The organism is Paenibacillus sp. FSL M7-1046 (assembly GCF_038007405.1).
Taxonomy (GTDB): Bacteria; Bacillota; Bacilli; order Paenibacillales; family Paenibacillaceae; genus Paenibacillus_AQ.
Window position 1 is genome coordinate 2709725 of sequence record NZ_JBBOXB010000001.1, and the last position, 115343, is coordinate 2825067.

General features: G+C 52.2%; 94 protein-coding genes and 1 pseudogene (2 of these 95 running past the window's edge). 66 read left to right on the top strand and 29 right to left on the bottom strand.

The features are described 5' to 3' along the window. Positions 1 to 193: the 5' end (the start) of a futalosine hydrolase gene (locus NYE29_RS11870; RefSeq protein ID WP_340896103.1), read on the bottom strand. It extends 500 nt beyond the left edge of the window; the window shows 193 of its 693 coding nt (coding positions 1-193); the start codon lies at positions 191 to 193; its stop codon lies off the left edge, out of view. A gap of 519 nt (positions 194 to 712) precedes the next feature. Here NYE29_RS11870 and NYE29_RS11875 point away from each other — a divergent pair. From NYE29_RS11875 to NYE29_RS11940, 14 genes are all read left to right on the top strand, one after another. Beyond that, entirely contained in the window at positions 713 to 1402 is a 690-nt protein-coding gene (locus NYE29_RS11875) for a response regulator transcription factor (protein WP_340896104.1), read from the top strand. 153 nt (positions 1403 to 1555) lie between these two features. Next, positions 1556 to 2494, top strand: a complete 939-nt coding sequence (locus NYE29_RS11880) for an ABC transporter ATP-binding protein (RefSeq protein ID WP_340896106.1) — start codon at positions 1556 to 1558, stop codon at positions 2492 to 2494. A 79-nt stretch (positions 2495 to 2573) separates the two neighbouring features. Next, a complete protein-coding gene (locus tag NYE29_RS11885) occupies positions 2574 to 3185 on the top strand; it encodes a hypothetical protein (RefSeq protein ID WP_340896107.1) in 612 nt (203 codons plus the stop codon). 11 nt (positions 3186 to 3196) lie between these two features. Beyond that, positions 3197 to 3943: an ABC transporter permease gene (locus NYE29_RS11890; protein ID WP_340896108.1), complete on the top strand. Its 747-nt coding sequence runs from the start codon at positions 3197 to 3199 to the stop codon at positions 3941 to 3943. Between the two features lie 25 nt (positions 3944 to 3968). After that, entirely contained in the window at positions 3969 to 4853 is an 885-nt protein-coding gene (locus tag NYE29_RS11895) for a sensor histidine kinase (protein WP_340896109.1), read from the top strand. A gap of 111 nt (positions 4854 to 4964) precedes the next feature. After that, the gene (locus NYE29_RS11900; RefSeq protein ID WP_052092372.1) at positions 4965 to 5435 is read left to right on the top strand and encodes a MarR family winged helix-turn-helix transcriptional regulator; all 471 of its coding nucleotides are present in this window, start codon (positions 4965 to 4967) and stop codon (positions 5433 to 5435) included. Between the two features lie 145 nt (positions 5436 to 5580). Further along, on the top strand, positions 5581 to 5982 hold the full coding sequence (locus NYE29_RS11905; RefSeq protein ID WP_038597702.1) for a DoxX family protein: 402 nt from the start codon (positions 5581 to 5583) through the stop codon (positions 5980 to 5982). A gap of 71 nt (positions 5983 to 6053) precedes the next feature. Next, a complete protein-coding gene (locus tag NYE29_RS11910; RefSeq protein WP_340896111.1) occupies positions 6054 to 7004 on the top strand; it encodes a ring-cleaving dioxygenase in 951 nt (316 codons plus the stop codon). After that, the gene (locus NYE29_RS11915) at positions 7001 to 7609 is read left to right on the top strand and encodes an alpha/beta hydrolase (protein ID WP_340896112.1); all 609 of its coding nucleotides are present in this window, start codon (positions 7001 to 7003) and stop codon (positions 7607 to 7609) included. The genes NYE29_RS11910 and NYE29_RS11915 overlap by 4 nt, the downstream gene beginning before the upstream one ends. A 664-nt stretch (positions 7610 to 8273) precedes the next feature. Next, the gene (locus NYE29_RS11920; RefSeq protein ID WP_445322205.1) at positions 8274 to 9053 is read left to right on the top strand and encodes an AAA family ATPase; all 780 of its coding nucleotides are present in this window, start codon (positions 8274 to 8276) and stop codon (positions 9051 to 9053) included. 160 nt (positions 9054 to 9213) lie between these two features. After that, positions 9214 to 10446 (top strand): multidrug effflux MFS transporter, encoded by a 1233-nt coding sequence (locus tag NYE29_RS11925; RefSeq protein WP_076111024.1) that lies wholly within the window; start codon positions 9214 to 9216, stop codon positions 10444 to 10446. After that, positions 10443 to 11336, top strand: coding sequence for a DMT family transporter (locus tag NYE29_RS11930; RefSeq protein WP_076111025.1), 894 nt, complete (start codon positions 10443 to 10445; stop codon positions 11334 to 11336). Before NYE29_RS11925 ends, NYE29_RS11930 begins: the two co-directional genes overlap by 4 nt. Positions 11337 to 11449: 113 nt before the next feature. After that, positions 11450 to 11803, top strand: coding sequence for a FlxA-like family protein (locus NYE29_RS11935; RefSeq protein WP_076111027.1), 354 nt, complete (start codon positions 11450 to 11452; stop codon positions 11801 to 11803). 315 nt (positions 11804 to 12118) lie between these two features. Next, positions 12119 to 12982, top strand: a complete 864-nt coding sequence (locus NYE29_RS11940) for a nitroreductase family protein (RefSeq protein ID WP_076111028.1) — start codon at positions 12119 to 12121, stop codon at positions 12980 to 12982. 86 nt (positions 12983 to 13068) lie between these two features. Here the strand turns inward: NYE29_RS11940 and NYE29_RS11945 are convergent, their stop codons facing one another. After that, positions 13069 to 14550, bottom strand: a complete 1482-nt coding sequence (locus tag NYE29_RS11945) for an alpha-amylase (protein WP_076111030.1) — start codon at positions 14548 to 14550, stop codon at positions 13069 to 13071. Positions 14551 to 14651: 101 nt separating this feature from the next. Beyond that, a complete protein-coding gene (locus tag NYE29_RS11950; protein ID WP_038597676.1) occupies positions 14652 to 15497 on the bottom strand; it encodes a DUF72 domain-containing protein in 846 nt (281 codons plus the stop codon). Between the two features lie 258 nt (positions 15498 to 15755). Here NYE29_RS11950 and NYE29_RS11955 point away from each other — a divergent pair, with 258 nt between their 5' ends. Continuing rightward, on the top strand, positions 15756 to 16616 hold the full coding sequence (locus NYE29_RS11955; protein ID WP_340896119.1) for an MBL fold metallo-hydrolase: 861 nt from the start codon (positions 15756 to 15758) through the stop codon (positions 16614 to 16616). A gap of 132 nt (positions 16617 to 16748) precedes the next feature. On the opposite strand, the gene NYE29_RS11960 is transcribed toward NYE29_RS11955, so the two are convergent. Beyond that, on the bottom strand, positions 16749 to 18341 hold the full coding sequence (locus tag NYE29_RS11960; protein ID WP_340896121.1) for a histidine kinase N-terminal 7TM domain-containing protein: 1593 nt from the start codon (positions 18339 to 18341) through the stop codon (positions 16749 to 16751). Positions 18342 to 18773: 432 nt separating this feature from the next. On the opposite strand from NYE29_RS11960, the gene NYE29_RS11965 reads away from it, so the two are divergent. The 6 genes from NYE29_RS11965 to NYE29_RS11990 all read left to right on the top strand — a co-directional run bounded on the left by NYE29_RS11965 (position 18774) and on the right by NYE29_RS11990 (position 25385). Next, entirely contained in the window at positions 18774 to 19556 is a 783-nt protein-coding gene (locus tag NYE29_RS11965; RefSeq protein ID WP_038597670.1) for an ABC transporter ATP-binding protein, read from the top strand. Positions 19557 to 19558: 2 nt separating this feature from the next. Then, positions 19559 to 20371, top strand: a complete 813-nt coding sequence (locus NYE29_RS11970; protein WP_076111033.1) for an ABC transporter permease — start codon at positions 19559 to 19561, stop codon at positions 20369 to 20371. Continuing rightward, on the top strand, positions 20371 to 21276 hold the full coding sequence (locus tag NYE29_RS11975; RefSeq protein ID WP_340896123.1) for an ABC transporter permease: 906 nt from the start codon (positions 20371 to 20373) through the stop codon (positions 21274 to 21276). The genes NYE29_RS11970 and NYE29_RS11975 overlap by 1 nt, the downstream gene beginning before the upstream one ends. A 47-nt stretch (positions 21277 to 21323) precedes the next feature. Continuing rightward, positions 21324 to 22430 carry an ABC transporter substrate-binding protein gene (locus NYE29_RS11980; protein ID WP_340896124.1) on the top strand — a complete coding sequence of 369 codons (1107 nt, stop codon included), beginning with the start codon at positions 21324 to 21326 and terminating at the stop codon, positions 22428 to 22430. Positions 22431 to 22522: 92 nt separating this feature from the next. After that, positions 22523 to 23986 carry a CoA-acylating methylmalonate-semialdehyde dehydrogenase gene (locus NYE29_RS11985; protein WP_340896126.1) on the top strand — a complete coding sequence of 488 codons (1464 nt, stop codon included), beginning with the start codon at positions 22523 to 22525 and terminating at the stop codon, positions 23984 to 23986. Between the two features lie 10 nt (positions 23987 to 23996). Continuing rightward, the gene (locus NYE29_RS11990; RefSeq protein ID WP_340896128.1) at positions 23997 to 25385 is read left to right on the top strand and encodes an aspartate aminotransferase family protein; all 1389 of its coding nucleotides are present in this window, start codon (positions 23997 to 23999) and stop codon (positions 25383 to 25385) included. On the opposite strand, the gene NYE29_RS11995 is transcribed toward NYE29_RS11990, so the two are convergent. Further along, on the bottom strand, positions 25351 to 27039 hold the full coding sequence (locus NYE29_RS11995; RefSeq protein ID WP_076111038.1) for a PucR family transcriptional regulator: 1689 nt from the start codon (positions 27037 to 27039) through the stop codon (positions 25351 to 25353). The two genes, NYE29_RS11990 and NYE29_RS11995, sit on opposite strands and share 35 nt — an antisense overlap. 324 nt (positions 27040 to 27363) lie before the next feature. Between NYE29_RS11995 and NYE29_RS12000 the strand changes: the two genes are divergently transcribed. From NYE29_RS12000 to NYE29_RS12015, 4 genes are all read left to right on the top strand, one after another. Further along, positions 27364 to 28755 (top strand): NAD(P)-dependent oxidoreductase, encoded by a 1392-nt coding sequence (locus tag NYE29_RS12000; protein WP_340896129.1) that lies wholly within the window; start codon positions 27364 to 27366, stop codon positions 28753 to 28755. 69 nt (positions 28756 to 28824) lie between these two features. Then, positions 28825 to 30114, top strand: a complete 1290-nt coding sequence (gene preA / locus NYE29_RS12005) for an NAD-dependent dihydropyrimidine dehydrogenase subunit PreA (protein WP_038597650.1) — start codon at positions 28825 to 28827, stop codon at positions 30112 to 30114. Between the two features lies 1 nt (position 30115). Next, complete coding sequence (gene hydA / locus NYE29_RS12010; protein ID WP_340896133.1) at positions 30116 to 31543, top strand: dihydropyrimidinase; 1428 nt, start codon at positions 30116 to 30118, stop codon at positions 31541 to 31543. Position 31544: 1 nt separating this feature from the next. Continuing rightward, positions 31545 to 31784 carry a hypothetical protein gene (locus tag NYE29_RS12015; protein WP_340896135.1) on the top strand — a complete coding sequence of 80 codons (240 nt, stop codon included), beginning with the start codon at positions 31545 to 31547 and terminating at the stop codon, positions 31782 to 31784. Positions 31785 to 31943: 159 nt separating this feature from the next. Here the strand turns inward: NYE29_RS12015 and NYE29_RS12020 are convergent, their stop codons facing one another. Next, positions 31944 to 32459, bottom strand: coding sequence for a GNAT family N-acetyltransferase (locus NYE29_RS12020; RefSeq protein WP_340896136.1), 516 nt, complete (start codon positions 32457 to 32459; stop codon positions 31944 to 31946). Positions 32460 to 32622: 163 nt separating this feature from the next. Between NYE29_RS12020 and NYE29_RS12025 the strand changes: the two genes are divergently transcribed. Continuing rightward, a complete protein-coding gene (locus tag NYE29_RS12025) occupies positions 32623 to 33267 on the top strand; it encodes a TVP38/TMEM64 family protein (protein WP_038597638.1) in 645 nt (214 codons plus the stop codon). Here the strand turns inward: NYE29_RS12025 and NYE29_RS12030 are convergent. The 7 genes from NYE29_RS12030 to NYE29_RS12060 all read right to left on the bottom strand — a co-directional run bounded on the left by NYE29_RS12030 (position 33253) and on the right by NYE29_RS12060 (position 43613). Further along, a complete protein-coding gene (locus NYE29_RS12030) occupies positions 33253 to 34764 on the bottom strand; it encodes an aminotransferase class V-fold PLP-dependent enzyme (protein WP_340896138.1) in 1512 nt (503 codons plus the stop codon). The genes NYE29_RS12025 and NYE29_RS12030 overlap by 15 nt on opposite strands. Positions 34765 to 34940: 176 nt before the next feature. Then, positions 34941 to 35417 (bottom strand): DsrE/DsrF/DrsH-like family protein, encoded by a 477-nt coding sequence (locus tag NYE29_RS12035; protein WP_340896139.1) that lies wholly within the window; start codon positions 35415 to 35417, stop codon positions 34941 to 34943. 286 nt (positions 35418 to 35703) lie between these two features. Further along, positions 35704 to 36984, bottom strand: coding sequence for a glycoside hydrolase family 27 protein (locus tag NYE29_RS12040; RefSeq protein ID WP_340896142.1), 1281 nt, complete (start codon positions 36982 to 36984; stop codon positions 35704 to 35706). A gap of 141 nt (positions 36985 to 37125) precedes the next feature. Next, positions 37126 to 38010 carry an AraC family transcriptional regulator gene (locus tag NYE29_RS12045; protein ID WP_340896144.1) on the bottom strand — a complete coding sequence of 295 codons (885 nt, stop codon included), beginning with the start codon at positions 38008 to 38010 and terminating at the stop codon, positions 37126 to 37128. 100 nt (positions 38011 to 38110) lie between these two features. Next, positions 38111 to 40252: a bifunctional diguanylate cyclase/phosphodiesterase gene (locus NYE29_RS12050; protein ID WP_340896145.1), complete on the bottom strand. Its 2142-nt coding sequence runs from the start codon at positions 40250 to 40252 to the stop codon at positions 38111 to 38113. A 259-nt stretch (positions 40253 to 40511) separates the two neighbouring features. Then, positions 40512 to 41132: an acetate uptake transporter gene (locus tag NYE29_RS12055; RefSeq protein ID WP_038597625.1), complete on the bottom strand. Its 621-nt coding sequence runs from the start codon at positions 41130 to 41132 to the stop codon at positions 40512 to 40514. Between the two features lie 123 nt (positions 41133 to 41255). Continuing rightward, the gene (locus NYE29_RS12060; protein ID WP_340896147.1) at positions 41256 to 43613 is read right to left on the bottom strand and encodes an EAL domain-containing protein; all 2358 of its coding nucleotides are present in this window, start codon (positions 43611 to 43613) and stop codon (positions 41256 to 41258) included. 172 nt (positions 43614 to 43785) lie between these two features. On the opposite strand from NYE29_RS12060, the gene NYE29_RS12065 reads away from it, so the two are divergent. From NYE29_RS12065 to ltrA, 5 genes are all read left to right on the top strand, one after another. Beyond that, positions 43786 to 44703 (top strand): prenyltransferase, encoded by a 918-nt coding sequence (locus NYE29_RS12065; protein ID WP_340896149.1) that lies wholly within the window; start codon positions 43786 to 43788, stop codon positions 44701 to 44703. Positions 44704 to 44743: 40 nt separating this feature from the next. Next, on the top strand, positions 44744 to 45517 hold the full coding sequence (locus NYE29_RS12070; protein WP_076109713.1) for a DUF6081 family protein: 774 nt from the start codon (positions 44744 to 44746) through the stop codon (positions 45515 to 45517). Positions 45518 to 45550: 33 nt separating this feature from the next. Beyond that, positions 45551 to 46510: a 1,4-dihydroxy-2-naphthoate polyprenyltransferase gene (locus NYE29_RS12075; RefSeq protein ID WP_340896150.1), complete on the top strand. Its 960-nt coding sequence runs from the start codon at positions 45551 to 45553 to the stop codon at positions 46508 to 46510. Between the two features lie 96 nt (positions 46511 to 46606). Further along, positions 46607 to 47599 (top strand): Gfo/Idh/MocA family protein, encoded by a 993-nt coding sequence (locus NYE29_RS12080; protein WP_340896152.1) that lies wholly within the window; start codon positions 46607 to 46609, stop codon positions 47597 to 47599. A 599-nt stretch (positions 47600 to 48198) separates the two neighbouring features. Then, positions 48199 to 49491 carry a group II intron reverse transcriptase/maturase gene (gene ltrA / locus NYE29_RS12085; RefSeq protein WP_076108940.1) on the top strand — a complete coding sequence of 431 codons (1293 nt, stop codon included), beginning with the start codon at positions 48199 to 48201 and terminating at the stop codon, positions 49489 to 49491. 174 nt (positions 49492 to 49665) lie between these two features. On the opposite strand, the gene NYE29_RS12090 is transcribed toward ltrA, so the two are convergent. Continuing rightward, positions 49666 to 51030 carry a dicarboxylate/amino acid:cation symporter gene (locus tag NYE29_RS12090; RefSeq protein ID WP_179091696.1) on the bottom strand — a complete coding sequence of 455 codons (1365 nt, stop codon included), beginning with the start codon at positions 51028 to 51030 and terminating at the stop codon, positions 49666 to 49668. A 507-nt stretch (positions 51031 to 51537) separates the two neighbouring features. On the opposite strand from NYE29_RS12090, the gene NYE29_RS12095 reads away from it, so the two are divergent. The 5 genes from NYE29_RS12095 to NYE29_RS12115 all read left to right on the top strand — a co-directional run bounded on the left by NYE29_RS12095 (position 51538) and on the right by NYE29_RS12115 (position 61111). Beyond that, positions 51538 to 52338: a hypothetical protein gene (locus NYE29_RS12095; protein WP_340896153.1), complete on the top strand. Its 801-nt coding sequence runs from the start codon at positions 51538 to 51540 to the stop codon at positions 52336 to 52338. A 72-nt stretch (positions 52339 to 52410) separates the two neighbouring features. Continuing rightward, positions 52411 to 56127, top strand: a complete 3717-nt coding sequence (locus tag NYE29_RS12100) for an S-layer homology domain-containing protein (protein ID WP_340896154.1) — start codon at positions 52411 to 52413, stop codon at positions 56125 to 56127. A 292-nt stretch (positions 56128 to 56419) separates the two neighbouring features. Further along, a complete protein-coding gene (locus NYE29_RS12105) occupies positions 56420 to 57220 on the top strand; it encodes an ABC transporter ATP-binding protein (RefSeq protein WP_038597612.1) in 801 nt (266 codons plus the stop codon). Further along, on the top strand, positions 57213 to 58871 hold the full coding sequence (locus NYE29_RS12110) for a hypothetical protein (protein ID WP_340896155.1): 1659 nt from the start codon (positions 57213 to 57215) through the stop codon (positions 58869 to 58871). Before NYE29_RS12105 ends, NYE29_RS12110 begins: the two co-directional genes overlap by 8 nt. A 230-nt stretch (positions 58872 to 59101) precedes the next feature. Next, positions 59102 to 61111, top strand: a complete 2010-nt coding sequence (locus NYE29_RS12115) for a putative bifunctional diguanylate cyclase/phosphodiesterase (protein ID WP_340896156.1) — start codon at positions 59102 to 59104, stop codon at positions 61109 to 61111. Positions 61112 to 61353: 242 nt separating this feature from the next. Here the strand turns inward: NYE29_RS12115 and NYE29_RS12120 are convergent, their stop codons facing one another. Continuing rightward, entirely contained in the window at positions 61354 to 63048 is a 1695-nt protein-coding gene (locus NYE29_RS12120; RefSeq protein WP_076109707.1) for a methyl-accepting chemotaxis protein, read from the bottom strand. A 247-nt stretch (positions 63049 to 63295) separates the two neighbouring features. Between NYE29_RS12120 and NYE29_RS12125 the strand changes: the two genes are divergently transcribed. After that, the gene (locus tag NYE29_RS12125; RefSeq protein ID WP_340896158.1) at positions 63296 to 63727 is read left to right on the top strand and encodes a MarR family winged helix-turn-helix transcriptional regulator; all 432 of its coding nucleotides are present in this window, start codon (positions 63296 to 63298) and stop codon (positions 63725 to 63727) included. An 85-nt stretch (positions 63728 to 63812) separates the two neighbouring features. On the opposite strand, the gene NYE29_RS12130 is transcribed toward NYE29_RS12125, so the two are convergent. After that, positions 63813 to 65750, bottom strand: a complete 1938-nt coding sequence (locus tag NYE29_RS12130) for an LTA synthase family protein (RefSeq protein WP_340896160.1) — start codon at positions 65748 to 65750, stop codon at positions 63813 to 63815. 219 nt (positions 65751 to 65969) lie between these two features. Here NYE29_RS12130 and NYE29_RS12135 point away from each other — a divergent pair, with 219 nt between their 5' ends. Together NYE29_RS12135 and NYE29_RS12140 are read left to right on the top strand one after the other, a co-directional pair. Beyond that, entirely contained in the window at positions 65970 to 68297 is a 2328-nt protein-coding gene (locus tag NYE29_RS12135; RefSeq protein WP_340896162.1) for an ATP-dependent DNA helicase, read from the top strand. A 68-nt stretch (positions 68298 to 68365) separates the two neighbouring features. Beyond that, positions 68366 to 69334: a Gfo/Idh/MocA family protein gene (locus tag NYE29_RS12140; RefSeq protein ID WP_340896163.1), complete on the top strand. Its 969-nt coding sequence runs from the start codon at positions 68366 to 68368 to the stop codon at positions 69332 to 69334. A gap of 86 nt (positions 69335 to 69420) precedes the next feature. Here the strand turns inward: NYE29_RS12140 and NYE29_RS12145 are convergent, their stop codons facing one another. Both NYE29_RS12145 and NYE29_RS12150 read right to left on the bottom strand, forming a co-directional pair. After that, entirely contained in the window at positions 69421 to 70104 is a 684-nt protein-coding gene (locus tag NYE29_RS12145) for a CidB/LrgB family autolysis modulator (protein WP_379145741.1), read from the bottom strand. After that, complete coding sequence (locus NYE29_RS12150; protein WP_340896164.1) at positions 70104 to 70472, bottom strand: CidA/LrgA family protein; 369 nt, start codon at positions 70470 to 70472, stop codon at positions 70104 to 70106. Before NYE29_RS12150 ends, NYE29_RS12145 begins: the two co-directional genes overlap by 1 nt. A 113-nt stretch (positions 70473 to 70585) precedes the next feature. On the opposite strand from NYE29_RS12150, the gene cidR reads away from it, so the two are divergent. From cidR to NYE29_RS12185, 7 genes are all read left to right on the top strand, one after another. Continuing rightward, a complete protein-coding gene (cidR, locus tag NYE29_RS12155; protein WP_038597594.1) occupies positions 70586 to 71509 on the top strand; it encodes a cidABC operon transcriptional activator CidR in 924 nt (307 codons plus the stop codon). Between the two features lie 110 nt (positions 71510 to 71619). After that, positions 71620 to 71904, top strand: a complete 285-nt coding sequence (locus NYE29_RS12160) for an aspartyl-phosphate phosphatase Spo0E family protein (RefSeq protein ID WP_076109704.1) — start codon at positions 71620 to 71622, stop codon at positions 71902 to 71904. Between the two features lie 213 nt (positions 71905 to 72117). Further along, complete coding sequence (locus tag NYE29_RS12165; RefSeq protein ID WP_340896166.1) at positions 72118 to 73548, top strand: DNA-binding protein; 1431 nt, start codon at positions 72118 to 72120, stop codon at positions 73546 to 73548. Positions 73549 to 73851: 303 nt separating this feature from the next. Then, complete coding sequence (locus NYE29_RS12170; protein WP_052092362.1) at positions 73852 to 74238, top strand: MarR family winged helix-turn-helix transcriptional regulator; 387 nt, start codon at positions 73852 to 73854, stop codon at positions 74236 to 74238. Then, entirely contained in the window at positions 74231 to 75991 is a 1761-nt protein-coding gene (locus NYE29_RS12175) for an ABC transporter ATP-binding protein (RefSeq protein ID WP_340896167.1), read from the top strand. The genes NYE29_RS12170 and NYE29_RS12175 overlap by 8 nt, the downstream gene beginning before the upstream one ends. Further along, entirely contained in the window at positions 75988 to 77886 is a 1899-nt protein-coding gene (locus NYE29_RS12180) for an ABC transporter ATP-binding protein (protein ID WP_340896168.1), read from the top strand. The genes NYE29_RS12175 and NYE29_RS12180 overlap by 4 nt, the downstream gene beginning before the upstream one ends. A gap of 231 nt (positions 77887 to 78117) precedes the next feature. Continuing rightward, positions 78118 to 80346 (top strand): MMPL family transporter, encoded by a 2229-nt coding sequence (locus NYE29_RS12185; protein ID WP_340896169.1) that lies wholly within the window; start codon positions 78118 to 78120, stop codon positions 80344 to 80346. A 164-nt stretch (positions 80347 to 80510) separates the two neighbouring features. Here the strand turns inward: NYE29_RS12185 and NYE29_RS12190 are convergent, their stop codons facing one another. From NYE29_RS12190 to NYE29_RS12200, 3 genes are all read right to left on the bottom strand, one after another. Beyond that, the gene (locus NYE29_RS12190; RefSeq protein ID WP_038597579.1) at positions 80511 to 80822 is read right to left on the bottom strand and encodes an antibiotic biosynthesis monooxygenase; all 312 of its coding nucleotides are present in this window, start codon (positions 80820 to 80822) and stop codon (positions 80511 to 80513) included. A gap of 30 nt (positions 80823 to 80852) precedes the next feature. Then, positions 80853 to 81572: a 3-ketoacyl-ACP reductase gene (locus tag NYE29_RS12195; protein WP_038597576.1), complete on the bottom strand. Its 720-nt coding sequence runs from the start codon at positions 81570 to 81572 to the stop codon at positions 80853 to 80855. 167 nt (positions 81573 to 81739) lie between these two features. Next, positions 81740 to 83296: an FAD-dependent oxidoreductase gene (locus NYE29_RS12200; protein ID WP_340896172.1), complete on the bottom strand. Its 1557-nt coding sequence runs from the start codon at positions 83294 to 83296 to the stop codon at positions 81740 to 81742. Between the two features lie 198 nt (positions 83297 to 83494). Between NYE29_RS12200 and NYE29_RS12205 the strand changes: the two genes are divergently transcribed. From NYE29_RS12205 to NYE29_RS12270, 14 genes are all read left to right on the top strand, one after another. Then, a complete protein-coding gene (locus tag NYE29_RS12205; RefSeq protein ID WP_340896174.1) occupies positions 83495 to 83890 on the top strand; it encodes a Fur family transcriptional regulator in 396 nt (131 codons plus the stop codon). A gap of 450 nt (positions 83891 to 84340) precedes the next feature. Further along, on the top strand, positions 84341 to 86392 hold the full coding sequence (locus NYE29_RS12210; RefSeq protein ID WP_340896175.1) for a methyl-accepting chemotaxis protein: 2052 nt from the start codon (positions 84341 to 84343) through the stop codon (positions 86390 to 86392). Positions 86393 to 86481: 89 nt separating this feature from the next. Continuing rightward, on the top strand, positions 86482 to 87294 hold the full coding sequence (locus NYE29_RS12215; protein WP_340896176.1) for a uroporphyrinogen-III synthase: 813 nt from the start codon (positions 86482 to 86484) through the stop codon (positions 87292 to 87294). 335 nt (positions 87295 to 87629) lie between these two features. Continuing rightward, positions 87630 to 88262, top strand: coding sequence for a ThuA domain-containing protein (locus tag NYE29_RS12220; protein ID WP_038597565.1), 633 nt, complete (start codon positions 87630 to 87632; stop codon positions 88260 to 88262). A gap of 106 nt (positions 88263 to 88368) precedes the next feature. After that, on the top strand, positions 88369 to 88716 hold the full coding sequence (locus NYE29_RS12225) for a phasin family protein (protein ID WP_076109694.1): 348 nt from the start codon (positions 88369 to 88371) through the stop codon (positions 88714 to 88716). After that, positions 88717 to 90387 (top strand): ABC1 kinase family protein, encoded by a 1671-nt coding sequence (locus NYE29_RS12230; RefSeq protein ID WP_340896178.1) that lies wholly within the window; start codon positions 88717 to 88719, stop codon positions 90385 to 90387. It abuts the gene before it with no gap. Between the two features lie 158 nt (positions 90388 to 90545). Next, positions 90546 to 90749 carry a hypothetical protein gene (locus NYE29_RS12235; RefSeq protein ID WP_340896179.1) on the top strand — a complete coding sequence of 68 codons (204 nt, stop codon included), beginning with the start codon at positions 90546 to 90548 and terminating at the stop codon, positions 90747 to 90749. 54 nt (positions 90750 to 90803) lie between these two features. Next, positions 90804 to 92687 carry a DEAD/DEAH box helicase gene (locus NYE29_RS12240; RefSeq protein WP_340899691.1) on the top strand — a complete coding sequence of 628 codons (1884 nt, stop codon included), beginning with the start codon at positions 90804 to 90806 and terminating at the stop codon, positions 92685 to 92687. Positions 92688 to 92917: 230 nt separating this feature from the next. Beyond that, entirely contained in the window at positions 92918 to 93862 is a 945-nt protein-coding gene (locus NYE29_RS12245; RefSeq protein WP_340896180.1) for a M15 family metallopeptidase, read from the top strand. A gap of 196 nt (positions 93863 to 94058) precedes the next feature. Further along, positions 94059 to 94397, top strand: a complete 339-nt coding sequence (locus NYE29_RS12250) for a DUF3243 domain-containing protein (RefSeq protein ID WP_076109691.1) — start codon at positions 94059 to 94061, stop codon at positions 94395 to 94397. 200 nt (positions 94398 to 94597) lie between these two features. Further along, complete coding sequence (locus tag NYE29_RS12255) at positions 94598 to 95620, top strand: LLM class flavin-dependent oxidoreductase (RefSeq protein ID WP_340896181.1); 1023 nt, start codon at positions 94598 to 94600, stop codon at positions 95618 to 95620. A 129-nt stretch (positions 95621 to 95749) separates the two neighbouring features. Further along, the gene (locus NYE29_RS12260) at positions 95750 to 96226 is read left to right on the top strand and encodes a glutathione peroxidase (RefSeq protein WP_038597543.1); all 477 of its coding nucleotides are present in this window, start codon (positions 95750 to 95752) and stop codon (positions 96224 to 96226) included. A 310-nt stretch (positions 96227 to 96536) separates the two neighbouring features. Continuing rightward, positions 96537 to 98171, top strand: coding sequence for a formate--tetrahydrofolate ligase (locus NYE29_RS12265; protein WP_340896182.1), 1635 nt, complete (start codon positions 96537 to 96539; stop codon positions 98169 to 98171). A gap of 365 nt (positions 98172 to 98536) precedes the next feature. Next, complete coding sequence (locus NYE29_RS12270; RefSeq protein ID WP_076109732.1) at positions 98537 to 99901, top strand: FAD-dependent oxidoreductase; 1365 nt, start codon at positions 98537 to 98539, stop codon at positions 99899 to 99901. 75 nt (positions 99902 to 99976) lie between these two features. Here the strand turns inward: NYE29_RS12270 and NYE29_RS12275 are convergent, their stop codons facing one another. Then, complete coding sequence (locus NYE29_RS12275) at positions 99977 to 101563, bottom strand: hypothetical protein (RefSeq protein WP_340896183.1); 1587 nt, start codon at positions 101561 to 101563, stop codon at positions 99977 to 99979. Between NYE29_RS12275 and NYE29_RS12280 the strand changes: the two genes are divergently transcribed. After that, positions 101541 to 102413, top strand: coding sequence for a hypothetical protein (locus NYE29_RS12280; protein ID WP_340896184.1), 873 nt, complete (start codon positions 101541 to 101543; stop codon positions 102411 to 102413). The two genes, NYE29_RS12275 and NYE29_RS12280, sit on opposite strands and share 23 nt — an antisense overlap. A gap of 143 nt (positions 102414 to 102556) precedes the next feature. Here NYE29_RS12280 and NYE29_RS34575 read toward each other — a convergent pair. Continuing rightward, a pseudogene (locus tag NYE29_RS34575) lies at positions 102557 to 103033 on the bottom strand (S-layer homology domain-containing protein); the annotation flags it as partial. A 385-nt stretch (positions 103034 to 103418) separates the two neighbouring features. Here NYE29_RS34575 and NYE29_RS12285 point away from each other — a divergent pair. The 4 genes from NYE29_RS12285 (at position 103419) to NYE29_RS12300 (ending at position 107143) form a co-directional block, all read left to right on the top strand. Next, positions 103419 to 104246, top strand: a complete 828-nt coding sequence (locus NYE29_RS12285) for a formate/nitrite transporter family protein (RefSeq protein WP_076109687.1) — start codon at positions 103419 to 103421, stop codon at positions 104244 to 104246. Between the two features lie 474 nt (positions 104247 to 104720). Next, on the top strand, positions 104721 to 105938 hold the full coding sequence (locus NYE29_RS12290; protein WP_076109686.1) for an MFS transporter: 1218 nt from the start codon (positions 104721 to 104723) through the stop codon (positions 105936 to 105938). A 49-nt stretch (positions 105939 to 105987) separates the two neighbouring features. Further along, entirely contained in the window at positions 105988 to 106518 is a 531-nt protein-coding gene (locus NYE29_RS12295; RefSeq protein ID WP_076109685.1) for a GNAT family N-acetyltransferase, read from the top strand. Continuing rightward, positions 106499 to 107143 (top strand): MOSC domain-containing protein, encoded by a 645-nt coding sequence (locus NYE29_RS12300; RefSeq protein ID WP_340896186.1) that lies wholly within the window; start codon positions 106499 to 106501, stop codon positions 107141 to 107143. The genes NYE29_RS12295 and NYE29_RS12300 overlap by 20 nt, the downstream gene beginning before the upstream one ends. Positions 107144 to 107277: 134 nt before the next feature. Here NYE29_RS12300 and NYE29_RS12305 read toward each other — a convergent pair whose 3' ends face one another. Together NYE29_RS12305 and NYE29_RS12310 are read right to left on the bottom strand one after the other, a co-directional pair. After that, on the bottom strand, positions 107278 to 107826 hold the full coding sequence (locus tag NYE29_RS12305) for a GNAT family N-acetyltransferase (protein ID WP_340896187.1): 549 nt from the start codon (positions 107824 to 107826) through the stop codon (positions 107278 to 107280). Between the two features lie 40 nt (positions 107827 to 107866). Beyond that, the gene (locus NYE29_RS12310) at positions 107867 to 108112 is read right to left on the bottom strand and encodes a DUF2164 domain-containing protein (protein WP_038597516.1); all 246 of its coding nucleotides are present in this window, start codon (positions 108110 to 108112) and stop codon (positions 107867 to 107869) included. 205 nt (positions 108113 to 108317) lie between these two features. Between NYE29_RS12310 and NYE29_RS12315 the strand changes: the two genes are divergently transcribed. Continuing rightward, positions 108318 to 110024, top strand: a complete 1707-nt coding sequence (locus NYE29_RS12315) for a glutamine--tRNA ligase/YqeY domain fusion protein (RefSeq protein ID WP_038597513.1) — start codon at positions 108318 to 108320, stop codon at positions 110022 to 110024. Between the two features lie 117 nt (positions 110025 to 110141). Here the strand turns inward: NYE29_RS12315 and NYE29_RS12320 are convergent, their stop codons facing one another. From NYE29_RS12320 to NYE29_RS12335, 4 genes are all read right to left on the bottom strand, one after another. Continuing rightward, positions 110142 to 111362: an MFS transporter gene (locus NYE29_RS12320; RefSeq protein ID WP_340896192.1), complete on the bottom strand. Its 1221-nt coding sequence runs from the start codon at positions 111360 to 111362 to the stop codon at positions 110142 to 110144. A gap of 202 nt (positions 111363 to 111564) precedes the next feature. Then, complete coding sequence (locus NYE29_RS12325) at positions 111565 to 113133, bottom strand: glycoside hydrolase family 43 protein (protein WP_340896194.1); 1569 nt, start codon at positions 113131 to 113133, stop codon at positions 111565 to 111567. Between the two features lie 27 nt (positions 113134 to 113160). Further along, on the bottom strand, positions 113161 to 114510 hold the full coding sequence (locus NYE29_RS12330; RefSeq protein ID WP_076109681.1) for an ABC transporter substrate-binding protein: 1350 nt from the start codon (positions 114508 to 114510) through the stop codon (positions 113161 to 113163). Between the two features lie 98 nt (positions 114511 to 114608). Beyond that, positions 114609 to 115343: the 3' portion of a carbohydrate ABC transporter permease gene (locus NYE29_RS12335; RefSeq protein ID WP_038597501.1), read on the bottom strand. 105 nt of this gene lie beyond the right edge of the window; the window shows 735 of its 840 coding nt (coding positions 106-840); the start codon falls outside the window, past its right edge; its stop codon occupies positions 114609 to 114611.

Genomic DNA, 115343 nt, shown 5'->3' on the forward strand with positions numbered 1-115343 from the left:
CCAGAGCGGCGGCGGTGCCCGCCGCTGCTGCTGCGGTGCCGGCACCCGCAGCAATGACGTGGAACCTGCTGCTGCCCCTCAGGCCGCGCAGGACCGCCTCCCGCTCGGCTTCGACAGCGGTTACGATCAGTACGCGCGGCAGGGCTTCCTCCACGGCTTCGCCGGTAGAGGTTGAAGTATGATCTGCCTTCATTGCTCAGCCTCCTTCTCTATAGATGAACTTGAAATAGCACAAATAAACCGCTGGTTGCGGCCTGATCTTCTATTGTTTCTGCTCACTTTTGAAAGTCTACGCCGTTTTAGGAGGCAGGTCAAATTCGCCGGGGAATTTCTAGGCAGGTTAGCTGAAGTCAAAGTGATTTGAAATGCTATTTAGATTGAACTTAAAAACTTGAGATAAGGGAAAGGAGCAACGGAGGGGGATTTTGGAACTGGAGGAACGGTAGTGACCGCCTTTGTCTTCGGATTTCTACCGCTAATAGCGGTTAAAATCAAGAAATTTGAAGACAACAGCGGCCGGAAGTCCAAATATTCACCGTAGTTGCGACTGATCCTGTACTCTAAAACCACAAGTTCAGTTTATATAGTAAGTGTATTTTCAAGGCTTAGTGTTAAAATAAAGGGGAAAAGGAAGATTTTATATCCTGAAAATCCGGTAAATTAGCTGTGAGCAGAATAACCGGATCTCAAGTTAATCAAGAGGTGTGATGAAATGGAGCATATACTGATTGTCGAAGATGAGAAAGAAATAAACGGATTGCTTCACAGCTTTATATCCGGACATGGTTATTTAACGACTTCTACATATGATGGATTAGAAGCCTTGCAGCTTATTCAAACGGAAACCTTTGACTTAATATTGTTAGACCTGATGTTGCCGTATAAAAGCGGTGATCAGATTCTGCTTGAACTGCGCAAACATTCTGCAGTTCCGGTGATAGTGATTTCTGCCAAAGATACAACGCAAACCAAGATAGATCTTTTACGTATCGGAGCAGATGATTACATCACAAAACCCTTTGATCTCGACGAGACTTTAGCCCGGATCGAAAGTAATTTGCGGCGTAATAAAATGCAGATGAATACTGCCGGCTCCAAATGTCTGATCTATAAAGATATTGAGCTGGATGATATTAATCATCTTGTGAAGGTTGCCGGGCGCGAACTTGCACTTACTGCCAAAGAATATGGGATTTTGGCGCTGCTTATGAGGCATCCGGACAAAATATATTCAAAAGCAAATTTATTCAGGAGTATATGGAACGAAGAATATATGAGCGAGGATAATACGCTTAATGTCCATATTAGCAACATACGCAATAAGTTGAAGGTCATCAACCCGGACCAGCAATACATAGAGACTGTCTGGGGAATTGGCTATCGCTTGTATAAGACTACATGAACTAAATTTAATCATAGTCACGAACAAAGACTTTATGGATTCTTTAAGATACGCTGGTTTAATTTAAGAATTTATTTAAGGTTTTATTCTAAAATAGGCAGCAACCACAAGCTTCTGTACTTTAGCTTATTTTATATAAGGAGTGTGACAGAGATGAATGATACCATCCTTATGACCAAAAATCTCACCAAGAAATACAATCATGTTTTGGCCTTGGATAATATTAATTTAAGTATTGAACGGGGAAAAATTTATGGCTTCATGGGTCAGAACGGAGCAGGAAAAACAACGTTGATTCGCTTGATTGCAGGGTTATCCTTTCCCACAAGCGGCGAGCTGTACCTTTTTGGAAAAACAGGAACACAGGCTCTGCAAGAGCAGCGTAAACGAATAGGCTGTATGGTCGAAACACCCGCGCTTTACCCCAATATGACTGCAGTACAGAATTTGGAGGTTCAGCGTATTCAGCGTGGCATACCTGATAAACAGGTAATCAAGGAAACTTTGGAGCTGGTCGGTCTGAATGACAATAGTATAGGAAGGAAGGCTGTCCGTAATTTTTCTTTGGGAATGAGGCAGCGCTTGGGTATTGCAATTGCATTACTTCATGATCCTGAATTACTCATTTTAGATGAACCCATTAATGGCCTTGACCCCATGGGGATTGCTGAAATGCGGATTTTACTGAAGCGCTTGAATGAGGAACGCGGTACAACGATATTAATATCCAGTCATATTCTTAATGAGCTTTACCAAACGGTGTCGCAATACATATTGATTAATAGAGGTACCCTAATAGAAGAATTAACGCAAAATCAGCTGAATGAAAAGTGTAAACGCCATATTGCGCTGCAAACCAATAAGGTTGAGAATGCATTGCTCGCATTAGAGAGTCAGCTGGGCATAAAAGAGTACCAGGTAATGCCTGATGGAACTATTAAATTGTACGATCACTTGGATGACATGGAGGCTATCTCTGCGGTGCTTATGAAGGAAGGTGTACTGATAACCGGAATGGCACTGGCTGGTGATACGCTGGAAAGTTACTTCCTCCACCGTATTGGGGGAGAGAATAATGTATTGTCTCATTAAAGCTGAAATGTACAAGCTGAAGCATGATAGAAGTTTTTTCGTCCTGCTGGGACTGTCAATAGTCCTTGGAAGTTTCCTTATGCTTGATCAAGGGGGGCTAAGCGGATATGAAAGTATCTTTGCATCTTTGTATAACGCGCCCATATTAATGCTGTTGACAAGTGTATTCGGAGCTCTTTATATCGGAAAAGATCTTGCCGACCATACGCTTTACCAGACAATATGTGCAGGGCATAAACGCTATCATGTGTTTTTTAGCAAAGCCATAGTATTTATAGCCGGATCAAACATCATTTTATTAATGCAACCGGTTCTGATCATTTCTATAAACACGTTTATTCACGGATGGGGACATTCTTCATTCTGGTCAGATCTGGATTATCTAATTTCTATATTTTTTACAACAGCTGTACTAAATGCTGCGATGTGCGGAGTTTCTCTAATAGCAGCCTTTACATGTAAAGATGTCGGGAACACATTATCAATCCCGGCGTTGCTATATTTTCTAACTATATTCCTGCTGAATGGTCCACATGCAAAAGAGATTGCAAGGTTTATTCCTTTGGGACAGTTGAGACTTTTAATAGAGCATTCTTCATCATTAGGAGCAGCGCTGCTTGTCGGGATGATTTTTCTTGCGGTTTTGTGTTTCGCTGCAAGCAAGATTTTCAATCGTTCAGAGTTACATTAAAGGGGGATACAATGAATAATCTTATGCAAATGGAATGGTACCGTTTAAAATATAACAAATTTTTTATCGGTTGTTCGCTGCTAAGTATAATTTATGGAGTATTCGCCAGCAAAGGTTATGTTGCCGATTTGACTACACGTGTAGATGCTATAGGTATCTTCACTGCAATGGTCTATGATTCCACCATTTGGCTGGTTTTGTTCTCTGCTATCGTAGCTTTGCTGATTGGACAGGATTTCACCAATCGAACGATACATTTGGAGGTTGTAGCAGGTCATTCCAGAAAGAAAATCTTTATTAGTAAATGTCTCATTTATTTAGCCGTTTTCAACATTTTAATGCTGATAAGTCCCATTGTGGGAAGCATACGAATGTCTTTTCTGCTGGGATGGGGAGATTCTTGGAATAATGATGTATTGTATATCCTGCAGGTGGTTGGTTTTTCTGTATTACTTAATAGTGCGGTGTTTTCTATTTGCATTTTTTTTGCATTCATATTCCGGGACTCGGCTAGAACCGTTTCTGTCTCTATGATTGTTCTTTTTGTAAGTGCCATGTGCATCGCCTATGCCGGACCTATGGGGTGGTATGATTCGTTGCCTTGGTTGCGTTTTTTACCTATGAATCAAATTAGAACATCATTGGCCTATTCGCTTTCTACAGCACAAGTTTCAGAAATTTTACTCTCGGGGCTGGTATATCTGCTTTTTTTCATCTCACTTTCATTTCAGAGATTCAATACATGTGAATTAAAATAAGACGGGGAAAGGGGCGCTATAATAGATGCTGTATATTATTATCCTATTAGCGATAATGCTTGTAACACTTATGTTCCGCCTCTTTTCGCTTAGAAAGCAAATACGCAATATCACAAAACAATTGATAGAACTGTCAGCCGGAAATATGGATAAGAAGCTGGACATTTCATTGATTGATAAGGATGTCACCCTGCTGGCTGCAGAAATTAATAAGAATCTGACCAAGCAGCGCGAACTTCGGATTAATATGATCAGAAGCGGAAAACACTTGAAAGAATCCATAGCGAATATCTCCCACGATCTGCGGACACCGCTAACCTCAATGATCGGCTACCTTCAGCTTTTGCAAAAAGGCCGTGTAACTTTAGAGCAGCGTGAGCAAATCGTCATTACTTTACGAAAAGCAAATCATTTACAAACCTTGATCAAGTCATTTTATGAATTGGCTGTACTTGATTCTGAGCATATTCAACCGGAGTTTCGAAATGTTAATTACTCTAATGTCATCATGGATACCGTTGCAGAATGTGCAACGATGTTTGAGCAGAGGGGCTTGCATCCGCAGATATCACTCCCGGAAGAAAGCGTATTTGTTTGGACTGACGAAGAGATGCTGCGGCGTATTTTACAGAATTTGCTCGACAATGCGGCGCGGCATGCCATGAGTGATATCAGGATCACCCTTCTGAATAATGGTAGAACAGAATTGATTTTGACAAATGCAATATCCAGTTCACAAGACCTTAATCCGGCGCGGTTATTTGACCGCTTCTATACTTCAGATGTATCACGAAGCGCGGGAAGTACAGGATTAGGATTGTCGATAGTCAAAATACTGACAGATAAATTACGCGGAACGGTCAGTGCCGAGTTAATAGGAGATCATCTGCAGATCAAGATTGTTTTATAGAGTTGAAGGAAATAAAAACTGTTGACAAATTTCCCGCGCAGGATTATATTTATCTTAACTTAAAGATAATTAACTTAAAGATAAATGCGATATGCATTGGAGGTGTACAATATGAGCGACTACAATGAGTTGATCAGCAAGACGGCTGGCGCATCGGATCAGGAGCAGGCTTCATCACTGAAATTGTTCGTGGTCTTGTCCAAAGCTTATAAGAGCCTGATGGATCTGGCGGTAAAGGATATGAAGAGCCATGGTTTAGCTTCTGCCGAGTTTATGATCCTCGAGGTGCTCTATCATAGAACGCGGATTCCGCTGCAGCAGATCGGAGAGAAGATTCTCGTTACCAGCGGTAGCATCACTTACAATATCGACAAGCTGGAGAAGAGAGGACTGCTGAAGCGCGTTCCCTGCAGCGATGACCGGCGCGTAACTTATGCGGAGATTACCGAAGCGGGCCGCGAGCTGTTTGACGATATTTTCCCCCGCCATGTTTCTTCTATTCACGGGATGATGGGCGGTTTGAATCAGGAAGAGAAGGAACAGGCAATAGAATTACTAAAGAAGCTTGGTAAAGGCATTTAGGCCAGCAACATTCTCCTAAGAACGGGGCGGGAAGCTTGCTATCAGCGTTTACCAGGCCAGCAGCAAGTACAAGGTCGACTATATTTTTTTAGCTAATATCTTAAGGTTAAGATAATTAAATTCAAGAGAATGGAGAGGGTATAAAATGGTTAGTGTAGGGTTGTTATTGATAAGATTGGTGATCGGGATTGCTTTTATCGGACATGGGGCACAGAAGCTGTTTGGCTGGTTCGGAGGATACGGTCCAAAGGGTACGGGCGGCTGGATGGAATCCATCGGCATTAAGCCGGGGGTCGCGATGGCCGTGCTGGCAGGAATGCTGGAGCTTGTCGGAGGCTTGCTGTTCGCAGCCGGACTCCTGACTCCTGTAGCCGCAGTATTGATTGCCGCAACGATGCTCGGCGCGATTATCAAGGTTCATGCTCCGAACGGATTTTGGTCGACGGCCAACGGAATCGAGTTTCCATTAACGGTGCTCGTAGTCGCAGTAGGTGTGGCTTTGACCGGAGCAGGTTCGATTTCGCTGGATGCCCTGTTTTTTAACTAAATCGGATTATACGCCAGATCTTCATCTATTCAAACTTATCATCTAAAAAAACTTTAGGGAGATGACTTATAATGACACTTCAAACTGCAGGGATTCACCATATTACAGCTTTTGTCGGAGATGCTCAGCGCAATGCCGATTTCTATGCCGGAATTCTCGGCCTGCGCCTTGTAAAAAAGACAATTAACTTTGACGCCCCCGAGGTTTACCACCTCTATTTCGGGAATGAGCAGGGTGCACCGGGCACCATTATTACCTTCTTTCCTTGGTCGACAGGGCGCAAAGGCCGGATTGGCGGCGGGCAGGTTGGCGTAACCATTTACGCGATTCCGGTTGGTTCGATGGCTTTCTGGGAGCAGCGGCTTGCCGCATATCAGATTCCGGTTACCCGTGTAACCCGGATCTCTGAGTCTTACCTGTCTTTCAGTGATTACGATGGACTGCGGATTGAGCTGGTGGAACGCGAAGCAGGTCCGCGGAGTACCTGGTCCTTTGCCGGAGTGACTGCGGAGCATGCCATTAAAGGTTTTGGCGGGGCTGTGCTCTACAGTACAAATCCCGAAAAAACAGCCGATACACTTACCCGTACACTCGGAATGGAGCTGATCGCCAAGGGAGACGGTTATATCCGTTACGGCTCTACTGCCGATCTCGGCAACATTATAGATCTTAAAGACTCGCCGGTGCCGCAAGGAGCCGGAGGCTCGGGAACCGTTCATCATATCGCCTGGCGCGCTAAAGATGATGCCGAGCAGCTGGAATGGGGACGCCATGTGCAAAGCCACGGCTACCAGCCCACTCCGGTACAGGACCGCCAATACTTCAATGCCATCTACTTCCGTGAAGAAGGCGGAATCCTGTTCGAGATTGCTACCGATCCTCCAGGGTTCGCCAATGACGAGGCTCCGGATGCGCTGGGCCAGAAGCTGATGCTTCCGGCATGGTTTGAACCGCACCGTGCCCTGATCGAAGAGAATTTGAGCCCTTTTGAAATCCGGGAAATTGAGGTGAAGCAGGGATGATTCATGTTTATCGCAAAGGAACAGACGCCAACCAACCAACACTAGTATTATTCCATGGCACAGGTGGAAACGAGCAGGATTTGCTGCCGCTGGCGGAGCTGCTGGCTCCCGGCGCTTCTGTACTGGGTATCCGGGGAAATGTGCTGGAGAACGGCATGCCGCGTTACTTCCGCCGTCTGGCTGAAGGTGTCTTTGATGAAGAGGACCTGATCTTCCGCACCCATGAGCTGAAGCAGTTCCTGGATGTAGCTGCGGCGCAGTACGGTTTCGATGCAGACAATCTCGTAGCCGTCGGCTACTCCAATGGAGCGAATATCGCCGGCAGCCTGCTTTTTCATTACGGAAACCTGTTCCGTTCGGCAGTGCTGCTGCATCCGATGGTGCCGCTCCGGGGTCTTGCGATCCCTTCGCTTAACGGCGTTTCGGTCTTCATCGGTGCGGGCACCAATGACCCGCTGATCCGGGCAGAAGAAACGCGGGAGCTGGAGCTGCTGCTGCAGGAGGCGGGGGCTGAAGTTACCTCCCACTGGGGTAATCAGGGACACCGTCTGAGCGCGGCCGAGGCTGAAGCAGCCCGTGATTGGCTGAACCGGAACAGCAAATAATTTCAGGAAGGCTACAACTACAACCGCCTGCGGGGCCGCTGATAAGTGACGTAATGTCGCTTAGAAGCCCCTGCGGGCGGTTTTTGCTGTCATGATATTGCGCAAGCCAGCCTGCTAGAGCATGTCTTCAAACTGGAAGGGCTCTGGGGAAGCAGGGATTTAGTACAGAAATAGGGTCCCTTAAAAGCCCTCAGCGGGTTCGTTTACTCGTACCGGACTCAGGAGACGCTAAGGAGAGTAAAACCCCTGTTTATTTTCTTTTTCGGACCCAGTGGACCTTATCTGCTCTGCATTCTATCTATAAACGGCCATCAGGGAGAAATAACTGCACTGGAGTCCGTTTCCCTACTGTAACAAACTAAAAGCCCAAAATAAGTGCAACTCGGTCCGTTTATGCTGAGAGCCAGGAATACACTTTCCGGACACGGACGCACACACGTGCGTCCCTTTATTTCTGTTTAAATCCATCTAATCCTCCGGTAGCGTTCTGGTTTTTGCCTGCAGATAGCCATGGGGTGTAGCAAATTCCTCCGGTTTTTGGTACGATGGACTTTAATCGTAATTGTTACTATTTAATATTATGAATGTAAGGAGTCTACCCAACGTGAACAGCAGCAAAAAGAATAGCAACCCCGCCCGGCTGCCCCGGGCCAAGGGATTGGATATGGCAACCGTATATACACCAAAGGAATGCGGCCGCAAGGTGCGGCGCATCATTCTGAACGGGGTGAACCGGACCATTGTGGATGAATTTATTACGATCCAGGGCATGAAAGAAAGATTTGAGGCGGAGGATGTGCCTATGTCGAGCAAAATGGTGATGTTCGGTCCTCCCGGCACCGGCAAAACGCTGACCGCATTTTATATCGCGCACCGCCTGGAGCTTCCGCTTGTTCTGGTCCGCCTGGATACCATTATACACAGCCATCTTGGTGAGACAGGAAGCAATGTGCGGAAGGTATTTGACTATGCCAATGCTGCGCCTTGTGTGCTGTTTCTGGACGAATTCGATGTGCTGGGCCGAATGCGTGATTCCGGCGATGAGGTGAAGGAGATGGCACGGGTGGTTAACACGCTGCTGCAATGCCTGGATGAGTTTCATGGCGAAAGTATTTTTGTTGCCGCTACCAACCTGGAGGAAGAGCTGGACCCCGCGGTGTGGCGGCGGTTTGATACAAAAATGACGTATTCGCTGCCGACGGAGGAAGACCGGCTTCAGTATATTAGGCTGTTTGTCGGTTCTGAACCGGAGGCCCAGGAGCTGTCCCGCCGGATGGCTGAACTGCTGGCGGGCTGCAGCCTTGCCGATATCGAGCAAATTGTATTGAAAGCCAAACGCAAAGCGATCATCGAGGATGCCCCGCTGGATTACAGACACATAACCGGAGCCTATGCCGAATACAACCCGCACCGGAAAGCCGTTGCTTCTGAGGTACATAGATAATGCAGGACTGCTCATTATGGGCGGGTGACCTGTACATGCACTGAAAGTCCAATGGGATAAATAGGGAAAAACATTGAACAACACGTCCCGCATCAGGTAGTATGAAGAATACAAAAAACTTGCCTGAGGGCTGCTGCGGAAAGGTTGACGATAATTTACCATGATCAAAATACAAAACGATAAGAATTCGCTGGCCGCAGAAGGCCCATCGCGGAAACAGCGACTTCAGCTTGCTGTCATTCTGGGGGCTATTGCCACCATTGGTCCGCTGTCCATCGATATGTATTTGCCTGCGCTTCCCGCGCTTGGCGAACATTTCGGCACTAGCGCAGCGCTGGTGCAGCTCAGTCTGACCTTCTTTTTGCTGGGGCTGGCCTTGGGGCAGCTTGTGGCAGGGCCTCTGAGTGATGTCCACGGGCGCCGCCGTCCGCTGCTCATCGGCATGCTGATTTATGCGGTATCCTCGCTGCTCTGCGCCTTCAGCCCCTCGATCGGGCTGTTGGTCGGGCTGCGCTTTATCCAGGGCCTGGCCGGCTCGGTAGGGGTGGTCATCTCCCGGGCGGCGGTCCGCGATCTGTACAGCGGCTCCGAACTCACGAAGTTTTTCTCCCTGCTGATGATCGTCAATGGTCTGGGGCCCATATTCGCTCCCGTTATCGGCGGGCAACTGCTAAGAGTAACGACCTGGCAGGGCGTATTCATTGTATTATTTGCAGCCGGGCTGCTCTTTTGCGCCACCATTCTGCTGCGGCTGCCGGAGACGCTGCCGAAGGAGCGGCGCGTAAAAAGCGGGCTGCTAGGCACGCTGCGCACCTTCCGTGATCTGCTCCGCAACAGGAAGTTTATAGGTTATGCGCTCTCTCAAGGGTTTGTTACAGCGGCGATGTTCGCTTATATTTCCGGCTCTTCATTTGTGCTGCAAAATATTTTTGGAGTGTCTCCGCAAATGTACAGTCTGATCTTTGCCGTTAACGGGCTGGGGATTATTATGTCCGGCCAGATTGCCGGAAGATTGTCCGGACGGCTGGGCGAAGCGAAGCTGCTGGCCAGCGGCCTCCTGCTCTGTACACTGGGAGGTGTTGTGCTGCTGATCACTATTCTGGCGGGAGGCGGTCTTCTTCCCATCCTGATCTGCCTGTTCGCTGTGGTTTCCAGTGTGGGAATGGTGGGTACTACCAGCTTCTCGCTGGCGATGCAGGATCAGGGAGAAACCGCAGGCAGCGCTTCAGCACTGCTGGGTCTGCTGCCGCTGCTGCTTGGCGGCTGTGTCGCTCCGCTGGTCGGTCTTGGGGGTGACGAAACGGCGCTGCCGATGGCAATCGTGATCGCGGGTGCCGGGGTTTGTTCTATCCTGTCCTATCTGCTGCTCTGCAAGAGAGGGGAGAAGAAATGAGCCGTAAGGATTTCTCCATTCTTTTGCTGTTGGCCTTTTCCTGGGGCGCTTCCTTTCTGTTTATGAGAATTGCCTCTCCCGAATTGGGGCCTGTTGTTACGACAGAGCTGCGCGTTACGCTGGCAGCTGCAACCTTGCTGCTCTTTGCAGCGGTCACCAAGCGGAAGCTGGGGATCTGGCAGCATTGGAAGCAGTTCCTTGTGCTGGGCTCCATTAATGCCGCGCTGCCCTTCACACTGATCTGCATGGCCGAGCTGCATCTTAGCGCTTCGCTGGCAGCCATCCTCAATGCCACCACACCTATGTTCGCGGCACTTGCAGCTTGGGGAACGCAACAGGAGAAGCCGGGACTGTCCAAGTCTATAGGGCTCGTGATCGGCTTGCTCGGCGTAGCTGTGCTGGTCGGATGGAGTCCGGTGCCGCTCTCCGGCAAGGTTCTGTTGTCCGTGTTCTTCTCTCTCGGCGCTGCACTTGCCTACGGCTTTGGGGGATTATACGCTGCGCGCGTGGGCCGTGGCCTTGCGCCATTGGCGCTTGCTGCAGGCCAGCAACTCGGGGCGGCTGTAGTGCTGCTGCCGCTGGCGGTAATTTTTGCCCCCCGGGAGCTGCCGTCTTCGGCAGCGGTTTTTTCCGTACTCGGGTTGTCATTCATTTGCACTTCCGTGGCGTATCTCTTGTATTTTCACCTGATCCAGAGTGTCGGCGCGGTCAAGACCGTCAGCGTTACCTTTCTGGTCCCCGTGTTCGGGCTGATATGGGGTGTAATCTTCCTGAATGAACCGGTCTATGCCAATACGCTTGCCGGTCTGGCGATTATTCTGCTTAGCGTAACGCTGGTCAACCGCAAAATCCGGCCAAAAACGGCTCAGGCAGTGGATGAGAGTGGTTAGGGCAAGGTCTAATCCAATTCATAGCTTCGAATACTTTCAGCAAACTTTCAGCGCATTTTAACGTTCCTTTCGGGTGGAAGGATTATAGTGTAGAGGTGAAAGGAGGAACGTGAATGAATATTTCATCCGCATCATCTACATCTTCCGCTTCCTATACTGCTTCCAGTGCTACCGATACAAGTGCGCTGGAGAAGCAAAAAGCGAAGCTGCAAGCCGACCTGGAGAAGATCGGGGCCAGCAAGGACGACGAGAAGACAAAGGAAACCAAGACCAAGCAAATTGAGCAGCAGATCAAGCAGATTGATGCGCAAATTGCCCAGAAATCCAAGAACAGCTCCGCTTCCGCAAACAGCAGCAGCACACCGCCTGAGAAACCTGCAAACAGCAATACGCTTGCTGCGGCAAGCGTGCAGGAGATCGCTGCTGCCACTACGGACAGCGAAGGAAGATTTGACATCCGCGTATAAGTACGCAGCCGAAGCCAAGTAAACAGCATACCCAAAAAGAGGACATCCTTGCCGTGAGGGAGTCCTCTTTTTGGGTGCAGAAATAGCCGTCACCGGCGTATTGAAAATCCCCCTAAGGTGGGCTCTGCGTCTATACAGCATGGTCTATAGATGTTAATATTAGTATGTGAAAAAAATAACTAACTAAACCTTTGCTCTTATTTAGATCTTATTAAGATTGCAGAATAAGCAATCTTAAGTATCCATCATCACTTGGATGGCTCCTGTTTCCGCAGGCGCCATCTTTTTTAAAATAATGAAGGGGAGGGACATCAGATGGGAATTCCGGTTATGGATATTATCGAGAAGCGTAAATCTGTACGGACTTATGAAGCCACACCGATCGGGGAGGCCGTCCATGCTTCCATAATGGATTATCTGAGCCAGGAGGATAATCTGCACGGGCCGTTTGGCGGAAAGCCGGGAATTGAGTGGGTCTGGGCCAAAAGCGGGACAGAGGACGGAAAGATCGTGAAGCTGGGGGCTTACGGTATCATCCAGAATCCGCAGGCGTATCTGGTCGGCAAGGTCAAGAACGATAAACTGGCGCTGCTGGAATTCGGGTATGTGTTTCATAGGCTGATTCTTTATGCCACCAGCCTGGGACTTGGCACCTGCTGGCTTGGCGGAACGTTCAACCGCAAGACCTTTGCCCGCGAAATCGAGCTTGCCCAAGGCGAGATTATTCCTTGCATCACACCGCTGGGGTATGCACGGGAGAAGCAGCGGCTGCTGGATGCCACGATGCGCTATGTCGTCAAAGCCGATCAGAAGAAGCCTTGGCGGGATCTCTTCTACGACACCGAATTTGGCAACATGCTCGCTCCCGAGTCAGCCGGGAAGCTTGCGCCCCCGCTGGAAATGGTCCGGCTCGGCCCTTCCGCTTCAAATAAACAGCCTTGGAGAGTGGTAGTCTCTCCGGACCGGAAGCAGGCCCATTTCTACCTGCAGCATACGCCGAATTACAGCGGCAACAAGCTGGGCTTTGAGATGCAGCGGATTGATATCGGGATTGCCGCCTGCAATTTCGGGCTTGCCTGCCGTGAACTGGACATTGCGGGGGAATGGACTGTTAATGATCCGCAGCTTGATCTTGACGGACCGCTTACAGAATATATGCTGAGCTATAAACTCAGTTGATCCGGGACGTCAACGTATATAGTAAAGAGGTGAACTAACGGCTGCCGGTACGGCGCGTAGTTCACCTCTTTTATTAAATAGATGTTTTATGCCGGATCGGGTTCCTTGTCGCCGTTATCGGGCAGAGCCCAGACAGAGACACTTCCGCCGTTTACCGGGAAAACCGCCCAGCCATCCTCACCGATGGTTATATTGTCCTCACGGTTATGGGTGAAATCCTTCCAAACTTCGCCTGCGCGTTCCTCGCCGAGGAACATCCGCTTCTCCCCCTGATCTCCATTGGAGATGACTACGGCACAGCCGGAGCCTTCGATTTCTTCCACACCGCGCCGCACCCAGCCAATCGTATTGGGGTGGTCGAAATAATCATCCTGCTCTCCGTATGCCTTATGGTACCGGGTGTAGAGCAGCGGATCAATGGCGGCTTTCTTGCCTTCCACCGGAGTTGGTCCGCCGATGCCATAATAATCACCGTAGAAGACAACCGGGTATCCATCACGCCGCAGCAGGATCAGGGCATAGGCGCTTTGCTTGAACCAGTCGCCGATCCAGGATTCCAGCGCTTCATGGGGCTGCGAATCATGATTGTCAACAAAAGTTACGGCATTGCCGGGATGGGTCTGGACGAGCGTATCGTTAAAGATTTGGGTCAGATCAAAGTCCCTGCCCTCCAGTGCAGCCGAATACAGCTTGTAGTGAAGCGATACATCGAACAAGTCGATTTGATAATCTACCGTGTTGAGGAATTCCCGGCAGGCTTCGAGATTCGAGTTCCAGAATTCGCCGACAATGTAGAAGTCCTCACCGCGTTTTTTACCCATTTCGGCAGCGAATTCTTTGATGAATTCATGATTGATATGCTTGATGGCATCCAGCCGGTATCCGCTGCACTGCAGCGTGTCGACCAGCCATTTGCCCCATTCCAGCATCTCATGCTTAACTTCCTCATGGCTGTAGTCGATGTTGGCGAACATCAGATAATCATAGTTGCCGAACTCGTCATCCACATTCGGGTTCCAGCTCTTGTTGTCGGAGGCAAGCTTGAATACGCCGGTCCGGCTTTCCTTGGCATCGAAATCGGTGCCGTTAAAATGAGTGTGGTTCCATTTAAAGGCGGAGTACTGGTCTCCACGTCCGGGAAAGGTGAATTTGGTCCAGCCTTCAATCTCGAACGGTTTCGAAATCTCCTTGTTGCGGTCGTTCGGGTCAACCTCGATCACCTGGAACACTTCGGTTTCGTCGGCGCCCGCTTTATGATTCATCACCAGATCCACATAAACGGCGATGCCGTTCTTTTGGCATTCGGCAATCGCCTCCACCAGTTCCAATTTGGTGCCGTATTTGGTCCGGATGGTCCCCTTCTGGTCGAATTCGCCCAGATCGTATAGATCATAGACACCATAACCTGTATCCTCGCCAGAGACAGCCTTGGTTACCGGCGGTACCCAGACAGAATCAATATAGGCGGCCTTCAGCCCGGTGGCAGCATCAGTCAGCCGTTTCCAGTGGTTCCCGTCCGCGGCGACATGCCATTCGAAAAACTGCATCATCGTATGGTTTCTCTTCATTCCCGTTTGGCCTCCTTTAAAATTATGATATGAATGGATAAGTGCGATTGGTGTCGTGCTTCAGTAAGGAGCAGAAGAGAGGATATGTACACATCTGGTGCTCATGAAAATAAGTCCAGCTGACGCGGGGCCAGTCCGCCGTCGATTCCGAGCAGCGCTTGCAGCTCTTTGGCGTTATCGGTGGCGTCACCACCGGAGTTATTGTTGAAGACCACGTACAGCTCCCGGCAGGACTGCTCCAGCGCAAGCAGCCGGTCCCGCCACTCGGTCAGCTCCTCTGTGCTGTAGCGGTACAAGTAGCGCAGACTCCGCCAATTCGGATGGCTGCTCTGGCTCCAGCCCTGGGCGTTGCGGCCATGCAGCCGCACGTAGGTGATATCCGGCGATGTGGCCACCGGCACAATCGGAACAGAGCCTGATCCGGCCTGGGGTTCATCAGCCACCGTATGAATCCAGCCCTCCTGCTCCAGAAACTGCAGGGTTTTGGCCTGCATTTCCGGACTGTACCAGGAGTCATTGCGGAATTCGATGGCGGAAGGCACATCCAGCATCCGCTGCTTGGCCTCACGCAGAAACTGCACGTTCTCTTTGGTGCAGTCGAACCACGGCGGAAACTGGAAGAGGGCCATCGCAAGCTTCCCGGCTGCCCGGACTGGCTCAATAGAGGTATGGAAGGCCTGATACATTTCCTCCGGAGTGTCGTAATAATTCTTTTTCTCGCGTAAATGTCCGGTCATTCCCTGATAGGCTTTAACGATAAACCGGAAGGCATCCGGCGTCTGGCTCACCCATTTGGCGTAATTTCTGACTGGCTGCACGGCATAAAAGGAGCTGTCAATCTCCACAATCGGAAAATGCGCGCTATAGGTAGGGAGCCGGTCAGCGGGCTTGATTTTGCCGTAAAGCTCTTCATGGTCACCGAAGCCGGTTAGCCCGATCTTAATCATGGAATCCCCTCCTTGTCAGTATATCCGTACCTGACCCGAACAGATCAGCTAACTCTTATTAAACTTAAAACCCTCTATAGCAAACAAGGGCTGTTGATTAATGTCCGTAATTGAGGCAACATGAAGATTAAAGATGGCCTGAAACGAACGAGGCCGGAAATACCGCTATGGGTGCTGTTATCACCAAAAGAACGTCCGGATATACTTTGTTGTCCGGCCTATTTTCAGTCAGATGTATATTGCAAGGGGGAGCACGAGATGGAGCACAAGTTCGAGCAGCTTAGCCGTCACATTCTGATTATGCATCCGGAGCATGACACGGATCGTCCGGTATTGGCAGCAATTACAGGGGAGCGGCGTACTCTTCTGATGGATGCCGGCAATTCGCCGGCCCATGCAGTGCTGTTCCGGGAAGAACTGGCCAGACGCGGCTGCAGGCAGCCAGACATGCTGATTCTGACCCATTGGCACTGGGATCACACCTTCGGACTCTCATCCTGGAAGTCCCCAGCTATTGCCCATGAAGAGACGGCGAAAGTGCTGGAGAGCCTGACCGGGCTGAACTGGGGAGAAGAAGGTTTGGAGAAGCTTGTAAAGAATGGCACGATCAGTGAAGAAAGTGCGGAACATATCCGCCTGGAGTACGGCGAGGCAAGAGAGGTAACTGTCGTCAAGCCGGATATTGTGTTTACCGGCAGCCTCACGGTCGATTTGGGCGGAGTTGTCTGTGAAGTGGTCCATGTGGGCGGCGACCATTCGCCGGACTCCTGTGTGCTTTACGTTAAGGAAGACAAGGTGCTTTTTCTGGGTGATGCTCTAGGCCCTGCTGTGTATGGCGGACCGCGCCAATACAGCAGCACCGGGTTCTTAAGATTGCTGGACATTGCCTACCGCTATGATGCGGACTGGTATGTGGAGTCGCATGGGCTGCCGATGACCAGGCAGGAGTTCCGGCAGGATCTGGCTCCCTGGGAACGGCTGGCCCGGATCGTCGATGTGTTCGGACACAACCGGGAACGGGTGGTGCTGGAGCTGAAGACCTATCTGCAGCTTGAAGAGCTGCCCGGAGATTTATTGCAGGGTGTGGATTATTTCATGGCAGGCGCGAAGCGGCGTTAACTGCAATATTCATATTTCCTACTGATTATATTCAGACCCTGCCACGCACTGGCGGGGTCATTGTGTTGCAGAATGATGAGATAACAGCCCTGTTCTCTAATCGGCTTCTTGCCGGAGAACAGGGCTGTTCATTTAAACAGGTGTCAAGGGTGTGATCGATCCTCCGCTAGATAAATGTACGGTATTGCGTCCGTTGCGTTTGGAGCTGTAGAGCGCATGATCCGCTTCGGAGAGCAGCTCTTCAAGCGATATAGGTTCCCTGAACCCCTCCGCCACCCCGAAGCTTGCCGTTACATGGATCGGACCGGATGAGGTGTAGACTTCGCTGTGCTCAATGCTGTCACGGATAGCTTCGGAGAGCAGAGCCGCCCGCTTCAAGGAAGTGTCAGGCAGACAAATGACGAATTCTTCGCCTCCGTAACGTCCGAAAATATCCCCTTCGCGCACATGCTTACTGCATACACCGACAATATGCTGGAGCGCCGTATCGCCATATTGATGTCCGTAGCGGTCATTGATGCTCTTGAAAAAGTCGATATCGAGCAGAATGATGGACAAGGGGCGCTTGCTGCCAACTGCTTCCTCCAGCAGAGACCGGCTCCGCTCCATGAAGTGCGTACGGTTATAGATGCCGGTCAGGCTGTCGACAGTGGCGAGCTGCAGCAGCTTGGCCTGAAGCAGCGTCCGCTCTGTCACATCGATCAGCATAATCATCCGCCCGGCCAGGTGACCGTCATGCTTCTGCACCGGAGAGGATCTGACCTGGTAATAGCTGGTCTCCCCGTTGATATTCCAGGCCAGCTCACTTTCCTCGCTGAGCAGAGGGTCGGAGTTCATTACATAATCTACAGCGTCTTTGCCCGCAGTCAGGAACAGCTGGGCGAGCGGTCTGCCGATGGCCGATGAATCCAGGCCTTCCAGCATTTCTGTGGCAGCACGGTTATAGTCGACGAGCGTATCTTTGCGGTCCGTGACCAGCACTCCGTCACGCATGCTCTCGAACAAATTCTCCCGGGCGATGGGGGCCGCGGTAAGCATGCCCCTGGAAAGAATCGCCCAAATATAGAGGGTCGAAGTCACGCTCATAATCACCGGCACAGGGTCCATTCCATAAGGGGTCATGTTCATTAAATAGAGGAAGGCTCCCAGAGCCGGGAGGAACTGTCCGATGAAGATCGTCAGCATCTGCCGGCGGTAGACCCGCTTCATCCGGTTCCACTGCCAGAGAATGAGACACATTCCCGCAAGCATGCAGCCGAAGGTCAAACTGCCCTGCACAATATACCAAGGTCCCATCACGATGTCGATCAGCGGGGTGGGGGCACCCTCCCGGAAATGCATCGACTGATAGAACAGATGGTGATAATCGTTGGTCCATACGAGCACGGTAGAGATAAAGGGGATGGAGTACAGCGCGGTCAGCAGCCCTTTCTTAACCAGCCGGTCCAGGCCGACGAAATGCATGATCATAATCAGGCTGGAAGGAGCGATATAGGGCATTCCCAGATACTCCACCTTGACCCAAAAGCCAATCTCCTGCATGGTGCTGCCCGACAATTCCAGCGCGAAGCCAAAGGTATAGATCGCGGAAGTGATGGAGCTGAGGATAAAGGCATTGATTCCGGAGAAATCCGTTCTTCTGTAATAGGCGAACAGCGCGAGAAGTGCGCTCAGCACACCGGAGATGGAGACAATGATAATATAATTCGAGATCATAGATTCCATCGGCCGGGCCTCCAGGTAGTGTGGGCTGCCGAGGTTGGCCATGAGAGCAGGGACAACGGGGCATATAGCCATGAGGCGTTATTATAAGCATTAAACATCACGTATTGTCTCCTGTTTCAGCAAGAATATAGTTAAATAGTACCACATATCTTCATGGATAACATTCGGGATAAAACGCAGTGAAGCGTGAATACCGCTACCTTCTTTTATCGGCAGATTTCTTCATTATTAACAATGAAAGCGCCTCTCCTAGACAAAGTGACGGAATTTCACAGATGCAATTTTACTATTTGTCTAGTGAGTGTACCGGAAGCAAAGTGTACCATGTTAGTTAATACTACATTTCGAAAAGAAATCCAGCGTTTCATGAGAGTTTGCGTTATGTTAATTAACATTAATCGATCAGATTCAGGGATGAAGGGGGAGCTGGAAATGTCATTAGTAGCGGCGAGAATTCCTGAAATACAGCTGGAAAACGTTGAAATGCGTTATATGGCGGAGACTGCCGACGTACTTGCACTGCATCAGGTGAGCCTTGATATTGCCAAAGGAGAATTCGTCTCCCTGCTAGGTCCATCGGGGTGCGGCAAAACTACACTGCTCAGATTGATGGCAGATCTTATTACACCAACCGGCGGAAACATTACGGTGGCTGGCAAGAGCGCCAAGGAAGCCAGACTGGCCCAAAAGTACGGCATAGTTTTCCAGAGTCCGGTACTTTATGACTGGCGCAAGGTGAAACACAACATTACCCTGCCGCTGGAGCTGATGGGCGTCAAGAAGTCGATCCGTGAGGATAAGGCGCTGGAGCTGCTGGATCTCGTCGGGCTGCAAGGCTTCGCGGACAAATATCCCTGGCAGCTTAGCGGCGGCATGCAGCAACGGGTTGCGATTGCCAGAGCGCTGTCGATGGAGCCGGAGATTCTGCTCATGGATGAACCGTTCTCCGCACTGGATGAGTTTACCCGCGAGCGCCTGAATGAAGAGCTGCTGTCTGTCTGGAGCAAGGTGCAGAGCACCATTGTTTTTGTCACCCACAGCATTCCTGAATCCATTTTTCTGTCTGACCGTGTATTCGTGCTTTCTCCGCATCCGGGAAGGCTGTCGGCCATTGTTGATATTCCGCTGCCGCGTCCGCGTACGGCGGAAATGAGAAACAGCCCGCAGTTTTTTGAACTGATCGCCACAATCCGCGACAGCTTTGAAGGGGTGTAACGATGAAGGGGAACAGTACGTTTATGCGCAGCCGCGTGCTGCCGCTGTCCGTCTGGCTCCTTGGGCTGCTGATGGTGTGGGAGGCTGGCTCCTGGATGCTGCTCCATGTGGCACAAACGCCGCTGGCCCAGTCGAAGCTCCCTTATGTTCATGAAGTGGCGGCTACCTTATGGAAGTATAGCGGCACACTGGTTAAGGAGGGGGGAGCCACCTTTGGCAATGCGGGAGTCGGGTTTCTGATCGGGGCCTCTGCGGGTGTGGTTCTCGCTGTGCTGATGAGTCTGTCGAAGACGATCGAGCAGCTTGCCTTTCCGTATGCCATTGCTTCGCAGATGATCCCGATTCTGGGGCTTGCGCCCATTATTTACGGTATTGTACGTGATGAGCAGGTGTCCCGGATCATTATTTCCGGATACATTACCTTTTTCCCGGTTGCGCTCAACATGCTGCGCGGTCTGCGCAGCGTCGATCTGCCGGCGCTGGAGCTGATGCATTCTTATGCTGCCAAACCTTGGGCGGTGTACTGGAAGCTGCGCTTTCCGGCTGCACTGCCGGCACTGTTCAGCGGCCTCAAGGTCGCAGCCCCGCTTGCCGTGACCGGTGCGATTCTGGTAGAGCTTATGGGGGCGCAGCACGGCATTGGTGTGATCATGCTGCGCAATCTCTATTATGGTCCTTCCCATACGTATATGTTCTGGTCCACGGTAATTGTCGGCGCTCTGCTCGGAGTGGCGAGCTACGGACTGATGAGCCTCGCCGAACGCCTGGTTGCGCCATGGCAGCCTGAATTCCGTCCGAAGGGGGGCCGCCGCTAATGGAGGGAAATACTGTGCGTGAAGCAACGTTGATAACTTCTGCAGGGAATGAGGGAGCTACACCATCTCGTATAACAACGAAGAATAGCGCATTTACTGGACGGAGCAAGCGGAAGCTTGGACGCCGCTCTGTGAAATGGCTGAACGCTGGCGTGATTCTGCCTCTGCTGGCCGGTGTGCTTTTTCTGGTTCTCTGGGAAGCACAAATATTCCACAAGCTGTTCGATCTGAAAAAATACCAGCTGCCGCTGCCTTCGGCCATAGCGGAGGCGATAAGGGATAATTTCAGCCTGCTCTTGTCCTATACCGGCTATACGCTGACTGAGGCTGTGGTGGGAATGCTGATCGGTTCGGCCTGCGGCTTCCTGATCGCCCTGATCGCAACGGCCTGGCCCCGCTGGGGCGGTGGCAGCCTGACACTGGTCGCCGCACTGAATGCTGTGCCGATTGTTGCGCTGGCACCGATTATGAATCTGTGGTTCGGCGACGGGATCGGCTCGCGTGCGGCAATCGTTACGGCAACGACCATGGCGGCGATGGCTATCAATGCCTATAAAGGGATGGTATCAGTCGATCCGCTGGCGCTGGATTTAATGCATTCCTACGCAGCCGGCAAGCCGGCGGTGTTCCGCTATCTGCGGATTCAGAGCAGTCTGCCGTATGTGTTCACTGCGCTGAAGATCAATGCTACCGCAAGTATGATCGGAGCGATTGTCGGAGAGTTTTTCTTCTCCTCCAGAGGGCTTGGCTACCTGCTATCCAACTCGATCAAGGTGGCCAAGATGCCGCTGGGCTGGTCCTGCATCGTACTTGCAGCTATAGCCGGAGTCATCTTCTATCTGGTAGTGGAGCGGCTGGAGAAGGTATTCATCAAGTGGCATTCCTCCCAGCGTGCGTCATCTTAAATCTGTTACACCAAACTACAAATTCAAATGGGTAGGGGAGCTGCGTGATGAAAGGGAACAAAGGCAAATTTCACGGTGGGCTGTTGATGGCGGTAATGATCATGGCAATCTCTTTGCTGGCAGGTTGTGGAGGTAACAACAATAATAATGCTCCGGCGGCTGAAGCGACGGCAGGCACGGGAGGGGCTTCGGCTTCACCGGAAACGGCGGCCACAGAACCGGCTGCGGAGCCGGTGACGGTCAAGCTCCAGCTGAAATGGGTGCCGCAGGCCCAATTTGCCGGATACTTTCTGGCCCAGGACAAGGGGTACTATGCTGAAGAAGGTCTTAATGTGGAGATCCTGCCCGGCGGCCCGGATATAGTACCTGAACAACAGGTCGCGGGCGGCTCAGCCGATATCGGCGTGGATTGGGTGGCGAGTCTGCTGACCAGCCAGGAACAGGAAATGCCGCTGGTGCAGATTGCGCAAATCTACCAGAAGAGCGGACTCGTGCTGGTGTCCAAGAAGGAGGCGGGAATCAGCAGTGCAGCGGATCTGAAAGGCAAAAAAGTCGGCAACTGGATGGGTGGCAACGAGTTTGAAATCCTTGCGCTTTTTGATAAATACAAGCTGGATTCCAACAAGGACCTGAACTTCACGAAGCAGGGCTTCACGATGGACCAATTCCTTGGCGGCGAAATCGACGCGGCTTCGGCGATGACGTATAACGAATATCAGGTTGTGCTGGAATCGGGCATCAAGGCCGAAGAGCTGGATGTGATTGATATGAATGATGAAGGCGTAGCGATGCTCGAAGACAATCTGTTCGCCAATAAAGAATGGCTTGCAGACAATAAGGAGACAGCGGCCAAATTCGTCCGTGCTTCCTTGAAGGGCTGGAAGGATGCCATCGCCGATCCTGAGGCGGCTGTGGATAGTGTTATGAAGCTCGCTGAAGAAGGCAGCACTTCAAGGGAGCATCAGCTCACGATGATGACGGAGGTTGCCAAGCTGATCCAGCCGGAGGGCTTTGACGTTTCCAAGCTGGGGTATACCGATGCAGCTGCATTCCAGCAGACGGCAGACATCGCGCTCAAATTCGGTGTAATCAAAGAGGCGGCCAACGTGGAAGAAGCCTATACGAACGAGATTGTTGAAATGGCGGCAAAATAAGCGGTTTCCCTCATATTGATGATAGATGGCCGCCCGTTCTGTCGGTCATCTGTTATCATCGGCATCCAGAAACAGTGAAAGAGGTGCGGGCTATGTCTCTGCTGGCGAAGCAGACTGAAAAAGTCAGGAATTATATAAACGGGGTTTGGGTGGCGTCATCATCCGGGCGGGAGGAGGAAGTGTTCAACCCGGCAACCGGAGAAGTGATTGCTTATGTGCCGATTTCCAGCCGCGAAGAGCTGGATACTGCGGTGCAAGCTGCGGCAGAGGCATTTCATTCATGGAAAAGGGTTGCCGTTCCGCGGAGGGCCCGCTATTTCTTCCAGTACCAGCAGCTGCTGGTGCAGCACTGGAATGAGCTGGCTGAGCTGATTACGCTGGAGAACGGCAAAAGCCTGGAGGAAGCGCTGGGCGAAGTGCAGCGCGGTATTGAATGTGTGGAGTTTGCCTCCGGCATCCCCACACTGATGATGGGCAGCCAGCTGCCGGATATTGCCACCGGAATTGAATCGGGTATGTACCGCTACCCCCTGGGGGTGATCGGCGGGATCGCGCCCTTTAACTTCCCGATGATGGTGCCCTGCTGGATGTTTCCGCTGGCAGTGGCCTGCGGCAATACCTTTGTGCTGAAGCCTTCCGAACGGACGCCGCTGCTGATGAACCGGCTGGCGGAGCTGTTTGCGGAAGCGGGGTTTCCGCCGGGTGTGCTGAATGTGGTGCATGGATCGCATGATGTAGTGGGTGGATTACTTGAACACGACGAGGTGAAGGCGATTTCCTTTGTCGGCTCACAGCCGGTAGCGGAATATGTGTATAAGCAAGGAACTGCACACGGCAAGCGGGTGCAGGCACTGGCCGGAGCCAAAAACCATTCGATTGTGCTGCAAGATGCCGATCTGGGCAATGCGGTGAAGAATATTATCGCTGCGGCCTTCGGGTCGGCGGGCGAGCGTTGCATGGCCTGCTCGGTGGTCGTCGTGCAGGAGACGATTGCCGACGAACTGGTGCGCCGTCTCCTTGAGGCGGCCGACGGGCTGAAGATCGGCGACGGCAGAGAGGCCGGAGTATTTCTCGGGCCGGTCATCCGCCAGTCGAACAAGGACCGCACGCTGGCTTATATTGAGGCAGGTGTACAGGAGAAGGCGGAGCTGGTGCGGGACGGCCGGAAAGATGCAGCGGCGGGAGGCAAGGGCTACTTTCTCGGGCCGACCATCTTCGACCGTGTAGAGCCGGGAATGACGATCTGGCGCGATGAGATTTTCGCTCCGCTGCTGTCTGTGGTGCGTGTCAAGGATCTGGCGGAGGCGATAAACGTAACGAATCAGTCCCCGTTTGCTAATGGAGCCTGTATTTATACGGACAGCGCTAAGGCGGTCCGGGAATTCCGGGAAGAGATTGATGCCGGAATGCTTGGCGTGAATCTCGGTGTGCCTGCGCCGATGGCCTTCTTCCCTTTCTCGGGCTATAAGAAATCGTTCTATGGAGACCTGCACACCAACGGCCGTGACGGTGTGGAATTCTATACCCGCAAGAAAATGATCACTGCGCGTTATTGACCACAATGGAATGTTGAGAGGAGAGATTGCGGTGCAGAGCCTGGAGAACGAAAGTGAGCTGGCCGTCAAGAAAGATCAGCAGTATCTATGGCATAACATTACACCTTACAGCGAGAGCCATCCGCCGATGATCGCGGCGACGGCAAGCGGATCATGGGTTACCGATATTGACGGGAATAAATTTCTGGACGGGATGTCCGGGCTGTGGTGCGTCAATGTCGGATATGGGCGCAAGGAGCTGGCCGATGCGGCCTATCAGCAGCTGCTCACCCTGCCTTATTTTCCGCTCACGCAGAGCCATAGGCCGGCTATCGCGCTTGCCGAGAAGTTGAATGAATGGCTGGGCGACGACTATGTCATTTTCTTCTCCAACAGCGGATCGGAAGCGAACGAAGCGGCCTTCAAAATGGCCCGCCAATACCAGCAGCAAATCGGCCAGCATTACCGGCATAAATTCATTGCCCGCTACCGCGGTTATCATGGCAGCTCGCTCGGCGCCCTGTCAGCGACCGGCCAGGCGCAGCGCAAATATAAATATGAGCCGCTGACCGGCGGATTCCTCCATGTGGCACCGCCCGACAGCTACCGCCGTCCTGACGGCTTGACTGTGGAGACGTTCAACCTCCAATGTGCGCAGGCCATTGAGGATACGATTGTCTGGGAGGGAGCAGAAACGGTTGCGGCGGTAATTATGGAGCCGGTGATTACCGGAGGCGGAGTCATTGTGCCGCATCAGGTGTATATGGACCGGGTGCAGGAAATCTGCCGCAAGCATGGAGTGCTGCTGATTATTGATGAGGTCATCTGCGGCTTCGGGCGTTCCGGCCGCAACTTCGGCCATCACAATTTCAGCATCAAACCTGATATAGTGACGATGGCCAAAGGGCTGACCAGCGCCTATCTTCCGCTGTCGGCAACGGCGGTGCGCAAGGATATTTATGAGGTCTTTAAGGACAACAGTGATGATTACGGATATTTCCGCCATGTGAATACGTTCGGCGGCAATCCTGCGGCCTGTGCGCTTGCGCTGCGTAACCTGGAGATTCTGGAGCAGGAGCATTTGGTGGAGCGTGCTGAAATCCTCGGGCAAAGGCTGGCAGGTGCATTCTCCGGGCTGCGGGATCACAAGCTGGTAGGAGATGTCCGCAGCTTTGGACTGGTCATCGGCATTGAGCTGGTGGCAGATAAAGCCACCAAGCAGCCTGCCGATCTGGCTGTCGTCAAAGGCATTATTGCCGAATGCAAATCCAAAGGGCTGATCATCGGCAAAAACGGAGATACGGTGGCGGGCTTCAACAATGTGCTTACCTTCGCACCGCCGTTATCCTCCACCGATGAGGATGTGCAGTTTATAATCGACACGTTCAAAGCTGTGCTGAACGGGAGCTGGGCAGAGTGAATTTCTCCGGGTACAGGAACTGGTAGGCACGCAGGGCGACCTGAATGGAGATGCGGTTCTCCGGCAGCATGAAGTCTTCGCCCAGCAGTTCAGTGATTTTGTCCAGCCGGTAATAGAGCGACTGTCTGACGATAAACAAATTGCGGGCGGCGATTTGCTTTGAGCCGTCATGGTCGAGATAGACGCGCAGCGTCAGCAGGAGCTCGCTCCCTTTGGACTGGTCGTGATCGATCAGCGGGCCGAGATAGCTGCGGATGAAATTCTCCAGCGTCTTGCCGTCATTCAGGTTCAGCAGCAGCTGGAATACGCCGAGCTCTTCGTAGAACAACACAGACTTCTGGTAACAAGTATAGAGAGACAGTGCTTGTACGGCTTCCTGATAACCGGCATAGGCATGTTTCAGGCCCCTGTGGGACTTGCTGACTCCAATAACGAGCTGCAGGTCCTTCAATTTCTCGTCGGAGCGGATATGCAGCAGGGAATCAAGCGCCTGCTGCAGCCGCAGCTTGCCGGGCAGCTTGGACTGGATATCCAGCGCGATGACAGTGAGCCGGTTGTTCTTGAGTGTGATCAGCGGGCGCAGCGAGTATTTCTCGAAGATGGAGCGGAGAATGAGCGACAGATGGAAGGTGATGGATTCCCAATCATTCTCCGAGCTGTTCCATTTAACATCGCGGGGATTCTCGATTTCAATCAGGCATACGCGGTACGGCAGCTCATTCACGACATTGAAGTCGGGCCCCGCCAGTCCCTTGAGCCGGTTGTCATCCTGGGTGCGGCCGCTGATCAGCTCATCCACCCACAGGTTCTCGGAGAACAGCTTGCGTTCCTCCATATACCGTGTGCGCAGCAGCTCCTGGGCAATCGACAGGGAGGCGGAATCCAACAGCAGGCAGTCGAACTCCTGGGGTTTGTGGCTGCTGACCATCAGGATATAAGCCCAGGTCTGGTCGAGCGCGCCCACCGGCTTCAGCGCGATCAGCTTATGGCCGTATTCGCGGATGTAAGGTGCGGCATCGGGCTGTACGCCCTCCATCTCCTCGCTGAAGGCTTCGAAGAACTGAAGCAATGGGGCCTGATCCTCGGGCGGCAGCGCCGGGAAGAACAGGGGTTTGCCCTGCAGCTGCATATATACAATTTGCGTGCGGGTGCTTTTACATAATAGCTGCAGAACCTTAAGGGTCCCTTGGGAAGTCAGCGTCAGGCGGTGGAATTCACGGGAGATGCTCTCCAGCTCCTGCAGCATGCGGTGATGGCGGTTGATGATGAGGGAATGCAGATCAAGCGTGATATCCACGAAACGTACCGTTCGGGTGAAAATAATCAGCGGGAAATCGTGGCTGTTCGCCAGGTCGATCATCTCCTGCGGGATTTTGCAGAAATACTCTCCCAGCTCGATGCACAAACAGGCGGCATTCTTATCGATCAAATTGTGCATAAACGATAAGGAGGAAGGCAAATCAACACTTACACCCATCCCCGTAGTCAATATCATCTCTTCCCCGTGAATCAGCCTTTCAAAACTGGCGCTTTCCAGCACATGCACCCAGCGAATCGCCCGGTTCAGGCCGTTTTTTCCGCCGATAAGCTCCGCTTCCGCAAACAGCGGTCTTTTCAGCGCATCGCGGACCGTAAATACAAGTTCCCAATCCATAAGCTTCCCCCTCGCTATGTCGTCAGGCAGGTAAAAAATACACTTTTGAAATTAGACAATGTGTCTAATGTAACGAAAAATCAAAATGACTATAGTTTGAATATAATATGTTAGGAAATATAACTCATTCAGAAAGAAAATAGAATGAATTCTTTGATTTATTGTCCATTTTACTACATTAAGCCTGATAAGTAAGTGAAATATTAAGGCGATTATTGAAATAATGTTATATTATATAACACAAAGATGATTTCGATGATGGAAATGTGATTTTTTATCCGGCAATGCCTGGGAACACTACTCGTCCAGAAGGAGGGAGATCTGATGGAGCATTCTTCTCCGTTAACCACGTTTACGCCTGATATGTTCATGCGCAACTTCGCCGAGGCTGAGCCGGGTTTAACCCGCAAAGGTGCAATCGAAGAATCCAACCGTTGTCTGTATTGTTATGACGCCCCCTGTATTAAAGCCTGCCCGACCAGCATTAATATTCCTTCGTTTATTAAGCGGATCGCCACCGATAATTTAAAAGGTTCAGCGCAGACGATCATGGACTCCAATCCTGTAGGCGCGAGTTGCGCCCGTGTCTGTCCAACCGGGGAGTTGTGCGAAGGCGCATGCGTTCTGAATGATGCTTCGGCACCAATCCAGATCGGACTGCTGCAGCGTTATGCCACGGACTGGGCTATAAGCAGCGGTGTTCAGTTATTCAAAGCCGGTGCTCCTAATGACAAAAAGGTCGCTGTCATCGGCAGCGGTCCTGCCGGGTTGTCTGCGGCTAGAGAGCTGGCGCGTGAAGGCTTCCAGGTGGTGATCTATGAGGCGAAGCCGCTCGCCGGCGGGCTGGATACACATGGTATTGTCTCTTTCCGGCTGCCGCAGTCTATATCGCTGTGGGAAGTGGAGCAGGTGGAGCAGCTGGGCGTGGAGATCCGCACCGGAACGAAGGTTGGCGTTGACGTCTCCGTGGAGGAGCTGAAGGCGGAGTATGATGCCATTGTGCTGGCTGCAGGGATGGGGTATGTTCCTCCGCTTGGCATTGAAGGTGAGAAGCTGTCCGGGGTATACGATGCGATAGAGCTGGTGGAAACCACCAAGACAGGCATTCCGACACTGGAGCTGATGGGCCAGCGCGTCGCTGTCATCGGCGCAGGCAATACGGCCATTGATGCGGCAACCTGCTCGGTGCGGCTGGGGGCATCGAATGTGAAGATGGTCTACCGCCGTACGCGCTCGGAGATGACGGCCTACGATTTCGAATATGAATTTGCCAAGCAGGAAGGTGTGGAATTTAACTGGCTGACTTTGCCGAAGCGTATTGTCGGGGACGAGCTCGGCAATGTTACGGCACTGGAGTGCGTGCAGATGAAGCTGACCGGGGAGACCGGCAAAGACGGCCGCCTTGCGCCGATGCCTGTTGAGGGCTCTGAATTCCTGATACCGGTGGATGCGGTTGTGGTGGCGATCGGACAGAAGCGGCGGCTGGACCTGATTGAAGCGCTCGGTCTTGAGCACAACTATGGGGTTGTCAAAATTGATGAGAAGACCGGACGGACGTCCGATCCGCAGATTTATGCCGCCGGTGATATTGTGTTTGGTTCCGGCAAAGGCGAAGCGATGGTCGTATCCGCCGCCCAGCAGGGCAAAGACGCTGCTTATGCTATTGTGAAGCAATTGTCGGGCCTGCAGGAAAGCGTGGCAGGTTCTGCTGTCTAAACGGGGAGTGCCAAGCAATACAAGACCGGCGGCTTCAACCGGACTTTATATGACAGGGAGGGAACATCAATGGCAGATTTGAGTATTGATCTTGCAGGTATCAAGTCACCTAATCCATTCTGGCTGGCGTCTGCGCCGCCCACCAATACAGGCTATCAAGTGCAGCGGGCGTTCGAGGCCGGCTGGGGAGGGGCGGTGTGGAAGACACTCGGTGATCCGATTATTAACACCTCCTCCCGGTTTGCGGCCGTGCATTTCAACGGTCAGCGTGTGGCGGGCTTCAACAATATCGAGCTGATTACGGACCGCCCGCTTGAGGTGAACCTGAAGGAGATCTATGAAACGAAGAAAAAGTTTCCGGGTCATGCGATTATTGCCTCCCTGATGGTCGAACCGAGGCAGGACAAATGGCATGAAATCGTCAAACGGGTAGAGGCTGTCGGCGTAGACGGCCTGGAGCTTAACTTTGGCTGCCCGCACGGGATGGCGGAACGCGGTATGGGCGCAGCCTCCGGCCAGCAGCCCGACCTCGTACAGGCGCAGACGACCTGGGTCAAAGAAGTCGCAACCACGCCGGTCATTGTGAAACTGACCCCGAATATAACGGATATTACAGTCGTTGCCCGCCATGCCGTCAAAGGCGGCGCCGATGCGATCAGCCTGATTAATACAATCAACAGCCTGGCCGGCGTGGACATTCACAGCTGGAACACGATTCCGAATGTCGGCGGCCAAGGCGCGCATGGCGGTTATTGCGGCCCGGCGGTGAAGCCGATTGCGCTCAGCATGGTGGCCGAATGCGCCCGCGACCGCGGGGTTGGCGTGCCGATCTCCGGAATTGGCGGCATCTCCACCTGGCAGGATGTGGTCGAGTTCATGCTGATGGGCTCCACTGGCATTCAGGTGTGCACGGCAGTCATGCATCACGGCTTCCGGATCGTTGAGGAAATGATCGACGGCCTGAACAATTATCTGGATGATAAAGGGCTGGCTTCGGTCACTGAGCTGATCGGTAAATCGGTGTCTAAGTACTCCAATTGGGGTGATCTGGACCTCAACTATAAAGTCGTAGCACGGATTAACGAGGAGAACTGCATCAACTGCAACAAATGCCATATTGCCTGTGAGGATGCTTCGCATCAATGTATCGACATGTTAACGGATGCCGCAGGAAAGGCGATTCTGCAAGTGCGTGAAGAAGACTGTGTGGGCTGCAATTTGTGCTCCATTGTCTGCCCGGCTGACGGAGCTATTGATATGGTTGCCCTGGACAGCGGCGCGGCGCCTCTAACCTGGAATCAGCGTCAGAAGGTCATTAGCGGCTTGAACGGCTCGTATTCAGAAGCGGAGGTGGTCTAGCATGAAGAAGATAATCAAAAATGGCATTATCGTTACCGCAGCGGATACTTATACGGGAGATGTGCTGTTTGAGGACGGCATTATTACCGGAATAGGGCTGAATCTGGAAGCGCCGGGTGCGGAGATTATTGACGCTTCCGGCTGTTATGTCTTTCCGGGAGGGATAGATCCCCATACACATCTGGATATGCCTTTCGGGGGGACCGTGACGGCTGATGACTTCGAGACCGGCACGATTGCCGCCGCCTATGGCGGAACGACAACGGTCATCGACTTCTGCCTGACGACCAAAGGCCAGCCGCTTCAGCGGGCTGTCGATACCTGGCATAACAAATCACAGGATAAAGCGGTGATTGATTACAGCTTTCATCTGATGGTTTCGGAGCTGAATGACAAGGTGCTGGGCGAGCTGCCGCAAATTATTGAAGACGAAGGCATCACTTCGCTGAAGGTGTTCATGGCCTACAAGAACACTTTTCAGGCCGATGACGGCGTGCTGTACAAGACTTTGCAGGCGGCCAAGCGGGAAGGCGCACTCGTTATGGTCCATGCCGAGAACGGCGATGTGATCGAATATCTGGTGGAGCAGGCTCTGGCCGCAGGCAACACCGATCCGATCTACCATGCGCTGACCCGCCCTCCGGAGCTGGAGGGCGAAGCCACGGGCCGGGCCGCTTACCTGACGGAGCTGGCCGATTCGCAGCTGTATGTCGTACATGTCACCTGCGCTGAAGCGGCCTGGAAGATTGCCGAAGCCCGCAAGAAGGGGCTGCGTGTCTACGGTGAAACCTGCCCGCAATATCTGGTGCTGGATCAGACCGCGCTTGCGAAGCCTGATTTTGAAGGCGCCAAATATGTCTGGTCCCCGCCGCTGCGTGAGCAGTGGAACCAGGAGGTGCTGTGGGATGCGCTGTGGAGCGGCACGCTGCAAACGATCGGTTCCGATCAGTGCTCCTTTGACTTCAAGGGGCAGAAGGATCTGGGTCTGGGCGACTTCTCCAAGATCCCGAACGGCGGGCCGACAATTGAAGACCGGTTCAGCCTGCTCTACTCCGAAGGGGTGCAGAAGGGGCGGATTTCGCTTAATAAATTTGTGGATATCATCTCGACCTCCAGTGCCAAGTTGTTTGGCCTATTTCCCCAAAAGGGCACCATAGCTGTGGGCAGTGACGCCGACATTGTGATTTTCGACCCGTCGGTGGAAAGAACATTGTCTGCTGAAACCCATCATATGAACGTCGATTACAACGCGTTTGAAGGATTTGAGGTTAAAGGCGAACCGGTATCCGTACTCAGCCGGGGTGAATTCGTGATCCGCGACAAGCAGTTTGTCGGCCGGGCGGGTTCCGGCAAATACCTGCACCGCAAACGGTTTGCAGCAGAAGTGCCGCGTCCGGCCAAAACGGAAATCAGCGGAGGAGTGGTCTGAGATGTCCGCATTTGATGAGTTTGACCAAGAGAGGCAGGAGATTGACGCTTTGCTGCTGCAAGGCTACTCCATCGTCAGTATTGAAGAGGATTTGGACGGTGCCAGGGTAAAATTTATTCACAGCAGCCCGGGCAGGGTGCCGGTGGAGCTGCAGCTGCTGACGGCGGATGCGCGCAAGCATGTGACGACAGCGGTTTTATCAGGTCAGAGACCGGCCACCCCCATAGAAACGCATACGTAAGGCGCGACAATTCTAAGATACAGGGTCTGCGTGTCAAAAAACTGCCGGTAGGCCAAGAAACATTGGCTTCGATCCGGCAGTCTTTTTTGTGCAGTCAGGCAGACTTATGTAGCGAACTTGCCCTGCTAAAGGCTGCAGAGGGAAGTGGCGCCAAGAAGACTATGCCTGCAGCGATAGCTTGTCCAAATACTCGGACCGCAGAATCGACATGATGTGCAGCGACTCGAAAGAATCCCCAGTCTTTACACAGTCCCTAAGGGTGCCTTCCAGTGTGAACCCTGCACCTTCATAGACATGACGGGCTCTGGAGTTATGTTCTTTAACGTCCAGCCACAGCCGGTGGGTTTCGGTTTGGGTGAAGATCCAATCCGTCAGCAGGGAGAGGGTTGTTTTTCCGTAGCCTCGTTCCTTGGCCTGTATGACAAGCCGCTTAATGCAGACACTAAGATTAGGGTCCTGCAGCCCCGTTATAATCACATAGCCTGCTTGTTTCCCGGACTTATCCTGGGTGATGAGATGCAGAATGTCCCCGTCCTGTAGTGCTGCATCATGCTGTTCCCTGCTCCATTGTCCGATAAAGCGGCGATTAGATTCGGCCTGCTCGGCAGCCAGGACAAAATCCAAATCTTGAAGCACAGTTTTCCGTATATCCAGCAGTCCGGATGGTATTAACATGAATCTCTCCCCTTTACATTGATAATCATAGCAACATAGTACAAGAAGAACAGGATGCTGCCAACAGAAAAGGCCATCCTGCGCCAATGTATTGTATAATTGAGGCTCGGCGCCACAAATTAAACAGATTCAAATTTAGCAAGGATGAGGAGTGCGGGAGGGTATGTACTTTCTGGATACGGTATCATGGCTGACAGAGGAACGTCTGCGGCTGTTGCTGGAGCAGTACCGCTCGCTCGGGCCGCTGCCCGGGATCGGGCTGACTTTTATGAAATCTTTTGTACCGCCGCTGCCTACGATTGCGATTGTGGGATTAAACGGTGCGGTTTATGGCTTATGGCTCGGATTCCTGTATTCCTGGATCGGGCTGGTTGCCGGTTGTGTGACCACGTTTATGATTATCCGCAAAATTGCGTCCCACCGCTATCTGCGGAAGTGGGCGCAGCGGCCAAAAGTAGCGAGAAGCATGACGTGGGTCCGCCAGAGCGGTTTCAGTTATGTCTTTCTGCTCAGTATATTTCCGGTAGGGCCTTTTGTGGTCATCAATATGGCAGCCGGGCTTGCCGGCATGCGCCTGCGGTCTTATCTGCTCGCTTTGTGTGCAGGCAAAGCCATCATGGTGTTTGCAGTTTCCTATATCGGAAATGACTTGGATCGGTTTATCCGCAATCCGTGGGAGATTATCTATGTGCTGCTGTTCATCGGTGTTTCCTTATGGTGCGTCAAGGCCATAGAGGCCCGGTTTGCCCGGGCGGCGCGGGAACAGGAGAAGCCGCTTGCCGCGGGGAATTCTTCACACCACGAATAGTCCGCTGATGTCGGCATCGGTCTCATGGTTTCCGCTGAGATGAACCCAGCTGTTTGTAGAGGCGTTATAGCAGTAATCCTGTCTCCATTCCTCTATATGGCGGACAATGCTCCGCACTGCAGAGATGATCGTTTGGACTTCGCGGTCTGTCATGATGGGGTGCAGTGAAAGGCGGATCCAACCCGGCTTCAAAGACTGGTCTCCGGCCTGAATCGCCTGAATGAAATGCTGGGAATGCTTGGCGTCAAGTCCAAGCAGATAATGTCCATAGGGGCCGGCGCAGGAGCAGCCTCCGCGGGCCTGAATGCCAAAACGGTCATTCAGCAGCTTAACGGCCAGGTTGTAATGGATGTCCTTCAAGATAAAGGATACGATGCCGTGGCGTTTGGTATGCTCACCCGCCAGGATGTAACATCCGGGGATTCCGGCAAGCCCGGTCAGAAGCTGGCTGCACAGTTCCTGTTCCCTCCGCATCATGAACTGCCTGTCGCCATTCATCTTCTCCTTCAGTTTCAGGCAGAGCGCTGTGCGGAAGGCCTGCAGGAACCCCGGTGTTCCACCATCCTCGCGGACCTCCACTTCATCTATGTAGCGGCGTCCGCCCCAGGGATTAACCCAGACCACCGTGCCGCCGCCGGGCTCATCCGGGAGCTGGCCCCTGCAAAGCGCGGTATCGAATACCAGCACCCCGCTTGAACCGGGGCCTCCAAGGAATTTATGGGGAGAGAAGAAGATGGCATCGAGCCTCTCCAGCGGGGAGGCGGGATGCATGTCGATCTCTTCATAAGCCGCGCTGGCGGCAAAATCGACAAAACAGAGGCCTCCGTGCCGGTGCATCACCGCAGCGAGCTTGTGGTACGGGGTCTGTATGCCGGTTACGTTGGAGCAGGCGGTAAAGGAGCCGATCTTGAAGCGGCGGTTCCGGTAGCGGATCAGTAGCTCCTCTAGTTCCCGGAGGTCCATGCTTCCATCCGCCCCGGCCGGTACGGTGACCACGTCGCCGATGCCCTCCTGCCAAGGCAGCAGGTTGGAATGATGCTCCATGTGGCTGATGAAGATAACCGGGCGTTCCTCTGGAAGATAAAGGTAATGATCCCGCATCCATTCTGGCAGCTTTAGGCCCATTAGCCGGAGCAGCTTGTTCACTGCTCCGGTTGTGCCGTTGCCGCAGAAGAGCAGGGCGTCTCCCGGCCCGGCATGAACATGCCGCTTAATGATGTTCTGCGCCTCGGCATAGGCCAGTGTTATAGTTAAACCGGTCGTATTGGACTCGGTATGCGGATTGCTGACATAGGGGCCGAACGTCTCCTGCATTTTGCGCTCAATCGGCTCATACAAGCGCCCGCTGGCGGTCCAGTCGGCATACAGCAGCGGCTGCCGTCCATAAGGCGTGGAGATAGAATGCCGGTTGCCGATGGTATGCTCGCGAAACGTTGCGAAATGCTCTTGCAGTGAAGCGGGCTCCTCCGCAGAAGAAGCGTGGTTGATGCTCAGCACAGACAATCCCTCCAGCCCGGTTATTTCTCGCAAGATACGGATCACGCCCTCTTACAAAGGACGGCACGGCCGTTTCTTCTTGCTAATTAAGAGTGGGGTTATATTCCCAGGCTCAGTATATGCCCGGTGGAGGCAATGGGTTAAAGCCTATTGTCTGCATTCATTGAGGAACTCCTCTAAATAAATAGCTGCATGTCGCTTTCCAGCGCATCCTTCAGATAGGTGGCCGCATCAATGATCTCCACCTCGGGCAGAAACTCCTCCGGCTTAAAGCCCATGATCTCTACGGACAGCTTGCAGGCGTAGAACTTAATGTTTTTTTTGCGGGCGCCCTTGAGAAAATGAATCAGCTTCGGCGCGCCCTGATCCTCCATCATTTCCTCCAGCATCATCCGTCCAAGGCCGCTGAAGTTCATCCGCGAAAGCGGGAGGTGCTGTGGTCCCTTCGGTGTAATGACATCCATCAGCTTTTCATAAATTGTCTTATCCTCGAGTGTCATCTTCTCCGGGTCGCGGACCAGGAAAAGGCCCCAAAAGGCGAAAAACATTGTGACCTCAACCTCAATATCCCTTGCGGCATTGGCCAGGATCAACCCGGCCATCGCTTTGTCATATTCCCCGCTGAACATCAGCAGATTCATCTTTTTGTCCATCGCTGCATTCCTCCGTCACTTCATAGAATGACCTTAGTATGGTTACCGCGAGGAGAAGTATGCCTGCTGTCACAGGATGTTCCAAATGCCGCTAGGCGTGTAGGGGATTGACTCGATTGGATCTATCCTGTGACTGTCCTGCGAGGGGATGTGCTATGGCTGGTTGGATTTCCCGGCATATATCCGCAGGAAAACGGCAGGCCCGTTAATCCGGGTCTGCCGTAAGATGAATCACTTGGTTCATTCAACTGTTATTCCATCCTGCCCGTGATCGCTGTAGCGGGAGCTACGCCAGACGATACAGTACTGCGCCATGCGGAGCAATCTCGCAAGCGAGCTCGTCTTGCACGGGGCTAACCTCCGCCCCGCTCCAAAGCTCCTTGGCAGTGACTGGTCTCTCAAGGCCCAGCTCCGCGAGAGTTACGCTGACCTTCTGGGTATTTTCACCGGTATTAAACATCGCGGCATAGCGGCACCCGGAGTCTCCTTCCGCCGTCCAGACCACGCGGTCTCCTGCCCGGCTGATGAGGCGTGCGCCGTTGCTGCTGCGGTGCATCTCCAGTACATCTGGGTTGGTCAGCAAGGAAAGGGTCCAAACGTCGTTATCGCGAAGTTCGCCGCCGAAGAACAGGGGCGAGCGGAAGATGCTCCACAAGGTCATCATGGTGACCTGCTCATCCGGCGTGAAGCGAGTCCAGCGGTCAGCGCCGCCGCCGTCTACGGAGCGGATGCCGATATGGCCCAGCGGCAGCATGTCGCAATCCGGCCAGCTGCCGGCTTCGGCTTTGCCTGCCCACGCCTCACAGCGGTCAAACATATCCAGGAGCAGGTCCCAATGATCCCAGAAGTCATCGGTGATCCGCCACATATTGGCGTGTTGGCCGAGGAAATCTCCATAAGAAACCGGTGCCGGTCCCGGGGAGAGGCTTAGGACCATCGGGCGTCCGCAGTGCCGGATCGCATTCTGGATCAGCTCAATCTCGGGCTGGTGTGTATCGTACAGTCTGGACGCAGCAATATCATCCACCTTCACAAAGTCTACGCCCCATTCGGCATACAGCTCAAAGAGGGAATTGTAGTACGCCTGCGCGCCTTCCTTGGCAGCATCAACCCCATACATATCGGTGTTCCAGGGACAGATGGAGTTGGGGTGGGCGATGTCACGGGCGGTCGCTGTTGAACCTTTGACCGGGGTGGCGGCATGCGCCGCCTGTCTTGGAATTCCGCGCATCAGATGAATGCCGAATTTAAGGCCCAGACTGTGTACATAATCAGACAAAGGGAGAAACCCCTTGCCGCCTTCTGCCGAGGGGAAACGGTTCACTGCCGGCATCAGCCGGGAATATTCGTCCATTTCCAGCGGAACAAAAGGACGGTACTGTGAAGAAATTGCCCCCGGCTCATACCACTGAATATCCACAACAACATATTCCCAGCCGAAAGACTTCAGGTTCGCCGCCATATATTCAGCATTTCCGCGGATTTCCTGTTCCGTAACTGCAGCTCCATAGCAATCCCAGCTGTTCCAGCCCATAGGCGGTGTTTTCGCATACTGTAAGTGACTCATTATGATGATCTCGCTCCTTAACCCCCCGGAAGGGGTTGTAGAATAAACTTGCTCTAACAGATCCATCATAAAACACTTTCAAAACCCATTTCTACAGTAAAATAGTTGTCTCGATAGCACAAAATTGCGCATGTCGGGAATTTAGCTGAAGAACAAACGGTTATACTGGAGACTGCCGTTTCCGGTGCGGAAATTGCCAGGCGTTTGTCCTGTCAGCTTGTGAAACACTTTGATGAAATAGCTTCCGGTGGAATATCCGATCTGAACCGCGATGGCCTCAATACTGTGGTCTGTCGTCCGCAGCAGGTCCACCGCCCGCTCGATACGGATGCGGTTCAGGTATTCATTGGGTGTTACACCGACATATTTGCTGAATGTCCGCAGCAGATGGAATTTGGAAAGTCCGAGCTTCTCCGCAAGCTCTTCCTGGCCAATCATGGAGTTGTAATGGCCTTCGATAAAATTAACGGCATCCCTAATCGCCGCCGGCCATTCCGTTTCATGGCGCGGACCGCTGGAGGACAGTCTGCCGAGCTCCATCATGAATTGATACAGCAGTGAGGAGGCAATGTAAGGATCGGTGATTTTTCCGCTATGGGCTTCCCGGGTAATATCCCGCAGCATGCGGATGGGCAGGCTTCCCGCGTCGATGACCGGAGCCGGACCGAGCTTGGCCTTGATCTCCTCCCAGAGGGGCTGTACCAGCTGCGGTCTGAAGAGCAGGAAATAAAACTCCCACGGCTGGGAACCGCCGGGATAATAATAGCTGTGGATGCTGGGGATTTCAGCCAGAAATGCCCGCCCGGAGCTGATTTTGAAGCTCTCGTGTTCCGTGCTGAAGCCTCCTGCGCCATCAACTGTATATTGGAAGAGTAACAGGGGCCCGTCACGGCGCTCCATTCCATTCCAGTGGTAAGAAGCATCACTCACAATCTCATGCCCGACTGCAAAGAGGTTGCAGAGCGGCAGCTGCTCCGGCTCGCTAAAGCGGAAGCCATACACCCCTAAGGCTTTTTCGTTTTTCACAGAATCCCACCTCCGGTAGTGCTTACTTATTATATATAGTACAGAAAAAGCTCCCCGAAGGGAGCCTAAGATATGCGGTGCTGTATCTTCCCGGGCAACGTCAGGAAGCAAGCTTGAAGATCTCATCCGCAGGAAGCGGAGGGAAATAAAGAAATCCCTGGATATAAGGGCAGTTATGCTTAATCAGGAACTGGGCCTGTTCAGGCGTCTCTACGCCTTCCGCAATCAGGTCATAACCAAGCTGGGAGGCGACATAAACAATTGACTTAATAATCGTCTCATCAATGGAGCTGACACCAATGCCGGTGATGAAGGTGCGGTCAATCTTGATCTTGTTGACAGGAAAATGCTTCAAATAGTTCAGTGAAGAATATTTGGTGCCAAAGTCGTCAATCGAAACGACAATCCCATGGTCGCGCATCTGCTGCAGCAGCGGATAATGCTCCTCCAGCAGGGCGGTGCTTTCCGTGATCTCGAATTCCAGCATATTTGTCTCCAGCCCATATTGCTCAAGCACGCCAAGCAGGTTCTCTATCAGATTCCGGTTATAGAACCAGCTGTTGGAGATGTTGATGGATGTCCGCAGCAGCGGCATGCCCATCGTCCTCCATTCGCAGAGCTGGCGGCATACTTCCTGCAGTACCCAGTCGGTGAGCTGAATCATTAGCCCGGCGTCTTCCACGGCAGTGATGAAAGCCCCGGGCCCGATCAGCCCCTTCTCCGGATGATTCCAGCGGACCAAGGCCTCCATGCCAACCATTTGGCCGGTCACGGCATTGATCTGCGGCTGATAATGGAGCACAAATTCTTCACGCTCCAGCGCGGAATGCAGGTACTTGGAGATCATCGTCTTCTGCTCCAGCTTTTCGCGCAGCTCCCAGTCGAACACAAAATAATTGCTGTCTTCCTGCGACTTTGCCTGATACATAGACATGTCGGCGAATTTCAGCAAATCCTCCTTGTGGAGGGAATGCTCCGGATAAAGAGAGATTCCTATACTGGTCGATAGACTTAAATAGGCCCCGGCAATCAGCAGTGTTTCCGAGATCAGCAGGCTGATATGCCCGGCAATTTCCGGGATCTGCTCCCGCGGCAAATCAGAGAAGATCATCACGAATTCATCGCCGCCGGTACGCGCGAACAGCTTAAAGGGCAGACCGCTGTCCTTCAGCCGGCTGGCCAGTGTCTTGATGACCTGATCGCCCGTGGAGTGGCCGAGGGTATCGTTGATCTCCTTAAACCGGTTCAGGTCAAAAAAGAACAGCGTATAGGTCTGCGTAGGCTCGGCACATTGCAGCAGCCGTCCGAATTCATCCATGAAGTAACGCCGGTTCGGAATTTCCGTCAAACTGTCGTAATGGGCAAGTTTTTCATACCGCCGTTTGGATATTCGGAGATCCCGGGTGCGGATACTGACCACGCGTTCCAGTTCACGGTTGAACCGGCCCTGATGCCAGAAGATATAGAGAATAAAGGCCATAACGAGCAGAAAGGAAATGTCGATCCACAGGATGCTGCGGAAGATCTCCCATTTCTTGTGCGAAGAAAAAGGGATTCCCATCAGCCAATGCTGATTTTTAATTTCAATGGGGACCGTGACCTGCTCTTCGTTCCCGTGGGCTTGATTGCCAAACAAAAAGGAATGATCTTCATCTGTTACGTACATGGGGGAGTCTTTAAGCAGCAGCTGGTTCTCAATATCATCGATCTTCAGTGTGACGGAAACGATGCCGGAGAATGAGTTGCCGTTATAAATAGCTTGCCTGATCACCATGCCGGGGGTGCCCTGGGCAAGTGTCCGGGGACCGTCCACCGTAATGCCCCGGGAAGTGATCGTTTCTTGAATCAAACCGGGCGAGGACAAGTCGGGATCGAGCAGGAGACTTTTATTAAGAATCGCTGTATTGCCTGAGAGAGGATAGAGATAACGGATGAGGCCGTCCGGAGCGATCATAATATTCATAATATTGCTTGAATTGTTATAAGCCTTCATTAAATACTGATTAATAAGAGCTGGCTCAGCATCAAAGCCGACCGTTTGAATAAAAGAGCTAACACCTTTGACAATCGAAACCTTCTCTTCAATGTTCGATGATAACATGACTGCCTTTGAGGACAAGTCGGCTTTTTCAGCCCGGTATTCCCGGTTCACTGATAAGGAGTAATAATAGAACAGAGAGAGCTGCAGCACGACTAAGAAGCCGAGGATGATCGTTAAAGGCTTTTTATTAAAGAAAGCCATGGAATGCCTCCGATACCCGAAATTCAACATTATAATTATAATTCATTAGAAGCTGTTCCAGCACCGCAGAAAAATGTCGAGATATGTCGTGGGTGTTTCTTTAGCATGTCATTTTTATTGCCTTTGTGCAAGGAAAAACCTAACAAGAACCCTATAAAATCCAAAACGGATAAATACGTTCCGCCTAAAGGCAGCCTGTATTTATCCGTTGCTCTAGAAATGAGTACATTATGGACTTTGTGCAAGTGAAGAGACGGGATTATTTCTTGAAAATACCCAGCGGTGCGCCGATTGGCAGGAACGTGCGGCCGAAATGAGCGTTGAGCACGGATGCACCGCAGCCGTACAGTGATACGATACCAATGGCCAGTTCCGATACGGCAGCCAGCTTGTGGAAGAATTCCGCAGCCACTCCGAACGCATCAAAGGTCAAGCCGAGAAACAGGAAATCGATCAGTATAAAAATAACAAGCAGCACTCTATTGGCTTCCACAGCGCCGAGGGTCATGAACAGCGTGAAGACCAAATAACCCGCAAAAACAAAGCCGAGCTGCTTGGGATCAACGCCTTCCGCCAGAACCGTACCGAATACACCCAGCTTGATCAGCCAGCTTGCGGCCATACCGAACCAGAAGAACGCATAAGCGCCAAAAGCGGTCATCCCGAAGGTGTTGTTGTGCTTGGCATCCTGGATAGAAGCGAACAGCTGGGCGAAGGCTCCGAGGAATATAGCCCATGGAATACAGTAGCTGAGACCTGTTGTAATTTCGAGCTTTTGTGAAGAAGCGACCAAGGTGACGATAGCCAATCCGAACAAGCCGATGGCGCTGGGGTCGGCAGTGACGATTTTGACGGATTGTGTTTGCGGTTGCGCTGACATAGCAATTAAAGCCTCCAATTTTCATAAGTGTTCGCATAGGATCACAGCACCCGGAAATGGGTGCTGTGATCAGCTTGCCTATCATATCATATCGTTTTGAGCTTGCCTACAAAAAAAGAGTGCTCATTTACTGTGGTAAAGGAGATTATTTTGCGTTAAAAAGTCAGGGATCTCCTGGGATTTTACCGGCCTGCTGATATAGTAGCCCTGCAGCTCATCACTGCCCAGGTGGCGCAGCATGTCGAACTGCTCTTCCAGCTCGATCCCTTCGGAGACTACCTGCAGCCCAAGGGTATGGCTAAGCTCAATAATGGCCTTGATCAGCACGTCACCCTGCGGGCCGAGTGTCATCTCGGAAACAAAAGAACGGTCGATTTTGATTACATCAACGGGAAAGCGCCGCAGGTAACTGAGGGAAGAGAAACCTGTACCAAAGTCGTCCAGGGAAATGCGGAACCCGTGTCCCCTGAGCTGTTGCAGCGAATGGAAAATGCTGTCGCCTGACACCAGCACGCTCTCCGTAATCTCCAGCTCCAGGCTTGAGCTGGGCAACCCGTATTCATGGAGCAGCTCCAGCAGCAGCTCAGACAGTCCCGGCTGCATCAGCTGCATGGCGGAAATGTTGACCGCTACGGTCAGCTCCAGCCCATTCTGCCGGAAAGTACGCAGATCGGAGCAGACTTGCCGCAGCACCCAGCTCCCGATGTTTACAATAGAGCCGCTGGTTTCGGCGAGCGGGATAAACTCACCGGGAGAGATAGGGCCGTATGCAGGACTTGTCCAGCGCAGCAGCGCCTCCAGCTTCGAAACCTTCAGGTTGCCGGAGCTGAGGATCGGCTGATAATGGACTTCAAATTCATGATTAACGGCTGCGGACAGCAGCAGCTGAGAGAGTACTTTTTTGCGGCGGATACTTTCTTCAAGATCCTCAGAGTATTGAAAAATATTGTTGCGGCCTGTTTCTTTGACATGGAACATGGCCAGATCGGCCTGTTTGACCAGAAAGTCGGCGTCTTCACCGTTCTGCGGATAGATGCTTACGCCGATGCTGGCCGTATTGTAGAGGAGATGTCCCTGTATGCGGTGGGGCAGCGATAGCGTCTCCCGTATGCGCAGCAGCTGCTCGGAAATGCTGTCCGAATCGGGGATGTCGGCGAGCAGGATCGTGAACTCATCGCCGCCCAGACGGGACACCACATCATAACGTCCGATAACTTGGGAAATCCGCAAAGCGATCTCTTTCAGCATGGCATCACCGAAGTCGTGGCCGAGTGTATCGTTTACGGTCTTGAAGTGATCCAGATCAATAAATACCAGCCCGATCTGTCTGCCGGTTCCCTTAATTGAAGCAATCGCTTCATTAAGCTTCGCGAAGAACAGCGAACGGTTGGGCAGCTGAGTCAGAGGGTCAAGCATCGCTTGCAGCTGCAGCTCTTCCTGCGCCTGTTCCAAGGAATCAATCATCCGGTTGAACTCATGCTCCACATCGCTGAATTCGTCTTTGCCGGAAGAGCCGATCCGGATGGATAAATCCTTGCTGTTGCCGATAGCCCGGATATTCCGGGTCAGCAAGGACATTCTTCCGAGGATAGAGCGATTGACGAAGAGGAGACTGGCCACACACATCAGCATAGTGACGGCAAAGAAACACCGCTGGAAGCTGGTGATCGACTGCAGGCCGCTTAAGTAAATCTGCCGCGGATGCTTGAGGGTGAGAACCACACCGGGGTTGCCGAACAGGTCATATATAGTTGTGTGAATGGACATCACGTTGTTCGAGGCAGGGCTCATCCAGATATTGCTGCTTTTGCTCTCCGCGAGTATGCCGGGGTTCACTGGAGTGATCTGGATGGTGGACGGTGTCTCGTTCCAGATTTGTGTGATCTGCTCCTGCAGCAGCATTCTGCCGGCTACAGCAGTTCCAATAACCGGTTTCGTTTTGTCGCTGTTCACAATAGGGGTGAGGGTGATCAGCATAGGCCCTTTATCCAGTAATACAATGCCGCTTGTGCTGTCCTCTGCGCCCGAAAATTCCGGCAGCCGTTGATGAATATCCCTGAATAAGGCGAGAATCTCCGTTGTTAGCGGAGTTATACTGCGGGAGTCCTGGTTGTAAGTGCCACCGTACAAGGGGGTGCCCGAAGGGTTCAGCAGGGCCATCATATCAAAATGGTTAATCTCATAAGTTGTCCGGCTATAGTTACTGCTTAGGTAGGCATCACTAATAGAATCTGCGGGGTCCGTGGATTCCGCAAACCGGTAGGTTTCATCCCAAACCGAATATTTGAGCAAATGGGTCTTCATACTCTGCAGCTCATTCTGATAAGAAGAGACGGCATTCTCCAGCTTGTACCGAAGTGCGGCTTCATCCAGCTTCTCGAAGCGGCCCAGCATTATCAGGTGCAGGAGCAGATAAGTCAGCCCTAAGCCGAATAGGGCAACAACACAGATGAAGATCACTAATTTTTTGCGCAGCTTCATGTTGTTCCCCTTAGTATCTTTAGACTTGATAGGAAATAAGTACCATTAAAACCAGTGTACCATGATTAGGGAATATTTTGCAGCGCTTTTCTACCCTAGCTGTCGAAATTTGATGTATAATATAAAAACAATAATAATTATCACATTATAATAGAAGGGGATCAGCTTGGTTATGAACAAATGGATATTTTTTAAGAAAGCTACACGGTTTGGAACCATCCCAGTTATGCTCATACCGGTTGTCTTGGGAACTGTCGGGGCATATGTATGGGGAGGAGAGTTCCATCCGTTTTTGTTTGTTATAACGATCATCGGTGCAATATCTGCGCATCTGTTCTCCAACATGGTGAATGATTTATGGGACTTTCGCAACGGGACCGATATGGAGGCGAAAAATACACCGGGGATGATTTCCACAAACTCCGGTTTTTTGTCCGGAGGTCTGCTCTCGGAGACCGTTTTCGCAGTATTGACCTGGAGCTTGCTTGCAGTCGCCGTGCTTTGCGGCGCGGTGCTCAGTATTTATAGCGGCTGGGAGATTCTCTGGTTTGTAGCGGCAGGGGCACTTATCGCCTATTTCTATGTCGCTCCACCGCTGCGTTTTGGGTACCGGGGCAAGGGCTACAGTGAATTCGCCATCTTCGTTGCGTTTGGCATTATGCCTGTACTCGGCTCTTATTTCGTGCAGACCGGCGAATTCAGCCTGAAGCCGGTACTGCTTTCGGTTCCGGTTGGGCTTCTGACGACGCTGCTGCTGTTCAACCATCATTTTCTGCACTGGAAAGCGGACGAGCAGGCAGGCAAGCGTACGCTTGTTGTCGTCTGGGGAGAGCGCAAGTCGCTGATCTTCTCACGTGTGCTGCTTTATATTTCCTACGTTTCTCTGATCGTCTGCGTGGGCTTTGGCGTGCTTCCGGTTTATGCGCTGCTCGCACTGCTCACTGCGATTGCCCCTGTGCATGTATACCGTGGCCTGCAGCCGCAAAATGCCTCACCAGCCTATCTGCCGCTGATGGGCGCCTCGCAGCAGGCCTCCGTGCGCTGCGGTACAATTATGGCGGTAGCACTGCTTATTCAAGGCTTTATGTAAAAATTGCTGAAGATTAGATGATAGAAAGAGAGTGAACCCCATGGACAAGAATAAAACAAGCAGTGAAGATACACAGGCTGCACAGAATAACCCGGTCGTACTCGGAGACTTTCATACTATATTGTCGGAGGGCAAGGTCTGGAAGACCGGAGGGTTCACCTTGCCGGACGGCTCTTTCTGGGCATACCGTGAGCCGGAGGCTGTTGTGATTGTACGCAATGGCTACCTGTATGTGCGGGCCCAGCTGTCCCGCCAGAACAACCAGGTGCAGATTCTCGACAATGCCAAGCATATGTATTATTCGGCTCAGCCGGTCGAGGTGCCGGAGAGCGGAGAGATCAGCTTCGAGCTGCAGATTCGCGCCCGCACACAGGGTACGGCACCCGGAGATCTGTATGACGGTTATGTTTCGCTGAATCTGCTTGATTTCACGACGGGGGCAGCGCTTGATTTCTTTGCCGGAAACGACAAATATGCCAGCGTCTACGGAGTTCTGCCTTTCCCGGGCGTGCAGGTTCCTGAAACCGGCGGCACAAAATACTTCTGCATTTTTAAGGAAGATACGGACTTCAAACCGCGTGAATTCAACACGTATAAGATTACCTATAACCGCGGGAACGATGAGGCTGTGTTCTATGTCAACGGCAAAGAGGTGCGGCGCGAGCAGCATGTGCCAATCAAATTCAACAGCTTCACTGTAGCGCTGGGCATTATGACCGAGAAAGACCTCACGCCCGAAGGCAGTGTGTCCGCCCATGGCCAGACAGTCATCGCCGAGTGGTCTCCGCTGACCATAACAACATCCGCACAATAACCGTGCTTATTTGACAGATGAGGGTGGATCGCCTTGAATGTAAAAAGTTTTCTGAGATTTGTAGAGCTGCCGACCAAGGTGGCTAGTGTTATCCCGTTTCTGCTTGGGTCATTGTATGCCCTGTACCGGTTTGAGGATTTTTATCTTCTGCGTTTTGCGCTCATGTTCGTGTCCCTGCTGAGCTTCGATATGGCGACAACGGCAATTAACAACTATTACGATTTCAAAAAAGCGGCCAAAACCCACGGCTACGGCTATGAGACCCATAATGCCATTGTTCATTACAAGCTCAAAGAAAGCACTGTGGTGGCGACGATTATCATCCTGCTGGTGCTGGCGGTCGGGGGCGGGATTGCGCTTGTCTCCCAGACCGGTCTGATCATATTTCTGCTCGGCGGATTATCCTTCCTGATCGGGATCTTGTATTCATTCGGGCCGATACCGATCTCGCGGATGCCGCTGGGTGAGCTGTTCTCCGGCCTGTTTATGGGCTTTGTCATCATCTTCATTTCGGCTTACATCCATTCCGAGCAGAGTGTTGTTACCCTGCTGTTCCGGGAAGGCTGGATTGATCTGCATATCAACTTTGTGGAGGTCCTGTATCTATTCTGGTTTTCGGTGCCGGCGATTCTGGGAATTGCCGGAATCATGCTGGCGAACAACATCTGCGACATTGAGGATGATATGGAGAACCGCAGGTATACACTGCCCGTCTACATCGGCCGCGGCAATGCGCTGCTGCTATTTAAGCTTCTCTACTATGTCTCCTTTCTGGATTTGATCGTGCTGCTGCTGCTTGGCGTCCATCCTGTTCTGGTTGTGCTGCTGCTGCTGACACTGATCCCGCTGCGCCGCAATATTGCCCTGTTTTATGAGAAGCAGGAGAAGGCGACGACCTTTATCCTGGCGGTCAAAAATTTCGTGCTGATGAGCATGGCCCGCGTTATTGTGCTTGGACTGGCCGTTGTGCTGGATATTTGGATCACCTCATAACATCATCCTACCTCTGTAAATAGAGATAAACCTTATTCTATGATATGGTGTCTATAGGTATAAGTAGACAATCTAATACAAGGAAGGTGTACATCTATGGCGCAGAAACTTCGTTGGGGAATTATGGGATGTGCCCAGATTGCCACAAATTCCGTCATGCCGGCAATTCAGGAATCGGAATCCGGCATCATCGCAGCAGTAGCGAGCCGTGGACTGGAGAAAAGCAGTGCCGTGGCTGCCGAGTTTGGAATAGAGAAGGCCTACGGTAGTTATGAGGAGCTGCTTGCGGACCAGGAGATTGATGCGGTCTATATTCCGCTTCCGAATCATCTTCACCGGGAATGGGTCATCCGCGCTGCGGAAGCTGGCAAGCATGTGCTCTGTGAGAAGCCTATTGCGCTTAACAGTGCTGAGGCGGCAGAGATGGTAGATGCATGCCGGAAGGCCGGTGTTCATCTGGCTGAGGCCTACATGTACCGGCATCATCCGCGGATTGCCGAGCTGCAGGACATTATCGCCCGGGGAGAAATCGGTGAACTGCGTTCGATCCGCGGAACATTTACATATAATGATGCCGGGGATACGACAAATATCCGGTTTAAATCGGCTTGGGGCGGGGGCTCTTTGTACGATGTCGGCTGTTACCCGCTCAGCGCGGCGCGTATGCTGTTCGCTGCGGAGCCGGAAGCGGTAACGGTACAAGCGATTTTCTCCCCGGAGCATGATAATGTGGATATGATGGCTTCGGGTCTGGTTGAGTTTCCAGGCGGAGTAAGCCTGATCTTCGACTGTGGGATGTGGGCCTACAACCGCCAGCTGCTGGAAGTGCTCGGCACGGAAGGCCGGATTGAAATTCCGATGCCGTTCAATGCGAGATTTGAAGATGCGGAATTCATCCTGCATACGGGCGGCGAAGCGAAGGTGATCGAAGCCACCGGCGCAAATCCTTATGTCTGGCAGGCCGATAATTTTGCGGCAGCCGTTTCAGGGGCTAAGCCCAGAGTAGCTGCAGATGATCCGGTGCTGAATATGCGGCTGATTGAGACCTGCCTCGATTCTGCCCGCCGGAGGGAACGGATTCTGCTGTAAGTTTTGTTGTACACACAAACGGCTGTGCTGTCCTGTTCAAGGACGGCGCAGCCGTTTTTTTGGAAAGATAGCGTGCCCAGAAGCACGCATGATCTAGTTGGTGAAAGTCCAACCCAAGGAGGGACCAAGCCACCTTGGTAGCTAGGATGCTTGCATATGGCGAAATCTGTGTGTAAAAGCGCATCGACAAAAGTCCGGTCAGAGGCAGGGCGAGCAACACCCCAGGCCGCAACATCAAGTGAATCCTGCCGCGTCGTCAAAAAGGCCCTGCAAAGGGGAAGAGAGGGAGCCGAGTCTCGTGTCTTTGGACGAAGGCCAAGGAAGCTGTACAGAACTTGGAGCAGCAGCGAAGAACCCTCCGGCGTATAGGGAACGGCATGGGCTGAAAGATCGTGCAGTGAACTGGGGAGACCCTCCCCTGCACGGGATTTTTTTTTAGGAAACCGTAAAGAGGCATTCTATAAGTCCAAAAGACGAAGTGAATCGTCTGCAGGAAGGGAGTCCGAGGGGCTCATAGTACCGAAGAACCTAAGGACAACATAACCTTAGGGAGGGAAGGAGCCCTGCTTTGTTTATGCTTTTGGAGGAGGTACGAGTGAGTGAATGCCAAACGGCTAACGACACCCAAGGAAAAAGTTCAAGAACTCCAAGAAAAGCTAGGTCATGCGGCCAAGGAGAACAACAAGCGTAAATTCCATGCACTATATGACAAAGTCTACCGGTGGGACATCCTGTGTGAAGCGTGGAAACGAGTAAAAGCCAACAAGGGAGCCGCAGGAGTAGATGCCGTGACGCTAGCAGATATCGAGGAACAAGGAGAAACGAGATTCCTCAAGGACTGTGAGCGAGAATTGAAAGAAGGCACCTACCACCCGCAGCCCGTACGGCGACACTATATCCCGAAGAAGGATGGGAAGCCAAGGCCGCTGGGCATACCCACCGTGCGCGACCGAGTCCTACAGATGGCAACGAAACTCGTGATTGAACCCATCTTTGAAGCGGATTTTGAGGAAGTATCCTTCGGATTTCGCCCGAAGCGAAGTGCAAAAGGAGCGCTGGAACGAATCCGGAAAGCCTGCAACCGCAAAGGAAATTGGGTAGTCGATGTGGATATCCAAGGCTATTTCGACAATATTAATCAAGAGAAGCTTATGAAATTAGTACAGATGCGTATCAATGACAGGCGGACCCTGAAGTTAATACGGAAGTGGCTTCAGGCGGGAGTCATGGAAGAAGGAACCGTAAGGCGTTCCGATTTAGGAACACCGCAGGGTGGAGTCATTTCACCGCTTTTGGCGAATATCTATCTGAACTATTTCGACCGACTGTGGGAGAAACACGGGAGCGGAATAGGTGAACTCACGAGGTATGCAGATGATCTTGTGGTGGTCTGCAAAACCAAGAAGGACGCCGACCATGCGTATGAACTTATACGTAAAATTATGGAGCGTCTGGAGTTGACCCTACACCCGACCAAAACCCGCATTGTAGGACTGTGGACAGGAGACGAAGGATTCGACTTCTTAGGGATGCATCACCGGAAAACCAAAGCAGAAACCTCCCAAGGCAAGGTGTACACCACCACGCAGCAGTGGCTAACGAAAAAGGCGGAGGAGCGTATTCGAGGGGTAGTCAAGGAAAGACTGTCACCACCCAGCATGCGTTCGAGATCGTTCGCGGAACATGTAGAATGGCTCAATCCAAAGATTCAAGGATGGAGAAACTATTACTACACGAACTACAGTCAAAAGAGGTTAGCCAAGTTGGATTGGTATACTTTGCAGCGATTAAACCGGTGGTACGCCAAGAAAAGACAACGCAGAAGATGGAGGGGATCACGGTCGGAGGTCAAATACTTAGCCATGCAATATGGACTAAAAACGCTGTTGTAACCTGCATGCCCATGAATGACGAACATCGGAAAGCCGTATGAGGGAAAACCTCACGTACGGTTTGATGAGGAGGGGCTGGTTTTGAACCCAGCCCTTTACTCTAGAGAATTTATATGTTTCACGCTATAAATTATCCTTCTATTTCTCGCTGAAACGGATACCGCAGGCAGTGAATTATACGGCGGATGCAATAAGCTCATCTTCGTCGTTGTCGTTATTGAAGGCATCCCGGTCGAACTCTCCTTCGGAGTTGGCCACCAACAGGGCGGTGACGGTTGTTCCGGTAGCATTTACAGCTGTACGGCCCATGTCGATCAGCGCTTCCACACCGGCGACGATTGCGATACCCTCGAGCGGCAGGCCTAGTGCGGTAAGTACGACGGTTGTCGAGATCACTGCGGGTCCGGGCACACCGGCAACTCCGATGGAGGAAATGATGCTGACAAAGACTAGCAGAATATAGTCGGTCAAGCCAAGATCTATTCCGAATACCTGTGCAGTGAAGACAGCGACAATGGCCGGCCAGATCCCGCCGCAGCCGTTGAAGTTGACTGACGCCCCGAGGGGAGCGACAAAGCTGGCGATCCGGGGAGAAACATGCAGCCGTTTTGTAATAACCTCAAGATTAACCGGAAGTACTGCGTAGCTGCTTCTGGTCGTAAAGGCCACGGCAACGGTCGGATATATTTTGCGGAAGAAGCGCAGCGGATTGACTTTGGCCACAAAAAATACGAGCCCGCCAAACACCAGCACAAAATGGATAATCAGTGCGACATAGGAGGTTATAATTACACTTCCCAGCTCCTGCAGCGTTTCCCAGCCGTAGCGGGCAGTGATGCCGGCGATGAGTGCAAATACACCGTAAGGCGTCAGCCGGATGATGAATTTAACGACCTGATGCAGCACCAGTGTCAGCGATTGAATGAGGTCACGCACAGGCTTCACGGACTCTGCATTTTTCGATCCGATCTTGATGATGGCCACTGCAAGGAAGATTGCAAAGATAAGCACTGGCACAACCTTGCCTTCAGCCGCTTCATTGATCGGGTTGGAAGGTACAAGGTCAAGAATGACCTGGGAGAAGGTCGGAATTTCACGGGCGGTGAAGTCGGCGGGCACATCCTGCTGAATGCCGCTTCCCGGGTTGAACAGCAGTGCAACCAGTAGACCTATTATTGAAGCAATACCCGTTGTTCCAAGGAACCAGGCAAAGGTCTTGAACCCGATTTTACGCAAATACTCCAGATTGGTCAGCGATGCAATACTGTTAAGCACCAGAACGAAGACCAACGGGACGACCAGCATGCGGATCAGGCTGACATAGATGCTGCCGAAGGTGGTGATAGCCTTGGTGTCAAACTCCAGATTCTGAAAAAGAATGCCGACGACCAGACCAATTGCCAGGGCTACAATGACCCGCGTACCAAACCCGACGCGCTTGCGGGCCAAAAGGAAGAGTACCCCGAATACAAAAATCGATACAACAAAGCCATACCAGTTGCTTTCGATGGCGGTGATCAAGTTGTTGTCGATAGACATTTTTAATAATCCCCCCTAATCCAATTAGTTATGTAAGAATTAATGTGGGATAAATATACTGGAAGTTCCGCTGTACTGTCAATCCTTTTCTAAAAGATAAGAATTGTAAATTTACGTTGTGTCGTAGTCCTAATATCCCCCCAGTTTTCTTTAGTTAAGCTATTATATTCGAGGTGGTAATGTTTAATTCCAACAAAAACGATGAGAAAAATATAATTTGGGGATTGACAAGAAAGTGATCCCTTATTAACATGATATCAATCACATCACAGGATAACTTTTTGCTGTTGAGGATTTGCAGACGGGAATCGACTGGACGACCAGAGGTTCAATCAGTGCTTGCTATTGCACTGTATTGAAGCTCTATTTTTTTTGCCAAAAATCTAAAGAAAGGTAATGAGCGATAGGTGTACCCAATTCGATAGTCCAACATTAGAACAGGCCAAGGGGCGGGCGTATGAACTTAAGTACACTGCACCGGGCCAGAGAAAAGGATGGTTACCATTTATGAAAAAGCTCACTGTATCCGTAGTAGCAGCAACTTTGATTTTCTCAGCTCTGACTTATGCGGCTGTGACAGCGAAGCAAGACAATAGTGCTGAGGCGGCAGCAGCACCGGCTGTTGTGAAAACAGCGGCCGGCAGTAGTGAGACTCAGGCCGCTGCACCGGCAGCAACCGGGCCTGCTCAGTCTGTAGAGACGGCAGCTGCCACTGCAGCACCGGTTCAGGCGGCAGCTGCAGACAAGGCTGCAGGCGGGGCTGCCGATACAGCGCAGGCCGCAGCGACAGCAGCACCGACAGCAGCACCGGCGACTGAGCCGGCAGCAACTGAAGCGAGCAAGCCGTCCGCTCCGGCCAAGGCGCAAGAGGTAGTTCAGGCCAAGGCGGAGGTTGTTCAAGCTAAGGCAACTGCCGCTCCTGCGGCTAAAGAGCCGCAGCCCCAGGCAACTGCCAAGGCTGAAGCCAACACCGTAGCTGCTGCTCCTAAAGCGGCCGTGGCACCTAAAACGGCCGCAGCTCCAAAGGCAACTGCGGCTCCGCAAGCAACTGCAGCGTCCAAGGCCGAAACGGTGAAACCGGCTGCTGAAGTACAGGCTGCAGCTACAGCCGCTCCGGCTGCTGAACAGCCTGCCGCGAAGAAGGTGACATTCTCGACAACTGAGGTAGTCAAGGCGAACACAACTGCTCCGGCGTCAGAAGCTGCTGCCGGCACATCCTCATCCCAAGCGGCCAGCGCACCGGCAGCAGCACCGGCTGTGAGCAATCCTGCGTCTGCCCCGGCTGCTGAAGAGGAAGTTTGCCCTTAAGCTGTTTTTTTCTTTTAGACTCCTGAAGCTTGGTATTGCAAGTACAGAAAAAGATAAAGTTGAGGTGCGCTAATGAAAAGACAGCAAACACTGAAAAAAATCCTTACGCCGCTTTTGGCGGCTGCGCTGCTCGTCTTGCCGGTTAACCCCGGCAAGGCAGGGGCTGAAGCGGTTCTTCCGCTCAGCGGTTCCGGAACGGTCAGCACATATAATTATTTTTATGAGAATTATCCCCGCCTGAATGACCGTAATCATGTGTACAAGACCGCTACATATGAAGATATCGTCAATCTGTTTGAGAGTGAGGGTACTTATGCTGTGCTGGTTGGCGGCACTTGGAGCGAGGAGACCCAGGCCAATATCGGGTTCATTAATGAGGTAGCCAAGGAAACCGGGATCAACGTTCCCACGATCTATAATTTTGACACCAAGCTGGACGGGGCCACTCTTGATATCGCAGACAGCAATAATCCGTATGCCTATAAATACGTTGATCTGGTCAACAAATATTTGAAGAATCTTTCGCTGTATGACAAAACCGACCGGGAACACAACGTCAGCTATGTGAATGCAACTGGCGAGACTGTTTCTGCCAACAAGATTGATGCTCCGTTCTTGTTCCTGTACAACAAGGATCATAAGGATGGACAAGGCAACAGCGCGCCTATTGTTTCCTATCTGAAAGACGGTGGGTCTTGGGAACAATTTCAGACAAGCGGCCAGCTTGATCCAGCCAAGGTCGATGCTTATAAAAACTCTGTCAGACAGGTGTTTAAGGCTGCTTCCACTTACAGTGTGATCAATGAATCCGAGTATATTAAATCGGCATTTAACCGGAATTACGCCGGAGAGAACAATGGAAATATTATTTTTACTCCGGAGGACAAAAATCTGGTGCTTGAGCATGTGACCTATCATCAGCTGAAGCAGATTCTGGCCAGTGACGGCAATTATGCCCTGCTGTTTGGGGGTTCCTGGTGCCCGAATACCCAGGCAATCATCAAATATATCAATGAACAAGCGATCGCGCACCATATAGACAAGATCTATTTCTTTGATACGAAGCTCGATTCGGGGCTGACGGTAGCTGAGCCCGGTAATAATACGGGAACCAACGGACGGGCCAATCCGCATAATAACAATGAGCTGCAGATTAGAACGAGCAATCATCCGTATGCCAATCTCTACGTGGATCTGGTGGATACCTATCTCACCAATATCAAGACAGAAAATAATCAGGCGGCTAAACCTTCTGTGATCAGTTATGTTAATGATCTGAACGAGACAGTCACAGGCGACAGACTTCAAGTGCCGTATCTCTTCACGTACAATAAAGACAACAAAGATGCGGCTGGAGCAAAGGCTCCTATTCTGGGGCACGTGGAGCTGATGTACTCCTGGACGAATATCCAGTCGGGTTATGTAAGCAGCGGTTATTCCGACGGCTCCAGGTACAAAAATACCATTCAAGCTTTGAATACTTTGTACTCCCGATTGGAGGCTGTGCCTGCCGGACTGTACGGCACCGCAGACGGCACCATCAGAGGAGCCAACAGCCAGCTGGAATACAAATACAAGAGTGTGCAGGATTCCGTCTATGAATATCAATCTGTCGCAGGCGATACGATTTCGGGACTGGAGCCGGGAATTTATCTGGTAAGATATAAAGCCACTGCGGGTTTCCAAGGTCCTATTATTAAGCCGGAAGGAACCACGGCCATTCCATACGCTGCGGGAGAAGCGGTAGAAGTGGTTGTGCCCTTGCCCGGAGAGCAGGCCGCCCCTGCAGGGTTAAAGGGATTGCCGCCGACAACTGCGGCGAACGCCGATGGACAGATCAGCGGTGCCAAGGGAGCGCTGAGCGCGGAAGAGCTGCAATCGCTGGAATACAGACTGGCAACGGTTACGGAATATACGTATGCCAAGGATGTATCGCCTGTACATCTTATACCGGGTATCTATCAGGTAAGATATGCGGCTAAGGAAGGAATTGCGGCAAGCCCTGAGGCTAGTGTTGCCGTTCCGGCCTTCACAGACAGACAGGCGGCACCTACCGGCCTGGCAGGAGTGAAGCCGACTACCTGGGAGAATAAAGACGGGAAGATCACAGGGACCACCAAGCAATTGCAGATCAAGCTGTCCACCGTTACGGAATATGTCTACGCGGGAGACGGAGAGACCACCGGGTTGATACCGGGCGTGTACAACGTAAGATATCCGGCCAAAGAGGGTTATGCAGCAAGCCCGGCGGCCGATGTAGTTGTCCCCGGCAACCTTCAGGAACAGACTGCGCCAACCGGTCTGGCCGGCATAGCGCCTACCTCCTCCGAGAACAAGAACGGAGTGATTACAGGCACAACGACAGCACTGGAATACAAGCTGTCGACGGCATCCGTCTACATTCCGGCAACGGATAAAGAAATCACGGGTCTGGCCGCTGGAACCTATAACGTCAGAACTGCTGGCAAGCTGGGCTATAAGCCAAGCCCGGATACCAATGTTGTCGTACCAGCCTATGTGCCGGCAACAGGTTCGGGCGGCGGGAGCGGCGGTGGAGCACCGGTTGTGCCGGTACCAAGCACGAGTCCAGCCCCTTCTGCGACAACATCCGGAGATACAGTGACTACAGTTGCAACCGCATCGGTTAAAACTGACGATGCTACTGGCGTGACCACAGCTGCTGTTACTGCCGATGCGGTGGCAGGCCTTGTCAGCAGCGCCAAGGCTGCGGAAGCGCAAGGAAAGAAGGCTGTTCTGGAAATCAAGATTGCAGCAGGTACGGGTACCAAGACCACTGAACTCAGCATTCCAAGAAGCGCATTTAATGAAGTAGCTTCCGGCACGAATGCCAGACTTACGATTAATGTCGAGAACGTTGGGCAGATCACCTTTGATTCCACTGCGGTGGCAAGCATCAGCGCAGCCGCCGATGCCGGGAACATTGTCATCAGAATTGCCAAAGTATCCTTAACCGAAGAAGGTAAGGCTGTGCTCGGCGACAGACCGGTGTATGATCTGACAGTTCAAGCAGGAGACAGCAAGGTGGCTGTCTTCGGCGGAGGCAAAGTGCAGCTCAGCCTTCCTTACAAGCTGCAGGCAGGTGAAGAAGCAAACTCCATTATTGTTTACAACATCACCAGTGCCGGTGGTCTGGATATTGTCCGGGGCAAATACAATGCGGCTGCGGGAGCGGTGGAATTTGTGACCACCCATTTCTCGCAATATATCATTGCCTATAACAAGGTCAGTTTTGCCGATATTGCTGCCACCGCCTGGTATAACAATGCTGTAAGCTTCTTGGCAGCAAGAGAAATCACTTCAGGTACTGCCGGCAACAGCTACAGCCCGAATGACAACATCACCAGAGGCCAGTTTATCGTTCTGCTGCTTAAGGCTTACGGCATTGCGCCGGAAGCGGGAGCTGAAGGCAATTTCAGCGATGCAGGGAAGACGTACTACAGCGACTATCTGGCCGCTGCCAAACGGCTGGGCATTGCCTCCGGTTCCGGCAACAATGAGTTCAAGCCGGATAGCTATATCACGCGTCAGGAGCTGTTCACGCTGCTGTACCGTGCCCTTGAAGCTCTGGGAGAACTTCCCGGGAAGAACTCAGGCAAGGAGCTGGCCGGCTTCAGCGATGCAGCTGATGTTGCAGGCTACGCTCAGGAAGCACTGAATGCACTAGTGGAACGCGGTATTGTCGAGGGGGCTAACGGAAGAATACATCCGCTCGACCCTTCGACCCGGGCGCAAGCGGCGCAGGTTATTTATAATCTGCTATCCAAGTAGAAAGACTGCGCTGCAATAGAAAACCGGAATCGGTTAATGTCCTATTCTGCTAGCATAAATACGAGTCATTATAAGGGGCGGCCCTGTAGCCGCTCCTTTTTTTCGTGAATGTATAAGTTTTCAGGGCCTCGCAAAGGTGCTGTGTTGCTTTCAAAGCCAAAACCCTACTTTGTAGGGTTAGTTTGTTGCGATTGCTCACATGAGGAACGTTGTAAAATTTGATAGAATAGGAATAGTATTGAAAGTTTGTCTTAATGATTTAAAGGACAGTCGACTCGAAAGGAGATTAACAATGGGGCTATTGGAAGAGCCGGTCATCTCAATATCCGGCTTATGGATGAATTACAGTGACAGAATGGTGCTGCGGGGAATCGATCTGGAGGTTCACCGGGGGCAAATCATTGGCTATATCGGACCCAACGGGGCGGGCAAGAGCACCACGGTCAAGATCATGCTCGGACTGGTGGAGGGTTACAACGGTACGGTGAAAATTTTTGGCCGAGACATCGCTGACGGAGACACTGCCTACAAAAGGCGGATCGGCTATGTGCCGGAGGTCGCAGAGCTGTATGACAGCCTGACCGCCAGGGAGTACCTGACATTCATCGGCGAACTGTACGGCATGAAGCAGAAGGATGCTGATGAGAAAGCGGAAAGGCTGATGGGTCTTTTAAACCTGGAGAGGGCTTACGACATGCGTATCGCCTCCTACTCCAAAGGGATGAAGCAAAAGGTGCTGCTGATTTCCAGCATGCTGCATGATCCCGACATCTTATTTCTTGATGAACCGCTCAGCGGGCTGGATGCCAACAGTGTAATGATCGTTAAGGAAATCTTCGCCTCACTTGCGGCACGGGGCAAGACCATCTTCTATTCCTCGCACATTATGGATGTGGTAGAGAAGATCAGCAGCCGGATCATCCTGATCGACGGGGGAGATATCGTAGCAGACGGCAGCTTCTCGCAGTTGAAGGAGCAGAACAGGGAAGGCTCGCTGGAGGAGATCTTCAATCAGCTGACCGGATTTGACCAGTACCGGGATATTGCCGGTGAATTTGTAGCGGTCATTGCTGAGGGTGCTCCGCATGAATGATTTCTTTGTATTGAAGCTGCTTGACCGGCTGCAGGGAGGCTTCAAGAGAATCGGTGTCGATTATGGTATGCTGCGCAACATTCTTCAAGTAAAGCTGACCATGGACGGAAGGCGGACGCCGACGGTATTTGCGGGATCACAGAACAATAAGCAGGAGACCGAGGGTTCGCCGTTCCGGGTGCAGTGGTTTTATTTACTGATCGGTTTGATGATGATTTTCATCGTTATTCCCAAGGGGAATTATATCCTGATGATGAGTATGCTGTTTAGTGTGGTTATGTTCATGATTATGACAACACTGATCTCCGACTTCTCCTCGGTCATGCTGGATCTGCGCGACAAGAATATTTTGTTCTCCAAGCCGGTGAACCGCCGGACCTTAAGCATGGCGAAGAGCCTGCATATTCTCATTTATTTGCTGACAGTCACGCTGACGTTTACGGGACCGTCACTGATTGTTTCGATATTTATCCAGGGAGTTCCCTTCTTCCTGCTGTACGCTGCTGCAGTCATTCTGATGGACTGCTTTATCCTTGTGTTTACCGCGCTGCTCTATTTATTGATCCTAAGGGTCTTTGACGGGGAAAAGCTCAAGGACATCATCAACTATGTCCAGATCATTTTATCCATTGGAGTTACCGTGGGCGCCCAGCTGATTTCCCGCTTGTTCAACATCACTGAGCTGGGCGTTACTTTTAAAGCGGCCTGGTGGAATTTTCTGTTCGCCCCGATCTGGTTCTCTGCTCCGTTTGAGCTGCTGATTGCCGGGAAAAAGAGTGCCCATCTTGCGGAGCTGGCACTGCTTGGCCTTGTGGTGCCGCTGGTACTGCTTGCGGCATACATCAAGCTGATGCCGACATTCGAACGGAGTCTGCAGAAGCTGGCGGAGCAGGGCGCTGCGGGCAAAGATAATGGACGCTTGTCCCGGCGGTTGTCTGCGATTGTATGCCGGAACAAGGAAGAGGGGATGTTCTTCCGGTTTACCTGGTCCATGATGAAAAACGAACGGGATTTCAAGCTGAAGGTATACCCGTCCATAGGATTGTCGCTGGTCTTGCCCTTTATCTTTATATTCAACCAGGTATGGAGCGGAGACATGGAGGCGGTCAGAGGCTCCAAAACCTACCTGTTTGTTTATCTCAGTGCAATGCTGGTGCTGACTGCCGTGCAAATGCTGCGTTATTCGGCCAGCTATAAGGGCGCATGGATTTATAAAGCTATTCCATTGCCCGGGACGGCCGCGGTGTACCGCGGGATGCTAAAGGCGGTGCTGCTGCGGCTGATGCTGCCATTGTTTGTCTTGGAAGGAGCGGTATTCGTCTGGCTGTTCGGAGGCCAGATCATTGTGGATTTGTTCGCTGTGCTGCTGGCCTCGCTGCTGTATACCGTCATCTGCTATCGCATGATGCCGCAGGCGCTGCCCTTCTCCGAGAAATATGAAGCCGCCAAGCAGAGTGATTACAAAGGGATTTCCATTGCTCTGCTGTTTATATTAATGGGGTTTGCCGGGGTTCATTATGTGTTCACCTTGTTCTTTCCGGGGATTTACATCTATTTGGTAATTTTGACAGCTCTAAATTGGTGGGTTTGGCATGTTTCCTTCCCCCAAGCCGCTCCGCGGAACGGGAAGCTCCCAACTCTCGGCGCTTGAGGCAGCAGGCAAATATGGACATTTTTTGCCATCCTTAAAAAAGGGGTTCAAGTTCCAGTATTTACTTAGACAGATTTCCAAATAAAAGGTAGAATACACCTAAAGTTAGTTCTCAGGGATCACCTATAATCTTTACACACTCTTCCGTTTATCTGATACTCGTATATTGATTTTATACTTGAGAATACATGACAGCGATAATGATAATATAACCGGTGAAGAGGTCAACTATGGATCAAATGGGAATCCACTATAACATTTGGATTGTTTTGCTATCTTTCGCGCTGGCGGCAACCGCGGCCTATTCAGCGCTTAATCTGATTTCACAGGTTTCCCATTCTACGGGCAAGATCCGGCGTTTGTGGCTGCTGTCGGGGGCATGTGTGCTGGGCAGCGGAATCTGGGCGATGCATTTTGTCGGCATTATGGCCAGCCGCCTGCCGTTTGAAGTCGGTTATCATCCGGGCAGAGCGGTGTTGTCCCTGCTGATCAGCATCCTTTCCAGTTTTCTGGCCCTGGGGATTGCGGTAGCATCCCGCCAGCGGCTGCTCAGACTGCTGGCCTCCGGCTTCATTCTGGGCGGCGGAATTTCCGCCATGCATTATGTCGGAATGTCCTCTATGGAGATGGACGGCAGACTTCACTATGAGCCAATGGCTCAGGGCATATCTATGATGATTGCTCTTCTGGCTTCTTACATCGCTGTATTTCTGTTTCGCAAGTTTAAGGATTACACCGGCTTCAGTGCCTGGAAGCTCTGCTCCTCGCTGTTCATCGGGTTTGCGGTAACCGGAATGCATTATATCAGCCTGGGTACAAGCCGCTTCGAGCTCAACAGCTGGCTTGGGGCTAAGCCCTTTCTGATGGAGACGGATTTCATTCTGTTGACAGGGGTATCGCTGGTAACTCTGTTTATGCTCGCTATTTCTGGAGGCGCCGTGTTTCTGGACCGGCATGTTCTGGAAAAGATGGCCTATCATGATCCTTTGACCGAGCTGCCGAACCGGCATGGACTGGAGCGTTACTTTCTGGATGAGTTCTTTGGGGTGAACTCGGGTGCGGTGTTTTTTGTCGATCTGGACCGGTTCAAGTCGATTAACGACACGCTGGGACATGACATCGGCGATGAGCTGCTGCAGGAGGTTGCAGACAGGCTGATGTATTGTGTAGGCTGCCAAGGCAAGGTTTTTCGGATGGGTGGCGATGAATTTCTGATTGCGCTGCCGGATTGTACATTAGAGAATGCTCAGGACATGGCAGAGCATGTATTGCGGGAGGTTAAGAAGTCCTACAGCATTAAGGGCAATGAGCTGTATGTTACAGCGAGTGTCGGAATCAGCCTGGCTCCCGTACATGGCACGGACCGCTCTGCGCTGATGAAAGCCGCGGATACCGCGCTGTACACCTCCAAGGACTCCGGCAAAAATAAATTCAGTGTGTTCGACCAGGAGATGAACCGCCACCAGCTGCGGCGGATGTCACTGGAGAAGGATTTGCGCAAGGCGCTGGCCCGCTCGGAATTTATGGTGGTTTATCAGCCGAAGTGGGATTCATTTATGAACGTCACTGTTGGACTGGAGGCACTGCTGCGCTGGAGGCATCCGGAGCATGGGATCATCTCTCCGGCAGAGTTTATACCGATTGCCGAAGAGACGGGCCTTATCGTGCCGATTACGTACTGGATGCTGCATGATGTATGCGGCCAGAATATGCTGTGGCACAGGGCTGAGGTAGCGAATGTTCCTGTATCCATCAATATGTCTGCCCGGATGTTTGAAGGAGGAGGCCTGTATGATGTGGTGGAAGAGGCGCTTACGCGTTCTGGTCTGGAGCCGCATTTCCTCGAACTGGAGATCACGGAATCCATTGCAATGAACAATATGGAGGAGACGGTAGCACAGCTCTCCAAGCTGCGGAATCTCGGGGTGCGTGTGTCGCTTGATGATTTCGGTACAGGGTTCTCTTCACTCGGTAATCTGGATGAGATTCCGGTCAATACGCTTAAGATTGATCAGGTCTTTATCCGCAAAAGCAAAATGCATTCGAAAAAAGCGATTATCAGCAATATTATTGCGATTGCCAGCAACCTCAATATGGAGGTTGTCGCCGAAGGCGTAGAAACAACCGAACAGATAGAACTGCTGCAATCCCTCGGCTGCCGGGTAATGCAGGGTTTCTATTACGGCCGTCCGATGCCAGTTCACGAACTGGGTCAATGGTTTATAGAAAATACAGCTTAGACGCTACATAAACTTTATATCGCTCGATGTATTATACAAGAGGCTGGTCATCACTGGGAAACAGGATGGCCAGCCTCTTGTTCAAAGATAAGAACTTATATGCTTCACGCTATAAATTATCCTTCTATTTCTCGCTGAAACGGATACCGTCCTTTGAGGACGGCGAAGCCGTTTCCACTTGTTTAGTCTGTTGCATTAAAAAAGCAGCGAGTCTCTTGTTGAGACTTGCTGCTTTTTTAGAATTAGATTTTGAAGTTCTCCACCAGCACCTGCAGCTTCTCAGCAAGTGAAGAAAGGAACGCAGCGGAAGACTCAACCTCTTGCATAGCTGCAAGCTGCTCCTGGGAGGAGGCGGATAACGTCTCGGCGCCTTCAGCAGTCTGATTTGATACTGCAACAATATTCTGGATTGCGGTCACGAGCCCGTCGGAGATCAGCGCCAGTTCACGGACAGTCTCCGAAATCTGCTGGCTTTGGGAAGACATATCAGAGACGGAAACCTCTATCTCGGAGAAGGATTGCCCGGCAGACATGATCATTTCTCTGCCCTGCTGCATTTCATCCGTGGAACGTCTCATGGTTTCTCCGGCCTTGTCCATCTGATTTACAATGAGACTGACCAAATCGCCAATTTGACCGGCTGATTTAGCTGAGCGTTCAGCAAGCTTGCGGACGGATCCGGCAACTACGGCAAAGCCGCGGCCCTCTTCACCGGCACGGGCGGCTTCTATCGCTGCATTCAATGACAGCAGGTTGGTTTCTTCAGCGATGCTGGCGATCGTACTGACGATACTCTCAATTTCCTTGGAATGACTGGCCAGCGTATCAATAATAGCAGACAAATTGGTAATGCTTCCGCTGACTACCTGCATCTGCGAGGTGGTGGAATCCATCGCTTCCCGGCCTGTCCGGGCCTTCAGTGCATTGCTGGCAGCATTATTCATGGCACTGTCCGCATTGTCGGCAATCTCGGTAATAAAACGGGACATGTCCTGCACAGCTTTATAGCTTCCTTCCAAATTGTCCAGCTGCGTATGGGCCCCATCGGCAAGCTCAAGGGTGACATTGACACTGTACTCTCCGGCCCGGTTCGTTTCCTGCGCGCTTGATGAGAGTTCCTGGGAGGAAGAGGCCACCAGCATGGAGGTGTCATTGACCTGGGTGATGAGGTAGCGCAGGCTCGACGTCATTTCGTTAAAGTCACGGGCCAAGGTGCCGATTTCATCCTTGCTCTTGAACAGGAGCGGCTCACGGGTCAAGTCGCCCTTAGCCACGTTGTTAACTGAACTGGATAGTTTGGTGAGCGGTCTAACCATGCGCCGGATGGCCAAATACGCGGCAATAATAGCTACTACCAGTATGGATGCGCCGATAATGAAAGGCTGAACGATGATGTCCCTCGTACGCGTCTGAATCAGCGGGCCGTCAAAATTGATGGCCATAAGTGCGATAATGGGCTTCGTGGGGTCATGATCCTGATAAATGGGGCCGTACCCGGTTTTGAGGGAGGTGCCTTGATATGTATAAACTTTGGAGTATGCGGAATGCTTCATGGTAGTAATCATTTCTTTATCTTTATCCGAAAAATAGAAAGTGTCACCGGCTTTATAGCCTCTTTCTTTGAAGCTTTTGTCTGCGGCAAGCACAGTACCGTCCAAGGATAGGATGAATGCTTCCTTGAAAATCGGTTTATGGTTAATAATCCAGCTGATCCGGTCTTCTACAGCGGCCACCTTGCTGCTGTCACCTGACACCAGTGCCGATATGTCAGCGGGATCTACTAGGCCGGTAGTAATGTTCGCACAACCTACCAGTTCGATACCTGCAGCTTCATCCACTTGTCTGTAAGCCGCGCGGTATCCGAAGAACCCGATGGATGATCCGACAAGAAGTAACACAATGAGCATCATCCAAGTTAATTTTGTTGCCAATTTCATGACTCGTACCACCAGCCCTGACTAAATGTATTCAGTGAATTACTGTTCACTGCTACGATTATAGCGTATCGCGGCTCTTAGAGCAGTAGCTAGAATGTAGTATTTTTGTGTCGAAAAATGCAGAGTTTTCCTAAAAAAATCACTTTTGCAATGACTCTGATCATGTCCAAAAAGACAAAAGCATTGAATCATCACCTTCCGAAATGGTACGCTTAAGTCAGGACTAACGGATTGGGAGCTGAAAGGGATGCCGCAACAAATCGATCCGTTGATTGAAGCCTTAGGATTGTCTATGTGGAGGGTGCAGCGTAAAATCACTTCACAGATGTCATTGCATAAAGAAATTGGTCTAACCGTGCCGCAATTCGGACTTTTGCGCATGATCGCACAGGAGAAAAAAGCACGGGTGATCCAACTGGCCGATAAGCTTGAGGTGAAGTCCAGTGCGGTTACAGTTATGCTGGACCGGTTAGAAGCGCTGGGACTTATCGCACGCGAGCCGGATGAGAATGACCGTAGAGCAGTTATTGTGACTCTTACAGCCAAAGGCCAGGAGCTGCTAGAGGAAGCGCAGTACCGTTCGCTGCTGCTGCTTGCCGAGCATTTATCAATCCTGAAGCCGGAGGAACTGCAGAACTTCGCGGACTATTACCGGTTCCTTGAGCAGCAGGAACGATAACGGTGATTGGCCTGAGGGATACAGAAAGAGCTGCGCTCCAAATGGGAGCGCGGCTCTTTCTGTACTGCTGCTTAATCCGCCTGTGTTATTCTACGGCGGTCTTTTTATCCGGCAATTGGGTCACATAGCTGTCTGACAGCTGGCGCAACCGCAAAGCATTGGTATATTCATCTTCGGTACCGGCAGGAGTTTTCCCTCCGGCAGCCAGTTTATATTGCGTATTGTCTTCAAAGCTGTTCCCGGGGATCAACAGCCCGGAGCTGGCGATGAAAGAGCCGGTTGGCAAATAATAACGCTGCGGCAGCAGATTGTATGTCTGGCTGAGCAAGTCCTGGCCAAAGTGGATATTGTTCGCCATGGAGACACCCAGCAGGCTGGCAGCCGTTGGCATAATATCAATTTCTCCGCCAACTTGTTGCAGAGTTTGTGGCTTGAGGCTGTCTCCCGCATGAATGATTAGCGGAATATTGAGCATATCGGAATATTCATATTCATGTCCGTATATTTCAGTCATCAGTTCTTTGTCATCATGGTCCAGTGAATAAATCGGCAGTCCCATATGGTCTCCGTAGATCATGATCAGACTGTTGTCCCAGACGCCACTTGCTTTGAGCTCTTCAACAAATTGTCCGAAAGCATAGTCGGCATAATTCTGCGAACGGATATAATCTCCGACAAAGGTGCCCTCATAACGTTCAGGCAGTTTCATTTGATATTTCTCTGCCGGAATGGTGAACGGATGGTGCGCTGACATGGAAATGACCTGAGCATAAAACGGCTTGCTGCTGTCATCCATTTCTTTCAGCTTCTCGGCAGACCGGCGGTAGAGCACTTCGTCGGAAGAACCGAAGAAGAAGGTATCTTCATCGCCGAAGAACTTATGGTCGTAATATTGCTCCCAGCCCAGTGAACTATAGAGCTCACCGCGGTTCCAGAATTCCACATCATTCGTATGGAAGGTGGCTGTCTGATATCCGTTGGCCTGCAGCAATTTCGGCAGACTTGGCAGATCCTTGTCGACATACGCCATCGTAGCCGCACCTTGCGGCGGAATATAGTAAGAAGAGTTAACAACGAACTCCGCATCCGAGGTATTTCCCTGCCCCACCATCTGGTAGAAGTTAGGGAAATAAAGGCTGTTATCCATTAAACGGTTCAGGTTCGGCGTAATTTCAAGGCCGTCCACTTTTAGCCCCATCAGAAAGCTCTGGAAGGACTCGAGCTGAATGATGATCAGGTTCTTGCCTTTAGCAGCACCCTGAAGCGGGGAGACGGCTGCGGGATCAATTCCCTTTAGCTTGTTGATAGCATCCTGCGTAATCTCACTGGCGTTCACAAGCTCGGTTTTATCTTGAGCAAAAATGGTATAAGCCTCATAATTGAGGATACCCATCTCCTGCGCTTTCTTGATCTCATTCATACTGGCCTTATTGGGCAGTATATTGAACAAGCAGAGTGCGAAGGAAACGGCGAACAGCACACTGAAGGAAAGTTTGCCGTTGCGGCGGTGGTCACAGCGGTTAATATTATCCTTTTTATACGTCCGGCCCTTCTTATTGAAGAAGAAATAGATGCCCAGGATGATAATGTCGGCAAATATCAGCAGATAGTACGGGTCCATCAGTGAAAATACGCTGTTGCGGACAGCAGTGACTTGGTTCACCTGCTCTGCCGCATGGTAAGTGACAATTACTCCGTAATATTTAAAGTACATAATAGCGGCGAAAAAGATCGCGGTAACGAGCAGATTGACGGTCATATAATAACCAAGCTTCCGTTTGGAGGCAAAACGCTCAATAAGGCAAAAAAGCGCCCAGACAAAAGGAATTTCGGTTAATATTGTTTTCCAAGGCAATAAATCTCCAAAGATTACACCCCAAGCCAGACAGCTTTTGAGAATGAAGATGATAGTGAAGAATACAAATGGTTTAACCAACCACCGTTTAATAGTAAGGGATGACACAGCTTCGCCTTCTTTCTGCAAGATGAAACGCCGTTTCCCGGCTAGGAGGACGCAGCGCATAGACAAAAGAATTCCATATTAATAGAACTTATTATGCAGTGCTGGTGGAGGAATGTCAAAAATCAGAATCGTCGTATAACCACCATGGACCGCGTAAAGCGATATGCGCAGGAATGAAGCCGAGATTATAGCACTCAGATCAGTTTATATCATGGAAAAAGGACGAAAACGGCCACCGATGCTAAAAAGGGGCTCGGGAAATAATGGGGGTGGGCATACATGGAATATGCGGAAATAGTTCTTTCAGTGAGATCCCTCGTGGAACATGTCTTTAGCAGCGGCAGTCTGGAGCCGGGATTCCGCAGTGGAGCAGCGATGGTGGAGGGTACGCGTATTCATCAGCACATTCAGAAGCAGTATAAGGAGGGAGACCGTAAAGAAGTCTACCTGAAGACAGAAATTGCCCATGAAGGCCTTATATTTATGATCGACGGACGCTGCGACGGCCTGCTTACCGGAGAGGACGGAAGTGTAACGGTCGAAGAGATCAAATCAACTGCCGGTCCGCTCGACCCTGCTTTCGAAGGCCGGGAGGTGCACTGGGCGCAGGCATACATGTACGCCTATATGATATGTCTAGCACAGGAGCTTACTTCTATTGAGGTCAAGCTCACCTATGTCCGGCGGGGCGGTGAAGAGCAGCGTAGCCTCTACAGGCAGTTGTCCAAAGAAGAGCTGATTGCCTTTGCCGTTGATACGGTAGCGAAATATGCCCCTTATGCTGAGCTGATGGTCAGGCATGAGGCGCAGAAGGAAGCCAGCATCCGCGGGTTGTCGTTTCCCTTTGCCGAATACCGGCAGGGACAGCGGCATTTTGCGGCTGCGGTCTATAAATCAGTCACGGAGGGCGTCAATCTGTTCGCCCAGGCCCCGACCGGTATCGGCAAAACGATGTCCACCCTCTTTCCTGCGCTCAAGGCATTGGGAGAAGGCCAGGCTGCCGGGCTGTTCTATTTGACCGCTAAGACGGTTAACCGGTTCGCCGCCCAGGAGGCAATAGCCATGTTGCTGAAAGGCGGGCTTCATATGCATGCTATTACGCTTACGGCAAAGGAGAAAGCCTGTTTTCGTGATGAGGGGCTGTGCACCAAAGACTTCTGTCCCTTTGCCGACGGATATTATGACCGGATCAATAACGCGCTGCTGGACATGCTGGAGCACGAGACGCTAATGACACAGGACGTGATTGCCAGGTATGCCAAGAGATATCAGGTATGTCCGTTTGAATTTTCGCTGGATGCTGCCTATGCCTGTGATGCCGTTATATGTGATTACAATTATATTTATGATCCCCGTATCAGCTTAAAGCGGCTGCCGGAGGAACGGAAGAAGAAGACGGTGCTGCTGGTGGATGAGGCACATAATCTGGTGGACCGGGGGCGGGAGATGTACTCGGCCAGTCTGGCGAAGGCTCCGTTCCTCTCGCTGCAGCGGAAGTACAAGACCGTTAACCGCTCACTCGGCGTTGCCGCCAAAGCGGTGAATGCTTTTTTCATTGCCCTGCGCAAACGCTGCAGTGAAGAAGGGGCAGGTGAATGGACGATGTACCCGGAGGAGCTGCCTGCCCTGCTGGAGAGTTTTGCCGCAGAAGCAGAGCTTGAGCTGCTCAGCCCTTCGCCTATCTCGCTGGTTGCACAGGAGGGCGAAGAAGACGGTGAAGGCGGTGAAGGCGGGCTTTTGGATACTTATTATGCGGTGCAGGGGATGCTGCGTACGTTCAAAACCTATGATGAACGGTATGTCACCTACGCGGAAGTCCAGCGCGGGGATGTGGTGCTGAAGCTGTTCAATCTGGACCCCTCCTTTTTGCTGCAGCAAATGGGCAAGAGCTACCGCAGCCAGATCTTCTTCTCGGCTACGCTATCGCCGCTTTCCTTTTACAGAGACATGATCGGCGCGGGCGAGGAAGACTACAGCCTGAGTGTGCTCTCTCCCTTTCATAAGGAGCAGTGGCAGGTGTCTGTGCTGCCAGTCTCCACCCGTTACCGCGACCGGGCCGACTCTCTGCTTCCGCTGAGTGATGCGCTGAAAGGATTGGTCTCCCGGAAAGGCAACTATCTGGTGTTTTTTCCTTCGTATGTCTATTTGCAGAATGTTTATGAGATATTCGCGGACAAATATCCGGAGGTCCCCACGCTGGTGCAGAGCAGCGGCATGAGTGAACCCGAGCGGGAGCAATTCCTCTCCTCCTTTCGCCCGGATAACCCGGAAACGCTGCTTGGCTTCGCCGTACTGGGGGGGATATTCTCGGAAGGTGTGGATTTGCCCGGTGACCGCCTGAACGGTGTGATGGTTGTAGGGGTAGGTTTGCCGCAGGTAGGGCTGGAGCGTAATCTGCTGCGTGAATATTTCCAGTCCCGGGGCAAGAACGGTTTTGATTACGCCTATGTCTATCCCGGAATGTGCAAGGTGCTGCAGGCCGGGGGCAGGCTGATCCGCAGCGAGAATGACAGCGGAAGCATTGTGCTCGCAGATGACCGGTTCCTGCAATATCCATACCAGCAGCTGCTCCCCGAGGAATGGAGAAACTACCTTGTACTGGCTTAAACGCTTATAATCTAATTGTACTTCTATGAAAAGATGCTCTTGACTAGAGCGCTACAGGAGGGAATTAAATGACACTTAATATCGGAATCGTAGGAACAGGCTGGTTCTCCAAGGTGCATGCCGATTTGCTCACAGGCATGGAGGATGTGTCTCTGAAAGCCATCTGCGGCAGCAGCAAGCAGAAGGGTGAAGATATGGCCCGTCCGTATGGAGCGGAGGGTTATGGTGAAATAACAGAGATGCTGGAAGCCCATAAGCTGGATGCCGTGTACATTTGTGTGCCTCCACAATCGCATGGAGCAATAGAGCGGGCGCTGATTAAGAGAGAGATTCCTTTCTTTATCGAGAAACCGCTGGGGTCAAGCACGGAAATTCCGGCAAGTCTGCTGCAGGATATTAAAGAACATAATTTGCTGACCTCGGTTGGCTATCATTTCCGTTATCAGGAGAACATAACGCGGCTGAAACAATCCCTGAGTGGAGATAAGGTAGGAATGATTGTCGGACAATGGATGGGAGGGATGCCCGGCGTAGCCTGGTGGCGCAACCAGGAACAATCCGGCGGACAATTCACGGAACAGACGACCCATATCGTCGATCTGCTGCGTTATCTGGCCGGCGAGGTGACAGAAGTATACGGCATGTTCGGCAACCGGATCATGCATGAGCAGCATGAGAATGTAACGGTAGCCGATGTGGGCACAGTATCGCTGAAGCTGGCAAACGGCGTAGTTGCGAACATTTCCAATACCTGTGTGCTGCCGGGCGAGGTTGGCCGTGTCGGACTCAGCTTCTACAATGACAACGGGCTGCTGGACTGGAATCCGGAACGTCTGCTGGAGGTGCGCAGCGGCGACAGCAAGGAATTCGTCAATGCAGGCAATCCTTACGCAGTGGAGACCGAAGCTTTCCTGCATGCAGTGCGGACCGGAGACCGCTCACGGATTCTCAGCGATTATGAGGACGGCTACAAAACGCTGAAAGTAACCTGCGCGGCATATGAGTCGGCTCAGCGCGGCCTGCCGGTGAAACTTTAGGAATAGCCGCTTTTGGCTTTAAGTAAAAAAGAGACCTGCCGGATCGGTTAAATGATCGGCAGGTCTTTGGCCCAAGCCGGGTTGGCCTAGTGGAGGAATACCGCGAGAAGTGCCGGTGCAAGTCCGATCGAGAACAGCGCCGTCAGAATCATCGAGATACTGGAGATGGTACCGGTCAGGGAGCTCAGCTCAAAGGCCTTGGATGTCCCTGTGCCGTGTGCGGCGGTTCCCAGCGATACACCGCGCGCAATTTCGTTGTCAATGCGGAAGAGGCGGAGTACGGTTGGCCCCATCAATGTTCCCAGCACGCCGGTGAGAATTACGAAAACAGCCGTAATGCTCGGGACGCCGCCAATGCTTTGCGAGATGCTCATGGCAATCGGTGTCGTCACCGAACGGGGTACCAGGCTGGTCGCCAGTTCCCCGCTTAAATGCAGCCACTTTGCCAGCAGCATCGAGGAGAGCACTGCAATTACTGTACCCGAGAACACGCCCGCCGCAATTTCGGCGGCGTGTTTTTTGAGTACTTTGAAGTTTTTATGGAGTGGGATCGCAAAGGCGATGGTCGCCGGCTGCAGCAGATCTGTAAGCCATTTGCCTCCCGCATTGTAAGATTCATAAGGGATGCCCATCAATAGCAGAAAGAGGATCATCGCCAAAGGTGTTATGATGAGCGGAGAAGCATACATCTTGGTGCTGGAGGCATAAATACGTTTGGAGATGAGATACACAGCAATGGTGAGACCTAGCAGCAGCAGTCCTGTAATCATCAGCTTTTACGCTCCTTCACTTTATAGATGGCTCCAGTAAGCACGCCCGAACCGGCCATTACCGCAAATGTGCCGACAAGCACAACTGCCAGCACTTGAAGGCCGTCTGCTTCAAGCAGACTCGAATATTTCATCACTCCGATAGCGGAAGGGATAAAGAACAGCAACAGCTCGGCAAGCAGCCAAGAGGCACCGACTTCTACCCAGTTCAGGCGGATGACGCCGGATTCCAACAGCAGGAACAAGAGGATCATCCCGATAATGCTTCCGGGAATAGGTATATGAAGTAGTGGAGTCAATGTATTGATAAGCATTGAGAATATTGTAAGTCCGGCTACCTGCAGCAAGCCTAGGGATAACTTTTTCATAAGGCTTCGCTCCTTTCATGATAATGAAAGTTTACATCAATTATTTTCATAGGTAAAATGAATAGATCGAATAAATGACATTCCTTTTGTCTATGCATGGGAGGCGATAAGCGATGGATATCCGCCAATTACAGTACTTTGTCCAGGCGGCCAGGTTGAACAGCTTTTCCAGAGCGGCGGAGTCGCTCTATATCTCACAGCCCACGATCAGCAAAATGATCCGCAACCTCGAGAATGAGCTGGGTGCGGACCTCTTTTACCGTGAAGGCAAGAGCATAAGGCTGACAGATGCAGGGGAGATTCTGCTCTCCAAGGCTCAAAATATAGTGGAGTCGTTCGCCAGCCTCTCCTCCGAGCTGGACAGCCTGCGCAACCTGAAGCGCGGACATATCCGCATCGGCCTGCCGCCCATGGTGGGCGCCAGCTTCTTCCCGGCCGTGATCGGAGAATTTCACCGGCGGTATCCCGAGGTTACCATCCGGCTGCATGAGGACGGAGCCAAAAAAGTGGAGGATGATGTGGAAACGGGGCTGCTTGATATCGGGGCGATTGTGCTGCCCGTGGATACGGCAAAGTTTCATTGCTTTACTTTTGTAGAGGAGAAGCTGGAGCTTCTGGTGCCGATAGGACACCGGCTGACCGGTACAGACAGTGTTCCTCTGAAAGAACTGGCGGAAGAGGAGTTTGTGCTGTTTCGCGAGGATTTTGCCCTGCATGACCGGATCATAACAGAATGTGTAAAAGCCGGATTTCAGCCCAGAGTTGTATATGAGAGTTCACAGTGGGACCTGATTAGCCGGATGGTGGCTGCCGGGATGGGCATCGCACTGCTGCCGGAGACCATCTGCCGTGACATGGACCGTTCCAGAATTTCTGTGATTCCTTTAACAGAACCTGTTATTCCCTGGCAGCTGGGGATGATCTGGCGCAGAGACCGGTATTTGTCCTTTGCCGCGCGGGAATGGATAACTTTTGCCATGGGAGTCCTTGGCCAGCGTTACAGTCCCCCGGGAATGTCGATTCAGAGGAATGAATGAAAATTTACAAATGTAATATGATCGACATATTTTTCTTTTTTTTCAAAATATGTTTTTTGGCATCATGAATTATGATAAGGTAGAAGTTGATAGAGAGCAGGTGACTGATCGTGAACTTATACCAGGCTTCCCACGAGGATCATAGAAGAGATTACAGAGAAGACGAGTTGTTTTTAACTATAGAGAGCCTTAGAAGTCAATTGCTGGAGGTGGCGCAGGAGCGCAGTCTGAGCGACCATACGGTCGTTGAACTCAGCCAGCGTCTGGACGGCTACATTGTAATGGCTCAGAAGCAAATGATGGAAGGCCTGCGCAGCCGCAATAATGCAGCTTCCGCTTTCGGCAAGGTTACCAAGAGCCAAAGGGTAAGAAGCAAGGCGGCACTGCAGCAGTAGTTCCGCCCGGCTTCTAACAGCCGGATAGGTGCTGACAGAAGAGCCTGCTGCTTTTCTTCTAAAGTTGTTGGAACAGTAATTTCATAAATAATCAGCTGCCCGCTGAAAGGAAAGGTCCCGCGTTGCGGGGCCATTTTGTTGTGCTTTCCACAGGCTTCACCTATAATGTCAATTAATAGCAGCACTATTTCAACATGACCGGGGAGGTGCCGAGTGGAGGCGAAACTGACAACATTACGCTCTGAAATTGAGGACAATCTGTCCCGCTCGGGTCATAATCTAGCCTCGTTCGCGAAAGTTTCCGGCCTGAACCGCGGCAGTCTCAGTGCCATTCTTCATGGAAATCCGCCTAAGCCGATTTCTTTGAGGCAGCTGGATGCGTTCAACCGAGCCTTCGGACTTCCGGAAGGATGTTTATATTCGCTTTATGTGGATGAATGCTTTAGTGAAGAGAAGGTCTCGCGCCGCAGGGTGGAGCCTTTTTTAATTCGCTGCGCCGAAACCGGCAAGCAGCATTGTATTGATGAAGTGTTAAGCAGAATGATGGAATACCCCAAACCGCTCGATATTGTCTATTCAGTAGCCGAGAAACTGTTCACCGCCGGCAAGATGCAGGAGGCGACGGTTTTTTATAAAATTGTAGTGGACAATGAACAAGATAGTTACTCCGAACGGCTGGCGATCAGTCAGTACCGTATTTTCAAATCGCTGATGTCCGTTGTGAATTGGGAGGAGAAGCTGCGGGCAGTGATCACCTTTGAACCGTTCCGCGGACGCCTTCCCGAGAATCTGCAGCTAGATGGTCTGCTGAAGCTGGCCCAGGTCACCTATACCCTGCATAAGTACAAAGAAATGGAGAAGTATACCGATGAACTGAGGGCACTGGCCAGTGCGATGTACCGGGAACAGCTGCAGAAGAAGGCGGGCAGGCGAGGTGAAGAATTGAAACTGGAGCGCCCGCTTGTTTTTTATTATGCCCATGGCTATTTGCTGAAGGCGACCTCGCTTACGAAACAGGGCAGATATGAGGAAGCCAAGAAATATACCGCCGGCTATGCCGATTTAAGCTGGTTTCAATTTCTTGATGATGAGGGCCGGTCTGAGGTTGAAGCCTTTCGTTTATTTGCCATAGCGAACAGCTTTACCCTGGAAATGCTGGTGGGCAATTACGCAGTACTGCCGGCATATACAGCTTTTCTGGTGGAACATCCCGGGGAGATTCTGCCTGGCCTGGTCATTATTATAGAGGCGGCCAACCGGTTCGGATTCGCTGTAGACGATGTGCTGGAACAGTTTTCAGTGGAGATGGCTCATTGTGTGCTGTATCAGGACCCGATGAATATTGACCGTGTATACAGGCTCAGCTATCAGCTGGCCATCTACCATATAGACCGGGAACGGTATATGTCTGGAGTGGACAACATTCTGCAGTGTCTCACGCTTGCTGTTGAGCTGAACAGTGCGAAGGACTTGATTAATTGTGTAACTTTATTCGAGACAAGCAGGGATTACGCTACCGATGACCAGCAGAAGAAGTATAGAGAACTCATACAAGAGTTAAGGAAAAATGATGAAAACGCAGTAAACGTAGTTCAGCAATCCGGTATTGTACAGATGCCTCATCTTACAAATCCTATACTATGAATATTCCTCCTCCGCCTTCGGGCGGGGGAGTTTTGGTTTCGCAGCAGTTGCAGCGTTGATGTTCTTCATTCCGTAATAATTGATAGCGCCTTCAATGTTTGACAAACAATTATGGTGAAAATATAATTAGGTAGCCTAATTAATATAGTATTTAATTATTAGTAAACCTAACTAAAGACAGAGGTGAGCAGCATTGGGATAAACCATGAAGAAAATCCAGTCGCGCACAGGCTGTTTGCCGCATTGCGGCAGCTGCGAAAAGTTCATTGGCAGCACACTGTGGAAGGCCACAAGCCAAGTGAGATGACTTTATTAATATGTCTTGCCAAGCGGTCTCATTCCCTGGATGAAGGACTTAAGGTTTCGGAACTGAGCCGATTCCTGGGGCTGATGCCACCAACCGTTACCCAACTGATTAACAGTCTTGAAGCCAAAGACATGGTTCTCAGGGTGGCCGATCCCTCCGACCGGAGAGTCGTCCGTATTAAGCTGACGGAGCAGGGGAAAGTAATCACACGCAAAGCCAAACATCATATGGATGCATCGCTGAACAAACTGGCGGAACATTTGGGCGAAGAAGAGTGCAACCATCTGGCAGACCTTCTGCTGAAGGTCCACGCATTCGTAGAAGATAATCCGCCGCCTAATCTAGACCTGCTACAAATGAACGGAGATGAGAAACTTGATTAAACTATTAAAAAACCTGAGCCCTTTTAAGCTGGCTGTCGCCGCTGTATTAATCCTTATCTTTCTGCAGTCTCTGGGCGACTTGTACCTCCCTACGCTGATGTCCGATATCGTGGATAAAGGGATCGTGCAGGGCGACCGCGATTATATCTGGAAAATCGGCGGATTTATGCTGCTGGTGGCGGGCGGAGGAGCCATATGCTCTATCGTCGCCAGTTATTTATCAGCAAAGGTTGCTGCCGGCTTCGGTAAAAATATCCGCTCGCGGATGTTCAATCATGTAGAGAACTTTACGCTGCATGAATTCGACAAGCTGGGTACTGCCTCGCTGATTACGCGTACTACTAATGATATTACACAAGTACAAACCGTACTTACTATGATGCTGCGCATGATGGTCGGCGCTCCGATGATGATGATCGGCGGGATTATCATGGCGGTATCGGAAGATGCCAAGCTTTCTCTTATTTTTGTAGTCGTAATTCCTGTGCTTGTAGGAGCGATATTCTTCATCGGAATGAGGGGCCTGCCGCTGTTCAAGGCGATTCAGGTTAAGCTGGACAAATTAAACCGCGTGCTGCGCGAGCATTTGACCGGTATCCGTGTCATTCGTTCCTTTAACCGGATTGATCATGAGAACAGAAGGTTTACTGAAGCGAACAAGGATCTTACGGAAACGGCAATCAAAGTCAACAAGGTGATGGCCGGCCTGATGCCGATTATGATGATCGTGATGAACTTTTCGATGATTGCTATTCTGTATTACGGCGGAATCCGGATCGGCGATGGCGATCTGCAGGTAGGTTCATTGATGGCATTTATTCAATATGCAATGCAGATAATGTTCTCCTTAATCATGGTGTCGATGATGTTCGTGCTTATTCCCCGGGCCTCTGCCTCCGCACTGCGTATCAATGAAGTGCTGGATATGCAGCCTGAGATTACAGATCCTACGGTGTCCGAGCTTCAGAACACGGCTGCAGTAACGAAGAAGGATGGCCGGGATGTTATGCATGGGTTTGTTGAATTTGACAATGTATCCTTCTCCTATCCCGGTGCGGAGCAGCCTGCGCTGTCCGGAATCAGCTTCAGCGCGCGGCCCGGTGAGATTACGGCGATCATCGGCGGTACAGGCTCGGGTAAATCGACCCTGCTGAGCCTGATCCCGAGATTCTATGATGCCATTGAAGGCGCCGTGCGTGTGGATGGCGTAGATGTGCGCGAGATGACGCAGGAAGAGCTGCGGAGCAAGATCGGATATATTCCGCAGAAGGCGGTGCTGTTCTCCGGTACGATCAACGAGAATATCCGCTACGGTAAAGAAGATGCTACGGATGAGGAGATTATTCATGCGGCCAAGGTAGCACAGGCCTATGATTTCGTCTCTGCGATGAAGGAAGGCTTCAACTCCGAGATTGCCCAGGGCGGGAACAATGTGTCCGGCGGCCAGAAGCAGCGGCTGTCGATTGCCCGTGCATTGGTAAGAAGACCGGAAGTGTACCTGTTCGACGACAGCTTCTCGGCGCTTGATTTCAAGACCGATGCCAAGCTGCGCGCCGCGCTCAAAGACGAAACAACGGAATCAACGGTTCTGATCGTCGCCCAGCGGGTCAGCACGGTTATGGATGCTGACCGGATTATTGTGCTGGATGACGGCGTAATCACCGGCATTGGCAACCATCGTGAGCTGATGGAGAACAGTGAAGTGTACCGCGAGATTGTATCCTCGCAGTTGTCAGAGGAGGAAATAGCATGAGTGAAGCGAATAAAGGAACCAAAATGCCCAAACCTCCACGGGGACATGGCGGTGGACCCGGCGGACCGCCCGGAATGAGTATGCCGGTGGAGAAAGCCAAGGATTTTAAAGGTACGCTCAAACGGCTGATCCGCTACCTGCGTCCGCGGCAGGTGCAGCTGCTGATTGTGTTCATAATGGCTATCGCCAGCACCGTATTCAGTATTTTCAGCCCGAAGGTGATGGGGAAGGCGACAACCAAGCTGTTCGAGGGCGCATACGGCATACTGAAGGGCGTTCCGGGAGCCGCGATTGATTTTGATTATGTGAACAAAATTCTGCTTATTCTGGCGGGTCTGTACCTGTTCAGCTCCTTGTTCAGCTATGTGCAGCAGTATGTAATGGCCGGTGTGGCCCAGAAAGTTGTTTTCGATATGCGCGAGCAGATCAACAACAAGCTGGAGCGTCTGCCGTTGAAATATTTTGACTCCCGGACGCATGGGGAAATTCTTAGCCGTGCGACCAATGACGTAGACAATATCAGTACGACGCTGCAGCAGAGCTTAACTCAGCTGATCACGTCCATCGTAACTATCATTGGTGTCATTGTCATGATGCTCACCATCAGCCCATGGCTGACCTTAATTACAGTTATCACCCTGCCGCTAAGCTTTGTCGTGATTATTGCGATCTCCAAGCGTTCGCAAAGATATTTCATTGGCCAGCAGAAATCACTGGGTGAGCTGAACGGCCATGTAGAGGAAATGTACACGGGTCACCGCATTATCAAGGCCTTTGGCCGCGAGAAGCAATCGCTTAAAGAGTTCAACAGCATTAATGATGATCTGTACAATTCCGGCTGGCGGTCCCAATTCATCTCGGGGATCATTATGCCGCTGATGATGTTCATCGGCAACCTGGGATATGTGCTGGTCTGTGTGGTCGGCGGGATCTTCGTGACCAAGAAAACGATTGAGGTCGGTGATATTCAGGCGTTTATCCAGTATTCCCGCCAGTTCACCATGCCAATTACACAAACGGCCAATATCGCCAACATCATTCAATCCACCATAGCTTCCGCAGAGCGCGTGTTCGAGCTGCTGGATGAAGAAGAGGAAATTCCGGAAGTTACTGCTGCTCAGGCTAAGCATGCTGCAGTTGCCGAAGAAGGCTCAGTCGAATTCCGTCATGTGAAATTCGGCTACAAAGAGGATGCTATCCTGATTGAAGATATGAACATTGAAGTCAGTCCGGGTCAGACCATAGCGATTGTAGGACCAACCGGTGCCGGCAAAACAACGCTGATCAACCTGCTGATGCGCTTCTATGAGATCAGCGGAGGCGAGATTGTCATTGACGGCGTCAACATCACCGACATGAAACGCAGCGAGCTGCGCAGTAAATTCGGTATGGTGCTGCAGGATACCTGGCTCTTTAACGGAACGATCCGCGACAACATTGCTTACGGCCGCGAAGGTGCAACAGAGGCGGATGTGGTGCGTGCGGCCAAGGCGGCGCATGCCGATCACTTTATCCGCACGCTTCCACTTGGCTACGACACAATCCTGAACGAAGAAGCCTCGAATATCTCGCAGGGGCAGAAGCAGCTGCTGACTATTGCCCGGGCAATTCTGGCCGATCCTTCGATCCTGATTCTTGATGAAGCGACCAGCAGTGTCGATACACGGACCGAAGTGCAGATTCAGAAGGCGATGAATACGCTGATGAACGGCAGAACAAGCTTTGTAATTGCGCACCGCCTGTCAACGATTCGTGACGCAGATCTGATCCTGGTGATGAACCAAGGCAGTGTTATTGAAAAAGGCACCCATGTGGAGCTGCTGGAGCAAGGCGGATTCTATGCCGACCTGTATAACAGCCAATTTTCCGGTGACGATCTGCCGGATGTGGGCTAAACCGCAAGCAGAAGCAGCAAAAATCATCTGAATATATCCATCAAATATCACCCCTCTGTCTACAGCAGACTACTATTGCTGTGAGCAGAGGGGTGTTTTGCATGAAGGGAATAGCTTATGGCAAAGAATAAAATATAAAAAAGATTTGATTAAAAATTTTAGGGTATATATGATAAGGTTAATAAAATGACCCGCGGCTCATTTTTTAGGGAGGCCGGGGTTGAAGAGAGGATGAAGGGAATGTCAGGCTACGGAAAATGGGTGGCTGGCCGTAAAACAAAGTGGATAACTCTTGCGGTCTGGATCGTAATTGTGGGTGCTCTTACACTTCTTTGGCCTTCTGTAAACTCACAGGTAGTGAATAATGCGCAGAATCTGCCTGATGATTCGCAGTCGGTCCGGGCGGCGGCGGTTGCGGAACAGGAGTTTCCAGCAGGGAGCGGCGTACCGGCACTTCTTGTATGGCATAAGGAGGGCGGGCTGTCCGATGAGGATTTGATACATATCATTGCTGTATACGGCAAGCTTGAGCAGCAGCCGTTGCCGCACCAGAACTATGTTCCGCCGCTGGGACAGCTGCCGCCGCAGGCGCTGCAGGCTTCCCTGTCTGAGGACCGCAGCACACTGGTCACACCGGTGCTCTTCGACAAGTCCGCAGACAGTGATCAGCTCGGTGAGGCCGTAACGCAAATGAAGGAATTGATCTCTGCGGAAACCGGCGGTGATCCTACTGCGGCCAAGGTGGACAGCAGTGAGTTGAGCCTGCGGGTTTCCGGTCCTGTGGGCATCTCCATTGATGCGACAGGGCTGTTCAAGGATGCGGACGTTTCCCTGCTCATCGCGACCGTAATTCTTGTGCTGGTGTTCCTGCTGCTGATTTACCGTTCGCCGATTCTGGCTTTGATTCCGCTCGTGGCGGTAGGGTTTGCTTATGGGGTTACCAGTCCGGTGATTGGGAAGATGGCCCAGGAGGGCTGGATTACAGTGGATTCACAGGCCATCTCAATCATGACTGTGCTGCTGTTCGGTGCAGGCACAGATTACTGCCTGTTCCTGATCTCCCGGTTCCGCCAGATGCTGAAGGTGGAGGAGAGCAAGGGCCGTGCACTGCTGAGCGCAATCACCCATTCCTCGGGTGCTATTGCAATGAGCGGATTTACAGTGGTGATGGCGCTGTTTGCGCTGCTGCTGGCGAAATATGGAGCGTACCACCGCTTTGCGGTTCCTTTCAGCGTCTCCATTCTTATTATGGGCATCGCCAGTCTGACCCTGGTGCCGGCGCTGCTGGCCATCTTCGGGCGGACTTCATTCTTCCCGTTTGTTCCACGTACTCCGCTGATGGAGGCGGAGCGGGCCAGAGCCAAAGGCAAGCCGGCTCCGCAGCCAAAATCTGCCCGTAACAAAGGAATCGGCAACTTTGTCGTTTCCCGTCCTTGGGCAATTGTAGGAGTAACCGTGGTGCTTCTGGGTGTGCTGGCTTCCTTCTCCGGGGGCATTAAGTTCACTTATGATATCCTATCGTCCTTTCCGGAGGATATGGAGTCGCGCGAAGGTTTTGACCTGATAGGCAATCAGTTCTCCCCAGGGGAGCTGGCTCCCGCCAAGCTGATGATAGATACCGAGGGCAAAGCGGACGGTGAGGATCTTAAGGTGATCCTGGGCGGCCTTTCATACGTGGATGTTGTATCGGACCCCCAGCAAGGTGCGGTCAATAAGAATATTCTCGGTTATGATATTGAATTTAAGAATAACCCGTATTCCCTGGAGGCGATGAGCCACATACCGGCGCTTCAGGATACTGCGGAGCAGGCGCTGATTGATGTAGGAGTGGCCGAACCCGGCGACAAGGTATGGGTCAGCGGGCAGACGGCAACCCAGCATGATACGAAAGAGCTGGGTGAACGGGATACCGATTTGATTATACCGGTAGTCATCGGGTTGATTACTTTGCTGCTGCTGATCTACTTGCGTTCTGTAGTGGCAACCGTTTATTTGGTGGCTACAGTCATTCTGTCCTTTTTCTCGGCCCTTGGTTTAGGGTGGATTATTATTCATTACGTGCTGGGTGCAGATGCCATTCAGGGCGCGATTCCGCTGTATTCCTTCGTCTTCCTGGTGGCGCTGGGAGAGGACTATAACATCTTTATGATTTCGAACATTTGGAAAAAGCGCAAGCGGATGCCGCTGAAGCAGGCCGTCGCCGAGGGTGTGAACGAGACTGGATCGGTGATTACGTCCGCCGGACTCATTCTGGCCGGAACCTTTGCCGTACTCGCGAGCCTGCCGATACAGGTGCTGGTGCAGTTCGGGATCATTACCGCGATCGGCGTGCTGCTGGATACCTTCATCGTCCGGCCGTTTCTGGTGCCGGCAATCACAGTGCTGCTGGGCCGCTGGTCGTTCTGGCCCGGCAAACATCAGGAGCTGGAAAAGGCATTGCCGGCAGTTGATGAGCATTAAGCCAGAGCTTGCTACAGGCAGATAATAAACAGGGACGCCCTACTAAGCCATGAGGCTTAACGGGGCGTCCCTGTTTTATTTGCAGTGATTTGCGCCGCCGGACGGAATTGACATGCCCTAGCGCAGACGAATGAGCAGTATGGGACCTGGGCCCCTCTACCTGATTATTCCCCCGGTGTACGGCTGATCAGCAGCTCATACTTATCAAGCGACGCGCCAAGGATGGCTTCATTTCCGCCTGCCCCACGGTGCGATTCGCGGAAGGAAGGACTGGCAGTCCACCCTTTAAAGGCCTCTTCGTTCTCCCACACGGTACAGATTTTCAGCTCTTCCACGCCCTCTTTAGCTGCGCTGTGCCATACCTCCATACGTACAAAGCCGGGCATATCCTGCACGCCGCCCGCTCCGCCAAAACGCTGGGCAAGGGTTTCTCCATGCCCTTCCTTAACCTTAATGGTGTTTGTTACTACCAGCATGCTGATTCCTCCCTCGAAAGACTCTGCAATTTATTGTGGATTGGTAGTCCAGATTCCCGCAGTCTTCAAGAAGACGCGGTCCGGCAGCTTCAGGGCCGCCAGGGTCAGCTCAGCCACATCCTCCGGCTGCATCATCCGGTCTTCATCGCCGATCTTCAGGCCGGCATTCTCGGCAAGCCCGGTATTGACGGTGCTTGGTGTCAGGGCCACTACGCGGATATTATGCTTGCGCACTTCTTGGGCCAGCGCTTCCGTCATGCCCATCAGGGCGAATTTGGAGGCGCAGTAGGCCGAGCCGGTAGCGAAGCCGCGCTCACCGGCTGTAGAGGAAATATTGATGATATTTCCGCCGTTGCGTTCAATCATTGCCGGCAGTGCTGCCCGGGTTACATAATAGGTGCCGAACAGATTGATCTGCATGTGACGCTCCCAATCTGCCGGGTCCATTTCCAGGAAGGTGCCGAATTTGGCAATTCCGGCGTTGTTAATCAGGGCATCGAAGGTACCGAGATCATTCTGAAGCGCAACAACCGCCCGCTCCGCTTCTTCGCGGACAGCGATATCGGCTACAGCAATGCTGACCTTCACGTCATAGACCTCTGTCAAAGCCGATTTCAGTGCTTCCAGATCACCTGAAGTTCTGGAGATCAGGCCCAGATTAGCGCCTTCTTTCGCCAGTGCCATGGCCAAGGCTTTGCCGATCCCTTTGCCGGCACCTGTAATCACAATGCTTTTTCCTCTCAAATCCATAACCTGCCGTCACGCTCCCTCTGAATTTATGATAATAAAAATATTCAGCTCTATTATACCTGAGCGTGGGCGGACAATCACGCCGGGGCCGCTTGGAGCTGTCCCAAGCCGCTGGGTTACTTCAAGAGACAGACAAACGCGACTGCTCAGGCAAACCCATCGCGGCTTTAATTCGTCTCCGCTTCCAGCTTCGTCAGCGGCACCGTAGCGGGACCCTCAAGTACAGCTCCCTCATAGGAGTAACGCGAGCCATGGCAAGGACAGTCCCAGGAGCGTTCTCCATCATTCCATTCACACTCGCAGCCCATATGGGTACAGGTTCTGTCTACCAGATGCAGCTTGCCATCCGTGTCACGGTAGGCCCCGACACGTTTGCCGTCATGAAAGACAACCGCGCCTTCATCAGGCTCCAGATCACGGGTTTTCTTATGGACAATCTCCACCTTGCCGGCAACCAGCTCTTTGGCGACATTGGTATTCTGCACGATGAAATTTTTGATGGATGGGTTGGCTTTAAAACGCGAGGGGTCATAGAGTTCACTGTAGGGACTATGCTTGCGCAGAATCTGATCCGTGATCATACGCGCGGCCAGTGTTCCGCTGGTCATGCCCCATTTGCGATAGCCGGTGGCAATATAGATTTCCTCCTCCCCGGAAACCTTGCCGATATAAGGCACTCTGTCCAGGGTAATGAGGTCCTGCGCTGACCAGCGGTACGGAATGGCCTTAATGCCCAGCAATTCACCTGCGAACAGCTCCAGGTTCTCATAATGGCCGAAGGTGCAGATGCCTTGGCCTGTCTTGTGATTGTCCCCGCCGACAATGACCAGCCTCTGGCCGCCCCATTCGACGGCGCGCAGAGAGCGTGTAGGTTCTCCGGCGCTCAAATACATGCCGCCCTCATAATCGGTTTCCGGCTGAACCGCCAGACAGTAGGAACGTTCTGCATGCAGGCGCGAGAAGTAGAGGGCTCCGCCATCATAGAAAGGAAAGTGGGAGGCTGAGATGGCATGGCGGCACTTAATTTTCAGCTGCTCTCCTTCAGTGTAAAGCGTGAGGCCGTTGTCCTTGTCTACCTTTTCTCCAATCATCGTGTGCTCATAGACAGTTCCGCCCTTGTCCAGAATCACCTGGAGCAAGCCTTGCAGGTATTGAAGCGGGTGGAAGCGGGCCTGTCCCGGCAGCTTGATGGCACCCCCGGCCATCAGCGGCAAGGAGACGTTGTCCAGCCATTGCCCGGGGAGTCCCAGCTTTTCGTAAGCTTTAAACTCCGCCTCCAGTTGTTTGAGCGTCTTATCGTCGCTGTTATCAGCATAGAGCAAGGCGTCTTCACGTGTTAGTCCGCAGGACAGGTTCAGTTCCTCTGCAGTGGCGATAATCCATTCCATCGCCTCAGTGTTTGATCTGTAATAGAGCCGGGCCTGTTCTTCCCCGAAATGCTTCAGCAAATCATCGTAGATCATCCCGTGCTGGGCGGAAATTTTGGCGCTTGTGAATCCAGTGGTGCCGGCAAAAATTTCTCCCGCCTCCAGCAAAGTGACTTTATACCCTGCGTTTGCCAGCAAATAACCTGCAGTAATGCCGGTAATACCGGCCCCGACAATTGCGACATCTGTAACTAGATCTTCCGCTAGCTTCGGAAACGAAGGCAGGTCGGTGCTGTCTCTCCATAACGATTGCGGAAATTGCGGAAGACCCTGAGATACATCGTGCGTTGAACTCATCTTAACATCCCTCCATCGGTACCATATTCATCTCATTTATTACCACAGTCCAGCCAAAAGAAACTCCTCAAAGGTCAGGTGCATGAAATTGGGGACCTAGTGCCAAAATAAGTTAGATTCGATAGGCAGACGATTAGATTGACGCTGGAACAATCAAGACTTATACTTGATCTAAAAATAAGTTAGAGGATGATGAAGATGAGGAACCTGAATTTGACCTCCCAGCGTCAAGCCGTTTATGATATCGTCCGCCAGTCACATGATCATCCTACCGCAGCAGAAGTGATGAACCGGCTGGTAGAACAGGGACATAACCTGGCCTATGGCACCGTGTACAATTCACTGCGTTATCTTGCGGATAAAGAAATGATCCGCGAGCTGAAGCTTGGCGAAGCAGCCAGCAGATATGATGCGCGTATGGACGATCACCAGCATATTATTTGCGAGGTGTGCGGTGCGGTGGATGAGGTAATGAGCCATGTGCCCCAGGAGTGGATGGATACGGTGGCTAAGGATACCGGATACTCCATTTCACATGCCCATGTCGTATTCGGCGGAGTATGCCCGGCTTGCAGGAACAAAGTTGTGAATTAGTTTAAGAAGGGCCTAAACCCCTGACCAAGGGTCTGACATATGAATAGATATATAATAAAAGACCGTTTTCAAATAAACGGTCTTTTTGCTGTTTTATCAGCAAATTTATCAATAAAGTCTTTAAATTCATGGGAAATTTCAGAATAAAAGAGGGATTCCATACCCGGTATATAACTATATACCTATATAGATTGAACTTGAGAATTACATATAGGGAAAAGTGGCGGAGGGGTTTGGAACTGTAGGAGCGACAGCGTCCGCCTTTGTCTGTGGATTTCAACCGCGAAGAGCGGAATAAAATCAAGAAATCTGCAGACAACAGCGGCCGGAAGTCCAAACATTCTCTGTAGTCACGGCCAATCCCAAAATAGAAGAATTATAAGTTCAATCTATATATGCCATAAATAATCATACTTAAGACCTAATAAGAAGGAGAGATGGATTTCACCCATGAATAAAAGCACCCGCTTAACCATCCGCATGAAGCTTATTCTTACATATCTGCTTGTACTTCTCGCTCCCAGCCTTATCATCGGCTGGCAGACCTATCAATCGGCCAGTCATAAGGTGGAGGACCAGCTGATGAATAACGCCGCTGAAAGTGTGATGGCGGCCAACGAGATCATTAATGCGAACATTCAGTCTAAAATCGACGCGGTTAGCTATTTTGCCGGGCAAATTTCCTCCGGGTCAGTGAATGGGGAGGCTGGAAGGGAAAGTGCGGCTGATGTAAAAGCCAGATTGCAGGAATATGCCGCGCTGCATCCCGATATTCTGGATATTTACGTCGGAACCAGCGGGGCAAAGTCTGTTCATGCTTCCGATGACCAGCAGCAGGACGGCTATGATCCGCGCAAGGAGAACTTTTATGTGAATGCGCTGAAGCAGGGGAAGGGGACGGTAATCTCCCCGGCTTTTAAAACGGTAAATAATGAAACGGCCATCGCCATTTCGGGAGTGCTTGCGGATGGCAGCGGAGTCATAGGGCTCGACCTGAACTTGTCCGCCCTGGCTGATCTTACGAACATTAAGCTGGGCAAGGAAGGATACATAATGATTCTGGACAGCAGCAAGAAGTTTCTGGTTCATCCCACTGAGACGATAGCTGAGGAATCTTCGCTGAATTTTGTGAAGCAGATGTTCGAGGGAGAAGCAGATTCCTTTGATTATGTCTATAAGGATACTGCCAGAAAGCTGACCTTCATGGTCAATGAGCTTACCGGCTGGAGAATCGGGGGCACCATCAGCAAGCAAGAGGTTGCTGATGCTACAGCCGATATCCGTGATAAAGTGGTTCTAGTGATTGCTGTTTCTGTATTGCTCGCGCTCGTATTGATCTATTTCAATGTGTCCTCCATCGTGCGGCCGCTGATCCGTCTGCGCAAAGCTACAGCGGCTATAGCGAAAGGCGACCTGTCTGAAGATATCGGGGTATTCCGCAGGGACGAAATCGGCCTATTGGCCGACAATTTCCGCACGATGGTGGCTGATCTGCGCGGCATGATTCTCGGTGTTCAGCAGATGACGGGTAATCTGTCTGCTTCGGCCAAAGAGCTGACAAGCGGGGCTGAGCAGTCGACTACGGCGATCAGGCATGTGACGGAAGCGATCCAGGAAGTCGCGGCAGGCACAGAACGGCAGGTAGGCAGTGTGCAAAAAGGGCTGGAGAGCGCCGCGGCGACCACCCATGAAGTTCAGCATATTTCCGGGTTCATGGAGCAGGTGTCAGCCATGATGGACAAGACCTCGCTGTCTGCAGCCGAGGGAAATGATTCGGTCATCAGTGTGGTTGACAAGATTAACGGAATTCATGAGACGGTGGAGGAGCTTGGCAACATGATTGACAAGCTGAATGAGCGCACCGGACAAATTCAGGGCATTGTCGGTGTGATCACAGGTATTGCGAGGCAGACCAATCTGCTGGCCCTGAATGCTTCCATTGAAGCAGCCAGAGCGGGCGAGCAGGGGCGCGGCTTTGCCGTTGTCGCCTCGGAGGTCCGCAAGCTGGCCGAGGAATCAGAGAAATCGGCGCGGATGATCTCGGAGCAGATTTCCTCCATCAACGGGGAAATGCAGCAGGCAACAGTGACGATGGAGGATGCCAAAGAGAAGGTGTCGGCAGGCATCCTGGCAGTAGATACTACAGGCCGCTCATTATCGCGGATCCGCAGGGCGGTCAAAGGTGCGGCAGAGAAAATTGAAGCGATGGACGGAGCCGTACACACGCTGTCGGCAGAAGCAGCCAGTATGGAAAAGGCAATCGGGGAGCTGCAGGGCATTTCCCAGGAGGCTGCAGGCAATACGGAGACGATTTCAGCTGCTGCACAGGAGCAGCTTGCTTCCGTTGAAGAAATAGCCTCTTCCACGGCTGGCTTAAGCCAGCTTGCCGGAGAGCTGCAGAAGCTGGCAGGCCGCTTCAAGCTTCACCCGGGGCAGCAGGTTTCCTTTGAAACTCCTGTTCCGCAGGAAGCGGATCTTCAGAAGGGAGCGGGAAATTCCTGATTACGGATTTGATTAAGCTACTTTTCTTTTCCCGGGCTTTGCAAGTATACTGATAAGCAATAATGCAGGGCTAACTAGGGGGAATATTTATGGCAGAGCAGTTAAAGGGGATTACCGTAGCCCTTGCCGGTCCGCGAAAATCGGAGGAAATGGCCAAACTGGTACAGAATATGGGGGGGACGGCGCTGCATCGGCCTGCCCAGGGCACGGTATTTCTCGACGGCGAGGCATTACGCGAAGCGCTCGTAGCCTGGACCCAGCATCCGCCGGATCTGGCCATTCTGACTACAGGCATGGGCCTTGATGCACTGTTCGAAATGGCCGGGGAAATAGGGCTTGCCGAGCGGTTTCAGGAGGTTCTCTCGTCCTCTCCGATTGCTGCCCGGGGCTATAAAACGGTGAATGCCCTGAAGAAGCGGGGACTGGTGCCGGAGGTGCGCGATGACGATGGCAGCACTACAGGACTGATCCGCGGGCTTGCGGATTGGGACTTACGGGGCAAGGAGGTCGTGCTGCAGCTGCATGGCGATCGCTCCCCCCGTCTCATTGCCTGGCTTACGGAAGCCGGAGCCGTTGTCCGCGCAGTGCAGCCATACCTTCACACCCCGCCCGAGCCGGGATCGCTTGCCAGGCTGCTGGCGGAAATCACAGAAGGATTGGTGGATGCCGTAGCGTTTACGAGCGGACCGCAATTCCGCTTTCTGGCAGGGTACGCCCGGGAACAAGGCAAGCTTGGGGAACTGGTGCAAGCCTTTGAAACTAAAGTGCTGGCGGTTTCCGTGGGCAAGATTACCTCTGAGTCCCTGAAAGAGGAAGGCGTCAAGCGGATTGTGATGCCGGAGCATGAACGAATGGGCAGCATGTTCGTTGAGCTTGGCCGTTATGTCGCGGCAAACCGCTGATTTTTCAGCCGGGTTCCGCTGCGATTTTCTGCGGGGGATCTGCAAGACGGTTATCCTGCTCCGTTCGTGGGCGGGATTTGTTTTTTTAAAAGATAAGAATTTATAGGCTTCGCGCTATAAATTATCCTTCTATTTCTCGCTGAAACGGATACCGTCCTTTTGAGGAGCTGTTTCCACTTGTGAGAAATTGCGTAGCAACCACGGTCCTGAACCAGCCTGAAGCAAGGCTCCGGTAACAGACATTTAACCTGCCGGTAATGGACATCCGCTGCACTTTTACTTAGAATAATAGCAACGTGCCACAATCCAAGATAGAGACAAGGAGGAGGATACCTATGGACAAGAGAAAATGTTTGCTGCTGGGCGATTACACGCATCCCCGGTTCCATCCGCTGCAGGGTGTAGACAAACAAATCAGCGAGATTCTGAATGATCTGCTGATCGTTCAGTGCTCGGAGAATAAAAAGCTGCTGCTCAGCGAGCATCTGGCCGGTTACGATTTATGCATCGCCTATAATGAACTATGGAACGAAACGGTTTCCCCCCAGCAGACAGCGGGTCTGCTCAGCTATGTGAGCGGAGGGGGAGGCCTGATCGTGCTGCATACGGGGGTTTCCCTGGCCAAGCGCTATGAACTGGCCCATCTGATCGGCGGCAGATTCACCGGACATCCGCCCTATGCTCCGCTGAACTTCAAAGTAATGGAGCATGATATTACAGAGGGAATGGAAGACTTCCAGCTCGATGAAGAGCCATACCGGTTTGAATTCGATCCTTTTACCGAGAAGACCATTCTGCTGGAGTATGAATATGAGGGCGAAAGATTGCCGGCAGCCTGGTGCCACAGCTATGGACTGGGACGGGTTGTCTATATTATGCCCGGACATCATGAGCCTTCGTTCCGGCATCCGGCGGTCCGTGAATTGATTCTGCGGGCGGCAACCTGGGCGGCACGTATTCCCAGATAATTTGAAATTGCAATAAAATGATACCCCTTGCGGCTGCTTCCTTTGTGAAATGCTCCGACAAGGGGTATACTTTATCCATAACTGGAATCTTTGGGGGGAAAGTACTATGAGTGATTTGTTCAAAAAAGCAATCTCTTTAGGAGTGGGCCTCACCATTGTGAGCAAGGAAAAGGTGGAAAAGGTAGTTGAGGAGCTGGTAAAACGGGGAGAGCTTGCGCCCTCGGAATCCAAAGCGCTTGTCGACCGGCTCGTGGAGCGGGGCGATGAGGAACGCGGAGTCTTCAAGAATGCCGTACAGGAGCAGGTTCAGCGTGTGCTGAAGGATCTTAAAGTTCCCGTGCAAAGCGATATCGCCACACTGGAAACTCGAATTGCCGTTTTGGAGCGCCGTGTGGCTGAGCTGGAGGGTGCCTCTGCCCAGAAGGAAGCTCTGCCGGAAACGCGTACGGAATAAATGGTTGTACGCATCAGACATGCCGGACGGTACCGGACCATTGCCATGGCGCTTATGCGCCATGGCTTCGGTTATATGGTGGAGGAACTGGGTCTCTACCATATTCTTTCCCTTCCGCGCCGGATGTTGACACAGGAGACTCACGCAAGCCTTACACTCGGAGAACGGATTCGCCAGGTGCTGGAGGATTTAGGGCCAACCTTTGTCAAATTGGGCCAGCTGGCCAGTACCCGTTCCGATCTGCTGCCTGATTCAATCATTCAGGAACTGGTGAAGCTGCAGGACAGTGTGCCGCCATTCTCAGCGGAAACTGCACGCAATATTGTCGAGCAGGAGCTTGACCAGCATCTGGATGAAACCTTCGAATATTTCGAGAATACACCGCTTGCTGCGGCTTCGATCGGCCAAGTGCACCGTGCTGTACTGCATGGAGGCAAGCAGGTTGCGGTTAAGATACAGCGTCCCGGTGTCATGCGGACCATGACCCGTGATTTGGAAATTCTTCAGGACCTAAGCGCGCTTGCCGAAAGAAGATTGGACTGGGCGAAGCAATACGGGCTGATCCGGATGGTGGAGGAGTTCTCCCGGGCGCTGCTGGCTGAACTGGACTACGGCCAGGAAGGCCGCAACGCCGAGCGTATTGCCAGCCAGCAGACAGCACATGATAAAGTATATATTCCGGCAATCTATTGGGACTACAGCTCGGCGCGTGTGCTGACGATGGAATATGTGGAGGGCATTACACTCAACCACCGGGATGAGCTTCTGGAGCGGGGCGTCAAGCTAAAAACTGTAGCCCAGCAGCTTGTGGAGATGATGCTGGATCAGATCTTTATCCACGGCTTCTTTCATGCCGATCCCCATCCGGGCAATGTGATGCTGCTGGACAACAACAAGCTGGCGCTGATTGATTTTGGCATGGTCGGGCGGCTCAGTGAGGAGATGAAGGACAGTCTGTCCGCGCTCGTCATCGCGCTGATGCGCAGAAATACCGATTCTATGGTACGGGCGATTCTGCGGTTGGGAGTAATTCCCGAAGAAGCTGACCGTGCTGCACTTCATGATGATATGGACCGGCTTCGGGAGTCCTATTATGATATCCCGTTCCATCAGATCAGCATCGGCAAGGCGCTGAACGATCTGTTCGGTATCGCCCGCAAGCACCGGCTGGTCATTCCGCCGGATCTGGCGATGCTGGGCAAAACGATGCTGACGCTGGAGGGGGTTGTTGCCAACCTTGACCCATCCTTTAGCATCGTGCAGATGGCCGAGCCTTTCGGCAGGCAGCTGGTGAAGCAGCGCTTCAGCGGCAGCCGCATGCGGCGCAAGCTTATCGGGGGAGTCGCCGATCTGGCGGAAAGTCTGGTCGAGCTTCCCTCTCAGGCCCGGCAGCTGTCGGCGCTAATCAGCAGAGGCAAGCTTAAGGTAGAGGTCGGGCTGCCCGAACTGAAAAATTTAGAGCATAAGTTCAGCCGTGTCGGCAATCGCCTCTCCTTCAGCATTGTACTGCTGGCCTTCAGCATTATTATGGCCGGACTGATTATTGGTTCATCGCTGCGTGGCGAGCCTTCGCTGCTGTGGGATTTTCCAACGGTGGAGATTGGCTCAGTGATTGCGCTGCTGATGATTCTGTGGCTGCTCTTCTCGATTTTTAAATCGGGCCGCTTCTAGCCTTACAGGGAAGAATAATTATTCTTCGCCAGTTGCACACAAACGCCCCAGGATCAAGTACAATATAAAGATAACTTTCTAAGGTCACTGTTCTGCCCCTTAAGGCAGGACAGGCTATCGTATAGTATGTAATGGAACGCAAATGGAGTGCCGTCTGAATGTCCGGTGGATCGCTGCTGCCCCTGAAACCGACTTGGACCGCACGTCTGCAGGGCCAGAATCGGCAAGTGGGACGGAAGGACTCCGGTGACGGGGTTCTTCCGCTTTTGTTTGAAGATATGCCGTTTTCGCCTGAAATAAGCTTGTGCCGCCACTCCGGCGGAGGCCGTATGGATGCGTACATTACTCCCGAAAATGGATGACTATAAGTTATGCTGCACAGTAAAGCAAATTAGAGAATTAGTGAGGTGGAGAAATTGCCGGGTTTTAAGGAATTAGGAGTTTCTGAATTATTGAATGATCTGCTCAAAGGACAAGGCATTGTAAAACCAACGCCGGTGCAGGAGGAAGCCATTCCGCCGGTGGTGCAGGGTCTGGATGTTATCGCCAGAGCGAAGACGGGAACGGGGAAGACGCTCGCTTTCCTGCTGCCGATTATGGACAAAATCCGGGTGGAGGCGGCTTATCCGCAGGCGCTGGTCCTCGCGCCGACGCGTGAGCTGGCCCTGCAAATTACGGAAGAGGCACGCAAGCTGGCACGGCATACGGGTGTGAAGATTCTGGCTGTCTACGGAGGCCAGGATGTAGAGAAGCAGCTTCGCAAGCTGGAGGGCGGAAGACATCTCATTATCGGAACCCCGGGCAGACTGCTTGACCACCTGCGGCGGGAAACGCTGGATCTTGGGGGCGTGAAGATGCTCGTCCTGGATGAAGCGGATCAGATGCTGCATATGGGCTTCCTGGAGGATGTGGAGACGATTATTACGGCTGTTCCTTACCGCCGTCAGACGATGCTCTTCTCCGCCACAATGCCGGATCCCATTAAACGTCTCGCCGCCAACTACATGAAGGAACCGCTGGACATCGTGATCAAGAGCGGCTCGCCGATTCCGCTGGACAATATCCGCCAGCAGGTCGTAGAGTGCTCCGACCGCAACAAAGAAGAAGCGCTGCAGGCGCTGATCGAACGCGATCGCCCGTATTTGGCGATTATCTTCTGCCGGACCAAACGGCGGGTATCGAAGCTGAACGAAGCGCTGCAGGCAGCAGGTTATGACTGCGACGAGCTGCACGGCGATTTGTCCCAGGGCAAACGCGAAGCAGTGATGAAGCGGTTCCGCGATGCGAAGCTGCAGCTGCTGGTAGCTACGGATGTTGCCGCGCGAGGTCTGGACGTTGAAGGGATTACCCATGTCTTCAACTATGACCTGCCGCTGGATGCGGACAGCTACATTCACCGGATCGGCCGGACCGGGCGCGCCGGAGGCAAAGGCCTCGCGATCACTTTCTCCTCGCCGCGCGAACGCGCCGGGCTTGAGCTGATCGAGCACGGCATTTCCCAGCGGCTGGACCGCCGCCGCTACGAGAAGGATGAATTCGGCGTAGGCGAATTCACCTCCGTGCAAGGCGGCGGCTCCCCGCGCGGCGGACGCCAGAACGCAGCGCCTGAAGCGGCGCGTGCCGGCCGCGGCGGGCGCGGGCAAGGGCGCAGCGGCGGAGCACCACGCGCCGAAGCCGGAGCACGGCCGGGCGGCCGCGGCCGTGGCGGCAACAAGGAAGCAGGCGGCTGGGGCGCGCCTGCCGAGAAGACCAGCCGCAGTGCAGCGGCTGGGGGCAAGCGCAGCGCCTATGAGGCGGCAGCGCCCAGAGGCGGCGATTCCGCCGGCAAGAGCGCGGGGAAGCCAAGACCGGGCGGCGGCTACGGTGCCTTTGACCCTAGAAGCGCCAGCCCGGCTGCAGCTTACGGGGCAGGCGGCAATGCCGCCGGCGGACGTGGCGGCAGCAGAACGGCCGCCCCATCTAAAGGCGGCCCGAGCAGCGGCTACAGCTCCAACGTCACCAGAGGAATGGAAGCTGGCGGCTTCAGCTATGGCGCTTCCAAAGGCGCAGGCTCCGGAAGCGGCTATAATCCGGGCGGTGCGCAAGCCAGCCCTAAACACAGAGCCAATGTAGCCCGCAGCAGTGAAGCAGGCGGCTACAATGCGGCAGCTCCCAAAGGTTCGCGCGGCGGCTCCAAAGGCGGCAAAGGCGGGTACAGCTCCGGCGGACGGAACAGCGGCGGCGGTGGCGGTGCATCGCGCGGCGGGCGTGGCAAGAGCTCCGGCGGCGGTTCGCGCGGCGGACGCGGCTCATCCAGATAAAGGCGCTCGACAGCTATAGATGAAACTTGTTACCATAGGGCAGTTGGCGTAACCGCCAACGACCTGTGGTAACATTTGTTTTATACGACTGAAACTTTTTTGCCCTTTAGCCTGTCTAATAGATAAATAGAGTACCAGCTGCAGGAGTGCAGAGAATGAGGCAACTGTTGGTTTCGTACAGACGGATCCGAAGCAGGATGCCAACAAGTATAGGAGGAAACATACATCATATGTCCAAGACCGCCAAAATAGTTATTTTGTTCGTTGTCGTGATTGCGATCGGTTGGGGAATCGGGAAATATACGTCGGCTCCATCCGCTTCAGAGGAAGAAGGAACAGTAGTAAGCGACGGCAGTGCCCTTCAGGGCCAGCCGGATGCAAGTGCAGAACCTTCGCCAGTGGTCAGTGTAAACCCGGACGAGCAGGACCAGGGGACTTCTGGAAACAACACGGGAGCCGAAGGGTCTCCGGCTGCTACGGCTGATCCGGAAGAGAACGATAGTGAGGATACGGCTACCAATCCAACTTCTGTTGTTACAAATAAGCCGGGCACGCCGGACTCAGGCAATAATGTAGCCGAACTGACTGCCGCAGAGCCCGAAAGCATGTCAGTCATGGTCAACAAGCAGTACAAACTACCGGATAAGTATAAGCCTTCGGATCTGGTATATCCGAATGTGCGGTTCCTCTTCTCGGAGAAGATTGAGAAGCGGATGATGCGCCGCACTGCAGCTGGTGCGCTTGAGGAAATGTTCGCAGGGGCGAAGAAGGACGGCATACAGCTGGCCGGTGTTTCGGCCTACCGTTCCGAGAAAACCCAGACCAGGCTATTTAACAACTATGTAGACAGAGACGGGGAAGAGAAAGCCCGCACCTACAGCGCAGTTCCCGGCCATAGTGAGCATCAGACGGGCCTGGCGATTGACATTTCCGGCAGTGACGGCAAATGCGCCGCCGAGAGCTGCTTTGCGGGTACGCCTGAAGCTGATTGGCTCGCTAGCCATGCTGCGGAGTACGGCTTCATTATCCGTTATCCGGAAGGTAAGCAGTCGATTACCGGTTATAAGTACGAGCCTTGGCATGTCCGCTATGTAGGCAAGGAGATCGCCGCCTCCATTGCAGAGAAAGGTATTACGCTGGAAGAGTACTTTGATGCTGTTCCCGTATCGAATTAACCGGCTGCAAGCCATTGTATTAAAAAGCAGGCTCACTATACGTTTAGCAACAGCTCCATCAGCGGTCCCGGAAGAATGGGGCCGCTTTTTTGATTGGCCAATGCGTAACGTCTGCATCCCGCTATGCATGGTTCAGCTATGTGGCCGATGGTTAAGTAGTGGGAAACTAATTAGTTTTCATAAGGAGGCGCATCACGTGTCCGAACATAACCATGTGGTAAGCAAGGATGGAAGTGTAACCATGAACCGTGTCAATGACGCCCTGGACCGGATTGAACCTGAGCAGAAAGAGGTTATTCTGAACAATTTTCAGGAGTTTAAGAGCTATTTAAGTAAGCGGATTCATCTTGCCCGAAAAATCGGGCTCAGCGATGAGCAGCTGGCCCTAGCAGCCGAGAAAATCGCTGATTATCTGGCGGCTTACGAAGAACCCCGCAACAGCGAGGAGAAATTGCTGCTGGAGCTGTGGAAGGTTGGCAGCAAGGAAGAGCGGCATCGTCTGGCGCACATGCTGGTCAAGCTGGTTCAGGAGTAATTCAAAGCTTGCTCACAGGCTGGTTTAGCGGGTATGCAGCTCTACCGGTGCATGCGCTGGTATATAGCGAGGTATAGTCCTTCTCCGGTTCGCAGGAGAAGGGCTTTTGCTGCTGGGGAATAGGTACATAGGGGACGTTCAGGATATAATGGAGGAAGTATCCGGATATCTCAAATCTTATCATTGGAGTGGCTTGGAACATGAAATTAAGCATATTGGATCAGTCTCCGGTCTCCGAGGGCAGCTCCCCCGCCGAGGCCTTGGCCCAAACGTCCATGCTCGCCCGGGAGGCGGAGAGGCTGGGTTATCACCGTTTCTGGGTATCGGAGCATCATGCGGCTCCCGGACTGGCCGGGTCCAGCCCGGAAGTGCTCATGGCCCATCTGGCTGCTGTGACCTCTTCCATTAGGATTGGCTCCGGTGCCGTTCTGCTCCCGCATTACAGCGCCTTTAAGGTAGCTGAGAATTTCCGCGTGCTGGAAGGGCTGTATCCCGGACGAATTGACCTTGGGCTGGGCAAGGCAGCGGGAGGTGCGGCTTTGGCTGTGCGCGCCCTGCAAGAGAACCGGATGGACGACATAAGCCGTTATGAGGAGCAGGTTAAGGATCTCATAGCCTATTTGCACGGCACAGTGAATTCCGGGCACCGTTTTGCCGGACTGCAGGCCACTCCGGCCGTCCGTACAGCGCCGGAGATCTGGCTGCTCGGCTCAAGCAGAGACAGTGCCGAACTCTCCTCGAAGCTTGGGACCGGCTTCGCCTTCGCCCAATTTATTAACGGCAACGGAGGCTCAGAAGCGGTAAGTGCCTACCGGCAGAGCTTCAGGCCGTCTCCCGCTGCCGCGAAGCCGCGGGCGCTGGTTTCTGTATTTGCTGTGTGTGCAGAATCCGCTGAAGAGGCAGACCGGCTGGCAACCAGCATGGATCTTTCGCTTGTACTGCTGGAGAAAGGACATGTTTCCACAGGCACGCCTTCCGTCGAAGCCGCGCTGCGCTATAATTATGCTCCGTATGACCGGTTTCGTATTGAGGAGAACCGCAGGCGGATGGTTGTGGGGGCACCGGAGGATATCCGGCGCCAGTTCCAGGCTCTTGCCGAACAATATCAATGTGAAGAGATTATGTTTGCAAGTTTTATGCATAGCTTTGAGGACCGGCTGAAATCCCTCCGGCTTATCGCTGAGGCTTGCGGGTTGTCCCCGCGGGGCTCAGACGCTGGATAATAATCTGCTGAGTTTTGTTTTCCGTTTCCGATGAGGTAAGATGGGAAATGAAATGCAAAGTCCCAGTCTGGGCATTTCGCTGCAATGCCGGTCATTTATTAACATACACCCGAAAGGAAGGGATGCAGGATGTCTATTTACAGTTTTGCCGGAGTAACGCCTTCCGGTAAAGAAGTGCCGCTTAAGGATTATGAAGGCAAAGTGCTGCTGATCGCCAACACGGCCAGCAAATGCGGACTTACCCCGCAATACGGAGATCTACAGAATCTTTATGAGCAATATGGCGGCCAAGGTCTTGTCGTGCTGGGTTTTCCCTGCAACCAATTTGCCGGCCAGGAGCCGGGAACGAGTGAAGAAGCGGAGGAGTTCTGCCAGATTAATTATGGCGTCAAATTTCCGGTCTTCGCCAAAGTGGATGTCAATGGACCGGATGCAAGCCTGCTCTTTCAATATCTGAAGGGCCAGCAGCCAGGTACAGCCGAGAGCAGTGACATCCAGTGGAACTTCACCAAGTTCCTGGTTGACCGCAGCGGTAAGGTTGTGGCCCGCGTGGAGCCGAAGGAATCCCCTGAAACGATGAAGGGACTCATAGAATCTTTGCTGTAAACAGCATTTGCAAACCCGGACCAAGTTCGCCTTAGTGCAAATTCAGTGTCCTCCCGAAACCCGGTGCAAACCGCATTTTGGGAGGGCTTTTATTTGATTAACCTCAGCTGATCTCTGGTGAAAGCAGGCACTGAATCCTTTGCCACGGCTTGCGCTATGAAATATACTATGAAAATAATCCTTGACGCTTTTCAGAGACGCTGTATCCTTTGAAGAGAGCAACATCATCGTTGACCATACATAAAACACATTAAGCGCATAATGCGCAGTACGAAGCAGGATAATAACGGCAGGAGGGTTTTATAAGGGCATGAGGTTAATAACAGACGTAGCATCGGCAGCAGGGATTAGTGAAGAGCATCTGGAGCTGTACGGCAAATATAAAAGCAAGCTGGCGCCAACGCTATGGGATGAGCTGAGGCACAAGCCCGATGGCAAGCTGGTTCTGGTTACTGCGGTTAATCCTACACCGGCAGGTGAAGGCAAGACTTTAACAACCATTGGACTATCCCAGGCGCTGAATGCAGCGGGGGTGAAGACAGTAGCGGCACTGCGTGAGCCTTCGCTGGGGCCATGCCTTGGCATGAAAGGCGGGGCAACCGGCGGAGGCAAGGCACAGATCGTTCCGGCTGCTGAGATTAATCTGCACTTTACAGGAGATATTCATGCAGTCACTTCAGCGCATAATCTGCTGTCTGCGATGATCGACAATCATATCTTCCAAGGGAATGTGCTGGGCCTCGATCCGCAGCGCATCGTCTGGAAGCGGGTTATGGATATGAATGACCGCAGTCTGCGCAGCATTGTGACGGGGCTGGGCGACGGCAATGGAACGGTTAGGGAGAGCGGCTTCCAGATTACAACAGCATCGGAGATTATGGCTGTGCTGTGTCTCTGCGATAACCTTGCTGACCTTAAGCTGCGTTTAGGCCGTATGCTGGTCGGATATGACCAGTTGGGGCAGCCGGTAACGGCCAAGGATCTCGGGGCGGTGGAAGCGATGACCGCGCTGCTTAAGGAAGCGGTGAAGCCCAACCTTGTGCAGACACTGGAGGGGACACCGGTCATTGTACACGGTGGACCTTTTGCGAATATTGCCCATGGCTGCAGCAGTGTCATCGGGACCCGTTATGCGCTGAAGCTGGGTGACGTGGTTGTAACCGAAGCGGGGTTTGGCGCTGATCTCGGCGCGGAGAAGTTTATGGATATCAAATGCCGTCAGGCCGGGCTTGCCCCTTCTGCGGCTGTGCTGGTCGTGACGGTGAAATCGCTGAAATATAACGGCGGTGTCCGTAAAGAAGAGCTGTATGCAGGCAACCGGGCGGCACTGCTCTCGGGGCTGTCCAATATGGAACGCCATATTGAGAATTTGGGCAAATTCGGCGTACCTGTGCTTGTTGCGCTCAACCACTTTGAAGGTGATGCGCCATCGGAGATTGAAGAGGTGCTGAACGCCTGCAGCCGCCTTGGCGTGCCTGCGGCCGTTTCCAAGGTATGGGCAGAAGGCAGTGCCGGTGGACTCGAGCTGGCAGCGGAGCTGAAGAAACTGCTGGATCGTGAAGATGCAGGGAGATATGCCCCACTGTATGAAGAAAATTTGGATATTCCGTCCAAAATCAATAAAATCGTCACCGAAATTTACCGTGGTGCGGAAGTCGTGTTCTCCCCTGCGGCCAAACGCAGTTTGGCCATTATCGAACGGCTGGGCTTACAGCAGCTTCAGGTGTGCATGGCCAAAACACCGTATTCCTTCTCAGATCAGCCAAGACTGCTGGGTGCGCCGGAAGGCTTCACGATGGGTGTGCGTGATATTACATTGTCGCTGGGCGCAGGCTTCGCTGTTGTGATTACCGGTAATATTGTGACCATGCCGGGGCTCCCGGCCAAGCCGGCCGCCGAAGGGCTTTCCGTCGACGAAGACGGTGTAATTCACGGCTTGGAGTAGTCTCTATATCTTTTAGTATGGCCGAAACCCCGGACCCGCTGCGTAATTTGCGCGGGCTCCGGTTTTTTTGCGTGATGGGTTTCCTGGATTGATATTATCCTGCTGCGCTGCTGCTGTTATCCTAGGCTGGCTGCTGCTTCCTGCATTTTTAAGACATAATGTCTTGCCGCCGGGGAAAAGCTAAAGGAAGCCGCAGAGCGCCGAAAAACGGCGTAGTTTATACATTTCAATTGTGAACAATATGAGAAGATGTACCAAAGGGCTTGCAATGTGATATTAATCACAATATAATCAGTATATAAAGTGAAATATATCACAAACAAAGAGACAAAAATATGCTTGCCAATTTGGAGGAGGAAGAAATCATGAAAGTAGCAGTCATTGGATGTACCCATGCCGGAACCGCCGCAATTGTTAATACCGCCCAGCTTTACCCGGATGCCGAAATTACGGTGTACGAACGCAATGATAATATTTCCTTCCTGTCGTGCGGCATTGCTCTATATGTCGGCGGAGTGGTTAAAGATCCGCAAGGCCTGTTTTATTCTTCGCCTGAGAAGCTCGCTGAACTGGGTGTCAATACAAAGATGCGCCATGAAGTGATCAATGTGGATACAGCCCGCAAAACCTTAAAAGCCCGTAATCTGGCAAACGGCCAGGAATTTGAAGATACGTACGACAAACTCATTATGACTACCGGCTCGTGGCCGATTGTGCCAAAGCTGGAAGGCATGGAGCTGGATGGCATCCTGCTCTCGAAGAACTACAATCACTCCAACACCATTATCGAAAAAGCGCAGCAGGTGGACAGAATCACCGTTGTCGGAGCCGGTTATATCGGTGTCGAGCTGGTGGAGGCTTTTCAAATGAACGGCAAGCAGGTTACGCTGATCGATGGTGAGGACCGGATCCTGAGCAAATATCTGGATGAAGAATTCACTACACCGATCCAGCAGACACTGGAGGATCACGGCATCAAGCTGGCGCTCGGTGAGAAGGTCAGCTCGTTTACGGGAGAGAACGGTAAAGTGACCAAGGTGATCACAAGCAAAGGGGAGCATGAGACCGACCTGGTTATCCTCTGCATCGGTTTCCGTCCGAATACAGAACTGCTGAAAGGGCAAGTGGATATGCTGCCTAACGGGGCGATTATCGTCAATGATTATATGCAGACCAGCCTCCCGGATGTCTATGCCGCTGGCGACAGCTGTGCGATTCATTATAACCCAACCGGCAAACATGCCTATATTCCGCTGGCTACGAATGCCGTACGTATGGGAACACTGGTAGCGCGCAACCTGGTGGCGAATACGATCCCATACATGGGTACGCAGGGAACATCGGGGATTAAGATTTATGAGGATAACATCGCCGGAACAGGACTGACGGAAGACGCGGCCAAAGCCGAAGGCATGGATATCGAGAGCGTGCTGCTGATCGACAACTACCGTCCGGAGTTTATGCCGACCTTTGAGCAGGTTCAGTTAAAAGTAGTATTTGACCGCGCCACCCGCCGGGTTCTCGGAGCGCAGATTATGTCCAAGATGGATCTGACACAGTCGATCAATACCGTGTCTGTCTGCATCCAGAACAAAATGACGGTGGATCAGCTGGCCTTCATTGATTTCTTCTTCCAGCCGCATTACAACAAGCCGTGGAACTTCCTGAACACTGCCGGCCTTCAGGCTTTGCCAAAGAGTGTGACACATAAAGAAACAGTGACGGTATAACAGATAAGAAAATACGCCCTGTCCAATCCTTCGAAAAGGTTGGCAGGGCGTATTTTTTTTAGCATGGTTTATTGGTCATTGGTAGTCGATATCCTCATGGAAATCAATTACATTCAGCCGGGCACGGATACGTTCGATTTCTGTTGAGGTTAACGGAGCCGCGGGAGTCAGCTTGTAGTTTCTCCCTGTGATGTAGCTTATATCGTCCGCCGCTCCATTGGACGTATATGGAAGCTTGGTAACAGGCGATCTGGAGTAATCGGTGAAGTCAATGATGCTCCAGAGGGGGTCTCCGTCTCTTTTGGCAAGGATAATACGCTCTGTTGCAGTTTCTGTCCACAGATACCTTAAATCCCCCGGAGAATTCTCTCCACTGACCGTAGTGTATCCAGCCCCCCGGAACATCAGAGTGAACTCTGAATGTTCATTGCTGTGGGCTGTTTTTGTTTTGTAGATCTCTGCCAGTCCATGAACACCCAATATTTCAACGCCGGCATCTTTCGGGAACCTGCTGATGAAGTCCTGCCAGGTTGCGAATAGGTTGGGTGACCTCATCACCCAATTGGTACCAATTACCAGTGAGAGGTAATTAACCGTATTTCTGTTCTGAAAAGGATTGTTGAGATACTGAGAGGCCAGATGCAGCTGAGGTTCTGCCTTCGTATCGTTTACAAACGGATCCGCCGGATGCAATGTCCATCTGGATGCCCCTGTAATATAGCGGGAGCCGATGGGATCTATGCTTAGGGCATTCATAAATACATTGTTACTGTTAGTAGCAGCATCCTGTGCGGGCAGCATCGGATTAGCGGTATGTGCCCAGTATGGCATCAGCGGTGATCCTTCAGCAGACAATTGGCCTACATTATACTGTGTTGCAGCCCAGCCCATAAACGCATCGATCCGGAAGTTGTCTTTTAACCAGGCAGCCTGCTCGGGATTGATGGCATAGGTGGACAGTGATTTGGGACGATACTTGTAAGGAATACTCTCCCATACGGAGCTATCTCCGTTGGTGCCCCCCTGGTGCAGGGAATTGAGCGCATTATATCTGTACATGTACAGCCACGAGTTCATCTCTACAATCCATTGGGCCAGGTTGAAATTATCATTCGGATAGCCGGATGCGATCCCTACCTCATCTCCATATAGATCCACGTAGTTAAGCACCTGTTGCAATTGAGGGCGCTGTGCATCATCGAACACAAATCGGTTGTCCATGGCCCAGGTTACCCGCAAATCGGGATCAATAGTTGCCAGTGTATTCCGCATGGTTTGCATTTCAGCAACTGTTGTAGCATTTGCTCCTGTATCTTCCAGCAACAAGGATACAGTGAAATAAGCTGTTGAACTGTATTGAGGCGATAGTACCTCAAGCTCGAAGTTGCTGATGATGCTAAAGTCGGCGACCTCGGAACTGAGCAGGATTCGACCATGGATTATAGTTCCAGGCTTCGGGATGTTATAAAAGTTTGCTACCGTCCCATCCTCTGCCAGTACAGAGTAATCATCAGTAACCAGCACTTTGAGGTCTGGCGGCAAATGCTCCGGCATGATTTCGCTTCCGTATACATCCAAGGTCACATAAGCCAGCTTCCAATCCTCCATAGATACATTAAACGAAACGTCAATTGTATCGGTGGTTACCTGTACAGAATCCACTGCCTCATATACTGGCGGCACTGTTGTTGGAGCCGGTGAAGCGGATGGCACCGTTGTTGGAGCCGGTGAAGCGGATGGCACCGTTGTTGGATCCGGTGAGGCCGATGGACCCGGTGTTGGAGCCGGTGAAGCGGATGGCACCGTTGTTGGATCCGGTGAGGCCGATGGACCCGGTGTTGGATCTGGCGAAGCCGATGGCACCGTTGTTGGAGCCTGTGAAGCGGATGGCACCGTTGTTGGAGCCGGTGAAGCGGATGGCACCGTTGTTGGATTCGGTGAAGCCGATGACACCGTTGTTGGAGCCGGTGAAGCTGATGGCACCGTTGTTGGATTCGGTGAAGCGGATGGCACCGTTGTTGGAGCCGGTGAAGCGGATGGCGCCGGTGTTGGATTCGGTGAAACCGATGGAACCTTTGGTGGCAGCGGTAAAACCGATGGAACCTTTGGTGGAACTGGTGAAGCGGATGGCACCGTTGTTGGATTCGGCGAAGCCGATGGCACCGTTGTTGGAGCCGGTGAAGCGGATGGCACCGTTGTTGGAGCCGGTGAAGCGGATGGCACCGTTGTTGGATTCGGCGAAGCCGATGGCACCGTTGTTGGATTCGGCGAAGCCGATGGCACCGTTGTTGGAGCCGGTGAAGCGGATGGCACCGGTGTTGGATTCGGCGAAGCCGATGGCACCGGTGTTGGATTCGGCGAAGCCGATGGCACCGGTGTTGGATTCGGCGAAGCCGATGGCACCGTTGTTGGAACCGGTGAAGCGGATGGCACCGTTGTTGGAACCGGTGAAGCGGATAGCACCGGTGTTGGCACCGGTGTTACGAGATCTGTAGAAGAAGCGTTTGGATAAGCGAGCTCGCTATCTTCTGAAGGTGCGCCTTTGGGGACTTCAGGATAATCAGGCAAGTCACTTCCAGGCTCAAGCAGATCTTGTAGACGCTTGGCATCCTCAAGCAGAAGGCATGCACGAGCAGTTACCATAGCTGCGCTTTGACGGTCAACGGATTGCTTTGGGTTAAACCGCTGATATTCATCTCCTTGGAACAGCCCGAGCTGCTGGGCTGCCCAGACGCTTGTTCGGGCTTTTTCCGAGATAGAATGACTATCCTTAAACGCAGGCATATCGCCTTGTTTTTGGACCTGGTCATACACTCCAAAGGCCCGGATATACCATACTGCCAAGCTCTCTCGTGTTAATTCACCTCTCCATGCTATTGTCTGGTCTTGTATAATGCCTGCAGACAAAAGCGAGCGTATGGAGGGAATGGCCCAATTCGGTGCCGCTTCCGTTGTTAGCGGATAGTCCGAACTAGGAATGGGAATGGATAATGCCCTTGACATCATGGTGCCCATCTCTGCAATAGTAATCGGCTGATAGGGTCTGAACGTTGCGTTGCCATAGCCTTGAACGATCCCTCTGGAGAACAGCTGTGCAATTTCTTGATGGGCATAGCTGCGCTCAGTATCCACAAATGGAGCGCTATTTGCCCTTGCAGCTTGAGTGACAGCAGCAGTTCCGATTAGGATCAGACATAGCAGTGCCAGGCTGACACGCCTCAGGTTGTCTATCAATATGTATGTGCTTTTTCCTGTGTTTACGGGAACACGATCACCACCTCTTTTACTCCACTATCGGTACAATCGGCCCGAATATTTAGCGTGATATGGGATGTATGGTGAGAAATGTTTTTGTGATTAAGTTAATCTGAATTGTGTAGATAAGGTAAATTTGACATGTCAGTGAAAACTTTCACTTAGTTTTCCTGGACGTGACTTTTATCACGTAAATGTGATTGCGATCACGCTACAATGGCATAAAGGAACAAATTTTAAGTATTAAAAGGGGATAGGAATCATGGCTTATAACAAACCGCAGCAGATTGCCGAGGTAACGGTAGAGAACGGAATCAAGAAGGCTCACAACCCGCTTGCCACCGTACTTATTCTCGGTTTTCTGGGGGGAGCGTTTATTGCGCTCGGATTTTTACTGGATATTCGTGTCATTGCCGGTGCTCCGGCGGAATGGGGCTCCATCGCAAACTTTATCGGGGCATCGGTGTTCCCGGTAGGACTGATCCTGGTGCTGCTGGCCGGCGGGGAACTGCTGACAGGCAATATGATGGCCGTGCCGCTGGCATTTATTGCGAAAAAGATTTCCTTCTGGGAAGTCATCAAGAACCTTGTGCTGATCACGCTCAGCAACCTGGCAGGCGCGTTGTTCGTTGCTTATTTCTTCGGCCACGTTGTCGGCCTCACCGCAGACGGAGTGTATCTCGATAAACTGGTCGATATGGCTGAACATAAGATTGATGCAACCTTCCTGCAGGCCTTTGTCTCCGGGATCGGCTGTAACTGGCTGGTGGCTCTGGCCGTGTGGCTCTCATACGGGGCGGATAATTTCAGCGGCAAAATCCTCGGTATCTGGTTCCCGACCATGGCATTTGTGGCCATCGGATTCCAGCACGTTGTAGCCAACATGTTTCTTATTCCTGCTGCTATATTTGAGGGGCATTTTACCTGGGCACAATATTTCGGCAACTTTGCCCCGGTATGGCTGGGCAACCTTACGGGCGGAGCCATCTTCGTAGCCGCAGCCTATTATGTGGCTTACCTTCGCAAAGGGCCGGCGGCTGTGCAATCCGTAGAAGGTGTATCCTCTGTCGGAGTGAAGAAACACGCTTAATCCTTACTAATTAAATGCCGTGTTAAACGGCAATAGACACTCCTTGTAACCTTCTCTCTTCCAGCTAACGGCTCAAGAGGGAAGGTTCCCGGGGTGTTTTTTTGTGAGGTAAAATAGGGGCGCACAACACAAAATTCGCCGTGCATATCCGACTCGGGGGAACGAAATCGGGCTCACGGCGAATTAATAGGGAGTGTTTCATATGCTCTATTACCCGGGCAAACGAAGAACGAATCAGTCTCTGTTCAGCAATTTTATTTACGCATGGTGGCAGCAGTTATAAAATATAAAGATCCGATTGGACAGGCTTTTTACTGCTGAGGCTGTCCACAGGTTTTGGTCAAGAATCATGGGGGATATTGTGTTTGAGTGACGCGATAATGCGTCAGTGCGAATGCTTGCTCTTCGTCCTGTTTTGGGATGATACTGGATGAAATTAATGACACATATATTACAGGGGTTGAAAGAAAAGTCATGAGGTTTTTACAAGCTTATCCAAAGGAAGTCAAAGTATTTCTGATTGCCAGTCTTATTAATGCAACAGGCAGCGCGCTGATGTGGCCGCTTGTCACGATGTATGTATTTGATGAACTGGGCCGCAGTATGACAGATGCCGCACTCGTTATTGTTATTCAATCCCTCGGAGGCATATTCGGACAACTGCTGGGTGGATCACTCTATCATAAAGTTGGTGTCAAACGCCTGATCGTCGGTGCGCTGGCCATGAATGCCCTGGCCTTGTTTACCTTGCCGGCGGCAAGTGTGAACTGGAATATGTTCATGCTGGTGATGGGACTGGTGGGTCTGTTCAATTCGTTGTCATTGCCGGCCATTCAGGCCTTTATAGGTTTCCGCTTCGCAGAACAGCGCGGAGAGCTTTTTAATGTAATTTATGTCGCCAATAATATTGGGGTAGCGCTGGGCACGATGCTGGCCGGTTTTCTGGCCGATATTTCCTATCTGTTGAGCTTTGTGCTTAATGGGCTGACCTCAGCCGTGTTTGCCGCATTTTTCTTTGTGTATTTGCGGAAGGTTGGCACAGAGCCGGCCCATGCCGAGCCGCATAGGAGAAACGGCCCCGGAGAGCTGTCGAACTGGAAGCTTATAGGCCACACCCGAATCTATCTGTATATGGCCTTAGGTTCGATGTTTTTATTGATCGGCAACTCGATCTGGAATACGGGAGTTTCTCCGTTTATTATTTCGGAAGGCTGGGCTAAGAGCACCTACAGCCTTCTTTGGACGCTCAACGGGATTCTGATCTTCGCCGCGCAGCCGCTGGTAAGCTTGATCAAACGCTGGTTCGCGGAGACCTCGACGGCGCAGATGACGGCAAGCGCTGTTTTTTACCTGAGTGGATATGCAGTGATCTTGTTAATGCCAAGCTATCCTGGCCTGGTGCTGGCGATGCTGCTGACCACGCTGGGGGAGATGCTTATTTCTCCGGCGATGCCTTCATTTATTTCCGATCATGCGGACCGCAGTGCGCCCTTCTATCTCGGGCTTAGCGGTGGGATCGGCGCGGTCGGCAGAGTTCTCGGCCCCTATATGATGGGCAGCCTGTATGACCGGGGAGGCCTTGCGCCGACAGGCTGGCTGGCTTGCGGAATGGCATTGCTGGCGGTGGGATTCTTCGCGGTCCATGCCTTCATCAACCGTTCTGGCCGTGCACTGGAACAAAATGGGGTATAATGGTCTGTAGAAGAATCACTTAAAGGTAAGTCAAGGAGTGCAAAGAGCTATGCAACAAATTATTAGAGGCTCGCTCACGATTCGTCCCTCGGAGTTCAAGGATACCCGTGAGCTGATTATTCTCGATAACATGATTTGGACAGAGGAGACCACACCGGGTCCATTAATGTGGTGTTCCCGTGAGGATTATCTGCTCCATGCCCCTCCCGGTTCCCAGCTTGTAGCCTTGCAGGAAGGAGAACTATGCGGGTATGTCGGTTTCGGCTGTCCCAGCGGGATGGAGAGCAACCGCCATGTGTGCGAGGTGAACATCGCTGTCCATCCGAAGTTCCAGCGGCTTGGCATCGGCGGACAGCTGATCGAGGCGATCAAGCAGCATGCCGGAGAGAACGGGATACGCAAACTCCGCTTGCGGGTGCTGTCCAGCAACATTCCTGCGCTCTCGTTCTACCGGAAATGCGGATTTGAGGAAGAGGGCCGGCTCAGGGAAGAGTTTTATCTTGGCGGACATTATGTGGATGAGGTATTTATGAGCTGCATGCTGACTGGAGGGAAGGGAAATGGAGGTCATTTCGCTTAATGTAGGCAAACCTGTAACGGTAGATTACCGCGGTAAGCCGCTGGAAACGGGGATTTATAAAATGCCGGCGGCTGGGCCGGTACAGCTTCATCTTGAGGGGTTCGCCGGTGACGGGCAAGCGGACCTGGTGAACCATGGGGGGCCGGACAAAGCGGTCTGTGTGTATCCGATTGAGCATTATGCCTTTTGGGAGGAGCAGCTCGGCAAGAAACTGGACTTCTCCGCCTTCGGTGAGAATATCACAGTCAGCGGGCTGCTGGAGACCGAGGTCTGCATCGGTGATGTGTATGAGATCGGTTCAACTCTGCTGCAGGTCAGCCAGCCGCGGTTTCCTTGCTTTAAGCTCTCGCAGAAGCATGGCCCGGCTGATATGCCGGCCAAAGTGCTGGCTACCGGATACAGCGGATTTTATTTCCGTGTACTGCGTGAAGGTCAGATTACAGCCGGTGATCGAATCGTCAAAAAGGAATCCGGTGCGGGAGGTTACCCTGTAAAGCGGGTGCTCTACCTGATGGAGCATGGCCGTAAGGACAAGAGCGGTCTGGCCGAGCTATCGGAACTGGACAGCCTGGCGTCGGGAACCCGGATGAAGTTCCGGAGCTGGCTTGAGGCTGCGGAGAGCTAACGACTGCTGATATCCAAAATCGGTGAATTTGATGGTATGCCAAGTCCCCCCGGACGCCTGTTACGGGGGGCTTGGTTTGTTATAAAAGATCTAAAATTCCGTTACATCCGGCCGGGTTGTATATGTCCCACTGTTTAGCTCAGCAGCTTCCATTCACTGCGTAGCAGGCCGTATACCGCATGATTCACATAGCCCTCGGGCAGCTTCTCTGCCTGGCGCAGAACCCCTTCGAATACGAAGCCCAGCCGCTCGGGAATCGCCCGGCTGGGCTTGTTGCCCGTGGCGCAGCGGATTTCAATGCGGTTCAGCTCCATTTCCAGCAGCGCATAATCTACGAAAACCCGGCAGGCGCTGGTCATGTAGCCTTTGCCTTCATATCCTTCGCCAAGCCAATAGCCGATTCCGACAGAGCGGCTCTGCCAGTCTATCTCATGATAGCCGATAATGCCGGCCAGTTCTCCCCGGACCCACAGTCCGGCGGTGAAGCCGCCGTTGTCGCTGCCCTGCTTGACGGCATTTTTGATAAATGTGGCGATGTGGTCCTGTTCGGTGACTCCGTCAACCCAAGGCAGCCACTGCCTGAGCCTGCTCCGCGAGCGCTCTACCAGCGCGAACATGTGGCGGGCCTGCTCCGGCACCAACAGTTTCAGTACAAGCTCTTCATCAATGACATAATTAAACAAGCGGCTGCCTCCTCTGTGCCACTAGGGCCGGATGTACTGATTAACGTTTCTTCCATTCCAGAGCGTAAATATCTTCTTCCAGCGACTGCATCCGCTGTCCTACAAGGGCGCGGCAATCGCTCAGCGCTCCATTGTATAGGGCAGGTCCTAGCTCCTTAAGGAAGAAATCCAGCAAATTGTCGGCTGCGAGATGGCCGATGGTCTCTCCGCGTTCGGCTTCGAAGTAAGTGCGGATGTTCTCTGTAATAATGTCGCGCTGCTCTTTAGGCAGTTTCATCGGTTTCATAAGAATGAGTCCCCCATTGTTAAGTTATTCATTAATCATGCCTTATAATTTCCATGCTACTCTATCGCCGGGAGAGAAGTCAAAGCGTCCGGCAAGGATGAGTGAGTCACCCATTTTATTGAACATTCTACGGTTAACGGGTATATTAGTAGGAAACATGTTCATACAAGGAAGTAGAACAATACAGAACGAGAGGTTGATAGCTGTGGAGAACCGTGGAACACCCTCCAATTTTATTAAGAATGTCATTACTGAAGATCTGAGCTCGGGGAAGGTTAAGGAGATCGTCACCCGTTTTCCGCCGGAGCCGAACGGTTACTTACATATCGGACATGCCAAGGCGATCTGGATTAACTTTACGCTGGCTGATGAGTTCGGCGGAAAGACTAATCTGAGATTTGATGACACCAATCCGCTTAAAGAGGATACAGAATATGTGAATTCCATTCAAGAGGATGTAAAGTGGCTCGGCTATGAATGGGATGAACTGCGTTTTGCCTCCGATTATTTCGGAGAAATGTACGAGCGGGCAGAACTGCTTATCCAAAAGGGCAAAGCCTATGTCGATGACCTCAGCGCCGACGAAATCCGCCAGCTGCGCGGTACGCTGACCCAGCCGGGGCAGAACAGCCCGCACCGTGAGCGCGGAATCGAAGAGAACCTGGATCTGTTCCGCCGTATGCGGGCTGGGGAATTCAAGGACGGCGAAAAGGTGCTTCGTGCCAAAATTGACATGTCCTCGCCGAATATAAACCTGCGTGATCCGGTCATTTACCGTATTTCCCACTCGCATCATCATAATACCGGCGATGCATGGTGCATCTATCCGATGTATACCTTTGCACATCCTCTGGAAGATGCTATTGAGAGTGTAACCCACTCCCTCTGCTCATTGGAATTTGAAGATCAGCGCCCGTTCTATGATTGGGTGGTAGCAGAATGCGAGATGCCGGCTGTGCCGCATCAGTATGAATTCGGCCGGCTCAACCTGGCCCAGACGGTAACGAGCAAGCGCAAGCTGAAACTGCTGGTGGATGAAGGCCATGTGGACGGCTGGGATGATCCCCGTATGCCGACGATTTCCGGGCTGCGCCGCCGCGGGTACACTCCCGAAGCGATCCGCAGCTTTGTGCACGAAACAGGCATTTCCAAAAGCCAGGGTCTGGTGGACCTGCAAATGCTGGAGCATTTCATCCGTGAAGACCTGAAGCTGACCGTTCCCCGGACGATGGCCGTGCTGCGGCCGCTGAAAGTGGTCATTACCAACTATCCGGAAGGCCAGACCGAATACTTCGAGATTGAGAACAACGTGGAGAATCCGGAAATGGGCAACCGGCAGATTCCGTTTTCCCGTGAAATCTACATCGAGCGCGATGACTTCATGGAGATTCCGCCGAACAAATATTTCCGTCTTTTTCCCGGCAACGAAGTGCGCTTGAAGAACGCCTATTTCATTAAGTGCAACGAGTTCATCAAGGATGAGAACGGCGAGGTTGTGGAGCTGCACTGCACGTATGATCCCGAGACGAAGAGCGGCAGCGGATTTACCGGCCGCAAGGTCAAGGGAACACTGCACTGGGTGGATGCCAGCCAGGCGGTACCGGCGGAATTCCGCCTCTATGAGCCGCTGATTTCCGCTGAAGAAGCGGATGCGGAGGCTGAGATCGAAGGAATGGAGCCCGTGGCCGACAAACCGGAGCCGAGTTTCCTCGATCAGCTGAACCCGCAATCCATTGAGATTCTGCAGGGCTTTGTGGAGCCGGGTCTGAAGGACAGCGTGCCGCAGGACAAGTTCCAATTCTTCCGCCATGGCTATTTTAACGTGGACAGCAAATACTCCGCGCCGGGACATCTCGTGTTCAATCTTGTGGTATCCCTCAAAAGCTCATTCCAGCCGCCTAAACAGGGCTAATTCATTGAATTGTAATCTGGCGGGCTAACACAAAAGCAGGCTTGGCTTCCTTATCGGGAAGTCCAAGCCTGCTTTTGTGTTATGTCCTAGGGGGTGTATCCGCTGCTTATGAGGCTATTATTCGTGGCCCGCCAGCTCTTCCTCCTGCTCCGCCGGGTTCAGGTAGTCGCCGCGGCTGACGAACAGCCACATTAAGCCGAAGCCAAGCGTTCCAATGAACGAGAGGAATACACCGGACTGGTACATGCTCTGGGCCCCGAGGTTCTGATACAGCCAACCGCCGAGAACACCGCCCAGAATCCCGGAGATGCCGCTCCAGGCCAGAGTGTAGAGGGCTTGTCCAGAGGAACGGTAGGGGCGTGGAACCAGCAGCATGGTCAGCTGCGTTCCCACATAGAAGAAGCCGCCAAACGTAATGCAGTGCAGAATTTGAATAAAAGCCACCTGAAGCGGTGTTGTCGCACCGGCCATCAGCCACCAGCGCAGGACAAATAAGACGCCCACGAGTGCCAGCCAGCCCAGCAGCACCGAGACTTTGCGTTTCAGGAAACGGTTGCACAGCAGCAGCACTCCCACCTCCAGGATAGAGGAGAGGAATACGGCAAGGCCGATCATTGTTTTGCTGCCCCCAAGCTCAGTAATGTAGAGCGACACGAAGGTGTTGTTCATCGTATTGGGGATGGAGACCAGAATGCCGAAGAAGATAAAACATAGAAAAAACGGATTATAAAAGATTTTTTGGAAGCCCTTGAACGGCAATGGCGCAACGCCTATGGAATGATCGAGCCTCGGCAGGGCAACCAGCGAGAGCATGGCCGCGCAGAGCAGTGCAGCAAAGAGATAAGACAAGATAGATACGCCGGCCCACTCAATAACGGGCCCGGCCAGGATCGCGGTTAGCGCCCATCCGAGCGAGCCCCAGAGCCGGAAAGAGCCGAACTTGTGATTCGTGCCGTCAATATAGCTAAGAATCATCGTGTTGCTCTGGGCGAACAGCGGACCCTGGAAGAAATAGAAGAAAAGGATGGAAACATAAATCATTTCATATGTATGCGCCTGAAATACAAGCTGAGACAATACCAGTGTTCCCGTCAGCATGACGAGGACAATCCGCCGCATATTCTGATAACGGTCACTCCATATGCCCCAGAAAGGATTGGCAATAATTGAAACGAGTGCGCCTACCGACATTAAGCTCCCGATCTCCAACTTGTTCATTCCTACATCCTGCAGATATAGTGGGAAGAAGCTGGTGAAGAGGACCACGGTTCCATACACGAAGAAATTGAACCATTTCAGAGAGCTGAAGGATGGATGCTTATTAAGGTACTCCCGCAAATTGGGCACTCCTTTCCCGCCAGATGTCTTGCATTCCTTGCTTCAGCCTAAAAATAGGCCGTTTCTAACACTGTAACACTTGTTGAAAAGGGATACAAACCAAGTTTTGAATGATTTTCCAGCCAGCTGTCTAATTTCTGCTCCCGCCAGCTTTTTAAGAGGAAAAAAGCCGATATCCTGGGATATCGGCGAGGAATTTAGCTTAGATATGGAAATGGTCAAAGTCCGCAAAGCCCCCGGACTGGACCGGGGCAAAGGAGGCTGCGAACAGGCCAACTTTGGCTCCGACCCACCGTCCTTCAGCAATCGTGAACGGCTCACCGAAATCGGTGTATTGTGAACCGTCCTGGCTGAAGCTGAACCGGCAAAGGCAATCTTCCCCCAAGCTGAACCTTAAGTACAGGCTGTCTGCACCGGTGAGTATCTCAGCTTTTTTAATATCCCCGGCTTCCGTGAGGTTCTCTGTAACACTACGGCTCTCATACTGGGTCAGCCGGAGCGCTCCGTCCTGGTCCATAGACAAGGCCAGATAGAAGGCCCGCTGTCCCAAGACCACGAGGCCCGCCCGTTCTTCGGAGGTGGCAAAGCTGGGCGTAATCTGTGCGGCTGCCGAGAAAACGGGAGCGGCGAACTTCTGCATGAGCAGCTGCGGGGCGTCATAAAGAGTGCGGCAGCCCTCTGGAAGTGCTGCGGCATACAGTCTCAAGCCGCCCCAGGGATTCAGGCTGTACCAGCCGGTGGCCGGATTGGCCTGCCACTGCCATTGCAGGCCGAGCGACGGTCCACGGAAGTCATCTGCAGTTTGGGGAACGGCAATTTCTCCGGCGGCACGGATATTGGGCTTGCTCCAGAGCTCTACCGGCTCTCCGGTGTCCTGCCCGGGTGCAAGCCGGCCCATCAGCGGCCAATCTTCCTGCCATTCCATGGGCTGCAAATGGACGATCCGCCCGTGGGCTCCTTTATCCTGGAAATGAATAAACCAGGATTCGCCGGACGAAAGCTCAACCCATCCTCCCTGATGCGGGCCGTTCACTGGGGTATCCCCTTGATGCAGCACGATTTTATCCTCATAAGGCCCTTCGATGGAGCTGGAGCGGAAGACGGCCTGCCAGCCTGTGGGCACTCCGCCCGCCGGTGCAAAGATATAATAATAGCCATTTCTTTTGTACAGCTTCGGACCTTCCAGTGTAGGATGCTTTACTGTCCCGTCGATGATAATCCGGCCTTCATCCAGCAGGCTTCTGCCGTCCGGGGACATCCTGCAGAGGCTCAGAATATGCTTCAGGCCGGAACGGCTATGGGCAAAGGCATGGACCAGATAGGCCTGCCCGTCTTCATCCCAGAAAGGGCAGGGGTCGATCCAGCCTTTGGCGGGCTTCACCAGATGCGGCGGTTCCCAGGCACCAAACGGGTTATCCGTCTTGGTCATAAAGATGCCTTCGTCGGGTGTTGCGTAGAAGATCCAGAACTGCCCGTCATGAAAGCGCAGGCTGGGCGCCCACACGCCTTTGCCATGCTGCACGCGCTCATAGCCGGGAAGCTCCAGCTGCGGCAGCGCATGATTGACGAGGCTCCAGTTGACCAGATCCCGGGAATGAAGGATCGGCAGACCCGGCGTATGCGCAAAGCTGGAGGCGGTCATAAAGAAATCATCGCCTGCACGGATAACATCGGGATCAGAGTAATCGGCATAGATGATCGGATTTCTGTAAGTTCCGTCTCCCTGATCGGGAATCCAGCGTCCGGAACCTGTAACAGCATGAGTATTCATTCCAGCCCTCCCATTCGCGGCGGCGTATTATTTTTGAGTCTGATCATAGGACTGTTTCTCTGCCTCAAGCAGTTTAGCCCATTCGTCCAGCATTTCCGTTCCGGTCATTTTTTTAGCCATCACCTTTTGAATCATAGGCTCAATCTTTTTCTGGATATTGCTGTAGCCCGGTAGATAATACGGAGTGCCGGCAAAATGCGTATCGGCTGAATTCAGCAGCTCCGAAGCGGATTTCATATAAGGAATGTCCTGAATCCAGGCATCGGCGGCCGCCTCCTGATTGGCAGGGATTTCACCATAAAGCTTGGCGTACTGGCTGTTGATGTCATGGGACAGGTAGAAGGTCATAAATTTCCATACCGCGTCTTTGTTTTCGGCGGTTTTGGTCATGGTCAGACCCAGCGGCATGAGGCCGGGGTGTTCACGATAGCCGTTGACACCCTTCGGAAACGGTACGGCTTCAAATTTGGTATAGTCTCCGTTGAATGCTTTTTCATGGGAGCTTGCCGAGCCAAGGTTATGCACAACAACAGCCGCTTTGTCCGATTGGAAGGTGGCGGCGAGCTCGCTCCAGCCCTTGTTGAGATCATCCTCTGGAGTATAGACATTATACGCGCCTAAATATTTGTCCAGAAACTCTGCGTGCAGCGGATCATTGATCGTTGCTTTTCCTTCAGGCGTAAAATAATCGGCAATTCCGGAGTAGGAATACATCAGCATTTCCAGCGTATTGGCACTTCCGGCACCACCGCGGATACTGAGCCCGTAGCGGTCTTTGGATTTATCGGTAAGCTTGGCGACATCCTCGAAGAATTGATCCCAGGTATCGGGGAGCGCAAGGCCGGCTTCTTTGAACCAGTCAGGGCGCAGCCAGAGATTCCAGGTCTGGGAGCTGTATGGTAGCGCATACAATTTTCCTTCTTTGGTATCCAGCTTGCGGTTGCTGGCAATCAGCTCAGCGGAAATCAGATCCTTGTCGGCCCAGCTGTCATAATAGGCATCGAGGGGCTCCAGCACATCTCTGGCGAGCAGGTCGGCCTTGAAATCATTCATGATATCCGGTGCCTGTTCTGCGGAGATCGCGACATTTACCTTTTGCTCGTAAGCGGACAAATCACCGGGAACCCCGAGATAATCCACCTTAATGTCCGGGTTCTCTTCCTCAAACTGCTTGATGATCTTCTCGAAAAAAGCGTTGCGCTCCGTAGTCACCGCAGCTGCCCAGAAGCTGATGGTTGTCTGCTTAGCCTTATCCCCGTTCTTGCTGCCTTCGCCTGATGAGGCGGAGTTCGTTGTCTTGTTCGAGCCGCAGCCGGTCAATGCCAGCAGAAGCGAGGCGCCTACCAATACGGAACTCCGTAATTTTCTTGTCTTCATAAATCTTTAGACCTCCCTGAAAGTTATATTGTTGTATATATTAAGGACGTTTCCGGGAAAAGCCGGCCCGGCCCCGTCCTTAATGACTGGAGCCGGATTCAGCCCTTGACGGCACCGCCGAGGCCTTCCACCAAATAACGCTGGATGTACATGAACAGCAATACAGGAGGGATCAGCCCGATAATGCTTCCCGCTGCCAGTGAGGCATACTGCACACTGAATTCGCCGATCATAAATTTCAGCCCGATAGGAATTGTGAAGCGGTCCGGCGTTGTGATAAACGAGAACGCGACCAGGAATTCATTCCAGACGCCGATGAATGCGAAGGCGCTGGTTGCCACGATGCCCGGAAGCACGATCGGCGCGATAATGGCGAAGATAATGCGGAATCTTCCCGCACCGTCGACCATAGCCGCTTCGTCAATCTCCTTCGGGGTGGAGGCGATGAAGCCGCGCATCAATATCGTATTGAACGGGACCTGCAGCACGATATAGAACAGGACGAGCGAGTAAGGCGTGTTGATTAGCCCAAGGTTCTTGAAAATCAGGAACAGCGGAATTACAAACAGGATGACGGGCATCATCTGTGTAGCCAGCAGGATCAGCATAAAGGCGCTTTTTCCCTTGAACTTGAACCGGCTCATCGCATAACCGTTCATCACCGACAGCAGTGTAATGACGATCACCGACAGGATGGAGACCAGCACACTGTTGAGGAAATATTGCGAGAAATTATTATCGTTCCACACATTGATATAATTCTCGAAGGTCAGCGGAGACGGAAGATATTGAATCGTCGAGCTCATAATGTCCGTTTCTTTTTTTAGAGAGGT

Bases quoted from the DNA above. Each gene is read 5' to 3' on its own strand.
- NYE29_RS11875 (WP_340896104.1), top strand. From the start codon at position 713: ATGGAGCATATACTGATTGTCGAAGATGAGAAAGAAATAAACGGATTG.
- NYE29_RS11880 (WP_340896106.1), top strand. From the start codon at position 1,556: ATGAATGATACCATCCTTATGACCAAAAATCTCACCAAGAAATACAAT.
- NYE29_RS11885 (WP_340896107.1), top strand. From the start codon at position 2,574: ATGCTTGATCAAGGGGGGCTAAGCGGATATGAAAGTATCTTTGCATCT.
- NYE29_RS11890 (WP_340896108.1), top strand. From the start codon at position 3,197: ATGAATAATCTTATGCAAATGGAATGGTACCGTTTAAAATATAACAAA.
- NYE29_RS11895 (WP_340896109.1), top strand. From the start codon at position 3,969: ATGCTGTATATTATTATCCTATTAGCGATAATGCTTGTAACACTTATG.
- NYE29_RS11900 (WP_052092372.1), top strand. From the start codon at position 4,965: ATGAGCGACTACAATGAGTTGATCAGCAAGACGGCTGGCGCATCGGAT.
- NYE29_RS11905 (WP_038597702.1), top strand. From the start codon at position 5,581: ATGGTTAGTGTAGGGTTGTTATTGATAAGATTGGTGATCGGGATTGCT.
- NYE29_RS11910 (WP_340896111.1), top strand. From the start codon at position 6,054: ATGACACTTCAAACTGCAGGGATTCACCATATTACAGCTTTTGTCGGA.
- NYE29_RS11915 (WP_340896112.1), top strand. From the start codon at position 7,001: ATGATTCATGTTTATCGCAAAGGAACAGACGCCAACCAACCAACACTA.
- NYE29_RS11920 (WP_445322205.1), top strand. From the start codon at position 8,274: ATGGCAACCGTATATACACCAAAGGAATGCGGCCGCAAGGTGCGGCGC.
- NYE29_RS11925 (WP_076111024.1), top strand. From the start codon at position 9,214: ATGATCAAAATACAAAACGATAAGAATTCGCTGGCCGCAGAAGGCCCA.
- NYE29_RS11930 (WP_076111025.1), top strand. From the start codon at position 10,443: ATGAGCCGTAAGGATTTCTCCATTCTTTTGCTGTTGGCCTTTTCCTGG.
- NYE29_RS11935 (WP_076111027.1), top strand. From the start codon at position 11,450: ATGAATATTTCATCCGCATCATCTACATCTTCCGCTTCCTATACTGCT.
- NYE29_RS11940 (WP_076111028.1), top strand. From the start codon at position 12,119: ATGGGAATTCCGGTTATGGATATTATCGAGAAGCGTAAATCTGTACGG.
- NYE29_RS11945 (WP_076111030.1), bottom strand. From the start codon at position 14,550: ATGAAGAGAAACCATACGATGATGCAGTTTTTCGAATGGCATGTCGCC.
- NYE29_RS11950 (WP_038597676.1), bottom strand. From the start codon at position 15,497: ATGATTAAGATCGGGCTAACCGGCTTCGGTGACCATGAAGAGCTTTAC.
- NYE29_RS11955 (WP_340896119.1), top strand. From the start codon at position 15,756: ATGGAGCACAAGTTCGAGCAGCTTAGCCGTCACATTCTGATTATGCAT.
- NYE29_RS11960 (WP_340896121.1), bottom strand. From the start codon at position 18,341: ATGGAATCTATGATCTCGAATTATATTATCATTGTCTCCATCTCCGGT.
- NYE29_RS11965 (WP_038597670.1), top strand. From the start codon at position 18,774: ATGTCATTAGTAGCGGCGAGAATTCCTGAAATACAGCTGGAAAACGTT.
- NYE29_RS11970 (WP_076111033.1), top strand. From the start codon at position 19,559: ATGAAGGGGAACAGTACGTTTATGCGCAGCCGCGTGCTGCCGCTGTCC.
- NYE29_RS11975 (WP_340896123.1), top strand. From the start codon at position 20,371: ATGGAGGGAAATACTGTGCGTGAAGCAACGTTGATAACTTCTGCAGGG.
- NYE29_RS11980 (WP_340896124.1), top strand. From the start codon at position 21,324: ATGAAAGGGAACAAAGGCAAATTTCACGGTGGGCTGTTGATGGCGGTA.
- NYE29_RS11985 (WP_340896126.1), top strand. From the start codon at position 22,523: ATGTCTCTGCTGGCGAAGCAGACTGAAAAAGTCAGGAATTATATAAAC.
- NYE29_RS11990 (WP_340896128.1), top strand. From the start codon at position 23,997: ATGTTGAGAGGAGAGATTGCGGTGCAGAGCCTGGAGAACGAAAGTGAG.
- NYE29_RS11995 (WP_076111038.1), bottom strand. From the start codon at position 27,039: ATGGATTGGGAACTTGTATTTACGGTCCGCGATGCGCTGAAAAGACCG.
- NYE29_RS12000 (WP_340896129.1), top strand. From the start codon at position 27,364: ATGGAGCATTCTTCTCCGTTAACCACGTTTACGCCTGATATGTTCATG.
- preA (WP_038597650.1), top strand. From the start codon at position 28,825: ATGGCAGATTTGAGTATTGATCTTGCAGGTATCAAGTCACCTAATCCA.
- hydA (WP_340896133.1), top strand. From the start codon at position 30,116: ATGAAGAAGATAATCAAAAATGGCATTATCGTTACCGCAGCGGATACT.
- NYE29_RS12015 (WP_340896135.1), top strand. From the start codon at position 31,545: ATGTCCGCATTTGATGAGTTTGACCAAGAGAGGCAGGAGATTGACGCT.
- NYE29_RS12020 (WP_340896136.1), bottom strand. From the start codon at position 32,459: ATGTTAATACCATCCGGACTGCTGGATATACGGAAAACTGTGCTTCAA.
- NYE29_RS12025 (WP_038597638.1), top strand. From the start codon at position 32,623: ATGTACTTTCTGGATACGGTATCATGGCTGACAGAGGAACGTCTGCGG.
- NYE29_RS12035 (WP_340896139.1), bottom strand. From the start codon at position 35,417: ATGGACAAAAAGATGAATCTGCTGATGTTCAGCGGGGAATATGACAAA.
- NYE29_RS12040 (WP_340896142.1), bottom strand. From the start codon at position 36,984: ATGAGTCACTTACAGTATGCGAAAACACCGCCTATGGGCTGGAACAGC.
- NYE29_RS12050 (WP_340896145.1), bottom strand. From the start codon at position 40,252: ATGGCTTTCTTTAATAAAAAGCCTTTAACGATCATCCTCGGCTTCTTA.
- NYE29_RS12055 (WP_038597625.1), bottom strand. From the start codon at position 41,132: ATGTCAGCGCAACCGCAAACACAATCCGTCAAAATCGTCACTGCCGAC.
- NYE29_RS12060 (WP_340896147.1), bottom strand. From the start codon at position 43,613: ATGAAGCTGCGCAAAAAATTAGTGATCTTCATCTGTGTTGTTGCCCTA.
- NYE29_RS12065 (WP_340896149.1), top strand. From the start codon at position 43,786: ATGAACAAATGGATATTTTTTAAGAAAGCTACACGGTTTGGAACCATC.
- NYE29_RS12070 (WP_076109713.1), top strand. From the start codon at position 44,744: ATGGACAAGAATAAAACAAGCAGTGAAGATACACAGGCTGCACAGAAT.
- NYE29_RS12080 (WP_340896152.1), top strand. From the start codon at position 46,607: ATGGCGCAGAAACTTCGTTGGGGAATTATGGGATGTGCCCAGATTGCC.
- NYE29_RS12090 (WP_179091696.1), bottom strand. From the start codon at position 51,030: ATGTCTATCGACAACAACTTGATCACCGCCATCGAAAGCAACTGGTAT.
- NYE29_RS12095 (WP_340896153.1), top strand. From the start codon at position 51,538: ATGAAAAAGCTCACTGTATCCGTAGTAGCAGCAACTTTGATTTTCTCA.
- NYE29_RS12100 (WP_340896154.1), top strand. From the start codon at position 52,411: ATGAAAAGACAGCAAACACTGAAAAAAATCCTTACGCCGCTTTTGGCG.
- NYE29_RS12105 (WP_038597612.1), top strand. From the start codon at position 56,420: ATGGGGCTATTGGAAGAGCCGGTCATCTCAATATCCGGCTTATGGATG.
- NYE29_RS12110 (WP_340896155.1), top strand. From the start codon at position 57,213: ATGAATGATTTCTTTGTATTGAAGCTGCTTGACCGGCTGCAGGGAGGC.
- NYE29_RS12115 (WP_340896156.1), top strand. From the start codon at position 59,102: ATGGATCAAATGGGAATCCACTATAACATTTGGATTGTTTTGCTATCT.
- NYE29_RS12120 (WP_076109707.1), bottom strand. From the start codon at position 63,048: ATGAAATTGGCAACAAAATTAACTTGGATGATGCTCATTGTGTTACTT.
- NYE29_RS12125 (WP_340896158.1), top strand. From the start codon at position 63,296: ATGCCGCAACAAATCGATCCGTTGATTGAAGCCTTAGGATTGTCTATG.
- NYE29_RS12130 (WP_340896160.1), bottom strand. From the start codon at position 65,750: ATGCGCTGCGTCCTCCTAGCCGGGAAACGGCGTTTCATCTTGCAGAAA.
- NYE29_RS12135 (WP_340896162.1), top strand. From the start codon at position 65,970: ATGGAATATGCGGAAATAGTTCTTTCAGTGAGATCCCTCGTGGAACAT.
- NYE29_RS12140 (WP_340896163.1), top strand. From the start codon at position 68,366: ATGACACTTAATATCGGAATCGTAGGAACAGGCTGGTTCTCCAAGGTG.
- NYE29_RS12145 (WP_379145741.1), bottom strand. From the start codon at position 70,104: ATGATTACAGGACTGCTGCTGCTAGGTCTCACCATTGCTGTGTATCTC.
- NYE29_RS12150 (WP_340896164.1), bottom strand. From the start codon at position 70,472: ATGAAAAAGTTATCCCTAGGCTTGCTGCAGGTAGCCGGACTTACAATA.
- cidR (WP_038597594.1), top strand. From the start codon at position 70,586: ATGGATATCCGCCAATTACAGTACTTTGTCCAGGCGGCCAGGTTGAAC.
- NYE29_RS12170 (WP_052092362.1), top strand. From the start codon at position 73,852: ATGACTTTATTAATATGTCTTGCCAAGCGGTCTCATTCCCTGGATGAA.
- NYE29_RS12180 (WP_340896168.1), top strand. From the start codon at position 75,988: ATGAGTGAAGCGAATAAAGGAACCAAAATGCCCAAACCTCCACGGGGA.
- NYE29_RS12185 (WP_340896169.1), top strand. From the start codon at position 78,118: ATGAAGGGAATGTCAGGCTACGGAAAATGGGTGGCTGGCCGTAAAACA.
- NYE29_RS12190 (WP_038597579.1), bottom strand. From the start codon at position 80,822: ATGCTGGTAGTAACAAACACCATTAAGGTTAAGGAAGGGCATGGAGAA.
- NYE29_RS12195 (WP_038597576.1), bottom strand. From the start codon at position 81,572: ATGGATTTGAGAGGAAAAAGCATTGTGATTACAGGTGCCGGCAAAGGG.
- NYE29_RS12200 (WP_340896172.1), bottom strand. From the start codon at position 83,296: ATGAGTTCAACGCACGATGTATCTCAGGGTCTTCCGCAATTTCCGCAA.
- NYE29_RS12205 (WP_340896174.1), top strand. From the start codon at position 83,495: ATGAGGAACCTGAATTTGACCTCCCAGCGTCAAGCCGTTTATGATATC.
- NYE29_RS12210 (WP_340896175.1), top strand. From the start codon at position 84,341: ATGAATAAAAGCACCCGCTTAACCATCCGCATGAAGCTTATTCTTACA.
- NYE29_RS12215 (WP_340896176.1), top strand. From the start codon at position 86,482: ATGGCAGAGCAGTTAAAGGGGATTACCGTAGCCCTTGCCGGTCCGCGA.
- NYE29_RS12220 (WP_038597565.1), top strand. From the start codon at position 87,630: ATGGACAAGAGAAAATGTTTGCTGCTGGGCGATTACACGCATCCCCGG.
- NYE29_RS12225 (WP_076109694.1), top strand. From the start codon at position 88,369: ATGAGTGATTTGTTCAAAAAAGCAATCTCTTTAGGAGTGGGCCTCACC.
- NYE29_RS12230 (WP_340896178.1), top strand. From the start codon at position 88,717: ATGGTTGTACGCATCAGACATGCCGGACGGTACCGGACCATTGCCATG.
- NYE29_RS12235 (WP_340896179.1), top strand. From the start codon at position 90,546: ATGTCCGGTGGATCGCTGCTGCCCCTGAAACCGACTTGGACCGCACGT.
- NYE29_RS12245 (WP_340896180.1), top strand. From the start codon at position 92,918: ATGTCCAAGACCGCCAAAATAGTTATTTTGTTCGTTGTCGTGATTGCG.
- NYE29_RS12255 (WP_340896181.1), top strand. From the start codon at position 94,598: ATGAAATTAAGCATATTGGATCAGTCTCCGGTCTCCGAGGGCAGCTCC.
- NYE29_RS12260 (WP_038597543.1), top strand. From the start codon at position 95,750: ATGTCTATTTACAGTTTTGCCGGAGTAACGCCTTCCGGTAAAGAAGTG.
- NYE29_RS12265 (WP_340896182.1), top strand. From the start codon at position 96,537: ATGAGGTTAATAACAGACGTAGCATCGGCAGCAGGGATTAGTGAAGAG.
- NYE29_RS12270 (WP_076109732.1), top strand. From the start codon at position 98,537: ATGAAAGTAGCAGTCATTGGATGTACCCATGCCGGAACCGCCGCAATT.
- NYE29_RS12285 (WP_076109687.1), top strand. From the start codon at position 103,419: ATGGCTTATAACAAACCGCAGCAGATTGCCGAGGTAACGGTAGAGAAC.
- NYE29_RS12290 (WP_076109686.1), top strand. From the start codon at position 104,721: ATGAGGTTTTTACAAGCTTATCCAAAGGAAGTCAAAGTATTTCTGATT.
- NYE29_RS12295 (WP_076109685.1), top strand. From the start codon at position 105,988: ATGCAACAAATTATTAGAGGCTCGCTCACGATTCGTCCCTCGGAGTTC.
- NYE29_RS12300 (WP_340896186.1), top strand. From the start codon at position 106,499: ATGGAGGTCATTTCGCTTAATGTAGGCAAACCTGTAACGGTAGATTAC.
- NYE29_RS12310 (WP_038597516.1), bottom strand. From the start codon at position 108,112: ATGAAACCGATGAAACTGCCTAAAGAGCAGCGCGACATTATTACAGAG.
- NYE29_RS12325 (WP_340896194.1), bottom strand. From the start codon at position 113,133: ATGAATACTCATGCTGTTACAGGTTCCGGACGCTGGATTCCCGATCAG.
- NYE29_RS12330 (WP_076109681.1), bottom strand. From the start codon at position 114,510: ATGAAGACAAGAAAATTACGGAGTTCCGTATTGGTAGGCGCCTCGCTT.